Source organism: Paenibacillus taichungensis, assembly GCF_050994985.1.
Lineage (GTDB): Bacteria > Bacillota > Bacilli > Paenibacillales > Paenibacillaceae > Paenibacillus > Paenibacillus taichungensis.
In genome coordinates this window covers 3,229,068-3,344,410 of the sequence record NZ_CP194720.1, presented here as the reverse complement: position 1 = coordinate 3,344,410, position 115,343 = coordinate 3,229,068, and the positions used below count along the sequence as shown (strand labels likewise).

General features: G+C 46.8%; 93 protein-coding genes (1 of these 93 only partly in view). 67 read left to right on the top strand and 26 right to left on the bottom strand.

Going from position 1 to position 115,343, the window contains the following annotated elements; genetic code table 11:
• The first annotated feature begins 86 nt into the window (after positions 1 to 86).
• The 10 genes from ACR1R9_RS14705 (at position 87) to ACR1R9_RS14660 (ending at position 11,602) form a co-directional block, all read left to right on the top strand.
• On the top strand, positions 87 to 1,088 hold the full coding sequence (locus tag ACR1R9_RS14705; RefSeq protein WP_433923313.1) for a FecCD family ABC transporter permease: 1,002 nt from the start codon (positions 87 to 89) through the stop codon (positions 1,086 to 1,088).
• Complete coding sequence (locus ACR1R9_RS14700) at positions 1,085 to 2,092, top strand: FecCD family ABC transporter permease (RefSeq protein WP_433923314.1); 1,008 nt, start codon at positions 1,085 to 1,087, stop codon at positions 2,090 to 2,092. Before ACR1R9_RS14705 ends, ACR1R9_RS14700 begins: the two co-directional genes overlap by 4 nt.
• A 57-nt stretch (positions 2,093 to 2,149) precedes the next feature.
• Positions 2,150 to 3,736, top strand: coding sequence for a helix-turn-helix domain-containing protein (locus ACR1R9_RS14695; RefSeq protein ID WP_433923315.1), 1,587 nt, complete (start codon positions 2,150 to 2,152; stop codon positions 3,734 to 3,736).
• Positions 3,737 to 3,812: 76 nt separating this feature from the next.
• A complete protein-coding gene (locus tag ACR1R9_RS14690) occupies positions 3,813 to 4,625 on the top strand; it encodes a phosphotransferase family protein (RefSeq protein ID WP_433923316.1) in 813 nt (270 codons plus the stop codon).
• Between the two features lie 43 nt (positions 4,626 to 4,668).
• Positions 4,669 to 6,978, top strand: coding sequence for a class I SAM-dependent methyltransferase (locus ACR1R9_RS14685; RefSeq protein ID WP_433923317.1), 2,310 nt, complete (start codon positions 4,669 to 4,671; stop codon positions 6,976 to 6,978).
• Positions 6,975 to 7,562 carry a histidine phosphatase family protein gene (locus tag ACR1R9_RS14680; RefSeq protein WP_433923318.1) on the top strand — a complete coding sequence of 196 codons (588 nt, stop codon included), beginning with the start codon at positions 6,975 to 6,977 and terminating at the stop codon, positions 7,560 to 7,562. The genes ACR1R9_RS14685 and ACR1R9_RS14680 overlap by 4 nt, the downstream gene beginning before the upstream one ends.
• Positions 7,563 to 7,606: 44 nt before the next feature.
• Positions 7,607 to 8,299 carry a 3'-5' exonuclease gene (locus ACR1R9_RS14675; protein ID WP_433923319.1) on the top strand — a complete coding sequence of 231 codons (693 nt, stop codon included), beginning with the start codon at positions 7,607 to 7,609 and terminating at the stop codon, positions 8,297 to 8,299.
• Positions 8,292 to 8,663, top strand: coding sequence for a hypothetical protein (locus ACR1R9_RS14670; protein ID WP_099852835.1), 372 nt, complete (start codon positions 8,292 to 8,294; stop codon positions 8,661 to 8,663). Before ACR1R9_RS14675 ends, ACR1R9_RS14670 begins: the two co-directional genes overlap by 8 nt.
• A gap of 180 nt (positions 8,664 to 8,843) precedes the next feature.
• Positions 8,844 to 9,845: an ABC transporter substrate-binding protein gene (locus tag ACR1R9_RS14665; RefSeq protein ID WP_433923320.1), complete on the top strand. Its 1,002-nt coding sequence runs from the start codon at positions 8,844 to 8,846 to the stop codon at positions 9,843 to 9,845.
• A gap of 158 nt (positions 9,846 to 10,003) precedes the next feature.
• Positions 10,004 to 11,602 (top strand): helix-turn-helix domain-containing protein, encoded by a 1,599-nt coding sequence (locus tag ACR1R9_RS14660; protein WP_433948937.1) that lies wholly within the window; start codon positions 10,004 to 10,006, stop codon positions 11,600 to 11,602.
• Positions 11,603 to 11,812: 210 nt separating this feature from the next.
• Here ACR1R9_RS14660 and ACR1R9_RS14655 read toward each other — a convergent pair whose 3' ends face one another.
• On the bottom strand, positions 11,813 to 12,481 hold the full coding sequence (locus ACR1R9_RS14655) for an SOS response-associated peptidase (protein ID WP_433923322.1): 669 nt from the start codon (positions 12,479 to 12,481) through the stop codon (positions 11,813 to 11,815).
• Positions 12,482 to 12,734: 253 nt separating this feature from the next.
• Complete coding sequence (locus tag ACR1R9_RS14650) at positions 12,735 to 13,112, bottom strand: VOC family protein (RefSeq protein WP_053779906.1); 378 nt, start codon at positions 13,110 to 13,112, stop codon at positions 12,735 to 12,737.
• A gap of 252 nt (positions 13,113 to 13,364) precedes the next feature.
• Between ACR1R9_RS14650 and ACR1R9_RS14645 the strand changes: the two genes are divergently transcribed.
• The 7 genes from ACR1R9_RS14645 to infC all read left to right on the top strand — a co-directional run bounded on the left by ACR1R9_RS14645 (position 13,365) and on the right by infC (position 22,927).
• Complete coding sequence (locus ACR1R9_RS14645; RefSeq protein WP_433923323.1) at positions 13,365 to 15,635, top strand: putative PEP-binding protein; 2,271 nt, start codon at positions 13,365 to 13,367, stop codon at positions 15,633 to 15,635.
• 221 nt (positions 15,636 to 15,856) lie between these two features.
• Positions 15,857 to 16,942, top strand: a complete 1,086-nt coding sequence (locus tag ACR1R9_RS14640; protein ID WP_433923324.1) for an HAD-IIIA family hydrolase — start codon at positions 15,857 to 15,859, stop codon at positions 16,940 to 16,942.
• 147 nt (positions 16,943 to 17,089) lie between these two features.
• Positions 17,090 to 19,027 (top strand): LTA synthase family protein, encoded by a 1,938-nt coding sequence (locus tag ACR1R9_RS14635; protein WP_433923325.1) that lies wholly within the window; start codon positions 17,090 to 17,092, stop codon positions 19,025 to 19,027.
• Positions 19,028 to 19,221: 194 nt separating this feature from the next.
• Positions 19,222 to 20,229, top strand: coding sequence for an LLM class flavin-dependent oxidoreductase (locus ACR1R9_RS14630; RefSeq protein ID WP_076289715.1), 1,008 nt, complete (start codon positions 19,222 to 19,224; stop codon positions 20,227 to 20,229).
• A gap of 90 nt (positions 20,230 to 20,319) precedes the next feature.
• Positions 20,320 to 21,072 (top strand): metallophosphoesterase family protein, encoded by a 753-nt coding sequence (locus ACR1R9_RS14625; RefSeq protein ID WP_341143097.1) that lies wholly within the window; start codon positions 20,320 to 20,322, stop codon positions 21,070 to 21,072.
• A 305-nt stretch (positions 21,073 to 21,377) separates the two neighbouring features.
• Positions 21,378 to 22,310: a manganese-dependent inorganic pyrophosphatase gene (locus ACR1R9_RS14620; protein WP_076289717.1), complete on the top strand. Its 933-nt coding sequence runs from the start codon at positions 21,378 to 21,380 to the stop codon at positions 22,308 to 22,310.
• Positions 22,311 to 22,435: 125 nt separating this feature from the next.
• Entirely contained in the window at positions 22,436 to 22,927 is a 492-nt protein-coding gene (gene infC / locus ACR1R9_RS14615) for a translation initiation factor IF-3 (protein WP_076289718.1), read from the top strand.
• A gap of 185 nt (positions 22,928 to 23,112) precedes the next feature.
• Here the strand turns inward: infC and ACR1R9_RS14610 are convergent, their stop codons facing one another.
• Positions 23,113 to 23,940: a protein-glutamine gamma-glutamyltransferase gene (locus ACR1R9_RS14610; RefSeq protein WP_076289719.1), complete on the bottom strand. Its 828-nt coding sequence runs from the start codon at positions 23,938 to 23,940 to the stop codon at positions 23,113 to 23,115.
• Between the two features lie 274 nt (positions 23,941 to 24,214).
• Here ACR1R9_RS14610 and ACR1R9_RS14605 point away from each other — a divergent pair, with 274 nt between their 5' ends.
• Positions 24,215 to 26,962 (top strand): PAS domain S-box protein, encoded by a 2,748-nt coding sequence (locus ACR1R9_RS14605; RefSeq protein ID WP_433923326.1) that lies wholly within the window; start codon positions 24,215 to 24,217, stop codon positions 26,960 to 26,962.
• Between the two features lie 98 nt (positions 26,963 to 27,060).
• On the opposite strand, the gene ACR1R9_RS14600 is transcribed toward ACR1R9_RS14605, so the two are convergent.
• Together ACR1R9_RS14600 and ACR1R9_RS14595 are read right to left on the bottom strand one after the other, a co-directional pair.
• A complete protein-coding gene (locus ACR1R9_RS14600; protein ID WP_053779896.1) occupies positions 27,061 to 27,273 on the bottom strand; it encodes a hypothetical protein in 213 nt (70 codons plus the stop codon).
• A 142-nt stretch (positions 27,274 to 27,415) separates the two neighbouring features.
• Positions 27,416 to 28,156, bottom strand: coding sequence for a hypothetical protein (locus ACR1R9_RS14595; RefSeq protein ID WP_433923327.1), 741 nt, complete (start codon positions 28,154 to 28,156; stop codon positions 27,416 to 27,418).
• A gap of 599 nt (positions 28,157 to 28,755) precedes the next feature.
• Here ACR1R9_RS14595 and ACR1R9_RS14590 point away from each other — a divergent pair.
• The 14 genes from ACR1R9_RS14590 to ACR1R9_RS14525 all read left to right on the top strand — a co-directional run bounded on the left by ACR1R9_RS14590 (position 28,756) and on the right by ACR1R9_RS14525 (position 46,877).
• Positions 28,756 to 29,562, top strand: a complete 807-nt coding sequence (locus ACR1R9_RS14590) for a glycoside hydrolase (RefSeq protein WP_256716835.1) — start codon at positions 28,756 to 28,758, stop codon at positions 29,560 to 29,562.
• Between the two features lie 261 nt (positions 29,563 to 29,823).
• The gene (locus ACR1R9_RS14585) at positions 29,824 to 31,518 is read left to right on the top strand and encodes a M3 family oligoendopeptidase (RefSeq protein ID WP_076289721.1); all 1,695 of its coding nucleotides are present in this window, start codon (positions 29,824 to 29,826) and stop codon (positions 31,516 to 31,518) included.
• A gap of 131 nt (positions 31,519 to 31,649) precedes the next feature.
• A complete protein-coding gene (locus ACR1R9_RS14580; RefSeq protein ID WP_433923328.1) occupies positions 31,650 to 32,507 on the top strand; it encodes a GNAT family N-acetyltransferase in 858 nt (285 codons plus the stop codon).
• A gap of 285 nt (positions 32,508 to 32,792) precedes the next feature.
• A complete protein-coding gene (locus ACR1R9_RS14575; RefSeq protein WP_433923329.1) occupies positions 32,793 to 33,944 on the top strand; it encodes an iron-containing alcohol dehydrogenase in 1,152 nt (383 codons plus the stop codon).
• A gap of 209 nt (positions 33,945 to 34,153) precedes the next feature.
• Positions 34,154 to 35,773 carry an ABC transporter substrate-binding protein gene (locus tag ACR1R9_RS14570; RefSeq protein ID WP_433923330.1) on the top strand — a complete coding sequence of 540 codons (1,620 nt, stop codon included), beginning with the start codon at positions 34,154 to 34,156 and terminating at the stop codon, positions 35,771 to 35,773.
• Positions 35,770 to 36,714 (top strand): ABC transporter permease, encoded by a 945-nt coding sequence (locus ACR1R9_RS14565; RefSeq protein WP_376033669.1) that lies wholly within the window; start codon positions 35,770 to 35,772, stop codon positions 36,712 to 36,714. Before ACR1R9_RS14570 ends, ACR1R9_RS14565 begins: the two co-directional genes overlap by 4 nt.
• On the top strand, positions 36,711 to 37,577 hold the full coding sequence (locus tag ACR1R9_RS14560; protein WP_099852800.1) for an ABC transporter permease: 867 nt from the start codon (positions 36,711 to 36,713) through the stop codon (positions 37,575 to 37,577). Before ACR1R9_RS14565 ends, ACR1R9_RS14560 begins: the two co-directional genes overlap by 4 nt.
• Positions 37,577 to 38,329, top strand: a complete 753-nt coding sequence (locus ACR1R9_RS14555; protein ID WP_099852797.1) for an ABC transporter ATP-binding protein — start codon at positions 37,577 to 37,579, stop codon at positions 38,327 to 38,329. Before ACR1R9_RS14560 ends, ACR1R9_RS14555 begins: the two co-directional genes overlap by 1 nt.
• A 2-nt stretch (positions 38,330 to 38,331) precedes the next feature.
• Positions 38,332 to 39,117 (top strand): ABC transporter ATP-binding protein, encoded by a 786-nt coding sequence (locus ACR1R9_RS14550; protein ID WP_433923331.1) that lies wholly within the window; start codon positions 38,332 to 38,334, stop codon positions 39,115 to 39,117.
• Positions 39,101 to 40,159, top strand: coding sequence for a pyridoxal-phosphate-dependent aminotransferase family protein (locus ACR1R9_RS14545; RefSeq protein ID WP_175381219.1), 1,059 nt, complete (start codon positions 39,101 to 39,103; stop codon positions 40,157 to 40,159). Before ACR1R9_RS14550 ends, ACR1R9_RS14545 begins: the two co-directional genes overlap by 17 nt.
• A gap of 2 nt (positions 40,160 to 40,161) precedes the next feature.
• Positions 40,162 to 41,304 (top strand): amidohydrolase family protein, encoded by a 1,143-nt coding sequence (locus tag ACR1R9_RS14540; RefSeq protein ID WP_433923332.1) that lies wholly within the window; start codon positions 40,162 to 40,164, stop codon positions 41,302 to 41,304.
• A 507-nt stretch (positions 41,305 to 41,811) separates the two neighbouring features.
• The gene (locus ACR1R9_RS14535) at positions 41,812 to 42,981 is read left to right on the top strand and encodes a glucose-1-phosphate adenylyltransferase (RefSeq protein WP_064638873.1); all 1,170 of its coding nucleotides are present in this window, start codon (positions 41,812 to 41,814) and stop codon (positions 42,979 to 42,981) included.
• Positions 42,982 to 43,008: 27 nt separating this feature from the next.
• Positions 43,009 to 44,112: a glucose-1-phosphate adenylyltransferase subunit GlgD gene (glgD, locus tag ACR1R9_RS14530; protein WP_090896761.1), complete on the top strand. Its 1,104-nt coding sequence runs from the start codon at positions 43,009 to 43,011 to the stop codon at positions 44,110 to 44,112.
• Between the two features lie 332 nt (positions 44,113 to 44,444).
• Positions 44,445 to 46,877 carry a glycogen/starch/alpha-glucan phosphorylase gene (locus tag ACR1R9_RS14525; RefSeq protein ID WP_433923333.1) on the top strand — a complete coding sequence of 811 codons (2,433 nt, stop codon included), beginning with the start codon at positions 44,445 to 44,447 and terminating at the stop codon, positions 46,875 to 46,877.
• Positions 46,878 to 46,988: 111 nt separating this feature from the next.
• On the opposite strand, the gene ACR1R9_RS14520 is transcribed toward ACR1R9_RS14525, so the two are convergent.
• On the bottom strand, positions 46,989 to 47,798 hold the full coding sequence (locus tag ACR1R9_RS14520) for a lysostaphin resistance A-like protein (RefSeq protein ID WP_433923334.1): 810 nt from the start codon (positions 47,796 to 47,798) through the stop codon (positions 46,989 to 46,991).
• Positions 47,799 to 47,812: 14 nt separating this feature from the next.
• Positions 47,813 to 47,959, bottom strand: coding sequence for a hypothetical protein (locus ACR1R9_RS14515; RefSeq protein WP_433923335.1), 147 nt, complete (start codon positions 47,957 to 47,959; stop codon positions 47,813 to 47,815).
• A gap of 429 nt (positions 47,960 to 48,388) precedes the next feature.
• On the opposite strand from ACR1R9_RS14515, the gene ACR1R9_RS14510 reads away from it, so the two are divergent.
• From ACR1R9_RS14510 to ACR1R9_RS14475, 8 genes are all read left to right on the top strand, one after another.
• On the top strand, positions 48,389 to 48,847 hold the full coding sequence (locus tag ACR1R9_RS14510) for a VanZ family protein (protein ID WP_433923336.1): 459 nt from the start codon (positions 48,389 to 48,391) through the stop codon (positions 48,845 to 48,847).
• A gap of 120 nt (positions 48,848 to 48,967) precedes the next feature.
• Positions 48,968 to 50,659 carry a glycoside hydrolase family 13 protein gene (locus tag ACR1R9_RS14505; protein ID WP_433923337.1) on the top strand — a complete coding sequence of 564 codons (1,692 nt, stop codon included), beginning with the start codon at positions 48,968 to 48,970 and terminating at the stop codon, positions 50,657 to 50,659.
• 88 nt (positions 50,660 to 50,747) lie between these two features.
• Complete coding sequence (locus tag ACR1R9_RS14500) at positions 50,748 to 51,440, top strand: metal-dependent hydrolase (protein WP_063563389.1); 693 nt, start codon at positions 50,748 to 50,750, stop codon at positions 51,438 to 51,440.
• 240 nt (positions 51,441 to 51,680) lie between these two features.
• Positions 51,681 to 53,033 (top strand): C4-dicarboxylate transporter DctA, encoded by a 1,353-nt coding sequence (gene dctA, locus ACR1R9_RS14495; RefSeq protein WP_175382580.1) that lies wholly within the window; start codon positions 51,681 to 51,683, stop codon positions 53,031 to 53,033.
• Positions 53,034 to 53,345: 312 nt separating this feature from the next.
• Complete coding sequence (treC, locus tag ACR1R9_RS14490) at positions 53,346 to 55,067, top strand: alpha,alpha-phosphotrehalase (protein WP_079694494.1); 1,722 nt, start codon at positions 53,346 to 53,348, stop codon at positions 55,065 to 55,067.
• Between the two features lie 29 nt (positions 55,068 to 55,096).
• The gene (gene treP, locus ACR1R9_RS14485) at positions 55,097 to 57,109 is read left to right on the top strand and encodes a PTS system trehalose-specific EIIBC component (RefSeq protein WP_433923338.1); all 2,013 of its coding nucleotides are present in this window, start codon (positions 55,097 to 55,099) and stop codon (positions 57,107 to 57,109) included.
• A gap of 273 nt (positions 57,110 to 57,382) precedes the next feature.
• Complete coding sequence (locus tag ACR1R9_RS14480) at positions 57,383 to 58,237, top strand: chemotaxis protein (RefSeq protein WP_433923339.1); 855 nt, start codon at positions 57,383 to 57,385, stop codon at positions 58,235 to 58,237.
• A gap of 29 nt (positions 58,238 to 58,266) precedes the next feature.
• Complete coding sequence (locus tag ACR1R9_RS14475) at positions 58,267 to 58,530, top strand: YkgJ family cysteine cluster protein (protein WP_433923340.1); 264 nt, start codon at positions 58,267 to 58,269, stop codon at positions 58,528 to 58,530.
• A 98-nt stretch (positions 58,531 to 58,628) separates the two neighbouring features.
• Here the strand turns inward: ACR1R9_RS14475 and ACR1R9_RS14470 are convergent, their stop codons facing one another.
• From ACR1R9_RS14470 to ACR1R9_RS14460, 3 genes are all read right to left on the bottom strand, one after another.
• Positions 58,629 to 59,750, bottom strand: coding sequence for an AbrB family transcriptional regulator (locus tag ACR1R9_RS14470; RefSeq protein ID WP_433923341.1), 1,122 nt, complete (start codon positions 59,748 to 59,750; stop codon positions 58,629 to 58,631).
• A gap of 154 nt (positions 59,751 to 59,904) precedes the next feature.
• Positions 59,905 to 61,236 (bottom strand): MFS transporter, encoded by a 1,332-nt coding sequence (locus tag ACR1R9_RS14465; RefSeq protein WP_099852763.1) that lies wholly within the window; start codon positions 61,234 to 61,236, stop codon positions 59,905 to 59,907.
• 77 nt (positions 61,237 to 61,313) lie between these two features.
• Complete coding sequence (locus ACR1R9_RS14460) at positions 61,314 to 62,018, bottom strand: O-methyltransferase (protein ID WP_433923342.1); 705 nt, start codon at positions 62,016 to 62,018, stop codon at positions 61,314 to 61,316.
• Positions 62,019 to 62,156: 138 nt separating this feature from the next.
• On the opposite strand from ACR1R9_RS14460, the gene ACR1R9_RS14455 reads away from it, so the two are divergent.
• Complete coding sequence (locus ACR1R9_RS14455) at positions 62,157 to 63,053, top strand: LysR family transcriptional regulator (RefSeq protein WP_433923343.1); 897 nt, start codon at positions 62,157 to 62,159, stop codon at positions 63,051 to 63,053.
• A 29-nt stretch (positions 63,054 to 63,082) separates the two neighbouring features.
• On the opposite strand, the gene ACR1R9_RS14450 is transcribed toward ACR1R9_RS14455, so the two are convergent.
• The gene (locus ACR1R9_RS14450; RefSeq protein ID WP_433923344.1) at positions 63,083 to 63,811 is read right to left on the bottom strand and encodes a YoaK family protein; all 729 of its coding nucleotides are present in this window, start codon (positions 63,809 to 63,811) and stop codon (positions 63,083 to 63,085) included.
• A 133-nt stretch (positions 63,812 to 63,944) separates the two neighbouring features.
• On the bottom strand, positions 63,945 to 64,814 hold the full coding sequence (locus ACR1R9_RS14445; RefSeq protein WP_083679052.1) for a prolyl oligopeptidase family serine peptidase: 870 nt from the start codon (positions 64,812 to 64,814) through the stop codon (positions 63,945 to 63,947).
• 243 nt (positions 64,815 to 65,057) lie between these two features.
• Between ACR1R9_RS14445 and ACR1R9_RS14440 the strand changes: the two genes are divergently transcribed.
• The gene (locus ACR1R9_RS14440; protein WP_076291139.1) at positions 65,058 to 65,804 is read left to right on the top strand and encodes a GTP pyrophosphokinase; all 747 of its coding nucleotides are present in this window, start codon (positions 65,058 to 65,060) and stop codon (positions 65,802 to 65,804) included.
• A 41-nt stretch (positions 65,805 to 65,845) separates the two neighbouring features.
• Positions 65,846 to 67,087, top strand: a complete 1,242-nt coding sequence (locus tag ACR1R9_RS14435) for a multidrug effflux MFS transporter (RefSeq protein ID WP_175382586.1) — start codon at positions 65,846 to 65,848, stop codon at positions 67,085 to 67,087.
• 130 nt (positions 67,088 to 67,217) lie between these two features.
• Here the strand turns inward: ACR1R9_RS14435 and ACR1R9_RS14430 are convergent, their stop codons facing one another.
• Positions 67,218 to 67,811, bottom strand: a complete 594-nt coding sequence (locus ACR1R9_RS14430) for a hypothetical protein (RefSeq protein ID WP_175382587.1) — start codon at positions 67,809 to 67,811, stop codon at positions 67,218 to 67,220.
• A gap of 260 nt (positions 67,812 to 68,071) precedes the next feature.
• Between ACR1R9_RS14430 and ACR1R9_RS14425 the strand changes: the two genes are divergently transcribed.
• From ACR1R9_RS14425 to ACR1R9_RS14400, 6 genes are all read left to right on the top strand, one after another.
• Entirely contained in the window at positions 68,072 to 69,067 is a 996-nt protein-coding gene (locus ACR1R9_RS14425) for an iron-hydroxamate ABC transporter substrate-binding protein (protein ID WP_433923345.1), read from the top strand.
• Between the two features lie 156 nt (positions 69,068 to 69,223).
• On the top strand, positions 69,224 to 69,844 hold the full coding sequence (locus ACR1R9_RS14420; RefSeq protein WP_433923709.1) for a flavin reductase family protein: 621 nt from the start codon (positions 69,224 to 69,226) through the stop codon (positions 69,842 to 69,844).
• A 213-nt stretch (positions 69,845 to 70,057) separates the two neighbouring features.
• Entirely contained in the window at positions 70,058 to 71,215 is a 1,158-nt protein-coding gene (locus ACR1R9_RS14415; RefSeq protein WP_099852745.1) for a type III polyketide synthase, read from the top strand.
• A 43-nt stretch (positions 71,216 to 71,258) separates the two neighbouring features.
• Positions 71,259 to 73,520: an MMPL family transporter gene (locus tag ACR1R9_RS14410; RefSeq protein ID WP_433923346.1), complete on the top strand. Its 2,262-nt coding sequence runs from the start codon at positions 71,259 to 71,261 to the stop codon at positions 73,518 to 73,520.
• A 209-nt stretch (positions 73,521 to 73,729) separates the two neighbouring features.
• Positions 73,730 to 74,749 carry an alpha/beta hydrolase family protein gene (locus ACR1R9_RS14405; protein WP_433923347.1) on the top strand — a complete coding sequence of 340 codons (1,020 nt, stop codon included), beginning with the start codon at positions 73,730 to 73,732 and terminating at the stop codon, positions 74,747 to 74,749.
• 42 nt (positions 74,750 to 74,791) lie between these two features.
• A complete protein-coding gene (locus ACR1R9_RS14400; protein ID WP_433923348.1) occupies positions 74,792 to 75,964 on the top strand; it encodes a rhamnogalacturonan acetylesterase in 1,173 nt (390 codons plus the stop codon).
• A 138-nt stretch (positions 75,965 to 76,102) separates the two neighbouring features.
• Here the strand turns inward: ACR1R9_RS14400 and mnhG are convergent, their stop codons facing one another.
• From mnhG to ACR1R9_RS14370, 6 genes are read right to left on the bottom strand one after another with little or no spacing between them, the layout of a single operon-like run.
• Entirely contained in the window at positions 76,103 to 76,495 is a 393-nt protein-coding gene (gene mnhG, locus ACR1R9_RS14395; RefSeq protein ID WP_062324636.1) for a monovalent cation/H(+) antiporter subunit G, read from the bottom strand.
• Positions 76,479 to 76,763, bottom strand: coding sequence for a Na(+)/H(+) antiporter subunit F1 (locus tag ACR1R9_RS14390; protein ID WP_063563408.1), 285 nt, complete (start codon positions 76,761 to 76,763; stop codon positions 76,479 to 76,481). The genes mnhG and ACR1R9_RS14390 overlap by 17 nt, the downstream gene beginning before the upstream one ends.
• The gene (locus tag ACR1R9_RS14385; protein WP_076291000.1) at positions 76,763 to 77,239 is read right to left on the bottom strand and encodes a Na+/H+ antiporter subunit E; all 477 of its coding nucleotides are present in this window, start codon (positions 77,237 to 77,239) and stop codon (positions 76,763 to 76,765) included. The genes ACR1R9_RS14390 and ACR1R9_RS14385 overlap by 1 nt, the downstream gene beginning before the upstream one ends.
• 6 nt (positions 77,240 to 77,245) lie before the next feature.
• Positions 77,246 to 78,724, bottom strand: a complete 1,479-nt coding sequence (locus ACR1R9_RS14380; RefSeq protein ID WP_076291001.1) for a Na+/H+ antiporter subunit D — start codon at positions 78,722 to 78,724, stop codon at positions 77,246 to 77,248.
• Entirely contained in the window at positions 78,717 to 79,055 is a 339-nt protein-coding gene (locus tag ACR1R9_RS14375; RefSeq protein ID WP_024631879.1) for a Na(+)/H(+) antiporter subunit C, read from the bottom strand. Before ACR1R9_RS14375 ends, ACR1R9_RS14380 begins: the two co-directional genes overlap by 8 nt.
• 1 nt (position 79,056) lies before the next feature.
• Positions 79,057 to 82,011, bottom strand: coding sequence for a Na+/H+ antiporter subunit A (locus tag ACR1R9_RS14370; protein WP_175382592.1), 2,955 nt, complete (start codon positions 82,009 to 82,011; stop codon positions 79,057 to 79,059).
• 251 nt (positions 82,012 to 82,262) lie between these two features.
• Between ACR1R9_RS14370 and ACR1R9_RS14365 the strand changes: the two genes are divergently transcribed.
• Both ACR1R9_RS14365 and ACR1R9_RS14360 read left to right on the top strand, forming a co-directional pair.
• Positions 82,263 to 83,960, top strand: coding sequence for a diguanylate cyclase domain-containing protein (locus ACR1R9_RS14365; protein WP_433923349.1), 1,698 nt, complete (start codon positions 82,263 to 82,265; stop codon positions 83,958 to 83,960).
• A gap of 50 nt (positions 83,961 to 84,010) precedes the next feature.
• Positions 84,011 to 84,532, top strand: a complete 522-nt coding sequence (locus ACR1R9_RS14360; RefSeq protein ID WP_310852767.1) for a hypothetical protein — start codon at positions 84,011 to 84,013, stop codon at positions 84,530 to 84,532.
• 101 nt (positions 84,533 to 84,633) lie between these two features.
• On the opposite strand, the gene ACR1R9_RS14355 is transcribed toward ACR1R9_RS14360, so the two are convergent.
• Positions 84,634 to 85,677 carry a GGDEF domain-containing protein gene (locus ACR1R9_RS14355; protein ID WP_433956452.1) on the bottom strand — a complete coding sequence of 348 codons (1,044 nt, stop codon included), beginning with the start codon at positions 85,675 to 85,677 and terminating at the stop codon, positions 84,634 to 84,636.
• A 307-nt stretch (positions 85,678 to 85,984) separates the two neighbouring features.
• Here ACR1R9_RS14355 and ACR1R9_RS14350 point away from each other — a divergent pair, with 307 nt between their 5' ends.
• The 4 genes from ACR1R9_RS14350 (at position 85,985) to ACR1R9_RS14335 (ending at position 95,028) form a co-directional block, all read left to right on the top strand.
• Positions 85,985 to 92,695 (top strand): DUF7507 domain-containing protein, encoded by a 6,711-nt coding sequence (locus tag ACR1R9_RS14350; RefSeq protein ID WP_433923350.1) that lies wholly within the window; start codon positions 85,985 to 85,987, stop codon positions 92,693 to 92,695.
• Positions 92,692 to 94,386: a hypothetical protein gene (locus ACR1R9_RS14345; protein ID WP_433923351.1), complete on the top strand. Its 1,695-nt coding sequence runs from the start codon at positions 92,692 to 92,694 to the stop codon at positions 94,384 to 94,386. Before ACR1R9_RS14350 ends, ACR1R9_RS14345 begins: the two co-directional genes overlap by 4 nt.
• A gap of 163 nt (positions 94,387 to 94,549) precedes the next feature.
• Positions 94,550 to 94,807, top strand: a complete 258-nt coding sequence (locus ACR1R9_RS14340; protein WP_076291006.1) for a YolD-like family protein — start codon at positions 94,550 to 94,552, stop codon at positions 94,805 to 94,807.
• Between the two features lie 98 nt (positions 94,808 to 94,905).
• Complete coding sequence (locus ACR1R9_RS14335) at positions 94,906 to 95,028, top strand: dihydroorotate dehydrogenase (RefSeq protein ID WP_099852733.1); 123 nt, start codon at positions 94,906 to 94,908, stop codon at positions 95,026 to 95,028.
• Between the two features lie 56 nt (positions 95,029 to 95,084).
• On the opposite strand, the gene ACR1R9_RS14330 is transcribed toward ACR1R9_RS14335, so the two are convergent.
• Positions 95,085 to 96,347, bottom strand: coding sequence for an amino acid permease (locus tag ACR1R9_RS14330; RefSeq protein WP_433923352.1), 1,263 nt, complete (start codon positions 96,345 to 96,347; stop codon positions 95,085 to 95,087).
• 175 nt (positions 96,348 to 96,522) lie between these two features.
• Between ACR1R9_RS14330 and ACR1R9_RS14325 the strand changes: the two genes are divergently transcribed.
• The 3 genes from ACR1R9_RS14325 to ACR1R9_RS14315 all read left to right on the top strand — a co-directional run bounded on the left by ACR1R9_RS14325 (position 96,523) and on the right by ACR1R9_RS14315 (position 99,133).
• Positions 96,523 to 97,026: a ferritin gene (locus ACR1R9_RS14325; RefSeq protein WP_076291009.1), complete on the top strand. Its 504-nt coding sequence runs from the start codon at positions 96,523 to 96,525 to the stop codon at positions 97,024 to 97,026.
• A 396-nt stretch (positions 97,027 to 97,422) separates the two neighbouring features.
• On the top strand, positions 97,423 to 98,163 hold the full coding sequence (locus ACR1R9_RS14320) for a polysaccharide deacetylase family protein (RefSeq protein WP_076291010.1): 741 nt from the start codon (positions 97,423 to 97,425) through the stop codon (positions 98,161 to 98,163).
• A 61-nt stretch (positions 98,164 to 98,224) separates the two neighbouring features.
• The gene (locus ACR1R9_RS14315) at positions 98,225 to 99,133 is read left to right on the top strand and encodes a hypothetical protein (RefSeq protein ID WP_433923353.1); all 909 of its coding nucleotides are present in this window, start codon (positions 98,225 to 98,227) and stop codon (positions 99,131 to 99,133) included.
• A 140-nt stretch (positions 99,134 to 99,273) separates the two neighbouring features.
• Here the strand turns inward: ACR1R9_RS14315 and ACR1R9_RS14310 are convergent, their stop codons facing one another.
• The 3 genes from ACR1R9_RS14310 to ACR1R9_RS14300 all read right to left on the bottom strand — a co-directional run bounded on the left by ACR1R9_RS14310 (position 99,274) and on the right by ACR1R9_RS14300 (position 102,170).
• On the bottom strand, positions 99,274 to 99,873 hold the full coding sequence (locus tag ACR1R9_RS14310; RefSeq protein ID WP_076291012.1) for a response regulator transcription factor: 600 nt from the start codon (positions 99,871 to 99,873) through the stop codon (positions 99,274 to 99,276).
• The gene (locus ACR1R9_RS14305; protein WP_076291013.1) at positions 99,870 to 101,018 is read right to left on the bottom strand and encodes a sensor histidine kinase; all 1,149 of its coding nucleotides are present in this window, start codon (positions 101,016 to 101,018) and stop codon (positions 99,870 to 99,872) included. The genes ACR1R9_RS14310 and ACR1R9_RS14305 overlap by 4 nt, the downstream gene beginning before the upstream one ends.
• 93 nt (positions 101,019 to 101,111) lie before the next feature.
• Positions 101,112 to 102,170, bottom strand: coding sequence for a fatty acid desaturase (locus ACR1R9_RS14300; protein ID WP_076291014.1), 1,059 nt, complete (start codon positions 102,168 to 102,170; stop codon positions 101,112 to 101,114).
• A 376-nt stretch (positions 102,171 to 102,546) separates the two neighbouring features.
• Here ACR1R9_RS14300 and ACR1R9_RS14295 point away from each other — a divergent pair, with 376 nt between their 5' ends.
• From ACR1R9_RS14295 to ACR1R9_RS14280, 4 genes are all read left to right on the top strand, one after another.
• Entirely contained in the window at positions 102,547 to 103,386 is an 840-nt protein-coding gene (locus tag ACR1R9_RS14295) for a YitT family protein (RefSeq protein WP_062324740.1), read from the top strand.
• A 224-nt stretch (positions 103,387 to 103,610) separates the two neighbouring features.
• Positions 103,611 to 104,810 (top strand): ROK family transcriptional regulator, encoded by a 1,200-nt coding sequence (locus ACR1R9_RS14290; RefSeq protein ID WP_433923354.1) that lies wholly within the window; start codon positions 103,611 to 103,613, stop codon positions 104,808 to 104,810.
• A 179-nt stretch (positions 104,811 to 104,989) separates the two neighbouring features.
• Positions 104,990 to 105,955, top strand: coding sequence for a sugar phosphate isomerase/epimerase family protein (locus tag ACR1R9_RS14285; protein ID WP_433923355.1), 966 nt, complete (start codon positions 104,990 to 104,992; stop codon positions 105,953 to 105,955).
• 309 nt (positions 105,956 to 106,264) lie between these two features.
• Positions 106,265 to 108,415, top strand: coding sequence for a cytoplasmic protein (locus tag ACR1R9_RS14280; RefSeq protein ID WP_433923356.1), 2,151 nt, complete (start codon positions 106,265 to 106,267; stop codon positions 108,413 to 108,415).
• A 181-nt stretch (positions 108,416 to 108,596) separates the two neighbouring features.
• Here ACR1R9_RS14280 and ACR1R9_RS14275 read toward each other — a convergent pair whose 3' ends face one another.
• A complete protein-coding gene (locus ACR1R9_RS14275; RefSeq protein ID WP_099852716.1) occupies positions 108,597 to 109,181 on the bottom strand; it encodes an AAA family ATPase in 585 nt (194 codons plus the stop codon).
• Positions 109,182 to 109,479: 298 nt separating this feature from the next.
• Here ACR1R9_RS14275 and ACR1R9_RS14270 point away from each other — a divergent pair, with 298 nt between their 5' ends.
• Both ACR1R9_RS14270 and ACR1R9_RS14265 read left to right on the top strand, forming a co-directional pair.
• Positions 109,480 to 109,815, top strand: coding sequence for a PadR family transcriptional regulator (locus ACR1R9_RS14270; protein ID WP_024631897.1), 336 nt, complete (start codon positions 109,480 to 109,482; stop codon positions 109,813 to 109,815).
• A complete protein-coding gene (locus ACR1R9_RS14265) occupies positions 109,812 to 111,164 on the top strand; it encodes an FtsW/RodA/SpoVE family cell cycle protein (RefSeq protein WP_433923357.1) in 1,353 nt (450 codons plus the stop codon). The genes ACR1R9_RS14270 and ACR1R9_RS14265 overlap by 4 nt, the downstream gene beginning before the upstream one ends.
• Before the next feature lie 61 nt (positions 111,165 to 111,225).
• Here ACR1R9_RS14265 and ACR1R9_RS14260 read toward each other — a convergent pair whose 3' ends face one another.
• On the bottom strand, positions 111,226 to 113,004 hold the full coding sequence (locus ACR1R9_RS14260) for an ABC transporter substrate-binding protein (RefSeq protein WP_433923358.1): 1,779 nt from the start codon (positions 113,002 to 113,004) through the stop codon (positions 111,226 to 111,228).
• Positions 113,005 to 113,137: 133 nt separating this feature from the next.
• Here ACR1R9_RS14260 and ACR1R9_RS14255 point away from each other — a divergent pair, with 133 nt between their 5' ends.
• The 3 genes from ACR1R9_RS14255 to yidC form a co-directional block, all read left to right on the top strand.
• A complete protein-coding gene (locus ACR1R9_RS14255) occupies positions 113,138 to 114,781 on the top strand; it encodes a DUF4153 domain-containing protein (protein WP_433923359.1) in 1,644 nt (547 codons plus the stop codon).
• A 92-nt stretch (positions 114,782 to 114,873) separates the two neighbouring features.
• Entirely contained in the window at positions 114,874 to 115,224 is a 351-nt protein-coding gene (locus ACR1R9_RS14250) for a hypothetical protein (RefSeq protein ID WP_175382604.1), read from the top strand.
• A protein-coding gene (gene yidC / locus ACR1R9_RS14245) for a membrane protein insertase YidC (RefSeq protein WP_076291022.1) crosses the window boundary here: on the top strand, positions 115,161 to 115,343 show its start. 684 nt of this gene lie beyond the right edge of the window; 183 of the gene's 867 nt are visible here — the first part of the coding sequence; the start codon lies at positions 115,161 to 115,163; its stop codon lies off the right edge, out of view. Before ACR1R9_RS14250 ends, yidC begins: the two co-directional genes overlap by 64 nt.

The window sequence follows — 115,343 nt, the reverse complement described above, 5'->3', positions numbered from 1 at the left end:
AAATTTTGACAGTCCGTTTTTTTAACTGTTGTATACAACATATTGAAGTACATAAATCAAGCAGCATGCAGGTCGGAGGCGTAAAAATGAACATAAACACCAGGTTTAAAATCACTGGTTTAGCAACGATCATCGTGTTGACACTTCTCGCGTTTCTATTCAGCATCATGTATGGCATTGTACAGATTCCATTGCGTTCTGTTGTGGATACGTTCTATGCCTTTGACGGATCGCGTGAACACCTGATCATTCAAACCGTTAGGCTGCCAAGAGCGGTTATTGCCGCAGTGGTTGGCAGCTCACTGGCTGTGGCCGGGTGCCTAATGCAGGGGATTAGCCGCAATGCTCTGGCAGGCCCTGAACTGTTCGGTATTAATTATGGCGCGGCACTTACCGCGGTGCTTGCTTCCTTTTGGCTGGGAACGACGTCTCTACAATTATTTGCATGGTCTGCGCTGTTGGGGGCCGCGGTTGCAGGCGTGATGGTTTTCCTTCTCAGTTCCACGGGCAGACAACCCTTATCTTCCGTAAAAATAGTTCTGGCAGGGGCTACATTAAATTTGTTATTTGCTTCACTGACACAAGGAATTCTTATCCTGAATGAGCAGTCTTTGGATACGATGCGTTTCTGGTTGGCGGGTTCATTGACAGGCAGAGATCTCGATCTGTTTATTCAAATTCTGCCTTATCTGATCCTTGGCATCGTCGGTTCGTTTGCATTAAGCAGTCAATTGAACATTTTTGGATTAGGAGATGAAGTGGCTCAAGGATTAGGACAGCGAATGAAGATGATTAGGATCATCTGTATTATCTCGATTGTTCTGCTGGCTGGCAGTGCCGTGGCACTTGCCGGACCAATCGGATTTATCGGGTTAGCCGTTCCGCATATTGCAAGATCAATAACAGGCAGTGATTATCGCTGGGTAGTTCCGTACTCTGCTGTTCTGGGGGCACTACTGCTGCTCACAGCAGATATTGGAGCGAGATTTGTGTTGCCTGGGCAGGAAATTCCTGTTGGGGTGGTTACAGCCTTCTTCGGTGCTCCTTTCCTCATCTATTTGGCCCAAAGAAAGGAGAGATCAATATGATTTCTTCTATTATAAAGAGACGTGCAATCACCCTTATTCTGATCCTGTTGTTATTGAATGTGGGGGTGCTTGTGCTTAATGTGATGTTGGGAGATCGCTCCATCCCTCCGGTTGAAGTATTGCGTAGCTTGATGGGCAGGGGAGATCAGGAATATCACTTCACCATTCATCAGTTAAGGCTGCCCCGGGTACTGACCGGTTTTCTGGTTGGGTGCGGCCTGGCATTGGCGGGTACAATCCTACAGGTCATTACGAGGAATCCTCTGGCATCACCTGGCGTAATTGGGCTGAATTCGGGTGCGGCTGCGGCGGTGGTTGCCGTCATGGTGCTGGTTCCTACCTTTCCAATGCGGCACATGCCTTGGATTGCATTCGTTGGAGCCTTTCTCGCGGCCACGGTAATCTATGGATTGTCATGGAGAAAAGGAGAGGCGAGTTCCACGGTTCGCATGCTGCTGATTGGTGTGGGCATCTCTGCAATGGCTGGCGCATTAATCACCTATTTGCTGACGGTGGGCAAAATATTCCGGGTCTCTCAGGCTTCCGTGTGGATGGCAGGCAGTCTATACGGACGAACGTGGGAACACTTTTGGCCTTTATTGCCGTGGATGCTGCTCCTGTTTCTTCTATTAATATGGATGTCCAGACGGCTGGATATGTTTCTGCTCGATGTCCAGTCGGCAGCTGGATTGGGTCTGCGGGTAGAGACTATGCGGGTGTTGTTCCTTCTGATGAGTGTAGGGCTCGCTGGGTCAGCGGTGTCGATGGCAGGAACGATTGGCTTTGTTGGCTTAATGGCTCCTCACATGGCAAAACATCTGGCAGGAAGCCGGAGTCTCGTTCGTTTGCCGATTGCAGCGTTGCTTGGAGGACTGATCGTCATGCTCGCAGATCTCGCCGGACGGACATGTTTCGCTCCGTATGAAATTCCAGCCGGATTAATTACGGCGATTATCGGGGCTCCATATATGATGTATTTGCTGTTACGACACAGAGGGATATAATGAAGAAAAGGATTCAGAATGCAAGAAAGGCTGGTGCATTTTTTCATGCCATCATATGTGAACGAAGCCAATCTAATCTATCTTTTATCTTCAGTACGTAAACGAAAGTTTCCCATGACCCGACAAGCCAAACATGTTCGGGTCCCTGTATACATATTATGCTTTATTACAGAGGGCGAAGGAGTTGTTGTACTGGATGGTGCGCTCCAGAAGGTTCGTCCTCTCCAGTTATATTTGCTTGTACCCGGCATGATTGTGGAATTCCCGGAACAAGGCAGCACGTTTGAATACTATGGCATATGGTTTGAACCGATCCGGCTTACCAAGGCCAGAGGTAGATATGAAGCATTGCCTTCCTTATCCTTATCCGGTGCACTCTCACCAGGACATATTCCCGTGCATCATCCACAACAGATCCTCCAACAGATCGTGCAGTTGTATCATCACAGTCGGCAGGAACGAAATCGGGATTCATTGAATTTGAGAATTCAGTTAGAGGAATTGATCCAGAATATTATGAAAAATGAACCGGAACAGCCGACTACCGTAATGGATGAACGGGTTGAACGCAGCATCCTTTATATGGAGCAGCACTATACGGACAAAGTAAGCATTGAACAGCTGGCTGAAGCAGCAGGTGGCATGCCGCCGGTTGCTTTTTCACGTTTGTTCCGAAGTGAAACAGGTCTGCCGCCAGTCGAGTACCTGAGCAACGTGCGTATGACCCGGGCGAAGCAGATGCTGAATACGAAGAACAGTCGAGTGAAAGAAGTCGCAGCTGCGGTTGGTTTTCGAAGTGAATTTTACTTTAGCCGCATGTTTCAGCGCATGGTGGGTGTATCCCCTACATTATATATGAAGCGAGGCAAGCTAAAGGTGGCTGTAGCATCCTCGCTCGGTTTCGACGACCATCTGAAATCAGTTGGAATCGAGCCGGTCTGTGTGGTGGATTTATTCCAGTATCCAGGACAGAGCAATGAACAGTATGCGGAACAATTGCACAGCCAACTGCTGGAATTGGAGCAGTCCAATCCAGATATGATCATTGCCGATCATTATCATACAGAGTTCAGAGAGCAGTTTAAACAAACGGCTGCGCCTGTATTTCTGGATTTCTCTGTGTGGGACTGGAAAGGAAACTTTGAGAAAATTGCCGAGTTGGTGAACCGGGAACGTGAGGCTGCGGAGATGCTGACTCGTCTGGATGTGCAGACTGAGACAACAGGCCAGACATTGCGCCGGATACTGGGCCAGGAACGGATGACCATCATGCAAGTGAGCCACCGGACGATTGGCATTCAGGGCAGGGTGAATCATCCGCTCAATGAATTGGTATACGGCGAGCTTGGTCTGCGGCCGGGTAATCAGGCTCCAGCAGAACTGTGGCGTATGGAGCTGCAACCGGAGGCCATGCCTGTATTGGAGACGGAACATTTGTTAATTCATCATCATCATATTCTCGCCGGTAGTGACAAAATGTATGACCAGTTGACCAGAACGGCAGCATGGCCCCAGATTCCGGCGGTGAAGGATGGAAAAGTTAAGCGTATTCCCAATTGGTTTGTAATGAGCTGGACTCCACTGGGGAGACAACGAATCATGAATGAATTGATGGCAGCCGTGGGTGAACATCAACAGCGATAAACAGCACTGAATTAGTAGTGTTTCAACAGGGATCGTACTGCAATAGGTAGTCTACTCATGTCAGGGAGAGTGAAGAATGAGACGGATTGGGCAAGGAAGAACGGCTGAGATCTATGAGTACCCATCAAATCAGATTATGAAATTATACCATGCGGATTTTTCAACCGAAGCTGTCCAGAATGAGTTTCGAATTACCGAGGCGGTATTCCAAAAGGGCCTACCTGTGCCACAGGCAAGATTGTATATGGATGATGAATCGCGTAAAGGGATTATATTTGAACGGATTGAAGGCAACACGATGTTATCCCTCATGATTCAGGAGCCCGTGTTGATCGAAGAACTATCGCGTCAAATGGCAGTCTGTCATCATAGCCTTCACGCCCAACAGGATGATGAAGGAGCACTCCCCACACAAAAGCAGATTCTTACTGGCGCCATTCGCAATACCTCTCTATTGTCGGAAGAAGATAAGGTGCAGGTTATCAATTATATGTCGTCGCTTCCGGAGCGAAAGCAAATTTGTCATGGCGACTTTCATCCCGATAATGTCATGTTAAATGAAATGAGAGATCAATATTGGGTTATAGACTGGATGACAGGCATGTCGGGTGATCCAGCGGGTGATGTGGCACGAAGCTGGGTAATATTAATGAGCGGCACGTTGCCGGAGGATACAGACCCGGCTGTTCATAAGGGATTTGAATTGGCTCGCAATGTAATGCTGGATCATTATATCCAACATTACATCCAGATTTCCGGGATATCTCGCCAGGAGCTGGATGCCTGGATTTTGCCTGTCGCGGCTGCACGTCTAGACGAGAGGTTACCTGCAGTGGAAGCGGATCAGTTAATTAAGCTTGTGCAGGATCGTATTCGTCTGCTGAAATGACATATTTAGTGTAACTAATAAGGATAACGAGGTGAAGAAATTCATGCTGAACGCATTAAAGGCCATACAATCTTACAAGTCAGGCCATCTCCCGGAGGGGGAGCAGCCACTGTGGCTACAGCTGCTGGCAGCGGCAGAGCAGCCGAATATTAACCTGGAACGCATTCATTCTATAGCTGAACTGGAAGGCACGAATCCGGTACTGGATTACGTAGAACGTACACTCCTGGTGCTGGAGCAACTTCAGGTTTCTTTTTGGATGCGAGAAATTCTGGAGGATGTGTTGGTCTGGTCGGAAACGGCCAAGGCAGGATCACCGAAACAGCGGCGAAAATGGCAGAAACAGGGGGTTAACCTGTTCGTGCACAATGTGGGTTCAGCACAGGTATATGACATGTACGGAAGTGTTGGACATTTGCATGGCAAGCAAGGCCATCGTGAGGAGGAACATTCATCTCGATCAGAATCCTCACGTGATTTATCAAATGATGATCCAAGCGGTAGTACACAAATTGCGCAAACTGCATATGGTTCACCCACACCTCGGCATGAAATCATTCGTACCCTTATTGCCACACACGGACTTATTGGTCAGTACATAAGAGGAGAAATTCCATTTGCCGAAAATGCCCCACTGCACTCGTTCATAACGCAAGGGTGGCTGACCGCAAATGAAATGCAGGCCATCCTGATCGCATTAAATGAATGTATCATTGCTGGTGTTGATCCAGCGTTGTGGAATCAAGTTCAGGCTGAAGTGCAGCGTATCGTAGGTTGGATTATTACAAAGCCGGATCATACAGACTGGAATGTGAAGGAGCGGCTGTCACGCTTACGGAGCTCATCTATACGTCAGGGAGAAGCGATGGATGAAGCATATGCGAAACTTCAAGCTCAGCTTGAGATAGAGAAACTTCTCGCTCCTCTGGCTCATCGGACCTTATGGTATGTGGAGTCAGCGATGCATGATTTTTCGTTGCAGGAGATGGTTAAGATCTTCCTTTTGACGCTGCACAGTGAAGCTATGGTGTTATCTGTAGATGATTTGACGATGAACAGCACAGGCATAGGCAGAGTAACCGAAGAAGAAGGAGTGGGCTTGAACTCGACTTCGCAGGAGCAACAAGGGGATATGGTAAGGCATATCAGCTTCGAACCATTAATGAACACGATGTATTACGATTATAAAGGTGTCAAGAAACTGAATGTTTACAAGAAACGAATGATTGAAAAGTATTTGGAGCAATATTCGTGGGAGCAGATTGAAGCAGGTGAGACGATTACTTACCCCCATCTGACACATCGGATTGAGCGGCACCCGGATTTGCGGGATACGGTATTTGTGACATTTGAATTTTCCCCGGCGGCCGAGAAGCTAATTGCATTTTGTATTGAAGCAGAAAAGTCTCCGTTATACGAAAAGGCTGTGCTGTTGTTATTTGACCTATTTGGACTCCGTCGGGATGCGTATGATCGGTTCCATAATGAAGAGACGTATCTGGCCGACATGAATAGCTCAGGTGATTACAAGAAAGTACTGCTGGATTACATGGTTGGCAAACGTGTGCTCGATATCGGTCCCGGCGGTGGAATATTACTCGATCTGATTGAGCAGGAACGACCTGAGATGGAACCAATCGGCATTGATATTTCAGCGAATGTTATTGAGGCGTTGGAGCGCAAAAAGCAGCGGGAGGCACATCGCTGGCAAGTATTGAAGGGAGATGCTCTCCAACTGGATCAATACGTGCAGCCAGGTACGGTGGATACGGTTATTTTTTCATCCATTCTGCATGAACTGTATTCGTATATTGAACGTGACGGACGAAGATTTAACAGGGATACGGTCGTTGCTGCGCTAAGAAGTTCATTTAACGTGTTATCCCCCGGGGGCCGAATTCTGATCAGGGATGGCATCATGACTGAACCCGAAGCGCAGAAGCGTCGAATTCGTTTCCTTGAACCGGATGGGATGCGATGGCTGGAGCGGTATACGCAGGATTTCCAGGGACGCAGCATTGAATTCGAGCGAATCTCTGAGGACGAAGCGCTGCTGGATATCAACGATGCGATGGAATTTCTGTACACCTATACATGGGGCGAAGAAGCATATGTCCATGAGATTCAGGAACAATTCGGCATATTTACCCCATCGGCATATGAGCAAAGTATTCGCGAAGCGCTGGGTGAGCAAGCCGAGATTATTACATTAAGACACTTTCTTCAAGAAGGATATACGGAGGCGCTTGGAGAACGAATTATATTTATGGATGAAAAGGGTCAACCTGCACCTTTGCCAGACAGCACCTGCCTGATTGTGATTGAAAAGAAGAAAGGAATGGCGGACAGATGACGAATGAAGCCAACACGGCTTTATATTTTGTAAGGCATGCGGAATCTGAATATATGGAAGAGCAGGAACGTGAGCGAGGTCTGACGGAACAAGGAAAAAGGGATGCGGCGACCGTCGCGGGTCTGCTCCACCGGGAGCAGATACAATCGTTTTATTCCAGCCCGTATAGACGGGCCGTGGATACGATTCAGGGGTTGGCTGAAGTGTCAGGTGGCATAGTGATCACCGAAGAGGATTTACGTGAGCGTGAGCTATCAGGTCCTGAAGTGAAGCATGAACATTTTCGGGAAGCCAAACAAAGGCTCTATGATGATCCTGCATTCGCTTATTCAGGTGGAGAATCCGGCGAAGTCGCTGGGGCGCGGGCAATTGCTGTTATACAGCGAATTCTGGATAGGCATCCGGGACAAAAAATAGTGATTGGCACCCATGGGGATATCATGACGTTGATTCTCAATTATTTTGATTCGTCCTACGGTTATGACTTCTGGGCAAATACAACGATGCCGGACATCTACAAGCTGGAGTTTGATCGTGAAGGTAGGTTGGTTCAGGTAACACGATTGTGGGAAGAACAGGTTTAGTCCTTTGAAATATGCGTTCTATAGATGAAAAAGGGGAGAGTCGAATGAAGATTACGTTTATGCCGGATACGTACACTGTTGAAGAGCTAAAAGTCTCTCACTTGCAAGATAGGATGTACTGCATATTTGATCTAGAGGGCACAGGGATTAATCCGGCAGAGGAGAGTGTGACCCAATTTGGGGCAATGAACTACAAAAAAGGAGAATCATTAGATTCATCGTTCACTTCACTTGCATGTGCCACTAAACCGATTCCGGAAGCGGTCGCGAAGTTAACGGGTATTTCAAATGAGGATATGATCCAGGCTCCCTCATTTGCAGAAGCATACCAGGCTTTTCTGGAATTCATCGGTGATAAGGTATTAGTAACGCAGGCGGGTTATGAGTATGATTTGCCCATATTGAAACGACATTGTGATTTGAATGGGCTGATGATGTTTTCCAATCCGGTGTTGGATACAAAAGCGATGTTCACATATATTCATCCTGAAATCTCCGAGGTTATGTCTACCGATTTCCTGATCCAGTATTATGACCTGAATACAGACGGAATTCACAGGCACCATGCCTTGGCCGATTGTGGTGTGATTGCTCGTATATTTGAACATGTCCTGAACGAATATCAGGCTCTTGCATTGGATCACTTTACTGCGGATGGGAAACATGAGATGAAGCGTTTTGTAATTCCCGAGATGTATTTAACAGCACCGATTGGAGGAGGGTACCCAGATGAGTAGAGTGGATGCGGATAAATTGCTTGCTGATATGAATAAGGGACGGATTCTTAGTCAACAGACATTCGAAGGACTGGATGTGGAAGCCTATCTGGATCAACGGGATGCTTCCGAATTTGCCGATGAGTGGATGCAGGCATTTGAACGGTTTGCTCAGTCTGACGTCGTGGAAGAAGAAGTGCTTCGTGCAAGCAGGGAATTGGCTTTCAAACGAACGATTGCTCTTGCGGGCGATCCTGAACTGGCCGGATATGTCAGTGATGATATTGGATTGATTGGCGCTGCCCTGTTACAGGACGAAATGCAAGATTCATTTGTTATGCAATTACTTGAACGTTATCAACAAGGTACATTGCCCCTGCGTTAAGCGGGGGTGACGGTTGTATATTCTTTTCGTTTGTATAAAAAAATAGCTGCGAATGTGTATTGTGAGTTTTGCACAGCATAAGGTACAATTCATCTAAGCATTGAGTGAGAATGATAATCATTATTCGTAAAACATGTTCTCACCGATACAACAACAGATTACATAGGGGTGAAGGGTATCATGGTAAGCTTCAGTAAAGGCTTCAAAGGGTGGACGATCATACTGCTACTCATAGTGGTAGTTATATCGGGGTGTAGTGCAAATTCTGAGTCAAAAGCAGAAGAGGCTCCTGCATCTGAGACAGCGGTTTCGGATGGCAGTACATCTGAAACAACAGAAACAGAAGCAGAGACACGTGTCGTTCAGGATGAATTCGGTGATGTGACGATCCCGGTGCATCCACAGCGGATTGCTGGTATTTATGTGGAAGATTATCTCAAGGCTCTCGATATCACACCTGTAGTACAGTGGTATAATCCGATGTGGGGTGTGCAGGAATATCTGGATCTGGATGTGCCTCAATTCGATACTACAGGTAGCATTGAGGCTTTGTTGGAGTATGATCCGGATCTCATCATTGTGGATGGCGGAGCGGACATGGAGAAATATGAGATGTATTCAAAGGTGGCACCGACGTATCGTCTGTCTGAAGATATTTTGCAGGATTCCAATCAAATCTTGACGACTATTGCCGATGTTGTCGGTAAACCGGACAAGGGTAAAGAAGTTGTTGCGGCATTTGATGCCAAGATTGCAGATGCTAAGGCGAAACTTCAGGAAGCCGTAGGAGATGAGACCGTAGCGGTTGTCCGATTGAATATCAGCAATAATACATTGGCATTGTTCGGTGTAAAAAATCGATTTACCGGATTTCTTTATTCGGAGCTTGGTCTAACACCTCATCCTCTGGTCGCCAAGATGGAAGAATATCAGGAAATTCTGTCCGAAGAGGCTTTTCCAGAGCTTGATGCGGATCATATTATTGTATTTCCATCCAATGGAGAGTGGTCATCTCCAGAGAACAAGGAAGCTTTGAAGGTGCTGGATAGCAAGTTGTGGAAATCTCTCCCGGCAGTCAAAAACAACCATGTGTACATGATGGAAAGATCGTATTGGCAATCAGGTGCGATTACGGCAAACACGATGAAGATTGATGATCTCTTGCAAAAAATGACGCCATAATCCCTTTTCCATAAGAAAGTTCTTCCCTCAGGGTTGAAGAGCTTTCTTTTTTCGTTTACACTATTGTAAATGATAACAATTCTCAATTAAGGAAGATGAATATGTGTCCCACGATTGTACAACTGATTCCCAAGCCCTGGTTATGCTTGATTCAACATATGAAATACATGGATTATAACCAAGTCGATATCGCCAACAGGCAGACATACAACAAGACATCATCACACGCTCTTTTCGTAGTGACGGGTGGGCAAGGCTCAATAGACTCTTTGGACAATAGGCACACTCGTCTGGAAAAAGGGATGATTATGTTTGTTCCAGCTGGACGTACCATTGTGATTGAAGGCTCCTGTGAGCTGCAATATTATAAAATTGAGCTGATGGTAGCTGAGGTGAAAGAAGATAAGGCCAGTAGGTTGAGTATAACAGGTGAAACGGTGCAACACGAGCCGCCAGCCTTTATATCAGATCCAGATCGGTTGCCTCTTATTGAACTGAATTATAGTCCATGGAGTTCCTGTCTGAAATCGTTGGAACAGATATTGCATGGGCTGACTGCTCAAGACTGGTTGGACCAATGGGAGATACAACTGCGTTTTCAGGAGTGGTTCCGTGTGCTGCTTCGACAAAATGATCCCGAGATTGAATCGTCGGATGACCGTGCACGGCTTCAAAGCTCGATTCGTTATATTCGCGAACACTATGATCAGCCCATAACGGTTGACGATCTGGCAGCAGAGATCCGGCTTACCAGATCCAGTTATACCCGACAATTCAAGGAGATTACAGGCAAGCTTCCGCTTGATTATGTAAATGCTGTACGATTGGAGCATTCCAAACTGCTGTTACAGATGACCGATGATCGCTTGCATGATATTGCACAGAATGTGGGATTTAATAACGAATATTATTTTGGTCGCCGATTCAAGCAATATACAGGTGTTTCACCAGGATTATATCGGCGACATCACCGTCAAGAGGTGCGTGTGTTTGCTCCGTATCTGGAGGACTTTGTTCTTGCCCTTGGAATAAAACCGATACTGCAAACTTCCCATCGTTCTTGGGGAAGACAGCAATATTTAGGGTTGGAAGATGTTCCTGATTTTGATGTTACTCAGCTGGACATAGGGTTTAATGAGACGAATGTACCTGAATTTATTATGCTGAACAACGGATACCAACGCTGGAATCTGGAGCGGTTTGAGCAAATAGCCCCGACATTTTATATGGAGCACGAGGGAGAGGATTGGCGTTCCATTTTGAAATCGACAGCAGATATATTGGGGAAAGTAAATCGGGTTCAGGATGTAATAGGTGCCTATGAGGATAAAGCCGTTGAGGCCAAGGGACAGTTGGCACGTCATGCGCGGGGACAAACGGTAGCTCTTTTACGTATTACGTCATCTGAAATTATACTCTACGGGAACCAATATGGTTACGTAGGACCGGTATTGTATCAAGATCTCGGATTGACCCCGCATTTTCGTGTACAGCAATGGGCGAGTCAAAGTAGAAGAGTCGGTATTGGGCTTGAGCAGCTGAGTCAGCTTGAAGCAGATCATCTCTTTATTACATTTGACAATATGGATTCTGCCTATCCCGGAGAGGAACGGAAGCTCCTGGAAAGAGATGAGTGGAGACGGCTGCCTGCAGTGATAAGCGGTCATGTATATGAGGTGGATTTTATGACCTGGATGAATTATGGTGTCATCTCCCACGGAAAGAAAATCGACGATATACTGCAGTATTTGGGATGAATTAGGCAACACGGGAGGACTAAATTAATTCAAAAAATCACGAGGAAAATCACATTCTCTGCTAAATCTCACAATTGAATTATACTTGAGTAATCGTATACAATCGTTGACATGGCTGAGAATATGGAATCCTTAGAGCTTAATGATATATCTCTATTAATTCATTACATAAAGGAGCAGAGGGGATAACCTCGCTGCTCCTTTTTATTCTTAACTGACCTCTTTGATCAATTCCTCGTTATTATTTCGCACATTACCTACTGCAGAATCCACCTTGTATGCTATCATTTCATCGGCCTCATGCGGGCTGAGAAGCCTCAGAACGCTTTCCTTGTCCGATTCCTTGTTTAGCCAATCTGCTTCATCTTGCGGCCGGAGAATGACTGGCATACGATCGTGGATGTCCGCCATAAGATTGTTAGGTTCCGTAGTAATGATAGTGCAAGTTGAAAGCTTGTTACCTTCTGGATCAATCCAAGTATCGTATAGACCAGCAAGCGAGAAGATGGAGGCATCTTTCATTAAAATCCGCATGGGTTGCTTTACGGATCCATCCTTTTTCCATTCATAAAATCCCGAGCATGGGATAATACAACGCTTGGAACTGATCAGGCGCTTAAAGGCAGGTTTCTCTGTGAGGGTCTCTGCACGGGCGTTAATCATTTTATTTCCTATTTTTTCATCCTTGGCCCAATTAGGAACTAAACCCCATCGGAGCGCCCCCAATCGATTACCGTCTTTGCTACCGATAATTGTCGGGATGAATTGCATAGGTGCAGCGTTGTAATTAGGTTTGTACTCATATCCTTCAGCAATAGAAGCATAGTACCTGTCCATAATTTTTTCGATTGGATCTGTAATCGTGAATCTTCCGCACATATCGAAGCCTCCTTTAAAACGCTATAGTATGTAATTTAACTCAAATATTTAACGTTAGAAACGGGTAATATGTGGAGTTGTATATCCAATTAAAAATAAATATGCAAAAAATCACGTGGAATTACTGCGCAACAACATGGGAAAACAGCAACGTATGCAGGCAGGTTTGCATATGAGCAAAATATATAGAAAAAAGCCTGTTCACTACTGAACGGGCTTTTTGATGTGGTATTACTCAGGTGATCCAGGAGATTTAATTTTTCTCCATAACAGCAAAGTAATTGTTTTCGTCATCTGCAAAGTTGAATACTCTTCCGCCAGGCATCGTTACAATCTCGCCAACCGTAACTTGTTTATTGGATAAGTGAGTGTATAGTTGATCCAAGTTATCTGTGAAAAGCATGAGAGATGGTGTGCCAAGGTTTAATTCAGGGGACATTTTGGCAACGAATTCTTTGTCGTGCAGGATAATGGTGGTTTGAGCATCCTTCACAGGGGCAATCTCGATCCAGCGCATGCCATTCCCATTGACTTCGTTAACGATATGGAAACCTGCTTTTTCCGTCCAAAATTGAAGAGCCTTATCCTGATCGTTTACATACAACATAATTTGCCCGACTTGAGTAAACATTGATTTACACTCCTTATATACGTAGTTGATCATGGTTGAAGCAGGTATGCGTTTGAATGTAGCTTTTTTAGATTGAGTCAAGCTTTATATTACCATATACGAGCGCCCAACATACAACTTCAATTCAAGCACAAAAAGAGGAAGCAAATGTCCTTGACTGCCGTATTGCGACATACCATTAGATAAAGGACAATTCGAGTGATTGAATTGCCTTTTAAGCACAGCCATGTAATGGCAGATGGGAGCGCTGTAATGACAAAACGGGTAGTTCTATTGGAAGAAGGTACGGCAGAGATGAAAGGGCTGATGGGTAGTAAAGGGGCTGGACTTGCGGCGTTGCTCCAGGCAGGTTGGCCCGTTCCGGCCGGATTCATTGTAACAAAGGAAGGCTGTCGCACGTTCTGTACCCGTCTTGCACATCTTTCAGCTGAAGGAGCCCAAGAGATTGGCAGCGCAATTCAGCATCTTGAGAAGCATTCCGGCAAAATCTTCGGTGATTCCTCAGCACCGCTGCTGCTTGCCGTCCGGTCAAGTGAAACGTGTCCCCGTGGTACAGCATCCCATGCTTTGCTTCATGTAGGACTGAATGATGTGACCGTGGAGGGTTTCGCAAGGCAAACGAATGATCGTCCGTATGCCCTTAATTGTTATCGAATTTTATTGCAGGATTATGGTCAACTGGTGCACGACATTCCGTATGCCCTATTTGAAGAAAAATGGGGAGACATCTCGATACTCGATGAAGCGAAGTTAGCATTCGCCATCGCGGAATATAAACGCTTAATAGAAGAGAAAGGACGTCATCCTTTCCCTCAAGATGTTCAGTTACAACTAAAAGAAGTGATGCGTGCAGTTTCTGATTCACAGCATGTTATACGGTCCAACTCCCAACAAGAACTTCTTCGTAATCCTTCTCTTTTCTCCGATGAAACTCAAGGAGCAGCTGTTCTTATACAGGTGATGGTCAATGGCGAGCGTGGTGACCGCAGCGGGTTCGGAACGGTATATTCTCGTCATCCAGGTACAGGGGAACGAGGTATGACAGGGGATTACGTTTCAATTGCTGCTTCTCGGCCTTCGAATGAAGGACTGGATCAACTGCGGAGTGAAGAGTCTGAACTGTATGGTCTTTTGCAGGACGCTTGCGGTTATCTGGAGTCTCACACGAGAGAGGTACAGGAAGTCCAATTTGTTGTGGATACTGGGACCCTGTATCTTGTGGAAATCAGTGAAGCGAGGTTAACCTCACAGGCGACGCTGAGGAGTACTGTAGATCTCGTGGATGAAGGGGTAATCACCAAAGAGGATGCCATATTACGTATCCAGCCTTGGCATGTGAAGGAATTGCTGAAATTATCTCCAACTTTATCACCAGAGCTGCAGCTTCTACTTGAATGGGCAGATGAAATGAAGGGGCTTACAATACTTTCGAATGTGGATCATCCCAAGGACGCCGTGAAGGCCCGTGCGTTAGGGGCTGAGGGCATTGGATTGTGTCGGACAGAACAACTGTTGGTGTCTGCTTCGAGATTTCCTTTTGTACAGAAAATGATTCTGGCAGACAGCGAAGCTGAGCGCAAACGCGGACTGGAACGTCTGTTGCCGATGCAGCAGGCTGATTTTGAACAACTCTTCGAAGCGATGGATGGTTATCCGGTAACCATTCGATTGCTTGATCCGCCGCTGCATGAGCTGCTGCCTGATATTGAAAGGTTAAACGAACGACGTGAACAGTTGGCTCTCAGTGCATTGGAGGAAAACAGCACTGAGGTGCAGGAGCTTGAGCGTGTCATTCGCAGGGTGCTGGAATTACATGAACAATATCCGTTGCTAGGGCAGCAGGACTGTCGACTGGGAACCGTGTTCCCGGAAATCTACGATATGCAGCTTGAAGCCATTTTTCGTGCAGCCGTGAAGGGCATTCGCCAAGGGCAGTGGGTACGGCCTGAGATCATGATTCCTTTGGTGGGTCATGCCAATGAACTTCAGGTCATGAGAGATCTGGTGGATCATGTAGCGGACCAGGTGCTTGGAGAGGAGAAGCGTCACTGTCTCTACAGAGTGGGGGCACGGATTGAAGTTCCTCGAGCGGCACTGACCGCAGCTCCTATTGCGCGTCATGCGGACTTCTTCTCGTTTGGCACCGATGAGCTGACACAGATGACGTTTGGTTACAGCCGTCACAATACGGAGAAGCCATTCCTTCATTTTGTTGAGCCACAGCGCTCACTGCCCAGCAATCCATTTCAGGTACTGGATATCGACGGAGTGGGGCAGTTGGTGGAGATGGCTCTCGTTCAGGGTCGAATCCGGAAACCTCATCTAAAAGCAGGCATCTGTGGTGAGAATGCAGCTGATCCGGCATCCATTGCTTTTTGTCACCGTATTGGTCTGGATTATGTAAGCTGTCTGCCAGAACAGGTACCGCTTGCTCGTATTGCTGCCGCTCAGGCAGCACTCCTTGCTCAGAAGCAGGACCCAAATGTGAACAGGCAGGACGGCGATATATCGACGATTGCGTAATGTTTCTGGTAAGCGATTAATGAGGTAATTGGATCGGCAGATGGTATAATACGGAAATGATAGAGAGGCAAAAGCTTTTGTGGACATAACTTGTTTATGGTGTTCACTTGTCTGCTGTCAACGTATGACGATCACCTTGCGGATTCGTTACCTCTTTTTAATTTGAAATAAAAACGGAATTCATTTTCGTCCACAATGAAGCATAAGGAGAGACATCCAATATGACTACTTATGATAATCCCCCTATCCAGGCTATCTTTATCGACCGGGATGGCACCATTGGAGGTACAGATGAAATACGATACCCTGGTGAACTGGAGCTGTATCATGGAGTTGAAGAATCCATCCGGAAACTATCTGGACAGGGTATCCGATTATTTGGATTCACGAATCAACCGGGCATTACAAAAGGTAAGTCAACGATCAAAGCTTTTCAGCAGGAGATGAGGCTTTTTGGCATTGAGCACACTTATGTATGTCCTCACCCTGCCGAGGCTCAATGTGAATGCCGTAAACCACAACCAACGATGTTCAAACAGGCAGCACTAGAACATGATTTGAATCTTGAACAATGCATTGTTATTGGAGATCGGTGGTCTGACATGACTGCTGGGCGTGCAGCTGGCTGTTTATGCATATTGGTGTTGACCGGAGCAGGCATAGAGTCGCTTGAGGAGAACCGTACCCGATGGGAAGCGCTGGAGGCAGACTTTTTGGCTACTGATTTTAACGCTGCGGTACAGTGGATTTTACAAATGAGGGAGAAGCCAATCGGGGATGTTATTATTCGCCAAGCCTGTGCCGAAGATGCGGCTCGTCTGCTGGAACTACATCGGGCACTGGATCGTGAAAGTACTTATATGCTCTATAATCCGGGCGAGCGCAAGACCACGTTGGGCGGGCAGGCTCGTTTTATAGATCAGTTGAACGCTACTTCGAATAGTACAATATGGATCGCGGAGCATCAGGGCAAGATCATCGGCCATCTTACGGTCATTGGAGGCACAGCAGAACGTATCCGACATCGGGCAAGTATCTTTATTGGAATAAGACAGGCTCATACCGGCCAAGGCATTGGCAAAAATCTAATATCAGCAATGGAAGAGTGGAGACCTACTGCGGGTATTACTCGTCTTGAGCTGACTGTTATGAGCCATAATTTTAATGCGATAGCTTTATATCATAAGGTTGGTTTTAAACAGGAAGGAATCAAGCCTAAGTCTTTATTGGTAAATGGTACATATGTGGATGAAATTATTATGGGTAAGCTGTATGAGGACATGAACAAGAGCAGCTTAACTTTGTAGAAACGAGAGATTTCAGAAGAAGGAGTTTGCTTAAACTTTTTTTGTCTGCTGCCACCCCTCATGGAATACCAACCCCAAAACTGTTATACTAAAATATGCGTTTTGTAAAAGGAACGTAAAAATTTCAGATAAGGGTTGAAAGCGACCATGTTTAATTCCAAAAATGAGCGGACCTCATCACGGACCTTATTTGCCGTGTTATTCATTCTGATGCTGCTGAAGCTGTCGCTTTTGCGGTATTTCTTTTTCCAGGGTCTGTCCGGCATCGGTTTCGTTACTGACGCATTGGGGGCCCTGACAGTGGTATGTATCCTTGATCTGATCGTGCCAAAAGCCTGGAAGCGTTCAGTGTACGCAGGTTTTAATGTGTTGTTCTCGCTGGTATTGTTCGCAGCGACACTCTATAACGTACATTTCAGTTCGGTTCCCACATATACGGCACTCAGCGAACTGGGCCAAGTCGCCCAAGTGAGAGGCAGTATCGGACCTTTGGTAAGACCTGAGCACTTCCTGTTTTTTGTAGATATCGTACTGGCACTGCCCGTATGGTTTATCTTGCGCAGTCGTCGTGCCTCAGCTCGTAACAACAGCTATCGCGACAGTGGACTCCATTTCGGCAGAAGCCGGAGACGGTATTGGGGCAAGTTGGGTGTAGCCCTTACGGCTGCATTTTGTATCGTGCTGTCAGGCAGCTTCATTGTCAAAGGAGAAACCATTGATAATGAACTGGTTCGTGCCGAAAATCTTGGTTTCCTGAATTATCAGGTGTCATCTGCGATTCTGACGAGCAAAGAGAATGAAGCCATTGCGAATGGCAATATTAACGAAACCATCGACAAGATTAATCAACTGGTTAGCAAGTATCCGTATCAGGATAAATCGAGTCAGGGCACTGCTATCAAAACCAAATATTTTGGTCAGGCTAAAGGAAGTAACCTGATTGTTCTCCAACTGGAGTCATTTCAAAACTTCCCGATTAATGCTTCTCTCGACGGTCAGGTATTAACCCCCGTTCTGAATGATCTGGCAAAAGAAAGCTATTATTTCTCTCATTTTTTCCAACAGATCGGACAGGGAAATACGTCGGATGCCGAGTTCATGTCGAACACATCCATCTATCCAACCGGTGTTGTACCCATGTCAGCAGGGTATAGTGACCGTGATCTGCCAAGTCTTCCAAAACTGCTTGGTAAAGAAGGATATGAGTCAGAAACGTTCCACGTCAATGACGTCACCTTCTGGAACCGGAACAAAATGTATCCAGCGCTTGGATTTAATCGATACTTCGACAAACCTAGCTTCAAGAATGATAAGTTTAATGATTTTGGACCATCGGATGAGGAATTATATCGTGTAGGTGTGGAAAAAATGGCTGCGCATCAGGCTGCTAATCAGCCGTTCTATGCTCAGTTCATTACAGCTTCCAGCCACTCACCGTTTACGGTTCCTGCGGACCGGGCGAGAATTACCATCCCGGCCACAATCACCAATACGCTGCTGCATGATTACCTGCAAGCGATCAATTATACGGATTATGCAGTAGGTCAACTGATCAATGAACTCAAGGCAAACGGGTTATGGGATAATACAACACTCGTTATATATGGTGACCATTTCGGACTGCCGGCAAACGATGAGATTACTCAGCAGATCCAGACCAATCTGGGCGTGCCCTATGACGGTAAAGTTAGCCGCTTCAACATTCCACTCTTGATCCACACGCCAAAACAGGCGAAAGGTCAAGTTATAGAACAGCCTGGTGGTCAATTGGATATACTGCCAACGGTGATGAACCTGATGGGTGTCTCTTTGAAGGAAGAGAAATTCACAGCCTTTGGACACGATCTGCTTAACATGGACCATAATGCGTTCGGTATCCGGTATTACTTGCCGACAGGTTCATTTGTGAATAATGACATTATGTTTATTCCGGGTGCGGGCTTTGATGATGGAACAGCCTACTCGTTAAAAACGTATGAACCCGTCACGGATTTGGAGCCGTACCGTTCTGATTATGAGCACGTGCTCAGTTTGATGAAGCTGTCTGACGAGTATGTGAAGCTGTTACCCAAACGTGCACCGTAATTTAATTCTTATATGTATGAAATACTATAGCGTCACTGGCTCACGAGCTGGTGGCGTTATTTGTTTATTCATCGTACATCTTTACGTGTAATGAACGTGTAACTGAGAAGCAGATATCCTTTGAAACTGTAATCAATAATGTTACAATGGGAGATGCAGCCACTAACGCAGGATGACGAAAGGAATGAATATAGATGAAACTTAGTGTACTTGAACATGGACATATTAATGAAGGACGGACGGTACAGGATACTCTTCAGGAGACGGTAACGCTTGCCAAACATGCAGATGAATTGGGATTCTCCCGCTTCTGGATGTCGGAGCATCATGGCAGCGGAGCACTGTCATTTTCCAGTCCGGAAGTTATGATTGCACACGTTGCAGCACATACAGATCGAATTCGGGTAGGTTCAGGCGGCGTTATGCTGCCCCATTACAGTGCATATAAAGTTGCCGAGAACTTCCGTTTGCTGGAAGCGCTACACCCCGGCCGAATCGACCTTGGCATTGGCAGAGCACCGGGCGGTATGCCGATTGCCAGTAGAGCTCTGAATGAAGGGAAGTCATCGAATGTGCAATTCTTCCCGCAGCAGATTGCCGATCTGGGTGGATACTTTCATGAACAGCTGCCGGAGGATCATCGTTTTGCTTCCCTAGTAGCCGGACCATCCGTAACCACTGTTCCGGAAGTATGGTTGCTTGGCTCCAGTTCCGAAGGAGCAAGAATCGCTGCGGCACAAGGGACCGCATACGCGTTTGCCCAATTTTTCGGAACGCCGGGTGGGGAGGAAGCGATGAAGCATTATCGCAGACATTTCAAGCCTTCCATCCTCAATGACAAACCACATTCCATGATTGCGGTGTCGGCATTTTGTGCAGAGACCGAGGAAACGGCTGCTGAACTGGCTCGCAGCAATGAGTTATTTTTCCTGCGGCTTGGCCGGGGTCTGGAACAGAACTCATTCCCATCCCTAGAAACGGTGAACAACTATCCATTTACGGCCATGGAGATGGAACAGATCCGTCAACGCCGCTCTTTTTCCATTGTGGGTACACCGGATCAAGTGAAGGGAAAAATTACGGCAATGGCTGAACGCTATGAAGCGGATGAAGTTATTATTGCATCAGCGATTCACTCATTCGAGGATCGTTTGCGTTCATTCAGCTTGATAGCGGAAGCCTTTAATTTAAAGCAGGATTAATCGGTACTGAACGGGAATTATATTCTGAAATGGCTGGAACCTTGTTTAGCAAGGTTCCGGTTAACTCTTGCGTGATCAGGGAGAGGAGAGATTCACATTCGCAGATGTGTCATTAGTGATATTCATGGCTGTTACGACGAATTCAATGCTCTGCTTGAGCAGGCAGCATACGATCCGAAGCAGGACGAGCTGATTTTGTTAGGTGATTATGTCGACCGCGGACCGAAGAGCAAAGAGGTCGTGGAACAGATTATGCAGATGCATGAGCAGTACAACATTATTGCGATCAAAGGAAATCATGATGCGATGATGGTCAAGGCGCTGAATCATGATGTCGAGGAGTATGACAAACATTGGATTCGTAATGGTGGCTTACAGACGCTGGCCAGCTATGCCGAGGTTTCTTTGGATGATGAGCAATTGGACTGGGATGTTTATACTGAAGCCAAACAGTGGCTCCGTACACACTATGAGCATCATCTTCGTTTTCTGGAACAGCTTCCCCTTGTATACGAAATTCCTGGTTATATCTTTGTACATGCCGGGATTAATCCGGATGTGGAGGATTGGCGGACCCAGTCAGAGCGTGACTTCATTTGGATTCGGGAGCCGTTCTATTCCAGACCAACATCGCTCAAGGAGACGGTGGTATTCGGTCATACTCCAGTCAAAAATTTGCATAACGAGCCAGGTGTCTGGTTTGACCCCACGGGGGACAAGATTGGTATTGATGGCGGATGTGCTTATGGTGCTCGACTGAACTTGCTGGAGATCAGCGAAGACGGAAGTGTGCAGACTCTTTTTGTGAAAAGAGGAGAGACCCGTCAGGGTCCCGAGGTTTAATCCACGCGGCGAATTTCAAATAAATCCCTTAAACAAGAGTATAAATTAAATCCCGTTGAAGCTCTAACTTTTTACTTTCTTGAGAAAGTGGATTGGTATACATACCGACAATGGATCGAAGCTGGTGGAACGGCAGAGTTGTGCATTCGTTTACGGAGTATAAAGACAAGACCCTGACATGATTTTGTAATTAATTCGCTGTAAAGGGATTGGAATTAAGCCTTATTAACGCTATAATCAGTAAGGGTATGATTGAAATATTACATTTTATTCATCTAAATCAGAATTGACGGAGGGCTATTAATATGGAAAAAGCATTAATCTTCGGTCACAAAAATCCCGATACGGATACGATCTGCTCGGCCATTGCCTATGCAGACTTGAAAACAAAATTGGGTCAGGACGTTGAAGCTGTTCGTCTCGGTGAAGTAAATGGCGAAACTCAATTTGCACTGGACCAATTCAAAGTGGCAGCGCCACGTCTGATCAAAACAGCAGCTAACGAAGTGAATAAGGTCATCCTGGTTGACCACAACGAGCGTCAGCAAAGTGTCAGCGATATTGAGGACGTGACGGTTGTTGAAGTTATCGACCATCACCGGATCGCGAACTTTGAGACAAGCCAACCTTTGTATTTCCGTGCAGAACCTGTAGGTTGTACAGCAACCATTTTGAATAAATTGTACAAAGAAAACGGCGTGGAAATCAGCGCACCGATTGCTGGTCTGATGCTGTCCGCGATTATTTCCGACTCCCTGTTGTTCAAATCTCCAACATGCACAGAGCAGGATGTAGCAGCAGCACGTGAACTGGCTGCCATTGCTGGTGTAGATGCAGACAGCTATGGTCTGGATATGCTGAAAGCGGGCGCAGACCTGAGCCAGAAAACGATTGCTGAACTGATCTCCCTGGATGCAAAAGAATTCGCTATGGGTCAAGCAAAAGTGGAGATTGCACAAGTGAACGCGGTTGACGTGAATGATGTGCTTGTGAAGCAACCTGAGCTTGAAGCAGCGATTGAAGCCATTATTTCCAGCAAAGGTCTTGACCTGTTTGTATTTGTCGTAACCGACATCCTGAACAACGATTCCGTTGCATTGGCTTATGGTGCTTCCACCAAAGCTGTAGAAAAAGCGTACAATGTAACATTGTCGGATAGCAGAGCGCTGCTCAAAGGCGTAGTATCCCGCAAATCGCAAATTGTTCCAGTTCTGACCGAAGCGTTCAACTCGTTGTAAGATGCACAAAACCGACGTATAACCATTACGTTCAGATATACGATGAATATTCAGTTACAACATCCAAGCCTGCTCTTGATCTGTCATAGGTCAGGACAGGCTTTTGTTGTAGAGGAGGATGTACCATGATCAAAAATGAAAAGATTAAAGCGACTGAAGTCCAGTTGACCGGCCTGAACGGTGAAGATCTCGGCATCATGTCTACGCGAGACGCACTTGCACTTGCGAAGCAGCACAAGGTCGATCTGATCTGTATGTCTCTAATGACCAGCCCGCCGCCTTGCAAACTGATGGGCGCTGGAGCAGCAAAACAGGAAAAGCAGCAAGAGAAGAAGAAAGCTGCGAAAACACCGGATAAACGTAAAGTGAAGGAGATCCGACTGAATCTGCAGATGGAAGACCACGACCGGGAGACCAAGCAATCTCAGGCAGAGCGTATCTTGACGAAGGGTGATTCAGTGAAGCTCGTCATCCAGGTGCATGGAGCCAAGGAAGGGACAGCAGGTAAAGAATGGGCAGAACAGCTGTGCAAATCTCTGGCTGAGTATGGCAGTAAAACGACGGGTATTCAGGTAAGTGGCAAGCAGGTCGTTGTACAGTTAGACCCCATCGAATAATAACGATGAACGAATTCAGCTAAATAACAAGGAACGGTGGGACAATCCGGTTGTTATTAGGCTGGCTTATCTCAAATGCTCCAAAAACCCCGTGAAGCAACAGTTGTGCTGTTGCTTCACGGGGTTTTCAGCATGTAATATTGTTACAGCACTTTAACACCTAATGAATTACGCTTCAAGCCGGTTTAGGTTCGCAAATAACGGCTACTGCCAATGCGTACGTACAACTGTCCTGGCAGGACCGGGGTAGATGAGGCTGTCTGTGAATTCGCGTTACTGTTTTTAGCGTAGCGGGATAGATATAGAAAGTCAGGATAAATAACCGTATCCATTAAATAGGCTGACACTGTACTTCCAGGAATGCGATTTTGATTCAGTGAACGAATGATTTCTTCCCCGCTTGCAATTCCGATTCCATGACCATAATATAAGTCTTCACGCAGCATAACGGTATTCTCCCCCTGCCACTCTGGTGTTTCAGGGGAAACGTCCGGATTTTTGAAGTACAATACATCTCCAGGAAGCGCTGAGTCGCTGCCGTTCTTCTCCGTTAATCGCAGATCGCTGTCATAGTGCCAATCGTAGAGCAGCAGGTCGCGGAATAATGAATTGAAATCATCTTCCCGAATACTGTTCAATACACCGCCATAAAGGACAATGACAGTCGCTGTTGCACATTCAAAAGCATACAAATGACCATTCTTCCAAATGTCCCGGATTCCTTCAGCAGGCGTTACCTCAGATCTTAACTCAAAGCCACCTTCAGCATTTCGGTTCCAATAGGCAGGGTTACATCTGGATTTCTCAAACGAGGCAAAGCTGACCCCACTTCGATCGAGCGCTTCCGCTGCATCCACCAGAGACTCGCGCAACGTCCATTCAAAGTGGAGATGATCCATGGATTGATATGTGTATACGGTTGGACTGTTCTGTAGTTGTTGTAACCAATGCCATGCAAAAGCAGACCAATCCGAACGCACCAGCTCAATCGGTTGATTCGCAACAATGATCATAATCATAACCTCCAGTATCATTTGGATGTTCAGCCTTGTACAAACGGATATGCACGCGTATTCTGTAGTATATGACGCCACTTATATGGTTTTGTATGTCTACCAAGTACAGACAGCTTGAACACACGATAAGATTGTCGATAATTGCCTGGATTTTTGTTGATCTCGTTTATAAATCATGACATTTGGGGTACTACTCTTATAGATGAAGTTATGTTCAGGTCGATCTGTTCATACGGAATATATTCAGATTCCCCATAAAGGAGGATATGTGGTGTCGAATCCAATTGCAGAGAATCGCTCTCTGTTCGGGCAGTTATACACACATGCACCGATCGGCATTGCTGTTGCTTCGCATGTGAATGGACGTTGGCTTCAGCTTAATCCGGCATTTTGTGAAATGCTGGGGTGCAGTGAAGATGAATTGATTGACTCTCCGATTGTACATATGATCCATGAGGAAGACTTAGAGATGGAGGAGTTTAGGTCCCATTTCTGGGATATGACCAATGGAATAAGTCTGATGTATGAAACAGAGTTACGGCTTAAGCGCAAGGATGATTCTCTTCTGTGGGCCACGGTAAGAGCCTGCATCGTTAGGGATGAAACGAGCGGCGAGCCGCTTTATTTGCTTGTGCAGACAGCGGATATTTCGAAGCAGAAGGATGCAGAGAGTCGACTCATTATACAACGCAAGCAGTTGGAGGAGAGCAGTCGAATCTCAAGATTGCTGGTTGAATCCTCGCTTGACCTGATTGCCATTCACCATGCCGATCCGGAACGGACGTTCAAGTACGTATCTCCAGCCAGCCAAAGCATGTTGGGATATGATCCTGAAGAAGTCGTTGGTCAATCTGGAATGTTCTGCATTCACCCCAGCGATATACCTCTTGTCGAAGCTTACGTGGCGGGTCAAATTCAGGGCCTTGCTCCTGATCGAATGAGCTATCGGCTCCTGCATAAAGATGGTTCTGTTGTATGGGCAGATACCATCACTCATTATCTATATGACAAACAGGGGAATTTGCAGGAAATGATCGCGGTGACCCGTGATATTACAGCAAGTATGCAACAGCAGTTAAGTCTTCAAGAATACCAATCATTGTTCGACAGTAATCCACTTGGAGTTGCTTCATTGGATCTGGAAGGAAACCTGTTGAAGGCCAATGCAGGTCAGGAGCAGTTGACTGGCCACACCAAGGAGGAACTGCTTAGCGGGCCGTTTGATCATCTTATTGATCCGGTGGACCTGGATAAGACAAGGTATCATTTTGAACAGACCGTAAAAGGAACTGCACAGAGCTATGAGGTAGGACTGATTCACAAGAACGGACAGCGTATTGAAACGAGTGTGATTAATGTTCCGATTTTGCTCGAGGATCGGGTCGTAGGCGTCTATGGAATAACCAGCGATATTACGGAGTCCAAAAGGTATGTAGAGGAAATTGAAAATCTCAGTTATGAAAGGGCGTTGATTCTCAATGCCATGTCTGAGGGTGTCATTGGCCTGGATCAGAAAGGAAATCTGATATTTGCCAACCCGATTGCAACAGAGATGATGGATTTCTGTCCGTCTGAGATGAATGGCAAGCCGCTTGAAGAGATTATGTTACAAATGCAAAGTGAGGGTATCCCTTATCCATCCAATGGCACTCCAATTCTTCAAGCTGTACGTGAAGGGCGAAGCCTGCCGCGATCTGAGTCTGTATTTTGGAAGCAGGATGGCTCCAGCTTCTTGGCGGAGTTTCAATTAAAACCGATTATGGAGCAGGGGGACAATCGTGGGGCAGTTCTGGTTTTCCGCGATATGACATCGGTGAAGGAAATCATTCGTGCCAAAGAAGTGGCAGAACATGCGGATCGAGCCAAATCCGAGTTCCTGGCAATTATGAGTCATGAGCTTCGTACACCTCTGAATGGAATCATGGGCATGGCTCACCTTCTAAAAGAAACTGAACTGGATGAGGAGCAGAACGGCTTCGCTGATATCATCATCGACAGTGGTGAATCACTGCTGCATATTTTGAATGAAATTTTGGATTTCAGCAAGATTGAAGCAGGCAAAATGGATCTCGAACGACAGCCAGTGGATCTCAAGGCCGTTCTTGGCGGGGTTATGGAACTATTTGCGCTTAGAGCTTCCGAAAAGAATATTGAACTATACTGTGAAATGTCAGATCAGATTCCCGAACGCGTAAGAGGCGATGAAACACGGATTCGTCAGATTCTAATAAATCTGGTAGGCAATGCCGTCAAATTCACGGAGAAGGGAAGCATTCAGGTTCATGTGAACGTTAAGCCGGCGGAATTTTACAATGAGAATCACCTTATCTTGTTAGTTTCGGTCAAAGATACGGGCATTGGCATTCCGTTCAACAAGCAGCATCAACTTTTCCAGTCCTTCTCGCAGCTCGATCCGGCTATTAATCGGAAATATGGAGGTACAGGTCTGGGGCTGGCTATCAGCAAGAAGCTTGTGGAACTCATGGGAGGCGCCATTGGTGTACAGAGTGAGACAGGGGAGGGAGCGAATTTCCAATTCACCCTGTTACTTGAACGTTGGCAAGACGAGTCCACGGATCGGATTGAAGAGGTGGCTGATCACGACCTGAGGCTGGATCGTACAAGTCTTGCAGCGGGGATCAAAATTCTTATAGCTGAGGACCAGTCATTGAACAGTCATTTGCTGGAGGAAATGCTTCGTAAGCTCGGCGGTGTATGTGATATTGTGGAGAACGGTGCTGAAGCGGTGAAAGCATTGGAAAGGGAAACATACGACCTTCTCTTTATGGATATCCAAATGCCTGTTATGGATGGGATTGAAGCGACCTGTCGAATTAGGCAAAGCCATCCTGAAACTCCCGTCATTGCAGCCATCACAGCATTTGCAGGAGCGAACGACCGGGAAGCCTGTCTAAAATGCGGCATGCAGGACTTTATCAGCAAGCCGTTCAGCTCTACGGAAATAAGTCGTGTGCTAAACACATGGGTTCCGTATATTCGGTCCCAGCAAGAGCGCTGATGGTCTTTTGCACTAGGAATATAGAGATAAGAAAATAACCTGCCCCTAATTGAGGGAGCAGGTTATTTTGCATATCGTCGGTACTGCCCTGACAGATATCAGGACCATCCTCCAATTAACCCCGAAAGGGTTACGCACTCGTCATCTTCCAGTTCTGCAATTAAGGTAAGTTCTTCATTGTCATTGGGGTCCACCGAGAATAATTCACGGCGTCCATCTTCGTGGACAATTATGACCAACTTATTACCGCTTTTTGTATCAAACTGGTACTTTACTCCGATACCAGGCAAAGGGCATTCCCGGATATTCATGAAACCTGTCACCTCTTTAGCTTTTCCATAGTTAAGTTAACCGTTCACACAGTACGGATGTATTCTACTATCCATAACACCGTTTGGCAAGTCGGAAATGAAATCGTAGTCATCTCATCCAAACTTCTTGAGCTGAGGTTAGTTATACATTTCTACCCTGACGGGTTCGTCTGCGACGGACCATAAACCAGATAAGTAATGCAATGATCAGCACCAAGGCAATGCCCCCCGTAATTATGATGTTCCGAATATTCGGGACCTGTACGGTTAAATCCAGTTTATTCGTATTCAGTGGGGAGACGTGCCAAATAAGGGTTTTTCCATGATCTTCGACCAGATCTGCATTGGAATCCTGCACCTTGATTGGCAGTGTCAGCTTGAAATCAAAATTGACATCTTTCAACAGCAAGTTTTTGAGAAATCCGGGGACCTTGCTGATTTGGTCTTTGACTTCTCCATCAGGTATAGTCTGCAACAGGTCTGCTTCAGCAGCAATATGCAATTTGGAAGTGAAAAAGCCAGGTGTAGTGGATTGCTCCACCTTGATTCCATCAGGCAGATCCGACATGCTGAAGGTAGAGACGGTATTACTTTTCTCATAATGGGTTGTCGCTTTGAGTTGTGTCCGATCTCCCTGGTCTGAAACTTCGGCCTGGAAATTATTCTGTTTCAACGTATTTGCGAGCATTGTCATGAGATTCTCTTGTCCCATCATTCCCAAGGCTGAGTCGGTTACGCTGAGATTCAGATCCAGATCGGATGAACCGTCCATATTAACCGTGACATGAGCTTCACCATCAGCACAGGCGGATAGTAAAAACAGCATAAGAGTTAGTGAAAAAGCGAATAATAGCTGACGAAAATAGGTTGTGCGAGTCGACATTCAGTTCAAACCTTTCTGCGTGTAATCCAATTCCAATTCATAGATTTATAGTATACACCGTATGTATGGCGGATGAAACTTTTGCGAACTGTGAATCTGTGTTTTGAATATTTGGATGCAGATACGGTGGATGTGGAATAATCGAATTAGTAAGATGACGGTTGGAATTACAATGAAAAAGGACACAATATGTTGAGTGAAAATGAAGATTTCGTATTTTTGTCAATGTTCAGTCAATTCAAAATGGGTTTCACCGTGTAAACTGGTAGTAGTGTGAAGAAATACGGAGCAGGGGGGTTACATTCATGACATATATCATTATTATGGCAATCATTATGGTTGTGGGAATGGTCGGAATGGGCTGGTTCTACAAGATTATGGACAACGATCAACACTAGAGAGTATTAAGAAAAATGTCAAAAGACAAGCCTATAAGCTGGCTTCGCAATGGATGCGAGGCGGGCTTATTTGTATATAATGCCAAAAAGTCTAAATATAGCATGAAATAATGTTGGATTTAAGTGGTATGCTTGTATATGGAAATGTTTTACACTTAAATCTGTAAGCGTTTACATTAAAATTTATGGGAGGCTAACATTATGGGTTTGAAGATGAAGAAAAGATCAGGCAAGAAAGCATGGATGCTGCTGGTTATGTCATTACTGATTGCGGCCGTTCCAATTACAGCCAGCGCAGCATCGGATTCCACAGCGTACGCCAAACTTAATTTCAGCAACAACAAGTATTATATATTCAACAATAGCTGGGGAAGCTCAAGTGTCAGTGGCTGGTCCCAGTCCGTGTATGTGAACAGCAATACTGATCTGGGTTACGTTTGGAACTGGCCAACGACTGTGGGTGGGGTCAAAGCTTATCCTTCACTAGTCAGCGGCTGGCACTGGACAGAGGGCTACACACCAGGCAGTGGGCTGCCAACGAGATTGTCTGCGAACAAAAGTATCAATACCGGAGTAAGTTATTCTAAGGCGTCCAACACCACTGGGGAGTATAATAATGCGTATGATATCTGGCTGCACGACATCGGCAATGCGACCTGGTCAAGCACACCCACCGAGGAGATTATGATCTGGAACGATTGGACTTCCGGTGTAGGGCCTATTGGTTCCAAAGTGTTCTCGGATGTGTCCATTGGTGGACAAACCTATGATCTGTATCGCGGTGAGATTACCGACAACGGAGTGCATCAGTGGTGGGTATACTCGTTCCTGAAAAAGTCAAAATCCCCTAACAACTATAGCATCAATGTCAAAAACTTCACTGATTACCTCATCTCCAAAAGTTATTTTACCAACAGCAAATATGTCAGCAGTGTTGAATATGGAACCGAAATTACGAAAGGCAGCGGCCAGATCAATTACTCTAATTGGTACGTGAACGTTCAGTAACGGTCTGTTTATCACGCCTTTTCATGATTTAATGAGATGCTGCTTGGAGGAAAACCCATTTCCTGCTGATGCAGCATCTTCTACTTGTGTATTGTATCTAACATTCATCCGTAACATATGTAACGAGTGATGTAGCTCCATTTGACCGATGGACAAATATTTTTCGTAAAGTTGGGATTTTTAGGCTGCTCTTTTGTATAATAGGGTTTAGTTCAACTCGGGGAATCCCGAAATATGCCTAACAGGAAAGGGTGTACATAAATGAAATTTAGTGAGTATACGTATACACGTCCCGATCTGGAACAAATCAAAACGTCATTCCGTGAGCTTCTGAGTGGTTTTGAAGCCGCAACTACGGTTGAAGAGCAGAGTGGATATATGGACAAGATTAACGCTTTGCGCAGTGACTTTGAGACTCAGGCACAATTGGTCTACATCCGTCATTCGATTGATACCAATGATACATTTTACAAAGAAGAAAATGAATTTCTGGATGAAAGCTCTCCGATCATTCAAGAATACATCACCGATTATTATCGAGCATTGGTAAATTCCAAATTCCGTGCTGAACTGGAACAAAAATGGGGCTCACAGCTGTTCCAGCTGGCGGATCAGTCTCTGAAAACATTCAGCCCGGAAATTATCGAGGACCTTCAGAAAGAGAACAAACTTTCTACGGAATACAATCAGCTGATTGCTTCGGCCAAAATCCCGTTTGAAGGTGAAGAACGCACATTGCCGCAGCTGCATCCTTTTGAGTTGTCCACAGATCGCTCCATGCGAGAACGCGCATCGGAAGCAAGATATACGTTCATGGCTGAACATGAGGCTGAATTCGATCGCATTTACGACGAATTGGTGAAAGTGCGTACACAGATCGCGAAGAAGCTCGGATACCCATCGTATGTGGAACTCGGCTATGACCGTATGAACCGCACGGATTACAACGCGGAGATGGTGTCCAATTTCAGAGCACAAGTCCGTGATTATATCGTGCCTGTAGCGACGAAGCTCAGAGAGCGTCAGCGCAGCCGGATTGATGTGGATACCCTCTATTTTTACGATCAGGGTTTCAGCTTTAAGACGGGGAACCCGACACCTAAAGGGGATGCGGACTGGATCATTGACAATGGTAAGAAGATGTACGCTGAATTGTCACCAGAAACGGATACGTTTTTCCAGATGATGACCGACAATGAACTGATGGATCTGGTGAGCAAAAAAGGCAAGCAGGGTGGGGGCTATTGCACCTTCCTGAATGATTACAAAGTGCCGTTTATTTTCTCCAACTTTAACGGTACATCAGGCGATATCGACGTGTTGACACACGAAGCGGGTCACGCGTTCCAGGTCTATGAGAGCCGTCACTTCGAAGTACCTGAGTACAACTGGCCGACCTATGAATCCGCAGAGATCCATTCCATGAGCATGGAATTCTTCACTTGGCCGTGGATGGAATTGTTCTTCAAGGAAGATACGGACAAATACAAGTTTGATCACCTGTCTTCCGGACTGCTCTTCATTCCTTACGGCGTAGCAGTCGATGAATTCCAGCATTTTGTTTATGCAAACCCGGATGCAACACCAGCGGAGCGTAAGCAGGCTTGGCGCAATATTGAGAAGACTTACCTGCCGCACATCAATTACAAGGATAACGCTTATTTGGAACAAGGCGGATTCTGGCACAAACAGGGTCATATCTTCTCGTCGCCGTTCTATTACATCGACTACACCCTGGCACAAATCTGTGCATTCCAGTTCTGGAAACGCAGTAATCAGGATATGAAGTCTGCATGGGCTGACTACCTGACATTGTGTAAAGCCGGAGGAAGCCTGTCCTTCACAGGATTGGTAGAACTGGCAGGTCTGAATTCTCCGTTTGAAGACGGCTGCGTATCCTCTGTCATCGGAGATATCGAAGCATGGTTGGATGCAGTAGACGATAAAGCACTGTAAGCGAAAAATAAAAATAAAGGTCGAAGAGGTGAAAGGGAACGAGGAATACACCTGACGTTACAGCATTCTGAGGCAGGGCGGATTTGAATGTTTTTTTCACCCACCCTATACAAAGAATGCGAGGTTATACCATGTTGGTTTTACTGGATCAACCGTCCCAAAGGAAGCAATTGACGCCCTTCATCTCGGGTACAAACGGGCATGTGGTTATGGGTGGAGTACTTGCAGGACTTCAATGCGGGCGTGTCTATGCAGACCAGCTTCATGCTCCGAAAAGCGCCCTGATTTGGGCCAAAAACGAAATGTTTTACCTAATCGGAAGATCGGATAATGAACATTTCAATAGCCTTATCAGGGAGGTACTTGTTCAGGAGCTATTGCCTGAAGCGTTAGATGCTGGCGAAGACATGCTGAATCTTGAAGTTTACCCAGAGCCCGGCTCGGATTGGTCTCCAGTCCTGGATCACATATTCAACGGACGTTTGCGAGAAGGATTACGAGTTCCTTTTCAATTCAATCTTACGAAGTATGGACAGTGGCTGGAACGCAGTTCCAGCTCCTTGTTCGTCCCTCGTGGATATGAGCTTCAAGTTATCGATCGAGCTGCAATGCTGGAGGACAAAAGCTGTATCATTGAGCAGGAAATTTTGAAATTCTGGCATTCGGTGGAGGACTTTTTTCAATACGGAGTTGGAACATGCACGGTGCATCAAGGGAAGGTTGTAGGTACATGTATCTCAGTGTTTGTCAGTGGCATTCACCATGAAACAGGCATCAACACCTACGATCCGATACACCGTGGCAAAGGTCTGGCTACGGCCCTGGCAAGCGCTTATGTGCAATCCGTTCTGGAACGGAAATGCGTTCCACACTGGACGACAGAGGATTTCCGTCATGATTCCATTACGATTGCGAGTAAGCTTGGTTTTGAACAAGGTAGAGCCTATCCCGTCTATTACATGCCGATCCAGGAGCTTCTGGATTGCTGAACATCATCTGCAGGGGCTGTCCTAAAGTCATGAAAATGACCAGGGGCGGCCCCTGTTTTTTAATTCGAGAGGCGAAACCTGTGAATCCAAGATTAACAAGCTCTTTTTAATACACGCACAGATAAGCCAGTTAATGAAGAACAGACATAATCATTGAATAATTCTTGGATAATTCCGTGCAAAAGAAACATTTATCAACTTGGTTGTGATTTATTTCACTATATCTGAAAACGGATTCAGTTACAATAAAGATAGTAAATCAGGGGTAACAGGAGGCTGGTTCAGATGGCAACACACGCTTATTATGTTCCGCCCGTGAACTTGATGGGTAGAGGATGTTTACACGAAGCAGGAAAAATGATTGAGAAAATGGGTATTCGCAAAGCGCTCGTCGTAAGTGATCGTCGATTGATTTCTTCCGGCGTTGCTGAACAAGTGCTGTCTATACTAAGAAAATCAGGGTTAGACTATGTGGTATATGATGAGGTTCAGCCTAATCCAACCTGTCAGAATGTACATGACGGACTTCACGTATTTATGGATCATGGCTGTGACGCCATTATATCGATAGGCGGAGGTTCACCTCAGGATGCTGCCAAAGGGATTGGTATTGTAGCAACTAACGGTGGGCATATCCGTGATTATGAAGGTTTGCATCAATCGAAACACAAGTCCGTGCCGCTTGTTGCAATTAACACAACAGCTGGCACGTCCAGTGAGGTGACCATGAACTACGTGATTACAGATGAGGAACGCAAGGTGAAAATGGTGATGGTGGATCGAAACAGTCTCGTCGACCTATCAGTGAATGACCCGGAACTGATGCTGAGCAAGCCGGCCAGTCTTACTGCGGCCACGGGCATGGATGCATTAACCCATGCGGTGGAAGCCATGGTCACGCCTGGTGGGTTTACGGTAACGAGCGCTACAGCAGCGGCTGCCGTTGAGCTGATCTTTGAATATTTACCCAGAGCCGTCAGGGACGGCAGTGATCTGGAAGCAAGAGAGCATATGACGTATGCGTGTTTTCTTGGCGGGATTGCTTTTAACAATGCAGGCTTGGGTTATGTTCATGCGATGGCCCATCAACTTGGTGGAGTCTATGATCTGCCGCATGGGGTATGTAACGCGATGTTGCTCCCTTATGTAGAAGAATTGAATGCAAAGCATGTGCCAGGTAAATTCCGTCATATAGCCAAAGCAATCGGTATGGATGTAAAAGGCAAACGAGATGAGGAGTGCTCGGAGTATGTGATTGAAGCCATTCGTCAGCTTTCCAAGGAGGTTGGCATTCCTGAGAGACTGTCTGAATTGGGTGTGAAAGACCCTGATGTTGAATTGCTGGCGGATAATGCCATGAAAGATGCCTGTGCACCGGGTAATCCGTATCAACCTTCCAGGGATGAAGTGATGGAGCTATTCCGCAAAATCATATAAAGTTAAGAACAAAGAGAGCCAGAATATATTCTGGCTTTTTTGGTGTGTCAAGTGCTTCTGAGCCTTATGAATACGGATTCATTTCCTTCATTGGATAAAATAGTTTTATCTCGTAATGGTCATTATTTTTTGTTTGACAGAGGGGGTGCTTTAATCCATAATCAATCCATACTAAACACATAAGCTTTATTGGAAGGGGAGAGTCAGTCATGTCACAGTTTAAATCATCAACGAGAAAGTCATTATGGGTAGGAGCGTTAGCCGTTCTATTATTGGTAATCGTTAGCGGTTGCTCCGGATCGTCCAATGATCCTGCTCCCAATGCAGCAGCCCAGCCTGGGACGAACCAAGGTACGGATGAAAATTCAAAGACGGACGAGACTGCAACGGGGGGGACTTTTGTATATGGTCGGCCGGCTTCCGTAACCTCGTTTGATTTGCATAATCAGATTACATCGAACAACGCTTTCGCCATTGATAAAGTATTTGAATCTCTGGTTGCTTTTGATAGCAAAGGCGAGATTGTGGATTGGCTTGCCAAATCGCATAACATCAGTGATGACGGTCTGACGTATACGTTTGTGTTGCGTGATGGCTTGAAGTTCTCTAATGGCACAGATGTTACGGCAGATGATGCCGTATTCTCGCTGGAGCGGCATTTGAAGGTTGGTGGCCCGCTTGCAATATCCGCGAAGGTGGATACGATCAAAGCCAAAGATAGCCACACACTTGTAATTACACTTAAAGAGCCGTATACGCCGTTTATTTCCGAGCTGTCCAACTTCTCGAACGGTATTATTCCTAACAATTTTGGCGGAGTTACCGAGGAAGAATTTTTCAAGAAACCGGTAGGTACAGGACCGTTTGTAGTTGAGCAGTGGGACCCTGCAGGCGATGTGACCTTTACGAAGAACACTCACTACTGGCAAGAAGGAAAGCCATCGGTTGATAAGCTTGTTTACAAGCTGATAGAAGATGACAGCCAAGCAATCAATCAATTGAAAGCAGGAGAAGTGGACGCGATTGAGTCGCTGGCTCTGCAAAATGCCGATGAAATCAAAAATGGCGCGGATACAACTGTTGTAACCAACGGCAGCTGGGTGACAGAGCAATTGTTCTTTAACACGCTGGATAAGCATTTTTCGGATGTGCATGTTCGTCGGGCATTGGCTCTGGCACTTGATCGTGACGGTCTGACTAAGGCGCTTACCTTTGGTTATGCACAGACCGCTAATTCATTGCTGCCGACAACGATTCCTTACAATTCGAATGATACACTCAAGGCGCTGAATTTTGATGTAAATGCAGCCAAAGCGGAACTTGCCAAATCGGCCTTCCCTGATGGATTTACTACAAAACTGCTTGTAGCTTCAGGCAACAGCACCAGAGCGCAAGAAGCGCAAATCATTCAGGCAGCGGGGAAACAAATTGGCATTAACATCGAGATTGAATCGATTGAACTCGCTACCTTCCGTGAACGATTCTTTGCTTATGATTTCGCAGCGATGCTGAACAGTGGGCAAGCCGATTCTCCGGAAGCGAACTCAATCATTGCGTTCCAGACCGACCCTGATGGTTTCAGCAAATCTTACTGGACGCATTACACCAATGATGAAGTAACCAAGCTTTTGTATAAAGGCCAACAAACACCGGACGGCGATGGCCGTGCCGAAATATACTCCAAACTGCTTCAAACGCTTGCCGATGAAGTGCCTTACATTCCGCTTTATTATCCGGATATTCTGATTGGTGTTCGTTCTTCAGTAGATGGCATTGTTGTTTTGCCTAACGGCAGTGTGCGTTTTGAAGACGTTCGTATTCAGAAATGAAGAAGTTCTGGTTGATCAGTACTGTGGGAAGAGCGTTGGCAGTGATCCTTTGTGTGATGACAGCAGTCTTTTTTCTCATCAGAATGGTACCAGGAGATCCTGCCAAAATGATTCTTGGCGAGTACAGCACCCCAGAGGCCGTTGAGAGCATGCACCATGCTCTCGGGCTGGATCTGCCGCTGGGGGAACAATTCATACGGTTTGTGAAGACACTGTTCACTCAGGGGGATACCGGCAACTCCATTATTAACGGAACCTCCACTAGAGAACTGATTGCTGATCGTGCACCCGTTACCTTGCTGCTCATTGCCATGGCATGTGCATTGGCAATTGTCATTGCTCTCGTGCTTGCTACACTGGCCGCTACACACAAGGATAAGCTGCTGGACCATTTGATACGTATTTTTCCTACGGTAACGCTAGGTATGCCAATCTTCTGGGTTGGCATCCTTTTGATTCTGCTGCTGAGTGTTCATCTTCACTGGTTTCCCGTTGGTGGAGTCGGCGAAGGGTGGTGGGGCACCTTATACAGTTTGACACTTCCCGCCATTACCGTAGCTTTTTCACAGATTCCAACATTGGTTCGTTCATTAAGAGCCCAGATGCTTGAAGTACTGGAATCTGATTTTGTAGTTACATTGAAGGCTGCGAGATTACCTAGCCGGGTCATTCTATTCAAACATGTCCTGCGCAATGCGGCACTTCCGACGCTGATCCTTCTTGGCGTTAATATCTCTTATCTCATTGGCGGCACATTGGTCGTTGAACAGGTATTTGGTATCAAAGGAATTGGCAGTCTTTTGTTTAGTTCCATTTCCAAACGGGATTTCCCGGTCATTCAAGGCATAGCCCTTTACTGTGCTGTATCTGTCGTGATCATCAGTCTCCTGATAGAGCTTCTGTCCAGGTGGCTAGATCCCAGAACGAAAGGAAGACCATGAAAACGATACGAATTGAACCTCAGTTATATGAAGACAGCCAAAACACCAGTCTCTTGAATCGCATATTGAAAACTCCTAGCCTGCTTGTGGGAAGTGTGATGTTTGCTGTGCTGATCATCTTGGCTGTGATCATACCGTGGGTGAGTCCTTATGACCCTTCGGAGCAAAATTTGAGTGCCTTTTTGCAACCGCCGTCTGCTGAACATTGGTTGGGCACAGACCAACTGGGACGTGATTTGTTCACTAGACTGATTTATGCCGCGCGAACCGACTTGAGCATTATGGTGCTGGCGGAAATTGTACCCTTTTGCATGGGCGTATTTCTGGGGATGCTCGCAGGGTATTACGGAAAATGGATTGATAAGATCATATCGTTAGTTACCGATACCCTTATCGCTTTCCCTTTTTATCTCATTGTCATTATCGTGGCTTTTGCCAGCGGAGCAGGTGAGAGGGGGATTTATATTACGTTTATGCTCGTTGGCTGGATTGTCTTTGCCCGTGTCGTCAGAGGGCTGAGTGCATCCTACCGCAAGCAGGAATGGATCGCATCCGCACAGACGTTGGGTTTGCCGGGAATACGGATTATCCTTCGTCATCTCCTGCCCAATGTATTGCCTCAGGCGATCGTTGTCCTCATGACGGATATGGTTGGGCTGCTGGTGGCGATTGTTACGCTTGGATACCTGGGCATTGGCATCGCACCACCGACCCCAGATTGGGGCACGATGATCTCGGATGGACAATCCTTTATCACGACAGCCTGGTGGCTCTCGGCAGTTCCGGGATTTGCAGTCGTTTACACGGGAATTGCTTTGTCGCTTGTCGGTGATGGATTGGCCGATGTATGGAGGAAAAAATAATGTCCACTGAACCGATTCTTGAAGTCAAGGCGCTATCTCTTTCAACCAAGTCAAATCAAAAATTAGTTCAAGATGTACATTTCTCGCTTGGGCGAGGGGAGAGCTTGGGATTAGTAGGTGAATCCGGCTCCGGTAAATCACTAACTCTTCGTTCCATTCTGGGACTGTTGCCAAGCGGTGTAGAGCAGACGGGTGGAACCATTCGAAGTGACGTGAACAGCGCGATGGTGTTTCAAGACCCGAGAGGTGCGCTCGATCCGCTCTGCCCCGTTGTTAAACAGCTGGCGGAAGTTGTTTATTACAGGCAAAAGTTAAGCAGGAAGGCCTCCAGGGTAGCAGCGCTGGAATTACTTGAACTGTTGGGGCTTCCCGACTCGTTGAAGCGTGAGGACCGATACCCTAGCCAGCTGTCAGGTGGGCAGTGTCAGCGGGTAGTCATTGCACTGGCCCTGGCGTGCAAGCCAGGCATTCTGCTCTGTGATGAGCCAACAACGGCTTTGGACGTTACTGTGCAGCGTCAAATTATGGAGACGATCCAACGTTTGCAGCATGAACTGGGATTCGCCATGGTCTTTGTAACACATAATTTGGCGATTGCAGCGACGCTGTGCTCGAAGCTGTGCGTGATGAAGCAGGGGCAGATTGTGGAGCACGGAGATTCGCTTAGCGTACTGCAAAACCCGCAAGATCCTTACACCCAGATGCTTATTAACTCGGTGCTTCCTTTACCGAAGCTTGAAGGGAGCGAATAACAATGGAACTTTCTTTGCAAGTCCGGAATGTCACGGTTCAATATGGTGACTTTACTGCGCTGGACAATATCACGCTAAATCTTCAGAGGCATACCACGCTTGGTCTTGTTGGTGAGTCCGGTTCGGGTAAATCTACCCTTGCGCGAGTCATTGTCGGTTTGATCACGCCGGATGAGGGGCAGATTTTGCTGGGGGATCAGCAATTAAAGAAGAAGAGAAGTCGTGAGCAGTATAAAAGCATACAGATGATCTTCCAAAATCCGGATGCTTCACTGAATCCCAAACATTCCATTCGGCAGATTCTTGCTGAAGCGCTGTTGTTTCATCGCATTGTAGACCGTTCACAGGTGGAGAAAAGATCGAGAGAGCTTCTGGCCCGTGTCCAGCTGGAAAGCAGGGCACTGGACAAGTATCCGCATGAATTCTCCGGCGGTCAGCGCCAACGTATCGCCATTGCACGCGCTTTAAGCGTAGAGCCGAGTCTGCTGATTGCGGATGAGCCGACAAGTGCACTTGATGTTTCCGTGCAGCGGAGTGTGCTCGATCTGTTCAATTCACTTAAGAGGGAACTTAATCTTACGCTACTGTTCATTTCTCATGATCTTGGAGTTATCCATGCCATTAGCGATACGGTAGCAGTCATGCGGCAGGGTCAGCTGGTGGAGATTAGTCCCAAAGATCAATTCTTCACACGACCTGAAACGGCATACAGCCGAGAGCTGTTGTCCGCAGTTCCAAAGATGCCGAAATCAAGTTCTTTAGGAGGTTTATATGAGCCAACAATATAAAGGAAACATCCCCCTTACCTTGTCAGAGTACGATACACTTACACAATTGCTCTCCAGGCTTTTGAATACAAAGTATCCTCCGGTGATCATTCCGGGAGAGGCTATCTTGGGTATAGAGGCCGTGGCAGCTGGAATATCTGCGCCGGGTCGTACAATTGTCAATGTCGTAACAGGGCCATATGGCAGTTTGTTTGGTCAGTGGCTTGAACGCGGAGGGGCAACAGTTATTGAAGTCAAAGTTCCTTTTGATGAAGTTGTACCTGTGGAGAAGGTCGCTGCCGCGATTGAAAAGCATCAACCGTCCGCACTATCCTTTGTTCAAGCAGAAGTGGTTACGGGTGGGTCGAATCCAACAGAAGAAATTATAAAGATTGCGCGTGCCCATAACCTGATTACAGTGAGCGACTCTGTCTCAGCAATTGGGGGAGAGCCTCTGCTGGTCGATGACTGGGGCATTGATTTTGTAGCAGTGGGTGCACAAAAAGCTCTGGCCGGGCCTAACGGCATCAGCGCAGTAAGCATTTCACCGCGTGGATGGGAATTTCTCGAATCCAATGCGCATGCACCGCGCAACTCCATCCTGTCTTTGCTTGACCTAAAGCCCTCCGGCGAAGGGTCTGCACCGGTCCGCGTTCCTCCCAACATTCCAACGCTGGAAGCCAGAGCACTGATTCTGGCTTTGACAGCTATTGAGTCTGAAGGATTGGAGCAGGTAATCAAGCGTCATGAACAGGCTGCGTTATCTGCTATAGCGGGAATTCAGGCCCTGGGTCTGGAGCCTTGGCAAAAAGATAACAGAACATATTCGACACTGACTACGACAGTTCGAATCTCCGGGGAGAAGAAGTTGCATATCGATCAGCCGATCGGCATCGTTGCTCCGGGGGATGGAGAACTTTTTGGTCAGCTTCTGCGAATTAATCATTTTGGAGTTAATGCGTCCTTGGCAGGTGTGGAGGAAGCTGTTGCGACCATTGCAGCATTATTGAATCAGGACCATGAGCAAGCCGTTCAGGCTGTTCGTCTCGTTTGGGGGGAATGAATATGACCCAGGTAAAATCGGAGGAGCAAAGCTTCAAACATATCTTTATAGCAGGCATTGAAGGCAAACGGTTCGATGTCTCCATTCAAAATGGACGGTTTGCATCTGTTACAGAATCCGTGCCGCAGAATGATGGCTCATCGTCTACGGGTACAGATCAATGGATAAGTCCCGGAGTTATTGATCTTCATACACATCTGGCCTGGACAGACTTTGACCATGCGGATCAATTGAAACGGGACAGCCACGAGGTAGAAGTGATGCAGGCGCAAGCTTTTGCAGCTACCCTCAAGACGGGGGTAACCACGGCGCGAGATGCGGGCGGATTGTTACCAAGCACCGCTCGACATCTCGCTCAGCACTATCAACACCCCTTAAGAGTTGAAACCAGCAGTGAAATGCTGGGAGCGGCAGATGCCCGTGGTGTAAAGCATCTGGAACAACGGCTGAACGGAATTTTTGATACAGGCGCGGGATGGGTTAAAATTATGGCTACAGGTGGACTGGGAACCCCTACGGAACAAGTGCTCGATCCTGTATTTTCGGAGGAAGAGTTCGAGTTCATCGTTCGCTATGCGCATGCCCACCATAAAAAGGTACTGGTTCATGCCTGGGGTGGCGTGACGGTAGACTGGTCCATTCAGGCAGGAGTGGAGTCTGTGGAGCATGGCATGTTCTTAACTGAGGATCAGGCCGGCAGACTTGCCGAGTCTCGAACGGCCTTTGTCCCTACCACATCGATATATCGTATTGCCGCAGATCCAAAAGGCGTTCTGGCGTTGCCTATTGTTATCAGTGATCGTGCAGCGCGCGCTGCTGAAGCTCATTCTACAGCCATCGGATATGCCAAAAGAGCAGGAGTCCGTTTCGGTTTCGGTACCGATTACGCCACACCTTCACTTCATGGCTATAATTTGCAAGAGTTGGATACACTGATCGATTATGGCTTGACCCGGGCAGAGGCGTGGCAATCTGCGACGACCAATGCTGCTGAGATTTTGGGGCGTGGCAACGAATTGGGACAGATTGCAGAAGGCTATATTGCGGATGCTATTATTTTCAATGCCGATCCGTATCAAACGAAAAATGAAGATCAGCTGCGAGAGAGTATCGTGTCCGTAATTACTGGAGCGCAGAAACCATGAAATTGGTTTCTGCGTTTTTTTCTTTACTTGTGAATACAGTGAGCGCTATGTTGCTTTCGAAGGAGCAGGTTAGCTGGCGAATATTGAGCGATAATTAAATCCCCAAAAGTTTTCCAAAAGGATTTTGCAGACCCATCAGCGAATACAATATTTAATAACAGCGGCATAAAGGAAGGAGTGATATCCACTTAAACTTTTGTCGAAGTTTTCCAGCAAGATTCCTCAGCCCGTTTCGTGTTTAATGTTATATAGGAGTAGTGTATTGCATTTCTCACGGGGTACACCTTAATTTTTACATCCACCTATCACCTCTACACAACAAGTACAGGCAGTTCTGCACGTATCATCTACTTTCAGACATTACAAAGAACAACGTTCGGCGCAATTCTAAGTAACACAGTCTGTACAGCATGCTCCTAATCATGACAAAAGTGTCCACACAACAGCATATCGGATTATGGGCTCTGAAATGATTTAGAACGAATGCACATGGAGGAGGCTGTAATGATGGCAAAAAAAGAAGTTGTAGCGATGCTGCTCGCTGGAGGGCAAGGCAAAAGATTAAAGGGACTGACCAAATCACTGGCCAAGCCTGCTGTTTATTTTGGCGGAACCTACCGCATCATTGATTTTCCTCTAAGTAATTGCTCCAATTCTGGCATCGACACGGTCGGTGTATTAACCCAATACGAACCTCTGGTGCTGCACTCCTATATCGGCATTGGCAGTGATTGGGATCTGGACCGCAAAAATGGCGGGGTATATGTACTTCCTCCTCATGAACGTGAAGATGGTAGTAACTGGTACCGCGGTACGGCGGATGCGATCTACCGTAACCTGAATTTTATCGAACAATTCGATCCTGAGCATGTGCTCATCTTGTCAGGGGATCATATCTATAAAATGGATTACGAGAAGATGCTTCAATATCATAAAGAAAAGGATGCAGATTGCACCATATCGGTCATTGACGTTCCGTTGGAAGAAGCCAGCCGGTTCGGGTTGCTCAACACCCACGATGATTATCGCATCTATGAATTCGAAGAAAAACCTCCTGAACCCAAGAGCACGCTTGCTTCCATGGGTATCTATCTCTTCAAGTGGGATGTGCTGAAACGCTTCCTGATCCAGGACGAACAGCAGGCATCCACCTCCTATGATTTTGGCAAAGATATCATTCCCTTGCTGCTTGAAAATGAAAAATCACTATACGCTTATCCGTTTGAAGGGTATTGGAAAGACGTCGGTACAATCCACAGTCTGTGGGAATCCAATATGGACCTGTTGGATGAAGAAACGCCGTTTAATCTGAACGATCCGGATTGGCGTATCTATACCCGGAATCCAAATCAGCCTGCGCAATATATTTCTCCATCGGCGAAGGTGCGGAATTGCATCATCAGTGAAGGCAGTGTGGTACATGGTGAGGTTAAACACTCGGTGTTGTTCTACGGTATTGAGGTGGGAGAGAACAGTTCCGTAACCGATTCAGTGATCATGCCAAAAGTGAAGATCGGTCAAAATGTACGCATTCACAAAGCTATTATTGCCGAAGGATTGGTGATCCCGGATGGAGTACATCTGTCGCCCGCCCCTGAGGATGAAAGTGATATATTGCTAGTCGATCAGGAAGAACTGGAACGTCAGCTTCTCGAGGGAATGACAAGCAAAGCCTAATCTAAACCCCAAAGGACGGTGCATGCGATGAAACCATTGATCGGAGTTATTAACCTTGACCATGAGCTTGAGGAATTGAAGGAATTGACGTACTTTCGCTGTGGAGCCGCGGTGCCTTATGCCGGGCGTTACCGTCTGATTGATTTTGTATTATCCAATATGATGAATGCTGGCATTGAGAGTATCGGTGTATTTGTGCGTCGTAAGTACCGTTCACTCATGGATCATCTGGGAGACGGTAAGCCTTGGGATCTGGATCGCAAGCATGGCGGTATGTTTATTTTACCACCAGACTGGAACGATCCAACCGATACGTCACAAGGGGATTTGCAGCATTTTCACAATAATCTCGATTTCTTCCGCCGGGGTTCAGGGCAATATGTAGTCCACGCAGGTAGTCGGCATGTAACCAAAGCAGATCTGCAGGATGTATACAGGTACCATATAAGCAAAGGCGCGGATGTAACGCTGGTCTGCAAAAAAGTGGATCAACTGCTGCCTGAGCATGACGCCTGTGTCAAAGTTGAAGATGACGGGAACGGTAATGTGGTGGACATTCACCAAAGCACCGATCACCCGAATATATATACAGAAATTTTCATTATGGAAAAAGAATTGTTCCTGCGCCAGGTGCAGCGCTGCATCGCTCATGGCGAAAGCCATTTCTTCCGTGATGTAATTCAGAAAAACCCGGATGGCTTGAACATTGCGGCGTATGCCTATGATGGCTATCACGCCGTGATCAATTCGATCGATAGCTATTACCGCAACAGTCTTGAATTGTTGAATAGCGGATTGTATGAGCAGCTGTTCAAGGAACAGCCTGTTCAAACCAAGATTAAATACGAGGCTCCAGCCAAATACCTGGACACTGCTGAGGTGAAACATTCCTTGCTCGCGAATGGCTGTATTGTGGGCGGAGAAGTTGAAGACAGCATCCTGTTCCGTGGGGTGCATGTGGCGAAAGGTGCCAAAATTAAAGGTTCCATTATTATGCAGAAATGCTACATCGGAGAAGGCGCCGTTCTGGAGAACGTCATTCTCGACAAAGATGTAAAGTTAAGTGGTGGCCAGACGCTGATCGGCGACCCGTCGAACCCGTATATTCTGGCGAAGAGTACTATTATCTAATACCAACACTTAACCGATATCATCTATAAATATATATAAAATAAAAATCCTGTAGGATGGATTTAAGGTTCATGAGCGAAAGTTGAAATGCAACTTCGATTGTGCTTGCCAACGTGCAAACGTAGTGGAGGGAACGAAATCGATTCTGAAGAAGCGTAGCGTTCGCCTTTATCACTGTATTTTCACATCTGAATAATAGAATAAAGAAAATACAGGGATAACAGCGATCGAAAGAACGATTCGTACCCGTAACGGCCACTTTGCAGAACATTGAGCACTTGAGTGTATGAACCGCTACCACCCTACAGGATTTCACCGGGAGGAACCTTCTTTTGTTTGACAACAAGGAAACGTTCAAGAGTATTTTTAGACGCAATCTGGTTAGCAAATTGGGCAAACCACTAGCAGAAGCAACGCAAGAGGATGTCTATCACGTACTTGGAAGCATGATTCGCGAATACGCGGGTCAAGATTGGGCGGCGTCGAATCAGGGGTTTAAGCAGCGCCAGGATAAACAGGTCTATTACTTCTCGCTGGAATTCCTGATTGGACGTCTGCTCGGCAACAACCTGTTAAATGTGAATGAATTGGAACTCGTCCGAGACAGTCTGGCTGAACTGGGCTTCTCTTTGGAAGAAGTGGAAGAGCAGGAGGCGGATGCAGGGCTCGGCAACGGAGGTCTGGGAAGACTCGCAGCCTGTTTTCTGGATTCACTGGCTTCCCTCGGCTATGCAGGACATGGATGCGGAATCCGTTATAAATATGGCTTGTTTGAGCAAAAAATTATTAATGGCAATCAGGTGGAATTACCCGATAATTGGCTCGAGAAGGGCAATGAATGGGAAGTGCGCCGTCCGGACAAAAAGGTGGAAGTGCAGTTCTGGGGCCGTGTGGAAGCCTATGAACAGGATGGACATTACCAATTTGTCACGAAGGATGCCGAATCGGTTGTAGCTGTTCCTTATGATGTGCCTGTGATTGGTTATGGCCAACCCCATGTAAATACCTTGCGATTGTGGAGTGCGGAGCCCAAGCGTGAGACTTCACTCGATACCCCTTCGAACTATTACGGATATCTGGATTACAGCCGTTCGGTAGAATCGATCTCGGAGTTTTTGTACCCGGATGATTCCCAATACGAGGGCAAGCTGCTTCGTCTGAAACAGCAATATTTCATGTGTTCGGCAGGCGTACAGAGTGCTTTGCGTACATTTAACAAGCTTGATCTTTCGTATGATCGATTGCCGGATAAAGTGGCGTTCCATATTAACGATACGCATCCAACACTCGTGATTCCCGAACTGATGCGCATTCTGATTGATGTCAAAGGCTACGGATGGGATGAAGCGTGGGATATTACAACCCGCACCGTATCGTATACCAACCATACAACGTTAAGTGAGGCGCTTGAAAAATGGCCTGTGGCCATGATCAGCAAGCTGCTGCCACGCATTTACATGATTATTGAAGAGATCAACAAACGTTTCTGCGGCATGCTGCTTGAACGTTATCCCGGAGACCAGGATCGTATCCAGCATCTGGCGATTGTTGCGAACGATCAGGTGCGGATGGCTCATCTGGCCATTGTGGGCAGTCATAGCGTTAACGGTGTTGCGGCATTGCATACCGAAATATTGAAGGAACGGGAAATGGCTCCGTTCTATGCACTCTATCCGGAGCGCTTCAATAACAAAACGAATGGCATTACCCATCGCCGCTGGCTGATGCATGCCAATCCGAAGCTGTCGAATCTGATCACAGATACGATTGGAAGTGAGTGGATTAGGGAGCCGGGCAGACTGAATGAGCTGGTAGGCGTTGCAGACGATGCTTCATTCCAGCAGCAGTTCCATTCCATTAAACGTAATAATAAGGAGCGACTGGCCGCGTACATCCTGGATCATACCGGGAAGGCTGTCAATCCGGATTCCATCTTTGATGTACAGGTGAAAAGGCTGCATGGGTACAAACGGCAGCTGCTGAACATTCTGCATGTTATGCATTTGTATAACCGTCTCAAGAGCGATGCTTCGTTTGATATCGTGCCACGTACGTTCATTTTTGGAGCAAAGGCCGCGCCAAGTTATTATTTTGCCAAGAAAATTATCAAATTGATTAACACAGTGGCAGATACGGTCAATCGCGATGCGGCCGTGAAAGATCGTCTACAGGTATTTTTCCTGGAAAACTACTCGGTCTCTCTTGCCGAGAAAATTATACCTGCTGCGGACGTTAGCGAACAGATTTCAACCGCAGGCAAGGAAGCCTCCGGTACGGGGAACATGAAGTTTATGATGAACGGTGCGTTGACCATTGGTACTATGGACGGCGCGAATGTGGAGATGGCAGAGCAGGTTGGTCAAGACAATATGTTTATCTTTGGTCTGAGTGCAGACGAGGTGCTTGAATATTACCGCTCCGGCAGTTATCGGCCAAATGAGATTGTACAGCAGGATGAACGAATTAGGGAGGTAGTGGAGCAGCTGGTACATCCGGGAACGTTCTGTGAGCGTGATGGTGAATTCTGGGATATCTATGATTCCTTGCTGGCCCATGGTGACGAGTACTTTGTATTGCGTGACTTTGCTGCCTACGCCGATGCGCATGCTGCCATTGATTTGGCATACCGCGATGTAGCGGGCTGGACACGTAAGGCGGTGCTAAATACCGCTCAATCCGGCATTTTCTCCAGTGATCGCACTATTAGTGAATATGCGACTGATATCTGGGGCATTCATCCGGTTTCCGGACACTGGAAAGGTTAAATAATTATTGTTTAACAATTAAATCCCCTTGTACACTAGGTGGATCTCTGTTGGGTTCATAAACCTTTGTCAGAGATCACTCCTTGTTGCACAAGGGGATTTTTGTATGAATCAGCCGATTGGTCGGGACACACTTTGTTTGCTATCACGCCGCCTTTCACGACGAAGGATGATCGGAACTGTGATCACTGCAGCGATCACCAACAACGGAGCTAATAAACCAGCGATGGGTAACGCCGATGCGCCATTCGCTGAGAAGACGCTCAAGTCCCAGAACCCGTGCAGGAATATGGAGGCCACGAGTGATCCGGTAGACCGCCGAGCGAGGTAGAAGATCGAACCGAGGCCAAAAGCGATCATTACCTGGAACAGGGCACCCGCTCCAATGCCCAAAAACATGTTCGGCAGGTGGAAGACTGCGAACATCGCTGTTGAGAGCAGCCAGACCCCGGTTTCCCCGAATCGGCTGCGCAGAGCAACCATTAACTGACCTCGATTGATCATCTCCTCATTGAAGCCGACCATGATACTGCCGAAAATGAGATACAGCCACATGAGGGGGGTGACACGGGTGAAATCACCGATCAGCATGTTCACGATCGCGATGACCATCATGATGATCGGGAGAGTCATTGTCGATCGAGAAAGACGCCGCCGTTCAACCAGGCTAGGACGCCACCATCCGTAGATCGTGACCATTGTGATGGTCAGCACGGCACCGCCGGACAGCGGTGCTATGTACCAGAGAAGAAGGGTCCGCTCACTCTCACCCACTCGCGTGTAATCAATGCCGTTGAGCAAGAAGATCGCGTAGAAGACTGCGCTGTATAGGAAATATGTGAGAACACCCCATCCTACGCGGGGACGAACCCGAAGGGCAGGGTCCAAAGTTTCTTGAATCTTGTCCCTATTAATTGACATGATAAACACTCCCACTATCCAATAATATTTTTTAATTTGCTCATTTTTCTTATGATTTTAACTTCGATTAAGTCAAGATATAGTCCCGCAAAGTCTTTGGTAACAGTGCCGACAATTTTGCGGAGTTTCATACCGAGGATGCGAACGTCCAGTCCTTTCATTTCACCCCACCTTCGACGCGCGCTTTTAAATGGTTAGGACCATGCGTCCTCCTTCCCGTAAATTCTATTATCTCTTGTGTTAATTCTTCGAATGATCCAGAAATCCAACAAGAAGCTTCGGTGACGAGGAGCATATTTTGATTACTGGCTTATTTAAAATTCTAGTTGCCCAAGTTAAATAGAAGCTAACCAAATGGATAAAAACCAGCTAAATTTTCACTGCTGTAGTTTAGGTTCTGTTTAGGTAACGATGTGGTATAAAGGATGAGGCAGACTGGGCCGAAGTCTAACTATGAACGAAGGGAAGGACAGGATTTTGAGGTGACAGATATACGGAAGTCCACGCCTGAGCAGCTGGACATGAAGATCTGTATCCCTTTAAAATAGACCTACCGCTCTGCGGGAAAAAAAGTCGGAGGAATTCAGACAATGAACGAACGTTCGTGGCTCCACTCCAGGTGGATGCTTGCTATCGTTGCCTGCATGGCAGTACTGTACACGTTGATTATGGGCAACTTGCTATTTGTCAGCGGGAGGACGCCTGGCGTGAATTATCAATATAATCTGGTACCATTAGAGACAATTAAGCCCTTACTATTTGAAAAGAACAGATACCATACGGAAGCTTGGGTGAAGAATCTGTTCGGGAACATTGTTTTATTCATACCTCTTGGAATATGGATACCATGGTTATTCCGCATGTGCCGAAAGTTTTTACCTTTTACAGGTATTGTTGCCTTGCTTTTGTTAGCTGTTGAGATTACGCAATTAATTACCCGTGTTGGTTCGTTTGATGTCGATGACATTATTTTGAATACGTTGGGTGCCTGGATTGGATACATAGGGTTTGCCTTATTCATATATTCACAGAGAAAGACTCGAAAATAAACTGCGAATAGCGGTCAAAGATCGGGTCTTTTTGTGTTCATGGATCTTTTCTGTTTATAAGAAGAGCATTTCGGATAAAACATACTAACGGGTTATATAGTAAAGAGTAAAGAAAGCGAGGTGGTCTATATCGTTTGGTGGAAAGAGAGTGTGGTGTACCAGATCTATCCCAACAGCTTCAAAGATTCCGATGGGGACGGTCAGGGTGACTTGCAGGGGATATATGATAAGCTCGATTATTTGACTGATCTGGGCGTGGATGTAATCTGGATCTGTCCTATTTACGATTCACCTGGTCATGATAACGGATACGATATCCGTGATTATTACTCCATTTTACGTAAGTACGGCACGATGGAGGATTTCGACCGTTTGCTGGCGGAAGCGCACAAGCGTGGTCTCAAGATCATGATGGATCTGGTACTGAATCATACGTCGGATGAACATGCGTGGTTTGCCGAGTCACGTTCATCGAAAGTGAACCCGAAACGGGATTATTATATTTGGCGTTCAGGTAAAAATGGTCAGGTTCCAAACAACTGGGAGTCCTACTTTGGGGGTTCTGTGTGGAAGCATGATCCGGAGACGAATGAATATTATTTGCATCTCTATACTGAACACCAGCCTGACCTGAATTGGAACAATCCACAGATGGCAGAAGAGATGTATGAGATGGTGCATTGGTGGTTGCAAAAAGGTGTGGATGGTTTCCGTTTCGATGCGGTGGCCCATATCGCCAAGGCAGAGGGGTTACCCAGCGCACATAATCCGGATAATCTGCCGGTCGTTCCTGCGTACCAGCTTTTTTCCAACCTCGAGCAAGTACATTCGATTCTGAACAAACTTAACGACATGATCCTGAAGCCTTATGGTCCAATGACTGTTGGGGAGACTTCCGGGCTTGGACCGGAACAGGCGCTGGCCTATGTTGGGACAGATCGGAATGAGCTCAATATGGTGTTCCAGTTTGAGCATATGTTTGTGGATGCTCAATCATCCGGAATCGGCAAATGGAACTATCGGGAATGGAGGCTGCCCGAGTTGAAAGAAATAATGAGCCGCTGGCAAACCGTACTGCATAACAGAGGCTGGAATGCCAATTACATGGGCAATCATGACCAGCCGCGCCCAGTATCCCGTTTCGGTGATGATGGAAAGTACAGAGTGCGCTCTGCCCAAATGCTGGCTACGTGGATGCTCACCCTGGAAGGTACTCCCTACATTTATCAAGGGGAAGAGATTGGCATGACCAATGTTGCTTTTCTTGATATTGAGGATTATCGTGATATTGAAACGATGAATTATTATCGGCAGCATATTGGTCAGGGGCGAGCGAAACATGAAGTCATGCAAGCGATCTGGCGCAAGAGTCGTGATAATGCACGTACACCGATGCAGTGGGATGATACGAAACATGCCGGATTTACCGATGGTGAGCCATGGATTCAGGTGAATGCGAACTATTCTGAGATTAATGTGGAGGATGCCGAACGTGATCCCCAGTCCATTTTGCATTATTACCGTAAACTAATCGCTCTTCGCAAACAACATAAAGTACTCATCTATGGGGCATATGAGCTGCTTTTGCCCGATGATCCCGATATTTATGCCTATACCCGGACGCTGGATGATGAGCAGATGCTGGTTATTCTGAATTTCCGGCAACATGAGCCTGAGATGCAATGGCCTGAAGGGTGGAACGAGGAGAATGCCAAGATGGTCATCAGCAATGTCAGTAAACGATATTCCACCGATAAGGGCGAGATTCTTCTTCAGCCTTATGAAGCACGGGTTTATCGAATGCAACGATGAGGCGTTATTTTGCTTTGGCGAAGAGTTTTGAATTATAATATAGGTTGAAAATCAAACTAAGGAACGCATATGTCAGGAGGATACCAAGTTGCTGAATATTACTTACCACGGACACTCCAGTGTACAACTGGGCACAGAAGAAAAGTCGTTAATCATTGATCCTTTCCTGCGTGGCAATGAACTTGCTGTCACCAAACCGGAAGACATCAAGACCGATGCCGTTTTACTGACACATGCACATATGGATCACATTTTGGATGCTGAACCGATCGCCAAAGCCAACAATGCCAAGGTGGTTGCGATTGTGGAACTGGCTACATATATGTCCTGGAAAGGTCTGGACACTCTTGGCATGAACATGGGTGGAACGGTGGATCTTGGTTTTGCGCAAGCCAAAATGATTCAGGCTTTCCATACATCCGGGATCGTGCTGGAAGAGGAACAACGGATCATGTACGCAGGGCTGCCTGCAGGATACATTATTAATATTGGTGGCAAAACCATTTTGCATGCCGGTGATACTAGTCTGTTCGGTGATATGAAAATGATTGGTGATCGCCATGATATCGACGTAGCACTATTGCCTATTGGTGGACATTTCACCATGGGACCGGAGGATGCTTTGCAGGCTGCTGAATGGTTTAATGCCAAGCTGACGATTCCAGTGCATTATGATACGTTCCCGGTGATTCGTCAAGATGCCGAGAAGTTTGTGGAGCAGCTTGCTTCCAAAGGTCTGGAAGGCCGTGTGCTGGCACCGGGACAATCTCTTACCTTGTAATGCTCTATTAATCACTGTTCAATCATAAAAGCAATACAAAGCTAAAGACGAATATCACGTCAAGATAATTGACGTGATATTCGTCTTTTTTCGGTTCCAAGTTCAATTTAGCACGCCTCAGTTGGTCCGAATGACAAAAATCTTGAAATCCCATTGTTGAGGTTCAAGTTGCAATGTTATAAAAAATTACACGGAAACCAAACGGAAATCCGAATTGACCGAAAAACAGGGGGAGCGTTCATGTCATTTGTGAAATCATTGTTTTTTCAAATTATTGTAGCGGTTATCATCGGGATTGGTGTAGGCATTCTGTGGCCTGATCTGGGCAGTCTGCTGCAGCCGCTCGGAACAGGTTTCATCAAGTTGATCAAAATGATCATTGCTCCATTAATCTTTATGGTGATCGTGACAGGCATTGCCAAAATCGGTGATCTGAAATCAGTCGGACGCATTGGGTTTAAAGCCATTCTGTGGTTCGAAATCGCTACGACGGTTGCGCTGGTCCTTGGACTCGGCACAGCGAACCTGCTTCGTCCGGGTGCAAGCATGAACGTGGACCCCTCGACCCTTGATGCAAGTGGCATCGAAGCCAAAACCAATGGCTCTGAACTGCCGCATGTCGTCGACTTTATCATGAATATTATTCCAACAAGTGTTGTAGATGCATTTGCACAAAATGCATTGCTGCAAGTGCTGCTCGTTGCCTGTTTGTTCGGGGTAGCCTTGGCAGCAACTGAAAGTAAGGCGAAGGAGAATGTGCTGACGCTAATTGAAAATGTACTGGGTATCTTGTTCCGTATTATTGGGTACATTATGAAACTGGCACCGATTGGAGCATTCGGAGCCATGGCATACACTGTTGGAGCATATGGTGCATCCACGCTGTCCTCCTTCGGCTTGCTGATTATTGCCTGTTACGGAGCTGCGTTACTGTTTCTGGTGATGCTTGCACTAGCTGCCTGGTGGATTACAGGACTGAACTTTTTGCAATTTGTAAAATATACACGTTCCGAAGTGATGCTGGCGATTGGTACAGGCTCCTCGGAAGTCGTTATGCCTCGCATGATGGACAAGCTGACCAAAGCAGGCTGTGATCGTGCTGTCGTCGGCCTTGTGGTTCCAACAGGGTACTCCTTCAATCTGGACGGAGCCTCGATCTACCTGTCGCTGGCGACCGTTTTTCTGGCTCAGGCGGTTGGCATTGATCTGACACTGGGACAAGAGATTACGATTTTACTGGTGTTAATGCTTAGCTCCAAAGGAATGGCGGGTGTACCTGGCTCCGCATTCCTTGCTTTGTCTGCTACAGCAGCGGCTCTGAATGCATTCCCGGTAGCTGCTGTTGCCTTACTGCTCGGTGCGGATCGTTTCATGGACACCATGCGAGTATTCACGAATCTAATGGGTAACTGTGTTGCGGCATTTGTCGTGGCGAAGTGGGAAGGGCTGCTGGACCAAAAACGCATGCGGGCTGTACTGTCTGGCGAGATCAGTGCCGAAGAGCTGGAGAGAGAAGAACAAGCGTCGATATCCTCGGTGAAGTTGAACAAAATGGAACAGGGAAAAGGAATGGTTTCGACGGACATGCTGTAATAAACAGGAAGTGAAAGGGCTTCGTATGAACTTTTAACTGATCCTATCTTTAAATTTGAACCGTCTGTTTACCCGCATGAAATCATGGGGTAACAGACGGTTTTTTCGTTTCAGATACAGATATCATGGAGTTCTCGAACGCATGCAGCAAAATAATTGTTACAGAGGAATCATTAATGGGGAATGTGTAGAAGAGGAAAAAGATAGCATATTGAAGTTTCAACTTGTATATACATGTTTAGTTATGTAATATATAAATGGAGTTAGGCCAAGAGAACCACATAAGCAATACAATTTATTGGAGGCGTTAACATGAGTTCAACCAACACAACTTCATCATCGTGGTGGAAAACTTCCACGGTGTATCAGGTATATCCCAAGAGTTTCAACGATACAACTGGATCGGGCACCGGAGACATTCGGGGATTGACCGAAAAGCTGGATTACTTGCAACATCTCGGTATTGATATCGTGTGGCTGCAGCCCGTATATGTCTCTCCACAGCATGATAACGGTTATGACGTAGCGGACTATTATCGGATTAATCCTGATTTTGGTACGATGGAGGATTTTGACGAACTGCTTAAAGGTCTGAAGGCACGTGACATGAAGCTGATGATTGATATTGTGGTGAATCACTCTTCTACGGATCATGAGTGGTTCCAGCAATCGCGTTCTTCCAAGGATAACCCATACCGCGATTATTATATTTGGAAGGACCCTGCTCCGGACGGCGGTGTGCCGAATAACTGGCAATCCAAGTTCGGCGGACCTGCTTGGCAGTATGATGAGCAGACAGGACAATATTTCCTAACGTTGTTTGACAAAACACAGGCTGATTTGAATTGGGAGAACGAGCAAGTACGCAAGGCAGTACGGGACATGATCAAGTTCTGGGCGGAGAAGGGTGTGGATGGTTTCCGTATGGACGTCATCAATCTGATCTCCAAGGACCAGCGTTTCCCCGACGATGATGGTAGCGTTTCCCCAGGCGACGGACGTAAGTTCTATACCGATGGACCACGTGTGCATGAATACATTACAGAGATGTATGAAGAGGTATTTGGACCACACAATATGGTAACGGTTGGGGAGATGTCCTCGACTACGCTGGAGCACTGCATTAAATATTCAAACCCTGCTTCCCGGGAATTCTCGATGACGTTTAACTTCCACCATCTGAAAGTGGATTATCCGAATGGACAGAAGTGGGAACTGATGCCTTACGATTTTGAAGCGATGAAACAGTTATTTAGTGAGTGGCAGACAGGTATGCAGGCAGGTGGCGGATGGAATGCGTTGTTCCTGAATAACCATGATCAACCGCGGGCGTTGTCTCGTTTCGCAGATGATGGCGATTATCGTGCTGAGAGTGCCAAAATGCTCGCTACGACCATTCATGGCATGCAGGGAACACCTTACGTATACCAAGGCGAAGAGATCGGGATGCCGAATCCAGTCTGGAACGACGTTAGCGAGTTCCGTGATATTGAATCGACCAATATGTATCGACTGCTTCAGGAAGAACGGGGCAAATCCGCGGAGGAAGCATTCCAAATTGTGAAAGAGCGTTCCCGAGACAATTCCCGGACACCGATGCAATGGGATGGAAGCGAGAATGCCGGATTTACAACGGGTACACCGTGGATCAAAGTGGATGAACGATATCCGTCGATTCATGTGGCTCAGCAGATGGCTGACCCGAATTCGATCTATTATCACTATCGCAAGCTGATTGCTCTTCGCAAACAGGTTGGTGTGCTGACCGACGGTCTGTATGAACGTTTGGACGATGCACATCCGGATGTATTCGCATACGCGCGGACCAATGGAAGCGAAACGCTGCTAGTGGTATCGAACTTCAGCAAGCGGGACGTAAAATTTGCTTTCTCTGAAGCCGTCTGGAATGACCACATTGCAGGTAAATCAGCAGAGCTGCTGATTGGAAATACGGAGGTATCGCCTGCACTCGAGCAAGAAATCTCCCTGAGCCCGTATTCATCCTATATGTGGCTTGTACCGCAACAGGACTAATTCACATTATATAAATGGGAAGTGACAATATGGCAATTGATAAAAAACAGGTTGAGGAGATCGTACGCGCGGTCGGCGGCAAAGAAAATATTGAAGCTGCAACGCATTGTGTCACACGCCTCCGTTTTGCCCTGTACGACGAAAGTAAAGTAGATACGGAAAGTCTGGAACAGAACGATCTGGTCAAAGGCCAGTTCTCCTCTCAAGGACAATTTCAGGTAGTCATTGGACCTGGGCTTGTGGATAAAGTGTATGATGAAATGATTCAGATTACCGGGGGCGAACGTGCTTCCAAGGATGACGTGAAGGCTGTTGCGGGTAAAAAGCAAAACCCGATTCAGCGTGCGATCAAAACGCTATCTGACATCTTCATCCCGATCCTGCCAGCCATCATCACAGCCGGTCTCTTGCTCGGTATTAATAACATTCTGACAGGGCCAGGCATATTCTTTGATGGAAAATCACTGGTGGATGTATATCCAGCATGGAAGGATCTCGCATCTATTATTAATACCATCGCGAGCACAGCCTTTACCTTCCTGCCTGCGTTAATTGGTTGGTCCGCTGTAACAAGGTTCGGCGGCAGTCCGTTGCTCGGGATTGTACTTGGTCTGATCCTGGTTCATCCCGACCTACTGAGTGCTTATGGCTATGCCAATGCAGTCAACGAAGGCACCGTGCCTACGTGGAATCTGTTCGGTTGGCATATTGAGAAGATCGGTTATCAGGGGCAGGTTCTGCCGGTATTGGTATCAGCCTATCTGCTTGCCAAGCTGGAGATTTTCCTGAACAAAAGGGTGCATGATTCGATCAAACTGCTGGTCGTTGCACCTGTCACTTTATTGATTACAGGGTTCCTGGCATTTACAATCATTGGTCCGGTTACATTTGCCATTGCGAATGGAATTACATCCGGCTTGATCTATATTTACGATTCATACGCGGCTCTGGGGGGTCTGATCTATGGTGGACTGTACGCATTGCTCGTTATTACAGGGATGCACCATACGTTCCTGGCGGTCGACGTACAGCTGATTGGTAGCCAGGGCGGAACGTTCCTGTGGCCGATGCTGGCGCTGTCCAATATCGCGCAAGGTTCAGCCGCACTTGCCATGATGCTTGTGCTTCGTGAGAAGAAAATGAGAGGACTGGCTGCAACTTCATCCGTCTCCGCCTTCCTCGGCGTAACCGAGCCGGCGATCTTCGGGGTGAATATCCGTTATCGTTACCCGTTTATCTTCGGTATGGTCGGTTCTGCGATCGGCGGTGTACTGCTTACGATGAATAATGTTCAGGCCACCTCTATCGGTGTAGGTGGCGTACCTGGATTCCTGTCCATTTTCCCGAATAAATGGGGAGTATTCTTCATCGGTATGGCGATTGTATTAGTTGTTCCGTTCGTGCTGACTGTTCTTTTTGGAAGAGCGAAGTTGAAAAAAGAAGACCGCAACGCAGATCAAGCTACTGTAGCTGGTGGTCAAACACCTTCAGCGAAATCCACTTCTAGCACAACTACAACAAATACAGTTGCAGAGCCACGCACACGTAGTGCTGCTCAGGTGGCGGATGAGCCTGTGAATACACTGGAAATCATGGCACCATTAACAGGTAAAGCGGTTCCGCTTGAACAAGTACCTGATCCAGCGTTTGCAGAGAAACAAATGGGTGAAGGGGTTGCCATTGAACCTTCTGGCAATCAGGTCGTTGCCCCGTTTGATGCTCAGGTTGCCCATGTCATCAAGAGCAAACATGCAGTCATTCTTGAGCACGCGAGTGGTTTGCAGATTCTGATTCATGTCGGGATTAATACGGTATCGCTCAAAGGCGAAGGTTTTAACATGCATGTTGAAACTGGAGAGAAGGTAAGAGCTGGGCAAACGTTGCTTGAATTCGACCGTAAAGTGATTGAAGCTGCGGGATATCCGCTCATTACGCCAATCATTATTCCGGATGGTCAGGACATGGTTGATCGGGTGGAGGTCACTACAGGTGATGTTACATCCAATCAGAACGGTGTGCTTAAGGTTCATTTGAAAGGTTAAGTATACGAACAAATGGGGAGCTGCGATATTCGCAGCTTCTTTTTTCATCCTGAGACCGAGATCAAGCTGAACGCATGTCAATTTGTGTGGGGTGACCTTGATGCAGGTCGTTTTTTTTATTTATATCGTGGTAAACTGTATCTAGGATACATGTGGCAAAATCTCATGTTCACAGCGATCGGAAAGCTTGTTCATCAGGACTATGCATGTTCAGGTTGAGAAGTTCATATGGTTCAAAGAGAGTGGCTAGTCAATGGACGGAGGGGGAGAGCCATGACTCGTGTTGCGGTAATGGTCATTCATGGTCTGGGTATGCAAAAGGAAAATTATGCGGATACACTGATTTCGCGTTTGCATAAGGAATTGGATCAAGTTATGGTGTTGCCGGGAGCAGCCAAACAGATGCTGGATATTGAGCCTGTATTTTGGGCTGACGTATTTGAGGATCGGGAAGAGGCGCTGTTTCAGCAGCTTGTCAGCTCTCAAGGATTGAACTATCAAGTGTTACGTCGATTTGTAATACATTATCTGGCGGATGCCGTCGCGTATCAACCTGTGGAAAATCAAGGGCATAACTATGATGCGGTACATTATTCGCTGAATCGGGCGATGCACGCACTTGCACAGCGGAATGGGCCAGAAGCTCCACTCTGTATCATTGCACATAGTTTGGGCGCGGTGATTGCAAGTAATTTTTTCTATGATCTGCAATATCCGTCTACTCGTACACCTTCCATCGTGGATGTTACTTCCGCATTGGAACGGGGAGATACCTTAACGAACTTTTATTCCTTTGGAACGACGTTGCCATTATGGAGCTTACGGTATCATGATTTTAGCCGGCCGATTCAGGTGCCTTCACCACTGGCAGGGCAGTACTTTCCTGGGCTGAAAGGGGAATGGATTAACTTTTATGATCGGGATGATATTCTGGGTTACCCGCTGCGCCCTATTGATCCTGCCTATGAGGCAGCGGTCAACGAAGACGTGGAAATTAACTCTGGCGGTGTAATTGGGAGCTGGAATCCGTTGAGTCATGGTGGATATTTCTCGAATGGAACCATGAATCGGAGAATCGCACAAGGTTTGGCGCGAACATGGACGTGGGTGAATCGTGGATCAGGTTAAATGTCAGTTATGGAAGGAGGACAATAATTATGGAATGCAGGACAGGCTGTGCCGCATGCTGTATCGCAATTTCGATCTCATCGCCGATACCCGGGATGGCTAACGGCAAGCCCGCAGGTGTGCGTTGTGTACAGCTGACGGAGGACAATCGCTGCGGAATCTTTGGTCAGAAAGAACGCCCCACTGTATGCAGCGGATTACAGGCCTCGGAAGAGATGTGTGGCAGCACGGACCAGGAGGCGTTTGAACGTTTGAGCTGGCTGGAGCAGGAAACTGCCCCGAGTTCAGCGTGACTGTCGGGTCTATTCATAAAATGAGCAAACACATAAAAGAGAGTATCCGTACGCTGGAAATCAGTCGGATACTCTTTTTGGTATGTCCACTTCCTATTTTACGTGACCGAAGAGTGGGTGCTCATTACTTTTTTCCTCAACATATGCATGAGAATTATCTTAAGGAGCGAAGAGACGATAAAGAAAATAAATAAGATGCGAAACAACTGATATCCGGACACCACCGATAGGTTGGCATTGACTTCATGAGCCATGATACTCATTTGGTCCATTCCGCCAGGTGCCATGCTCAGCAATGATGTAGCCGCGGAGAGGGAGAACATCTTCATTAATATATAGCTCAAGCCAAGCGAACCTGCAATGAGGAGAACACTGCTCGTGATTGCGAGTGTTATGGTTTGCATTTTGCGTTGCAGCTGCTGAGGACGAAGCATCAGACCCACATGGCTGCCAATCATCAATTGCGAAATGTTAAGCAGGGACGACGGCAGATTGGGTGTGTGCATTGTTGTGCTTAATTGAATAACACACATGACGATCATGGGCCCAAGCATAAACGCTGTCGGAAACCGAAGCTTGCGTGCAATCCACGCACCAGCGACACAGAGCGGGGCATAGAGCAAGATTTCGGGAAAGAGTGTTGCCCAAGTTGCTGTCTCGATCATTGGTTGGTGCAAGCCTCCACCTGTCGTTCCGCCGATCCATGGACTAAACAGCAGGAACGGAACACAGAATACAATCATGATCAGGCGCGTGACCTGCAAAAAAGTAACGAGCGTCAGATTGATGGATTTCATCTCATCCGCAAGGGAGACCATCTGCGACAGCCCACCAGGAATGCTGCCAACCAGCAGGGAGGGAAAGTCAAAGTCTGTCAGCTTTGAAGCAACATAGGCGGTCAATGTACATAATCCGATTAAGAGCAGGGTCATGAGCAACATCATAGGTAACTGGTGCAGAATGCCTTGCAGTGCTTCTCTCGTCAGTGTTAATCCGATGGAGTAACCCACGATTAGAATACCATAGTCCCGAATGGAAGCGGGCCACATGAGCGGCAGCTTGGCAATCTGTGAACCAACCAGCATAAAAATCATCGGGCCAAGAAGCCAAGGAATAGGAGTGTGGATCACTGTAAATAGTAACCCGCCAATAACGGAGACACCCAAACTTAGAAAAAACCGAAAGACAACGTGGGAACCGAGCTTGTGCATCAGTTCCATCCGCGTTGTCTTCCGGCTGCATGAGGTAGATTGAAGTACATGTAAGATCACTCCTGATGATATGATACAATGATTGATCCTTGGACGGTGATTGGTTCATTACGAAGCAGGACAGGCAGCTGATTTATCCACTGTCCTGCTGAATGGTTATCATTTATCTGTTCGCCGCGAGAACACGGGCAGATGGCTTCGGTTCTTTGAACATCATATAGTACATCAGCGATGAAATCACGTATAAACTGCCTGTAATGCTGAACGTGATCGCGTAACCCCAATACGTGCCATAAGTGGTTACGAGGTAGGATTGAACGGGCCCCATCGTAGCCCATCCAATCATAAAGGCGGTCTGCATCAGTGAATTGGCGATTCCACGGCGTTTGTCCGATACTCTGTCCACCAGAATGGCGGATTGAATCGGATTAGCTGCATTCATCAGCGCTTGTCTGAATAGGAAACTCACCGAAGCGATGAGCAGCAGATTCGTGAAGCCGGTCAACAGCAGGAAGGGCAGTGACATGATCTGAAAGATGACGACAGCTCGAACACTGCCCACCTTGGCCGCAAGTGTAGGTCCAATCAGCATCGATACAATGGTCATGATCTGACCCAATGAAATGAGCAGACTCATGGCACTTAAGGATACCGAAAAACGGTTAGTGAAATACAGATTCAAATAAGGCACAACCAGTCCAGAACCAAATCCAATTAATAATTGGGTTATGACAAATTGACCGATCAAACGGGAATCTTTCTTTTGGTTAAGAGTATCGTTATTACTGCCTTGTTCTACGGAATGAACGACATCCTGTTTGCCATCGGTTGCAGATGTTGCAGATTCAATGACAGGCTGCGCCGGAGTATCCGCTTGTGGAGCCTTCTTATCTTCGGATACAAATAACATCGGAATAAACGCAACCAGTGTAGCTGCACCACCTACGAACAATACTGTCTGCAAACCCGTGACTTTGGCAAGGCCGGCCGTATGAAGCAGGTCTGCAAAAACGCCACCACCTAAGCTGCCGAGTACCTGAGAAGCGAGTACGAGGGAGGAGTAGTAGCTGAACATCTTCAGTCGTTGACTTTTCTTCACATTCTCAGCGAGGAAAGGAATGGCCAGTACTTGAAATACGCCAGCGAAAAGTCCTGAAAATACAGCAAACCAGATCAGTCCGCTGGCAGAATAATCGAAGGAACGGCCAATCAGAAAGATTCCGCTGAACAATGCGCCGGTAATCAGCAGCCGCTTACGGCTGAAGAAATCGCCGCATAGTCCGATGGGAACAAACATAATCGCTGTCGCAAGTGATTGAATACTTACAATCTGGCCGTTCATTGTATCATTGTAGCCTAGACCCTGAATGTACAAATTGTACAAGACAGAGAACATGCCGTTTCCGATCTGATACAAGATGCTTGCCAGAAAAAACAATTGAATATTGCGGGACCAGCCCCGAATTTCAGCATGAATCTGTTGTAGAAGTCTCAAGTGGTTTCCCCCAGTCTGCCTGTGCAGTGATTTTAGTTTAACAGGAATGGGGGATTTGAGGAAGAATTGACCACCGTTTATTTTGCAGTAGGGGATTCCAGCACTCGGGCAATCACGAATCCATCGTAGCCTTTAGTGCCTACAGTCTGCAGTGCTGTAGCTTCAAGACGCGGGTTATCTGCAATTAATTTCAGGAAAGACTGAACGCCCTGAACTCTATTGTCCGTACTGTCTGCATTGATAACTTCGCCGTCCCTGACGATATTGTCACCAATAATCAGACTTCCCGGACGAGCCAGACGCAGCGCCCATCGCAAATAGTCGGGATTACTCGGTTTGTCAGCATCAATGAAGATGAAATCAAAGGGTTCTCTGTACTCTTCCTGAACGTCGGGAAGAGTAGTCAGGGCAGGACCTACTCGAAGATCAACCTTGTGCATAAGTCCTGCACGCGTGAGGTTGGTTCGTGCCATCTCTGCATGGCGTGGCTCTGCTTCCAGTGTAACGATACGTCCGTGGTCGGGAAGGGCTCTGGCCATCCAGATCGTACTGTATCCGCCAAGCGTCCCGATTTCCAGCACACGAGTTGCGCCTTGTATTTGAAGCAGGAGCTGAAGCAATTTCCCTTGATTAGGTGCTACATCATGAGCGGGCAAGCCGGCTTCCGCATTGGTACGTAGTGCCTGCTCCAGCAGGGAATCCGAGGGGATTAAAAAGGTGTTCAAATAGTTGTCGACTTGACTCCAGGTTTGCTGTAGAGCAGAACCATTCACATTGTTCATCGTTATCTGTTCCTTTCCGATTGCATGTATTGGATTTCATACTTAAACTATAAAGTGAACAGATGCATAAATAAAATATATATTATGTATGTTAATATAACTTTAGATTATATATTTCAAGTGAAGGAGGTGTAGCGGTTGAATTTGCACGGATTACGTTTGTTTCATGCTATTGTGAGATATGGGGGAGTTACGCGTGCGGCGGAAGAACTCAACATTAGTCAGCCAGCGGTATCCTCTCAGGTAAAGAAATTTGAGCGGGAATTGGGCATTCCATTATTTGCTTCAGAAGGGAGAAAATTGGTTCTTACCGATGCTGGAATGCAATTAACAGGCTACGCGGAACGTCTGTTCATGCTGGAGCAGGATGTCGAGAACTTTGTGCAGGATTTTCGGGCAGGCAAGAAGGGGTTGATTCGTCTTACCGCAACCTATTTGCCCTCGAATTTTCTTCTGCCGGGCTGGATTGCCCGCTTCAAGCAAATGCATGAGGATGTGGAGCTGGTTGTGAGCACAACCAATACTCGGATGGCTTTTGACCAACTGCTGCGTTATGAGGCCGAGATTGCAGTTTATGGTGGAAGTGGCATTACACATTCAGGTGTTCATTGGGACGAATTGTTTGAAGATGAAATGTGGTTTGTGGTACATCCCGATCATCCTTATGCGGGAAAGGAAATTGAGCTTCGGGAGATGGTGGCAGAGCCCTTCATTATGCGTGAAGAAGGCAGCGCTACACGGGAGCGTCTCGTCTCTCTTTGCACAACAAATAACCTGGCCGCTCCCCGCATTGCGCTTCAGTTCAATGGGTTGAACGAAACAATTAGTGCGGTGAAGGCAGGTTACGGGGCCAACTTTATTTCTTCTCTGGTCGTAAAGGAAGATGTACAACAGGGCAGGTTGGCACGTGTATTCGTTCGAGGTGTACAGTTGAAAAACACGGTAGCCGTATGTACACGAGCAGGTGAAGTGTTATCTCCTGCCGCACAGCATCTGGTTGAACTCATCAGACAGGAAGCATCATTAATGAAATGAAATAAACTAGTTGAAAAATTGCATGAGAGCTAACGTTGAACGTCCTCCGTCGCTGTTTTGTTCGTTCCTCTGGAGTATAATCGGGCGTACAGGGTGACTCCACCAACGATCAGAACAGGTATCCATACTGCCATCATAGGTACGTGGTGGAACAACATCGCAGCTAGAATAACGCCGCCCAAATAGATCACAACGGCACCTGCACGAAGGTAGGAATCTACTGATAGCGCTTTGACCAGCGAGCGGATATTGGCGTGTCGCAGTCGCTGAAGGATGCTTACCGCATCCTCAACCACGGCGGCCAGATTATTGGTGAGCACGGTTGTCGAAATACCGGCAATTCCAATGCGGCGTGCTGCAGTCGTTTGCATCCCCATGGCTGTGGCCAGCATGGCAATCAGCAGATAGGATAGTTGTTCCGAATATGGACTGATTATGGCGATGGCAAAGAGCAGAAGCAATATACTTTCTACAGTGAACACGGTGGTGACTCGCGAAGACCAGCCATTTTTCGTCTGCACATGTCCAATCATGTGTGCAGCGATGGCATTTCCGGCAATAAAACCAATGAGGGCAAGGAGTGCACGCAGCACAACAAATTCCTGAGCACGGGCAATTGCGATCCCCAGCAGTACAATATTGCCCGTCATATTGGCTGTGAGCACATGCCCCAGTCCCAGGTATCCGATCACATCTACCATTCCAGCAGACATGCATAACAGCAGCATTGCGTACTTTTGGAGGGTATTTTGATTCATAATCATCCGTCCTTTCCAAAAACGTAACCCCTCCAGTATACATCTACAACGCATGATCCTTCAAAATGAAGTTTATGATGCCAGCCAAATTTTCCATAGCAGCAAACATGTTTAAATCTTCCCCATCTTGAAGCTAAGGAGCTGCGAGCCAATCAAACATATTGTTCACTGCCGCCTCATGCGCGCTTTCCTGAAAGCGATGATCCTGTCCCCCATAAGCGTGAAACGTAACGTTGGCACCTCTGCGTTTCAGCCAATGATACATCCGGGTTCCATGACTGTAGTTCACTTGCGTATCAGACGTGCCATGCATGATCAGCACAGGACAATGGAGTTTGTGTGCCTTCGACAAGGGGGAACGGGCGAGATAAGCCTCCGGAACTGAACGTGGTGTACCGCCCAGCACTCTTTTCAAAGTACGTCTCAAGTCGGTTCGTTCATGATAGGTGCGTTCCACATCGGCGACACCGCTCCAAAGCACCAGTTTATGTACCTGCTGAGGCCCTTCATTGTAGGTTGTTGCTGTATGTACGGCATTAATGGCTCCACGTGAAAATCCCATCATTGAAATTCGCTTCGTATCGGCAAAGGGCCACTCTTGTACAAGTCGATAAGCGGCATGTACATCCTCGGCATCTCGTCCGCCATATTCGTCATGTCCTTCACCACCCTCGTTACCACGATATGATGGAGCGAACACGATATAACCTTTACGGACAAATTGCTCCAGCCAAGTGGTATTTACCCCACCATAGTTGCCCAGCCCACCCCGGCAATAGATCAGAACCGGCCAACGTGTATCAATACTGTCCATGGTGTGTTGTTCTACAGGAGGGTAGCGGCTAGCGAGCTGTTGCATTTGCATGGATTCTTGGGTCACGGTGAAGCTTTGGAAGGCAGAGCTGGTATGGGGGTCTTCTAATTGCGAGAAGGCGGGTAAGGAGCACCCGTCAGGCAGGCATAAATAGCCTTTTACCCGAAGCGCATCGGACGAATACGTCACATGATAGAGCAGGGGAATCGACCTCTTTCATCGGAAATGGCGTGCCAATTGACAATGATTCTTCTTTAGGATGCGCCTAAAAGAGATTCCCATACCTTTCCGTCAGCAACAGCCGTTCGGTGCGAGAAATTCGTTTATTGGCTCCATATGATTTATAATGGTTCAGGAGACATGTGGATTGACCTCTGTCCTCTTATTTATAAAACTAACTTTAGTGTGCACGAAGAAAGGAAGAAAACCATGATGAACGCTCCACATCCGATTGATCAATTCAAGAAATTTAAATATGAAATTACGAGATTTATGATGATCTATAAATTTGCTTTGGATCAAATGGAGACCAAAATTGAAGTGCTGAAGGAAGAATTTCAGTCGCTGCATGATTACAGCCCGATCGAACATACGAAATCCAGATTAAAGTCACCTGAGAGTATTATGAACAAGATGTTTCGTAAAAATCATGAGTTAACTTTTGAAAGTATCAAGGAAAATATTAAGGATATCGCCGGTGTACGTATTACCTGCTCCTTTATCTCCGATATCTACCGCATTAAGGATATGCTGTGCAATCAAAGTGACCTGCGTGTGCTGGAAGTGAAAGATTATATCCAGAATCCGAAGCCAAACGGTTACCAGAGCCTTCATCTTCTGGTTGAGGTGCCTGTTTACATGTCTAATGGACAAGAGCGGGCGTGTGTGGAAATCCAGATTCGTACCATCGCGATGGATTTCTGGGCGAGCCTGGAGCATAAGATCTTTTATAAATACAATAAGGATGTTCCTGAGCGTTTAACGAAAGAACTGAAAAGTGCAGCAGACTCTGCCAATGCATTGGATCAGCAAATGGAGAGACTTCACCGGGAGATTCAGGAGATCAAGGACGCCGAGAACGAACGTGATGAAGAAGAACTGCGCCGGATCATCATTAACAATCAACAATTCACACTACCTTCCAACCTGCTCAAGCTGCTGGGAGACGGGGAACACTAAGGAAACGAGAACTACCGCAGGGAAAGGAATATGTTATTCATATGAAAAGTACACCAGCTTCATTAAGCACCAATTCTACATCCCGTGTACGTATGGCATTGATTCTGGGGACACTGTCGGCCTTTGGCCCGCTGTCCCTGGATATGTATTTGCCGGCGCTGCCCACACTGGCCGATGAGTTCCAGTCATCCACTTCCTATGCGCAGCTTAGTCTAACTGCATGTATGGTCGGACTGGCGGTAGGGCAGCTGCTGGCTGGACCTTTAAGTGATGTGCGTGGTCGTCGTACACCGCTTATTGCGGGCCTTATACTTTATACGATTGCTTCCATACTCTGCCTGGTCAGCCCAACGATGGGCTCCTTTGTTGTGCTGCGTTTCATTCAGGGTGCAGCGGGAGCTGCGGGAATAGTCATCTCGCGCGCAGTGGTGAGGGATGTGTATTCCGGTCCAGAACTTACCCGTTTCTTCTCCCTCTTAATGCTGATTAATGGGGTCGCACCGATTGCTGCACCAATTATAGGCGGGCAATTGCTTGCGTATACGTCGTGGCGCGGCGTATTTATTTTGCTGAGTATCATCGGTATTTTGACTTTAGTTGCTGTCGTGGTTGGTCTTGGTGAGACACTGCCTACAGAACGACGATCCAGCGGAGGACTGAAGCAGACGCTGGTTACATTCCGCAAAATCGCAGGGGATCGCCTGTTCATGGGATACGCTTTAACCCAAGGGTTTGTATCTGCTGGCATGTTTGCCTACATATCGGGTTCGCCGTTCGTGCTTCAAAAAATATATGGCATCTCCCCGCAAATGTTCAGTGTCTGCTTTGCCATTAACGGTCTCGGTATCATACTGGCAAGTCAGATTGCCGGAAGACTTGCGGGTAAAGTATCTGAAACCCGTCTATTAGTCGCAGGACTGATAACTGCTGCTCTGGGAGGAACATCACTGCTCATCGCCATTCTGGCGGGAGGTAATCTGATTTCGGTCCTGATCCCGTTATTTCTTGTGGTATCCAGTGTGGGTCTGGTTAATACGGCTTCCTTCGCACTGGCGATGGCCAATCAGGAGAAATCAGCAGGCAGTGCATCAGCACTTATCGGAGTGATGACGTTCCTGTTCGGTGGTATTGTCGCTCCACTTGTGGGTCTTGGAGGAGAAGGCACAGCCGTGCCAATGGGCATTGTAATCGCTTGTGCGGATCTTGGCGCATTGCTGATATACTTTTTGATGGTAAGCAAAGGCAAGAGGGGTATACGTCGGGATAAACAACGGTTGGCGTGAAATATATTGTATTGTTGTTCTGATTTGAAAAATGTATTGCTCGCAATAAAGAAATTTGACTATAAAAAAGCGCTCCAATTGGAAGGCTCATTCCTTCAACTGGGGCGCTTGTTCTATGTCTGAACGTGCTTTAGCAGAGAGCAAACAAAATCTGTGTATTAAGCAGGATACCTGGAGTAAGGAACGGATAGAAGTAACCGATGACAAAACCGAACAGATTGGTGGAAGGCCACATTAAGTAAACGTCATTGTACGTGAATACAAGAGACCAGCGGTTATAACAGAAATTTTGCAGTACACGTTGCTCGGGATCACGAGGTGTTGCTACTCCTGTTTGGGCAAATTGCACAGCCTGGGTCAGATTCTGGGGCTGTTGCTGGATAAATAGTGGTAGAAGACCAGGGCTGCTTTTGATCAAGTTATACAGAAAAACCATTTCTGCCGGGGGCTGACCTACTGGGCGAGGATAGGCACCAAGCAAGGTAGGCAGATTGCCTTGTGTTAGCTGAGCGGGTATACCCGGTGCCGTACCGGGGACGCCTCCAGGAAAGTAAGGAGGTTGACCACCACTAGCTCCGCCCGGAATGAATGGGGGATAGGAACCTGGTGCTCCTGGGAAACCTGGCACTGGCTGACCTCCTGGAGCGCCTCCCGGGAACAGCGGCGGCAATTGAAACGAACGATCCTCATCATATCCTGAATAAGTGTTATAAACGTAATCCATGTACGAACATCCTTCCTGTCATCGTATTCTGGAATCAGCATATGGCGGCATCCGCCTAAATGTGAATCGTTGGAATGAAGGTGTCTTCGACCTTAAAAGACAAAAGCTGCATTGACAACTTCGTTGATAACAATTATCATTGTCAATGGAATTGGACAAAAGTACATACCTGTATTATATGCATGAATAATGTATAAACGTCTAAGTCTGTCATAACAACTCAATCCATTGAGGTGTTCATATTGAAAGGGGATAGTCACGTGTTTAAGAAAAATAAAAAAATGATCATGCTTCTGATCACCGTAATGGTCATGTCCATCTGGCTGGCAGCATGCGGATCGAAACCAGCAGATAACGGTACAGCAGCAGGAGAGAACAATACAGCAACGGAGACAGAGACACAGACAGAAGCTCCGACAGAACGTACATTGACAGATGCAATGGGGCATGAAGTGAAAATTCCTGCTAATCCGGAGCGTATCATCGCTTCGTATCTGGAAGATAACCTGGTTACACTCGGCGTTAAGCCAGTTGCTCAATGGTCTGTAGCCAACGGAATCCAAGAGTATTTGCAAAAAGATTTGGACGGCATTCCTACGATTGCTTTCGATCTTCCTTTCGAAGCGGTAACAAGCTTCAACCCGGATCTGATTATTATCGGTTCCGAAAGTGTGGTTGAGGGTGAGAAATACGCTCAATACAGCAAGATCGCTCCTACTTATGTACTTGGCGATGAGATCAATAGTGATTGGCGCAAAACCCTGTTGAAAATCGGCGAAATTTTGAATAAAGGCGATGAAGCACAAAAAGCGCTGGATGAATACGAAGTGAAAGCCACAGAAATCAAGGGAAAAATCAACACAGTCACAGGTGGAACGAAATCGGCAGCGGCCATCTGGTTGGTTAGTGGCAAATTCTTCATCGTAAGTGACAATGTATCCAGTGGTGAAGTGATGTACAAGGAACTGGGACTTGCTGAGCCTGAAGTAGTGAAAGAAATCTCTGCTAATGCGACAGGTAACTGGTCTTCCATCTCGCTGGAAAAATTGGCGGAAATGGATGTAGACTACTTGTTCTTTGTGAATAGTGATGAAGGTACAGGTTCAGAAGCACTGAAAGATCCGGTATGGCAAAGCATCCCGGCAGTGAAAAACGGTAACTTGTTTGAATTTACCCGTTCGAGCAGCTGGTTGTATAGCGGAGTTCAAGCGAACCTTCAAATTATGGAAGACATTCAGAACAGTATTGTAAAATAATAGAGATCAAATACGAAACTGAATGTATACACTCCTTGGTGCGATGGGCACCAGGGAGTTTTTTGTGATTTCAACATTTTACGATATATAATAAATGAAGCGAAGATCGTGAGAAAGTAAGTATCGTTTTACGATCATGGAAGGGGATAGCTTATGATGCATACTTTGGACCCACGAGAACTGACGGGCAGAGATAACTATAAACTGATGAGTGGTTCGATTGTGCCACGCCCAATCGCATTTGTGACAACACTTTCTCATGACGGCAGCGTCATTAATGCAGCACCCTTTAGTTTTTTTAATATCGTTAGCTCTGACCCACCGATATTATCAATATCCATCGCTCGCAAGGATGGCGTTATGAAAGATACGGCTCGCAATGTGCTTTCCGGGAAAGAACTCGTTGTACATATCTGTGATGAATCGATCGCTCTTGACATGAACGAGACGGCTGCCTTGCTGGAGCCCCACGAGAGTGAGCTGGAACGGACAAACCTGACGACTGTACCAAGTACTGTGGTTTCCGTACCATCAATACAGGAAGCACTCATTCGGATGGAGTGTAAGTTGTATCAGCATATTCCGATATCGAACGATGAGGGAAAACCTGTGAGTGATCTGATTCTGGTTCGAATTGTACAATATCATTTCAGTGAAAACGTGTATGATCCTGCCACCAATTATATATTGATGGATCAGCTCAAACCGATCAGCAGGCTGGCCGGGAATGACTATGCCAAACTTGGCGAGAGATTTACCGTGGTCAGGCCGGAGTAACAGTGGAGCGGGTTGAACGACCTGTTGAAGGAAGGGTCGGGATAACATAATAGTAATCATCCTTTAATAAGACGGACAACATGTGCGGAATTCGCATGTGTTGTCCGTCTTTGCGTGTTTCGTGAACATAAAGGGGGCAAGCCTCGAATAGACTTGTACTATATCCTGCACATGTGACATGAACCTATTTTATATATAAGGAGGTTGGAGCCGATGAACCAACTTGATGGAACTGTACCCGCAGCAAGTATTATGGGAATTGGAACGGCATTGCCTGTTCACCGCATTGAGCAAAAGGATGTGTCTGCTCGGCTCGCACAAGCGCTGGAGCATGAGCCGGATTCCAGACGATGGGCCAAGCGAATATTCAACCAGTGTGGTGTTGAGACACGTTATACATGTGAACCGAATCTGCTGGAGCCAGTTGAGTCTTGCCGTTATCTGCCTTTTACCCAGAGGGAGAACGTTCCGACTACAGCCGAACGTATGGGAAAATATAAGGAAGCAGCCGTTCCGCTTGGAATTCAGGCAGCACGTCTGGCACTCGAGGATGCCGTCGTTTCGACCTCGGAGATTACACATCTCATTACCGTTAGTTGTACAGGGCAATTCCTGCCCGGTCTCGATGTTCGGCTGATTCAGCAGCTTGAACTATCGCCGCGTATTAACCGAATTCCGCTTGTATTTCAGGGGTGCGCAGCCGGTCTGAAAGCTGTACAGTTGGCGAATTCGATTGTGACGAGTGACAAAGACGCTACCGTTCTTATCGTATGTGTGGAGCTGTGCACCCTTCATTTTCAGCCTTCCGCCAAGCGGGATGATCTGTTCGCGGCGTCCTTCTTCGGGGATGGCGCATCTGCTTGTGTTGTGGGCCTGTCCGGATTAGGACGTAAAGAGCTGTTCAGATTGGGTAGCGGGGATTCCGTATTGCTGCCAGACTGTTCAGAAGAGATGATCTGGGAGGTGGGCAATACCGGCTTCGATCTATATCTCTCTCCACAGATCCCAAAACTGCTCGGCTTACATCTTGGTCCAGAGGTTGAACGATTGCTGGACGGCAGCGATCTACCGGAGATCTGGGCGATCCATCCTGGGGGCAGAGGTATTGTGGATGCGGTGCAGAAGCTGTATCAGCTGTCAGATGAGCAGGTTGCATACAGCCGAAACATTTTACGGGATTATGGAAATCTATCCTCTGTGACGATTTTGTTTGTTTTACAAGCCATCCGCGATGATTATCGCAAAAGGGAGGAAGCTTCCAGCGGAATTGCACTTGCATTTGGACCGGGACTGACGGCGGAATTGCTTCCTTTTACTTATGTTCCTGCATCCGTTGAAGAAAGAGAACCAGTGAATCAAGGCATGATTTAAAAAGAGAACGGAAATACCAATCTGATAGCAGAGGAGCTTGGGTATGGGTTATCGCAGCCTTGCTGTCCTCATTAGCCGATATCCGCGGTTCATCATTCTCTGCTGGGTGTTTGTCATCGGGATGTCAGCCGTCTGGGCATGGAAATTGCCTGGCATTGTTCAGGATCATGGGTTGAACTTGGATCAGGGAGATGCTCATGCTGTAGAGCTTATTCTGGAAAAAGAGTTCCATGTTCCTGCTGATCCGGTTATTCTTCTATTTGAAAAAAAGACCGGCACTACCCCCGCCGAATTCCGGGGCTGGATTAAAGATCGTCTGCAACAGGTGAGTAAACTGTCAGGTGTAACGTCCATAATTTCTCCGCTTGAAGCACGGGGAAGCCGGATGCTGAGGGGGGACGTGGCCTATGCTTTGCTGGCGTTTGATGTACCGTCTCACAAGATGGGTCCGCCACTTGAACAGCTGCGTTCTGTGCTTACAACAGACGGTCCGGGAACGATCCAAATCACAGGGAAATCCGTTGTACAGCAAGATGTGAACCGTCTCAGTTTTCGCGATTTGGAACGGGCAGAGGTTGTGGGATTGCCACTTGCCTTCGTCATTTTGTGTTTTGCATTCAGAGGTATTTATGCAGCGCTGCTTGCAGTCATTATGGGAGTGTCCGGCGTCATAACGGCAATGGGAGTTACATCCCTGATGGGTTACCATCTGGCGCTCTCCAACTTTGTGATCAACGTTATTCCGATGGTGGGAATGGCGCTCAGCATAGACTTTGCTCTGATTATTCTCAGCAGATACAGGGAAGAACTCCAGCGAGGTCAGAATAGTGAAGCAGCAGGTTCGGGCGACGAAGAGGTTCTCCAAAGAATGCTGCGTACAGCAGGAAGAGCCGTATTCTTTTCTGTGGCTTGTGTGCTGTTAGGACTGCTTGGTCTACTATGGATTAGATTGCCGATGTTTCTGAGTGTATCCCTTGGAGCCATTGTTGTGCTCGTCATATCGGTCCTGCTGAATATAACACTGCTGCCAGCCATTCTATCCCTCTATTCTGTGCGAATCTTTAGACAGCATTCCAGGAATTCCATCTCTTCAAAACAGGGCCAGCATCAACAATCGTTGCCGTCACGTTCGATCTGGTCATTCTGGTCAGGCATGATTATGAAGCGGCCGATTAGGATGGCGCTGATTGGAACAGGTGCGCTGCTTCTCTTTGTTCTACCGGTTGCCCGGTTAGAGATCGCCATCCCGGATGCTACTTCCTTGCCTGACAGAATGGAGTCTCGCCAAGCGACTGAGCAGATTCAGCGCATTTTTGGACAAACGAACGTCTCTGCTGTAGAGATTGTAATTGGTGGAACGGGAGAGCCGTTGACCACATACCATTGGCGAATGGCGTTGAGTAAAATGCAAGAGCTCCAGCAGGATTCGAATGTGGTGGCTATTGAGTCCGCATGGGGGATCATGGTGCCGGACAAGCTGTCGGGCCAAGCTCAAACTAATATTAAAACTCAAATGAACATTCCATCACCTTCTTTGAGTGAAGCACTGAAAGAAACCCAATCTCAACAGCCTGCATGGCTGCGTTCATATGTGTCCGACCATTCCATTCGTATGGTGGCTACCATTCACGGAGCACCGGGCTCCGATGAGGCTGCATCCTGGCTCGAACAGATGAGGGCAAAGGACATCGCTAACTCCATGTCTTTCATACCCCTGCGTTACGGGGGAGAAGCAGTTATGCAGCATGAAATCATGCAAGAAGTTTCAGGTCAACTGCCCAAAGTGTTGGTGTTTGTTGTGGTATCGAATTATCTCGTATTGCTCGCAGCATTCCGGTCACTGCTCATCCCAATCAAAGCCATTCTGATGAATCTGCTCAGCTTGGCTGCTTCATTCGGCGTGCTCGTACTAGTCTTTAATCAGGGCCATTTTGGCATGGAGCCATCTGCCATTGCCATTATGATACCTGTGTTCATTGCCGGGCTTGTCTTCGGTATTTCGATGGACTATGGCGTTTTTATGCTGACCCGTATCCAGGAGGTTTACAGACGAACAGGGGATAGTGATCTGGCCGTACAGCAAGGACTGGCCTCAACCGGACGTCTCATTACTTCGGCGGCAGCGATTCTGCTGGCAGTGACTATACCATTTGCCTTTGCTGACGTGGCGGGTGTCAAACAGCTGGGAATCGGAATTACAGCGGCGGTGTTCATTGATGTAACCATTATCCGCCTAGTGCTGGTGCCTGCACTAATGAAACTGATGGGTAGATGGAACTGGTGGCTACCAGGGCACAGGGAATAAAAGGCCAGATTAAGAAGGATGTTCACGGAGCCTGCAGTTCAGGTATTCGAGAACATCCTTTTTTCATCAAAAAGGTGTGAATTCAGCCCAAAACAGGCAATAATGTTCAATTCATGGGCTGTACCGTGATTTATAATAGACTGGACAAGTCCGACATATATCTTTTTACATACGTCTATCATTTGAATCCACAGGAGGGATGAACGGTAATGTCTGATATTGAATCTTATTTGCAAAAACAAACAAGCCCGCGTGGACGCTCTGCGTACCAGACGGGTCAATCTCTTGAGCAATGGCGCAGCCAGTTGCGAGCACGGATTATAGATCGGCTGGGCGGCTTCCCATCCGTGGTGTCGGAGCTGAATCCTGTATTGCTCGAACGCACTGTATGTGACGGATATATCCGAGAACGGGTTGAGATTACGACCTATGCGGGTTTGCGCATGCCCATCTATTTGCTGATACCGGATATGGTAAGCGCTACCAAAGAATCACGCCCAGCCATTATAGCCTGTCATGGACACGGGTATGGCAGCCGGGAGATCTCAGGCATGGAACCCGATGGTTCACCGCGTAGAGGAGAGCCTGGTTTGCATAAAGACTTTGCCGTCGCCCTTGTACAGCGTGGATATGTGGTTGCCGCTCCTGAATTGCTTGGATTTGGTGACCGAAGGCTGGAGGAGGATCGAGAAGCACCACCCGGCGCAAGCTCCTGTACCAAAATTGCCGCCCATCTGCTCATGACAGGGCATACGCTTGCTGGGCACCGAATCTATGAAACGATGCGTGTGCTGGATTACGTAACCACACGTCCTGAAGCTGATCCAGCACGTATCGGAAGCATGGGCATCTCGGGTGGTGGACTCGTGACGGCATTCACAGCTGCATTGGATGAACGCTGTCGTGCGGCTGTCGTGAGCGGTTACGCAAGTACATTCCAGGGTAGCATATTGGACAGAAATCATTGCCTCGACAATTATATTCCAGGAATTCTGAGGGAAGCAGAGCTGCCGGATATCATAGGTCTGATCGCACCGAGGCCGCTATTTATTGAAGCCGGAAGTGAAGATCAGGTATTTCCACTACCAACAGCCAAAGAAGCTTATGCACGATTGACAGAGATCTATGAACAAGCGGGAGCACAGAAATGGCTCGATGCAGACTTTTTTACAGGAGGCCATGAGATCAGTGGAGCGAAAGCCTATGACTGGCTGGATAACGTTCTGTAAGGCAATCATATATAAATGAACCTTTGAGAGGAGAGTTTAGTTATGAAATGGTCAAAATCCGTGCGTTATCTGCTCTGCCTAACCCTGTTTACTAGTCTGATTGGAGGTGCTCTGACAGCTAATGGAGGACAGGTCGCCCAAGCTGCGGCGAATGAGTACAAATTTGACTTTGGCGCAGGTGCAGTTGAGAACGGTTACACAGGTGTATCGGCAACAGAGGCCTACACTTCAGCGAAAGGTTATGGATTCAATACACCTGCCAACATGCGTAATGTATCGGCATCTGGAACAGGTGTTGCAAGCGATGCCGTACAGTTTGTCACCTTTGGAACGAAAAGTACGAATACGTTTAATGTGGATCTGTCCAACGGTCTTTACGAGGTTAAGGTGGTCCTGGGCAATACAGCCAGATCGAGTGTGGCAGCAGAAGGTGTATACCAGATCATTAATATGACGGGTAATGGGGCGAGCGATCAATTTCAAATTCCGGTGACGGATGGACAGTTAAATCTGTTGGTTACGGAAGGGAAAGAAGGCACCGCATTTACACTTAGCGCACTTGAAATCCGGAAAATTTCGAATCAGACGGTGACGAACCGTACGATCTATATTGGCGGCGATTCAACGGTCTGCAATTACTATCCGCTCAGCAGCAGTGTACAGGGTGGCTGGGGGCAGCTGTTTCCTTCCTACGTAAATACGAGTACGTTTCAGGTTCGCAATATGGCCTCTAGTGGTCAATTTGCAAGAGGTTTCCGCGATGATGGGCAGATGGAAGCGATTCTGAAGTATATTAAGCCGGGAGACTACTTCATTTTGCAATTAGGGATTAATGATACCAATGCCAAGAACAATACAACCGAAGCAGAGTTCAAGGAGATCATGCGTGACATGGTCCGTCAGGCCAAAAATAAAGGAGCTACCGTCGTTCTATCGACGCCTCAGGGTCGGGCAACTGATTTCAATTCAGCCAATGTGCATACTGCAGAAAATCGCTGGTACAATGCATCTACACGTGCACTTGCTCAGGAAGAGGGCGTGACGCTTGTAGAACTGAACAAACTCAGTTCGGCCTATTTTACTTCCATTGGACCGGCTGCAACACTGGCCTTGTATATGACAGGCGATACGCTTCATCCGAATCGTGAAGGGGCAGCCCAGCTTGCACGAATCGTTGCTGCTGATCTGAGAAGGCAGGGACTGAATGGATTTTGATCTGGTTAAAATAAAGCTTCGTTCCGCTGCTCCTTGAACATAGATTGGACTTAACTGAATCGTATAGCCAAAAATACCCCCGGGACAGCCAATTAATCTACGGCTTGTCCCGGGGGTATTTGATTGTAAACCAAGTGACTATTCCATCATATCCTTGGCTTCATGGTTGACCTTTTTACCTTTCAAGAGTGGTTCAAGTTCATCCTGTACACTCTGTTCCCATAGGGGCACGTCTGTACGATAGGCAGCCCGTCCGTTGAGATGTCCGGCTACTGGTGCTGTGATAAATACAAACACAATGCCAAGCAATACCCGAGCACTGATATAGTTATCGAAATACCAGAAGAAGAGAAACGTTCCGCTCAGTACACAAAGTACGCCGAGTGTAGTACTTTTGGTGGCGGCATGTGCTCGTAAATATACATCTGGCAGTCGGATCAGTCCGAACGCGCTAAATGCGCTCAGTAGTGCTCCCAGCAAGACAATGAGCCCAATGACAATTCCGGCGGTTCCATCAACGATCTCCTTCATTTTTGAATACCGCCCCCCGTTCAATATATCGTGCAAATGCAACTGTGCTTAGAAAAGCGAGAATGCCGATCAACAGAATGATATCCAGATAAGCTTGGGTATGAAGCATCATGGACAGAACAGCAACGATGGCAATGACGTTAATACCGATCGTATCCAGTGCCGTAATCCGGTCGGCCATGGATGGTCCCCGTAGCACCCGGTACAGACAACCCAGGATTGCGAGGGAGAGAATAAGCAAGGATATGAACAACATTGAGGATAACATTATCGTGTCACCTCCATAATGGCTTTTTCGAACGTATTTTTGATATCATCACTCATTTTCTGTTCGTCTTTGATATCCAGCGCGTGTATAAATAATTTGCGTTGATTCCCTGAAATTTCAAGTGGGAGGGAACCTGGCGTCAGTGAGATGAGAAGACACAGGAGTGTAACTTCCCAGTCAGAGGACAGCTGTGTCTGATAGGTAAATATGCCGGGCCGAATATCAAGCTTCGGCTTCACGATCTGGCGAATAACTTCAATACTGGCCCGTACCAGTTCCTTGAACAGCAAGGCAATCAGCTTGATGATCGCCCAGACACGAACAATATAGAAGCGTTGCGGAAAGAAACGTCGCATACTCCCAATCAGCAGTAGACCCAGCAGGTAACCCGTGAGAAAGCCAACCCCATTCCACGCATTATTCAGAAACATCCATACAAAGCCAATGATCAAATTAAGTACAATCTGAAAGGCCATACGCATCTACTCCTTCAAGACTGCATCAATATAAACATTGGGATGCAGCAGAATGTCGCCTGCGCGGGAGGTCAGTTGGAACATGCCCTCAGCCCCCACACCCATTGCGATGATGAACACAAACAGAATTCCGGCAGGGATGAGCAGGCCGTTCACGGCGTAAGGTCTTCTCACTGCGCCTGCCGGCGGTTCACCCCAGAACGCCTGGATGAAGATGCGAAGAACCGAATACAACATCAGCAGGCTGGAAAGGACGGCAATGCCTGTCAGTCCGTAGAGACCTGCCTGCAACCCGCCTTCAAATAACAACAATTTCCCAGGAAATCCACTGAACGGAGGAATACCTGCCAGCGCAAGTGCACTGATGAAGAACATCCAACCAAGCAGTGGGTAGCGGTGGATCAGCCCGCCCATATTGTCGAGTTTGGAGGTGCCTGCGACCGCGATCAGAGCGCCTCCGAGCAGGAATAGCAGTGTTTTGATGAGCATATCATGCAGCATGTAGAAGAGTAGACCTTCCAGTGCAGGACGGCTGGCAGCAGCCATCCCGAAAGCTACAAATCCCACCCCTGCGATCACGTTGTAGATCAGTATTTTATTGACGTCACGATAGGAAATCGCCCCGATTACCCCGAGTACCATGGTCGCTCCAGCCATCCAGCCGATAAGGGCATGGAAGAAATCAGGATCATGATAGAATATCAGTGTGAATGTTCGCACAATGGCGTACAGACCTACTTTGGTCAGCAAACCGGCGAATAGAGCAGTGACCACTGCCGGAGGGGCTGCGTAAGAGCCGGACAACCAGAAGAACAGGAACAGTCCGGCCTTGATGCTGAAAACGATCAGGAAGAGGACAGCGATCAGGGTGATCACTCCGCTCTGTCCGACTTCAGCGATCCGATTGGACAAGTCGGCCATGTTTAAAGTGCCGGTAACAGAGTAGAGAAAACCAATAGAGGCAACAAATAGCGCAGAAGAGACAATGTTAATCAAGACATACTTGATCGTTTCTCGTAGTTGTCTTTCCGTACCTCCCAATACAATTAGTGCATAAGAAGAGATAAGCATCAGTTCAAAGCATACAAACAGGTTAAACAGGTCTCCAGTCAGAAAGGAACCGTTCACGCCTGCAATCAGGAAATGAAAGAACGGGTAAAAATGATGTTCTTCCCGTTCCTTATTTACACTTCGGAAAGCGTAGAGCAGGCATGCCAGTGCAATGATTGAAGCAGCCACGACGAGCAATGCCGATACCATATCTGCAACAAGTACAATGCCATAAGGCGGTTCCCATCCTCCCATATTGAGCGTCTGTATCCCGGATTGTGTCACTTGGGTAATCAGTACGGTTGAAGCGGCTGCCGTCAGTAAAAGGCCAATAACACTCACAACCCGCTGAATATTTACCCGCCGGAAGAATAGAAGGGCTATAACCCCGGTAATCAGTGGCAGCAGAATGGGCAGAACAACGAGATTATTCATAAGGACGCCCCCTAACTTCTTCCATATCGTCTGTTTTCAGCTTCAGATAGGAACGATAGGAGAGTACAAAGAAAAAGGCGGTTAGTCCGAAATTAATGACAATGGATGTCAATATCAGCGCCTGGGGAAGTGGATCGACATAGCGTTCAGCTTGCTCCCCAAGCAGCGGTGGTGCTCCAGTTTTGAGACGGGACATCGTGATCAGCAGTAGATGAACTCCGTGAGTGAGTATGGACATACCGAGCACGATTCGGAGCAGGCTCCGCGATAAGATTAAAAAGACGGCGACTGCAAACAAAATGCCAACGGCCACACACATCAATATTTCCATATCAGCGATCCTCCCCGATCTGTAGAATGATATTCATGGTGACTCCCAGGACGGCGAGATATACGCCGAGGTCAAATAGCATCGCGGTTGCAAGTTCTGTTTCTCCAAGTATGGGGAGATCGAAATAACCAAAGGTCTGGCTCAGGAAGGGTACGCCGAACAAAAAAGAGCCAGCTCCAGTCAATAAGGCAATGCCCAGCCCGATGGCCGTCAAGGTGCGGAAATCGATAGGTAACGCTTTGCGTACAGTATCCGTACTGAATGCCAGCGCGATTAAAACCAGGCCAGCTGCCGTTACCAGGCCGCCAATGAACCCGCCACCCGGGTTATGATGTCCTGCGAAGAACAGATGCAGCGCGAAGGTCAGAATGATAAAGACAACAACTTTAGTCGTCGTTTGCAACAACACATCGTTGCTTTGAAGTGGTACGGTATCCCAGGTTGATGAGCTGCGTTCACGGTTGCCATACTTTTTCGTATTGTCCGCTTTGTCATCCGCATCTTCTTCGGTTTCTTCAGTCTGTTCTTTCTTGCGGAATTTCAGTCTAGCGCCAAGGTCCCTCGCTTCGAGATTCAGATTAATCATGGAGTAGATGGACAACGAAGCTACCCCCAGTACCATAATCTCCAGTAGGGTATCGAATCCACGGAAATCCACCAGCAGCACGTTGACAACATTTTTGCCGCCAGCCAGATTGTAACTTTCCTGAATGAAAAAGTCGGAGATGCTATCCAGTGATGCGGTTCCGCTCGCTGCTAATGCAACAAAGGTCATGACCACACCTACTGCAATCGCAACAACCATATTCACACTGAGGTAGCGGCGGCTAGATTTGCCCCGTTGTAGCTCCGGCAGATGGTAGAAGCAAAGCAGGAACAGTGCAACCGAGACCGTTTCGACAATCATCTGGGTCAATGCCAGATCCGGCGCTCGGAACAGCACGAATAGTAATGTGACGAGGTAACCCACTGCGCCAGTCATTATGACTGCGGATAGTCTGTTCTTCGCAAAAGGGATCGAAACCGCTGCTGCGATCAGTGCGATGAGCAGTACTGCTTCATAGAAAGAAAAAGGGGCATTACCCTTGAAGTTCCACGTAATATTTTCCCCTGAGCGGAAAAAGGCATAAACCAGCAATGCAACGGTGAACGAGAAAATATATACCAGATAGTTACGAACCGAGCCATTCATATAGGCTTCTGTCCATTTACGTGCATAATGCTGAAGATTATCGAGTACGACATGGTACATATTGTTTATCGTTAACCCTTGTGGGTAATGCTCATAAATCGTTCTCCAGCGCGGCAGCAGTTTGTACAAAGTAATACCGAGGGCGATTACACCAATGGTCATGATTAATTCTGGTGTGATGCCATGCCATAGGGAGAAGTGAACATCAAAGTGTTCATTTCCGTTCAGCAGTGATGGAAGTACAGCAGCCATCGCTGGTTCAATTAATGATCCAGCCAGCAGATTCGGGAATAGACCGAATATGATCACCAGTATCCCGAGAATAACCGGAGGAATCAACATGCCAACGGGAGCTTCATGCAGCTTCTCAGCAGGAATCTCGCTGCGGGTGCGACCGAGGAATGTTTTGAACACAATAATAAGCGCATAGATCAGAGTGAACACACTTGCGAGCCAGGCGAACACAGGCAAGAGTACACTCCATGATCCGAGTCCAAAGATGCGGAGGTGTGTTACTTCCACCATAGCCTGGAAGAACAGCTCCTTGCTCAGAAATCCGTTAAACGGCGGAATTCCGGCCATGGCGAGTGCTCCGACGAGCGCTACCGTAAAGGTCACTGGCATAAATGAAGCAAGTCCGCCAAGTTTCCTTATATCCCGCGTGCCTGTCTCATGATCCACAATGCCAACGACCATGAACAGTGCCGCCTTGAAGGTAGCGTGATTGAACAGATGAAGCAGTGCTGCCGTAATGGCAACCGTGTACATCGCGGAGGATTCGCCATATCCGAAATAGATGGCTGCCGAGCCAACGCCGAGCAGAGACATGATCAGACCAAGCTGTGAGATGGTAGAATAGGCCAGGATCGCTTTAAGGTCATTTTTTTTCACGGCAAGGAATGATCCATAACATAGAGTGAGCAGTCCAACCCCGGTGACAAGCCAGAACCATAATCCCTGTCCACCAAAGATGGGTGTAAACCGGGCTACGACATACAGCCCCGCCTTGACCATGGTCGCCGAATGCAGATAGGCGCTGACAGGTGTTGGAGCTTCCATGGCGTCAGGCAGCCAGATGTGGAACGGGAACTGAGCGGATTTGGTAAAAGCCCCGATCAGAATCAGTACAAGAGCAGGCAAGAATAGTGAACTGTCCTGAATCTGGCCCCATTCCGTAATCGTTGCGCGAATACTGAACGTACCCGTCATGAGGTACATCAGCATGAATCCGGCAAGCATGGCAAAACCACCAAAAACGGTAATGAGGAACGACTTTTGTGCGCCCGAAGTGGACGCCTTGCGTTTGTAATGAAAAGCGATCAGGAGAAAGGACGTTATACTGGTCAACTCCCAGAATCCATACAGTACAATCATATTGTCTGACAGTACCACGCCAAGCATGGCTCCCATAAACATCAGCAGATACAAATAAAAGCGGTTTAAAGCTTCTTTGGTATCCATGTAGAAAATGGAGTAGAGCACCACCAGTGTTCCTACACCGGTGATTAACAATGTCAGCAGCAAACTTAGACCATCCAGATATAGATTAAATCCAATGTCCAGTGACGGAATCCAAGGGATATACCCGGATACTGTATTTCGCTGAGACACGGCGGGTACGAGGCTCGCAAAATAAACAAATAATAGGGCCGGGACAAGTAAAACCAGCCATCCCATATGTATTTTACGGAAGAAACGATGCAGCATGGCAAGTACAATACCAGCGGCAAAAGGCAGAATCACAGCAACATGAAGCAGGCTCAACATTACACCCCCAATGACTGAATTTCTAATGCTCTTTATTGTGACAAACAGTGCTCATATGGCTCTGTGAGCATGCTTGCTCTCTATATTCATAACCCAAGTATGTATATACAGAATCGTGACTATTCTTTGAATGGAAGAAACACGGTGTGAATAGCGTCCCCATATTGTATGGATATATATAATGAAAAAAGACATTATTTCCGATAAAGATGAAAACGAATAGGTGACATCCCGTAGTTCTTAACAGCATGAATGATGTTGAAAAAAGCAAGCTGGTTCACCGTTTATTGGAGGAAGTTATGTCATTCAAGCTTAAAACTGTTCTCACCATGACCTTCGCTGTGTTATCCCTGTTGGTTACACTCACGATTGGTTATATTCTAAGTCAAAAATCATCCATAGCTGTTGAAACGGAGATTGGTCATTCCCTCATCAGCACAGCTTCTCAGACTTCAGACAAGCTGGATCGCTTCATGTGGTCGCGTTCAGGAGAATTGGATCTTCTGGGCCGAATGATTGCCCTAGAGGACCGTTTCGAGCCTGCCGAAATGCAGATGCTGCTGAATCAGCTTCAAGATAGCTTTCCCACATTCTCATGGGTTGGATTCATGAATCCCAAAGGAAAAGTGCTGGCTTCCACAGACGGCATATTGCGCAGTGAAAATTTATCGGAACGACCTGTGTATCAGGAGGGAATCAAGGGTAAATTTATCGGAGATGTCCATGATGCTGTCCTTCTGGCGAAGCTTCTTCCGAACCCAACCGGCGAACCACTTCAATTTGTCGATATCAGCTTTCCGGTAAACTACAAGAACGGAGAGATTGCTGGCGTGCTTGCGGCACATTTGAGCTGGGCCTGGGCGAAGGAACTGGAGGAAAGTATCCTTGAGCCTCTAAAACACGAGGAAAAGCATATCGAAATGTTTATTGTCAGTCAAAAGGAAAATACGGTGCTGCTTGGTCCAAAAGAATGGATTGGTCGTCCTTTGAAGCTATCGGGTATTGAAGGGGCAAGACTGAACAAAAGCAGCTGGTCTATAGAAGAATGGCCGGATGGAAAAGAATATGTAACAGGGTTTGCTACTAGCCAGGGGCATCTGGACTATCCCGGTCTTGGGTGGACGGTGGTTATTCGTCAGCTCAAGTCAGCAGCGTTTGCTTCCGTGACCGACATGCTCTGGTTCAATGTCTGGGCAGGGCTCTCGGTTACGGCGCTGTTTGCATGGATTGGTTGGCTAATCTCCCGACAGATCGCGGCTCCGATTGCACGGCTGACTCAAGTGGCGAATCGACTTGGTGCTGGAGAACAAGTACAGATTCCGGAAAATCGGGGTTTTAGGGAAATCGAAGTATTGTCACGTTCCCTCGGAGATATGCTGACTACGCTAACAAATAAGGACTCGGAACTGGTTATTATGCAGAATCTGGCCCACTACGACCAATTGACTGGACTGCCAAACCGGACAGCGCTCGAGCTCTATCTGGAAGAATCCTTGGAGATGGAAAGTGAAAATCACACATTAACATTCCTTTACCTTGATCTGGATGGATTCAAAAGTGTGAATGATACGCTTGGGCATCAGACCGGAGATATTCTGCTGCAGAAAGTGGCTCAGCGTTTGACCAGTATCCGTCATGACAAGGGCATCACGGTAAGGCTTGGCGGAGATGAGTTCCTCATTGTGCTCCGCTCTGTGGGAAGCAATCCAAGAGAAGAAGCTCGTACCTATGCGGAAGAAATCATCCAGAGCCTGAATAAGCCGTTTATTATTGAATATGAACGAATTCATATTGGCTGCAGCATTGGGGGTGCTGAATATCCTACCAACAGTGGCAATCCGAGTGAAATTATCCGTATGGCAGATGAGGCGCTGTATGAATCGAAACGTGCGGGCAAAAATAGAATGACATTCTATCCAGAATTGAAGAACACAGTTAGAGAATAATATAATATAAATTGCAGTAACTGATCCGCATACAGGCAAGGAGCGATGAGATGTCTGGAAAATATACCAATGTACCCTATGGTTATGAACCTCCACCGGCTACCCGGAAAGGCACGCTGATTTTCTATGATTCATTTGAGCACATAACAGATGAACAGCTTGAACACGCCGCTGATATTGCGGACACACGTTCCTTTGTGCAACTTGTGCTCTATCCGCTGCATGAGAATACAGTGAAGCGAATGAGCAAGGATGGTGTGCAACCTTTTTACAAAAGGGAAGATCGCCTTCATGACTGGAGAAGGGAGCATGCATCCTCCCGCATACGGGTGGAAGGCTGGGAAGGCAAGAGGAAGAAGTATACGCCGATCGAAGCAGCCCTGCGTCATATGGCAGAAGAATATCCCGCTCCCCATTTTCTGTATCTCACGGTGGAGATGGCGAATCAGTTCGCATCATTTGATTCGTTCAAAGATTGGATTAAGGAAGTACGTCTGATAATTGATGGAGCTGCCGTTAAGCTCCACCCGAAACTGGAGCAAAATGCACATCGCTGGGAATGGGCAGAATGAATCGATACATTCGAATTGACGATTAGGCAGTAAAAAAAGTAGTGCTGCACAGCCGGCTTCCCGGTGAACAGCACTACTTTTTTTGCATTTTTTATGGAGTACTATACCAGATCAAGGGACGTCATCGTTTTATTTTTTCCTGTTCGTTTGGCTGCATAGAGACACGCATCCACTTCCTCAAACAGCTTGTCCTTCGACAGATGGGCGCTGTAGCTTTTGAGTCCGACACTTACCGTAATATAAGCGCCTTCAAGCTCCAAATGAACATGACGGGCGATCTTCTTGCGGATCTGCTCCACCAAGGCATATGCCTGCTCGAAAGGTTGCTCAAACATTAACAGTGCAAATTCTTCTCCACCATAACGTGCTGCAATATCGCTTGAGGTAATGTTCTCCTGGATGACCTGAGAGACTCTCTCCAGAATGGCGTCTCCAACCCGGTGCCCATATGTATCATTAATTGACTTGAAGTTGTCAATATCAATCAGAGCTAAATGCAGACTCATGCCATTATTCGCATATTCAAACGCTTTTTCATAGTAGTCCTTAAAGGAGCTTTGATTATACAGATTGGTTAACCCGTCTGTCTTGGACTGCTTGGTCATAATTGCGTTTCGCACAATCAGATCCTGCTTGGCAAGCATACTGGCCTGAAGATCATCCAGTACCTCCACACCGCTCGTAACAATTAACTGTGCAACATATGTACCTACAATAAGAAAAGCGGGAATGGAAACCATGTCAAACGAAGATAAGTACAGCCGATAGGCTGGGTCGCAGAGTACGATGACATAACCAATCATCTGCATGAGGCATACCGTCCATACTCTTTTCTTGCTGAAGAACAGAACCGAAGCAAAGATCGGCAACAGACAGATGGCCAGGATGATCCGAATATCGTAATTGACATGAATGATAGTCCAGGCAATGACTGTGCTGGCCATGGACATGGAATAGAAGGAAAATGAACTGAAACGGCGTTCTACCCAACTGGCAATCAGAATAGCTAAAGCGCTGGATATCGTAGGCCAAAATAAAACGTAGATCATGAAATCTTCTGGAGTGCGATCATAATCGAGAAACAGAAAGCAGCCTATTTGAATGACAACATGCGTTAATACGACGACCCAGTAAGCACGAAGCATTTTTTTGATCCATTTGGAATGCTTGAATTCGTACTCGGTTGGGATATGGTTGCTATGTAAGTTGGGACTCTTCAATATATCACCGCTGACTGCATCATAATGATACGACAGACACTGCTCTCGTATGCTTTAATTATAAAACACATTGCACGAAACGCAAATCATTTAATTTGTATTATGAAAACAAAGCTTACATAAGTGCAAATCGCATAAAGTTCTTTTATAGGACAAACAAAAATCCAAATCAGGCTCATAGACTGTGTGTGAAGGCTCCAATTCATATGATTCCAATTAAGATGAAGGGGAGGTGAGATCAATTCCTCTTGTCGTTCGTTCAACCGTTAATGCTACGGGAGCAATTACATTTACAGGTAACACGCTTGGACTGAGTCGTTCAGACACAGCCGGAGTACCCGGAACACAGGACAGTATTGGAGCTTTTACGACAACCAACGCTTCCGTCCAGTACGGAACCTATCCGCTAGGCACCACGAGCCTGTATCAGAGCAACAGTTCAGCGGCAATACTCGTTCTTCCTGCTGGCAGCACTGTCTTGTATGCAGAATTGATCTGGGGTGGAAGTTACATCAATGGGACAGTCAATCTGAGTGCTGCAATCAATAATCCGGTTACGTTTACTACACCAGCAGGTACATCCAGTGTTACTCCTGATCCAGCTACTTATAATCAATTTGATCTGGGGAACGGCGCTGCCGGCTATGTGCGTTCAGCCAATGTTACTTCGCTTGTACAAAATGGGGGAGCGGGTACATATACCACCGGAGCAGTTGTAGGAACGATTGTCATCACTAATGATGCTACAGCCAATCATGCAGGCTGGACACTTGGAGTCATTTATCAGAACCCCAGCCTGCCCTTTCGCAACATGTCCTTACGTGCAGGTGGAGTACTCGTCCAGTCTACATCGGCGCCAGTTGTTACCACACTGACTGGATTTGCTACTCCGCTTTCGGGTGCATTGGGAGGCAGAGCCCTGTTCAGTGCACAGGAAGGGGACGCGAACCGGACCGGGGATCAGGCACTATTCGGGCCAACCTCGGCAACTTCGGTTGCCTTGTCCGGACCAAACAATCTGGCTGCAAACTTTTTTGCTTCTCAAATCAACGGCGATACAGGAACCCTTAATACAACAGGGACTTTCGGAACGCGGAACCAGACGAACGGGGCTCCAGGCACCAATATTATTGGCGGACGTCAAGGCTGGGATATTACCAATGTGGATGTGTCAGCGAGACTAATCAATAACCAGTCTTCTGCGGTGTTGACGTTAACGACCTCCGGGGATGCATACATTGTCAATGCCAATGCGATTCAGGTTGATATCAATGCACCCAAAATTTCAGTGGCCAAAGCATCCGTAGCCTCTGGTGCGGTAGCGGGGGATAGCATTCTTTATACCGTTACCGTCAGCAATGCAGGTACAGCCAGTGCGGCCAGCGTTGTGCTATCTGATTCATTGCCTGTAGGGCTCACCTTCATTCCAGGGAGTGTGACGGTCGCTGGTGTGTCTCGCCCAACACTCGATGTAACCGCCGGCATTCCGCTTGGTTCATTAAACCTATCCAACAGTATTGTTGTAACCTATCGTGCACTCATTGGTCAGGATGCAAGCATACTGCAACTGGTGAACTCAGCGAATGCCGCCTTTACGTTTCAAAGTGTGGCAGGGGGCTCAGTGATTACGGGAGTCATTCCGTCCAATAACTCTACACTTCCTGTTTATTCACCAAACCTGTCTATTGTGAAGTCAGCGAGCACAACCAACGCTACGGTGGGTGATCAGGTCACGTATACGCTTCAGGTGAACAACGGGGGGAATGTTGCTGCCAACGTTACATTAACGGATAACATTCCGAGTGGCAGCTCGTACGTGGCTGGCAGCTTCCGACTAAATGGAAATGTGATTGCTGGTGCTAATCCTGCGACTGGCGTTAATTTGGGGAGCCTCGCGGCAGGAAGTACAAATACAGTAACCTTCCAGGTACTCGTAACAAGCTTGCCTACGCCTCCAACCCTTGTGGATCAGGCCACGGCCACCTATTCCTTTAACTCTCCTGATGGTCGGACTATTAACGGCACAGTAGCTTCGAACACCTTGACGATTCCCGTTACATTGCCCAATGTAACCACGGTAAAATCGGCATCAGTCATTGATGTTGCAGTTGGGGAGACGTTTACGTACACCATAGTTACTACCAATAGCGGCATCCAGGTAATTAATAATGTGGTACTCACGGATACTCTCCCCGCTGGAACTACGTTCGTACCCGGCAGTGTGACCGTCAGAGGGACTGTCATACCAGCGGCCAATCCGAGCAGTGGAATTTCGCTAGGAACGCTGACAGCCGGAAGTTCTGCGACGGTGACGTTTCAGATTAATGTGCAGTCCCTGCCCACATCAGGTTCGCTGGTCAACCGGGCTTCCGTATCCTATAGCTCAGGTGCGTTCACGGGCATTTCCAACTCTAATTCAATCACAACCCCTGTATACCAGCCGATCATCGGTATCAACAAGTCGGCGAGTCAAACGAATGCCACACTGGGAGATCAGCTTGCATATACACTAGTGGTGACGAACACTGGAAACTTAGGGGCACAAGTAACAGTGACCGATACGATACCATCAGGCCTGACATTTATCCCGGATTCGGTAACCGTGAATGGTACTGCGCGTCCTGGGACCAATCCATTAACCGGAATAACGCTGGGAAGTCTCCTGCCAGGAGCAACTGCAACGGTAGTGTTCCGAGCTACACTCACTACACTCCCATCTCCGCCAACGCTGGAGAATCAGGGGACTGCTAGTTATACGTACCAGCTTCCGAGTGGACGGAATCTCTCAGGCAGCAGCCAATCCAATCTCGTTCGCATACCTGCATCAAGCCCCAATATATTGATTAGCAAAACAGTAAGTACGCCGGACGCTACCGTAGGGGATGTACTTACCTATACGGTTGTTGCAACAAATGCTGGGAGCAGTGCGGTACAAAATCTGGTGATCTCGGATACGCCAACCGGTTCGGAATTCGTCTCTGGCAGTGTCACTATTAATGGAGCTGCTGCAAGGAATGCAAGTCCGCTTTCGGGCATTGCTGTCGGTGCATTGAACAGTTCAAGCAGCGTTACAGTGACCTATCAAACAAGAGTGACATCCGTTCCGTCCACAGGTTCAGTCAGCAACCGGGCAAGTGCAGCATTTACGTCAGGCAGTTTTAATGGCGTTTCTTCGTCTGTCACGGTGAATACACCCATATATCAACCAGTCATCCAAGTAGCTAAAACAGCTAGCACCTCGAATTTGACAGTAGGGGATTCCTTTAATTACTCCATTCAAATCAACAATTCAGGCAATATTGCTGCAACGGTTACCTTGACGGATCCGATTCCTGCGGGAGCTGTATTCAGTACCAACAGCGTCATTATTAATGGTGTACCTACACCGGGTGTTAGCCCGGTAACAGGAATTAATTTGGGGCCGATTGCTGCAGGCTCGAACGTAACGGTCACTTTTGTTGCCACGGTCACAAGTTTGCCTGATTCAAGGCAGTTGACTAACCAAGCAGTTGCATCATTTGCCTACACTCTTCCAAGTGGGAGAACAGTTGCCGGTTCTTCGTTATCGAACACCGTTAACATTCCCGTATCCTTGCCCAATGTAACGATAGTAAACAGTGACAATGTAGAGTACGGCGTGGTCGGGGATGTCATTCGATACACATCTGTTATTCGTAACAATGGAACAGTAGCCGTTAACAATGTGGTATATGTCAACCCTCTTCCTCCGAATACCCCATTTGTACCCGGAAGCGTCATTGTGAACGGGACTTCATTCCCGCTCTCCAATCCGACCGCCGGCATTCCAATCGGTACGTTGGCTCCAGGAGCCGAGGTTACCGTAACTTTTGAGGTGACGATTACTATGCCGATCCCTTCACAGATTAACAATCAGTCGACGGTCAGCTTCACATCCGGTTCATTTTCGGGGTCATCATCATCCAATACAACACAGACTCCGGTCATACAACCGCAAATTTCACTCATCAAAACAGCAAATACAGTTAATGCGACCGTAGGCGACACGGTTGTATATACAGTAACTGTCAGCAACACAGGCAATCTGGAGGCAAACGTTACAGTGACAGATACGATTCCTACTGTCACAACTTTTGTACCCAATAGCCTCGTGGTATCTGGTGTACCACAGCCTGGAGCAACACCAGGAACGGGTATTCCTGTAGGCATTGTGGCAGCGGGAGCGACAGCTGTTGTTACATTTGCCGTTGTTGTGGATTCACTTCCATCTCCGCAGCAACTTAGCAATTTTGCGACGTCATCTTTTACTTTCACACCTCCTGACGGGCGAACGTTAACAGGGACAGCCACCTCAAATACACTGACGTTTCCAGTCTCGTCGCCAAACGTTGCCGTAGTTAAAAGTACAGTTTCTACTGCGGCTGCCGTAGGGGATACTGTTACTTACTCCATTTTGGTAACGAACAGCGGAATAGCACCGGTAAATAATATTCAGTTTTCGGATCCAATTCCTACGGGGGCCTCTTTTGTTGCAGGAAGTGTCACTATAAATGGGGTAGTGCAGCCCGCTTCCAATCCGGCAGGGGGGATATCACTAGGTACGCTCGCTCCCGGAACGTCTGCAACTGTGACTTTCAGTATCAATGTCAATGCGATCCCACCAAGTGGACAATTAAGCAATCGATCCACAGTGAGTTTTACCTCGGGGACATTCTCAAGCACAACGTTCTCCAATACTGTGGTAACACCGGTATTTCAGCCCATTCTATCAGCACAAAAAACGGCGAGTACACAAAATGCTACCGTTGGGGATACCGTCAGTTACACGATTACCGTCAACAATCAGGGTAACTATGGTGCCCAGATTAACTTAACGGACAATATTCCTACAGGAACCATACTTGTTCCGAACAGTGTGATTGTAAATGGTCAGCCATTACCTGCAGCCAATCCTGCAACAGGCATTCCGGCAGGCACTGTTGCTGCTGGGGCAACAACAACGGTTACCTTTTCCGTAGTTATTGATACTTTGCCGACCCCGCAACAGCTGGTGAATCAGGCTTCGGTTGCTCTTTCCTTTACGCTGCCTGATGGACGCAACATCACGGGTTCTGTTTTGTCTAATATACTTACCATTTCAGTGTCGGCTCCCGATGTCGATGTGGTGAAATCTACGACATCCACGTCTGTATCTGTTGGTGATGTTGTGACGTACAGCATTGCAGTAACTAATAACGGAATAGCGACTGTCAGCAATGTGGTCTTCACGGATGCATTGCCGGCAAGTACTGTTCTTACAGCAAACAGCGTGTTTATTGATGGAGTTCCTCGACCGGGTGTCAATCCTTCAACCGGAATAACGCTTGGTTCCATTGCGCCTGGAGTTACCGTGACCGTTGTGTTTAGTGTGCAGGTTACAGCACTCCCATCCAGTGCAGTATTAAACAATCAGTCTACAGTGAGCTTTACATCAGGTGTTTTTTCAGCTACCACATTTTCTAATACGGTCACTACCCCGGTATACCAACCGATTCTGTCGGCAGTCAAAACGGGAGACCAGGCTATAGCAACGGTAGGAGATACGGTCGTTTACAGCATCGCGATTACCAATGCAGGGAACTTTGGGGCATCTGTCACGTTAACGGATACCATTCCGACAGGAACAGAACTTGTGCCAAATAGCGTCATTATTAATGGAGCTTCAGCACCAGGAGCCGATCCGGCTTCAGGGATTCCACTGGGTGTAGTCTCCACAACAACTGTAGTCATGTTCTCGGTCGTGATCATCACCCTACCTTTAAGCCAGGCCATAACCAATCAGGCCTCAGCAACCTATTCCTACACGCTGCCGGATGGAAGAACACTGGGAGGCAGCCTTTCGTCTAATTCTCTCAATATTCAGGTGTCTGCTCCGAACGTCAGTGTCGTCAAGACGACACCAGTAATTGATGCTGTAGTGGGTGATACGATTGTATATGAGATGGTCGTAACCAATAACGGAATTGATCCTGTCAACAATGTCGTGTTAACCGATCCAATCAGTTCAGCTGTTACATTTGTCACGGGCAGTGTCCTGGTTGACGGCGTTCCGCGTCTCTCGGCTAACCCGACACTGGGGATAGCGCTTGGTTCTTTGGCACCTGGAGCATCTGTATCCGTTTCGTATGCGGTTCGGGTCAACACGCTGCCTGCACCACCGCAAGTGAGCAGTCAGTCATCGGTAAGTTTCACATCGGGTGTATTCTCGGGAGCGGCCTATTCAAATACCGTGGTAACACCAATTTATCAGCCGATTATTGCCGTAACCAAAACAGCGAGTACGTCCAATGCCACCATCGGAGACATCATTACCTATTCTTTTACCATTTCCAATAGTGGGAATTTAGCAGCCAATTTGACACTTACGGATAACATTCCGAATGGAGCAGTACTACTCCCCAACAGCGTCCTGATTGATGGTGTTCCACAGCCAGGTGCAAATCCGGAATCAGGGATTGTTGTTGGGACGATACCTCCAGGAGGGTCCGTTAATGTAACGGTCACTCTGGAAGTGACTGTGGATTCATTGCCGCAGAATCAGCAGCTGGTCAATCAGGCGGTAGCCAATTATACATTTAGTCCGCCGGATGGACGTCAGTTGACAGGTACGGTATCCTCCAACGTTCTGGTGATTCCTGTATCTGCACCAAATGTCGTTGTGATCAAAAGCACAAGTGCAGTTGATGCTGTTGTCGGCGATGTGATCACCTATACAGTTGTGGTAACCAATAGTGGTATCGAGGTAGTCAATAGCGTGGTTATGGTAGACCCTGTACCAACAGGCACCGTATTTGTAGCGGGAAGTGTTACGGTGGATGGCGTGGCAAGGCCTACGGGGAATCCGAATACAGGGATAACACTTGGTTCAATTGCCGCCGGTGCTTCAGTTACCGTTACATTCAGAGTGGAGGTTGTGGTGATATGAGCCAATCTTCCGGTCCGTTGTCCCACACGCTACAGAATCAGTCACTGGTTCGATTCAGCTCGGGTACGACTGAACTGGAACAGGTGGCCTATTCTAATACGGTAGTTACACCATGGATCGGCCCCAGGCTGGAAGTACACAAGTTTTGCAACGTTGCTGAGGCTGCTCTGGGGCAGACACTGACCTATCTGATTGAAATTGTGAATTCGGGTAATTGTGCTGCCATGGTCCATGTATTGGATTCGCTCTCGTCGGAAACATCACTTCTCCCCAACAGTGTACTCCTGGATGGAACTCCGCTGCCAGGAGTATCACCGGAGAGAGGGATTCCTGCGCAGGAAATCGTACCTGGAGCGACGTTGCGAATTCATTTTCAGGTGATCATCGTCGGTCTTCCTCAGGACTTGAAACTGGTGAATCAAGCGAAGATACGTTATACATTTGTGACGCCGGAAGGACGAATGGTTGAGGGAGAAGAGCAATCCAACGTGGTAGAAGTAAACCTGGTCTCATCAAGTCTGTCGTTGGTTTTGAATGCAGATCGTGTGCAAACCTTTGTCGGAGATATCGTCACTTACAACCTTTTGGTGAGTAACCCGGGTTTTATAATAGGAAACGATGCCAGGGTAACGATCCCATTACCCAAAGGTATTGAATTTCTTCCGGGAAGTGTCATTGTGAATGAGATTTTTGTTCCCGAGACGACGCCTGACTCCGGGATTATGATAGGCGAGGTACTGCCCGGAGAATCTGTTCCAATTCAATTTCGAGTACAGGTCACGGGAGGAAGCATAGCTGAGAAATTAACAATTCAGGCAGTGCTAGAGTACGTTTCAGGTGACACATTGGAGAATGTATACTCGAACGTAGCAACTTTACAAATCATTCAACCTCGGATTTCGATTGCGAAAAGTGTGAATCCACCCATCGCTACTCCTGGGGATACCGTTCAATACCAAATAACGGTACACAATGAAGGTTCTTTTGCAGTAGATGCTATCGTGACGGATTTTCTTCCGTCAGGTATGCGCTATGTTGAGGGGAGCCTGGGGTGGAACGGTGTGAAACGGCTTGGAACAAATCCAGTCAAAGGCATCAATCTGGGAACGTTGACTGCACGTTCCGTGGTTAATATCCAATTTGAAGTGCATCTCACAGAGCAGGAGCGGGGTGTACCTGCAGTCTTCGAACTGATGAATCAGGCTCGCCTGATCTATACATTTCGCTTGCCAGATTCGCGTTCTGTGCAACGAATAATTTCCTCCAATACGGCTGTCATTCAGTTGAAGTTTCCTATCATCTCGGTTCATGTGGAAGTGAAGCCAGACTTGATCGAAAGGGGAGGAAATGTAACCTTTCATGTACATGTAACCAACACAGGGTCCTGGCCCGCGCGGGTGCAGCTGGCTGATGTGCTCCCTCCAGGTGCCAAATGGATTGGGGAAGCAGAAGTACGGGATCGAGCGATCATTTCAGAGTATTCATCACCAAGATTTTTACATTTGGGTGAGATGGAACCTGGAGCGGAGAAATGGGTCAATTACATTGCACAAATATCCTCCACTGAACAACTGGGAATCCAGCAGGGTACCGTAACTGCAATGTATACCTACGAGTGGAACGGTCAGAGGCATTCAGGACAGTCCATTTCGAATGTATACACCATTATTGTTGAAGATGGCGATGAATGAAGGGGGATACTAGCTTTTTCCTGTAAATGTAAGGGATTTTTTGCTTCGTTATGGAGTCATGACATTACACGAACGTGAATGAATGGTATACTAATTAAATATGACCTCGGCAAATAACCCGTGGATTCGGGACGTCGGATTAGCTATAGAGGAGGCCGCTACATTGGCAAAAGCAAAAGTTGCAAAAAGACCTACCCGGGACGAGTTTGAACTGGAAGAGCTGGGGAACCAACTGGTTGAGGCGTTTCATGAACGTTCGGAAGTGTTGCTGACCGTATGGGGCAAGGAAGATCAGGTTCATGGAGTCATTGTGAAGTTGGACTCACGTACTCGGCTAGTACATGTTGAGTATACAGAGGAAGAATTTACGGCCAAAGTGCCATTCTTGGATATTATGCGCATTGATTCTCCACGGTATTGAAAAAATGATAAACAGGATCTGAAACAGGGCATCCGCCCTGTCAAATCTGTTCTCCCTGCATAAGATAACCCATACCTGTTGCAGAGGAGGTACGGTCAATGAGCGAAGTATTAGGTGGAGAAACAAGAGGAGGCTACGGATACGGAGGTTTTACTTCTGTAGGCGCCATTCTGGTTCTGTTCATCCTGTTGGTTATCATCTCCAAAGCGTTCCTGGTATAATGATTTTTTCCAGATGAATAAAGGAAGCTCTGCCATCGCGGCAGAGCTTTTTTTGTTTATATTTTGTCTTGTCGTTTGCGGCTGACTAAGCCGTAGATGACAACGATCACCACAGGGTAGAGAACGGCCCACCCGGCAAAAGGGAACACAATGGCCGTCGCCACAAAGGAAATCCAACTGATGGTTATCCCAGTACGACTGCCCTTGAGTAAACGTATTCCGGCTGCGCATCCGCCAAGATAGGTGAGAATAAAGGTTGCATTGGGCAACTGAATAAGTGTCGTGAGTGACACGAGGCCTGATCCGTATATGCACAACACTAGAGTAAAGCAGATAGCCAGGAAGCCAATTGCAGCAATGGGTGTATGGTACCGACGGGATAAGCGGGACATCCATTGCGGGGCAGATCCTTGTCTTGCCAGTGCATAGGCGACTCGGGATGCAGCACCAGCATATGCAATGACGGTAGCAGTGCAAATAAATATGCCAGTCAGCCCAGCAAGTAATCCACCCCAGGAACCGAGAGCCTGACTAATAATCCATACAAGAGAGACATCTGCTCCGCCATGAAGATAGCTTTGAGTTCCGACTGTCGCCAGTGCAGTCAGGAAATAGATCACACCTACAATGATGGCTGCAATCGTTACACCTTTAATAGCTGCCTTGCGTGGATCAGTAAATTCTTCAGACAGGTGAGATACAGCTTCCCAACCGATAAAACACCAGAATAGAATGGCTCCAGCCTGTCCCACGCTGACCCAACCACTTGGCATAAATGGTGTGAAATGTATGGATTCCATATTCGGAATAGCAAATACAAATGCCATGACGAGCACGATAATAATCGCTAGCACAACGCCGATCTGTACCTTTCCGGCGACCTGCATACCTACGATATTAATGATCAGTCCAGCCGCCAGCATGAGGGCGGCAATCGCTGTTCTATATCCTTCCCCGAGTCCCAGTGCAGCTGTCATGTAGCCTGCACCTGTAAGTGCAGCTACTGGAGCACCGATGGGAACGGACATTAGAAAAAACCAGCCAACTACGGCTCCTGCCCGTTGCCCAAAAGCGAGGGTAACGAAATGGGATACACCGCCTGCGTCCGGGTATCGGGCTGAGAGTAATCCCATGGACAGGGCAAGCGGAAGAATTAGCAGCACCATGCCTCCCCAGGCGAGAAGTGAAGCCGGCCCTGCCAGTTCGGCAGCAAGTCCGGGTACAATCAGGACACCTGAACCGAGAACTGCACTTATATAAAGCGCAACAGCTTGCGGCATACCTATTGTTTTTTTGAGCTGCGAAGAAGATGTGTTCATGAAATAAAAAGGCCTGCCTTCCAGATTGAAATGATTTTAGAGCGAGAACTATGTAATTATATAGGAAGAGATGCAATCAGTCATTGGCGAATTTTGTAGAAGTTTCGATATCGGTCATGCGGACGTTATGATAAAATAAAACCATCCCTAGAGAAAGAATGAGGTGTACCTCCTAATGAGTAAAGAGTTGACAGAAGCTTTGAACGAACAGATGAACTTCGAATTTTATTCGGCTCACGTATATCAGGCGATGGCTGCATACTGTTCCGGCGAAAGCTTGGACGGATTTGCCAACTTCTTCATCGTACAAGCTGAGGAAGAGCGGTTCCACGCGATGAAAATATACAAATTCCTGAATGACCGCGGACAACGCGCTACGCTTGCTGCATTGCCAGAACCGAAGAATGAATATTCCTCGATGCTGGATGTGTTCGAACATGGATATGCACACGAGCAGCAAAATACGAAGAAATTCTACAATCTGGCTGACATTGCCTTGAATGAGCGTGAACATGCCACGATGTATTTCCTGAAATGGTTCATCGATGAGCAAGTCGAAGAGGAAGCACTGTTTGATAATATCATCCAGAAATTGCGCCGAATCGAAAAAGACAGCAATGCTTTCTACATGCTGGACGCCGAATTTGGTAAACGTTCGTTCACAGCTCCTGCGGAGTAAGAGGGAACTAAGCAAAGCAATCAGGATTGATCCGAACGACAAGAAAATCGATCTACATATGAAAAGTCTGCTCTCGAGCAGGCTTTTTTGTTATACCATTTTAAGCTTCTTCGCTTGCTTCATATAAATTCCAGAAATGACTCTATCAGAAACCACAATTTGGGTTAATAGAATATATGTCAACATTAATCTATCCCGACGGATGTTCTTTTTCGAGCAAATCTATCAAATTCGTTTTATTTTTTTGGGTAATCTGACAAAAGTGTAACTCGAACGTAGCATTTGAAGCGAGAATGGGACGCACTCTTTTTGATAGTATTAGGATTATCGCCAAGGGCTGCAATGAGAGAAACATAGACACCCGGGGAAATACAAGACATAAGGGAGAATTTTATTATGCTACATATTCGTAAAACGTTCATCACCGCACTTGCTATTCTATTGATCATTCCATTGTTATTGCCGCAGTCGGCTTCAGCTGCCTCATCCGCATCCAAGCATGCTGGAAATAAAGCGAGCTCCAAGATCATATATCTAACTTTCGATGATGGGCCGACCGCCCACACGGGACAATTACTGGATATCCTGGATCAGTACAATGCCAAGGCGACATTCTTCATGCTTGGACCTCAAATGGAGAAGTTTCAGAAGGCTACTAAGCGTATTGTTGCAGACGGACATGGACTGGGCTTGCACGGCGTAACGCATGTTCCCGGTAAATTTTATAAATCCGCATACAGCGGCTTGAAAGAAATGCAGCAGGCCAATGAAAGCTTGAACAAAGTGGCAGGCGTCAAAACCAGCCTCGTTCGTACTCCGTACGGCAGCAAACCATATCTCAAACCGGCATATCGCAATGTTCTACTAGGTCAAGGGGGATTCCATCTGTGGGATTGGAATGTTGATTCCGAGGATTGGAAATACAAGAAGGATCACCAGAAAGTCTACAACAGCGTGATGAAGCAGATTCATAATGTGCAAAAGAGCGGAACCACCCCTGTGGTACTGATGCACGACCAGGAAGCGACATTGAAAGTACTTCCGCAAGTGTTAAAAACACTGAAAGCAGAAGGCTACCAGTTTGAAGTGCTGACCAAGAAAGTACAGCCCGTGAATTTCTGGAATGACAAACGTTAAAAATTCAGGCTAGACAACAATGTAAACTGATTCTAATAATGGCTTCAAGGAGGACAACAACATGAGTAAACCTAAATTATGGATGACGATTTCTGTGACAACAGCAGTGCTGCTTGCTCTTGCGGGGTGTGGTGGCCAGGATACCAAACCATCATCAGCGGACAACACGTCCCACGCGGCCGGCGAACAGGCTCAGTCAGGCAGTGGAGGAGCCGATTTCTCCAATGGAACGAAAGATAGCGGAACATATACCACAGGAACACCGGGGACCGAAGGTTCTGCAGGAAGCGGGACACCGAATTCGGAAACGAGCAGTAAAGGTCAAACCCAGCAAAGTGCGAACGATGTCATTAAGGACATTCGCAGTCAGCTGAAGATGAAGAACGCTTCGTTACCTACTTCATTTTCTCTGGAAAAGGGAAAACATCTGACTGCATCGATCACATCGAATACTTCAGATGCGTTTCACATTAACTTTTATTCCACTGACCAGCCTGTTGCGGTGAATGATGCTTCATTGACGGCCTCTGGCAGCAAAGTGCCTGTTCTGGCATCCTATGAAGTGAAGACATATAAAGATTCGAACAGCACCGATATTTTCCCTGAGACAGATTTGAAAGACTTTCCGAAGGATATGACAGTGGATCTGGGACATGGTATCAAGGGTATGACTGAAGGCGCGGCGGGCAGTCAGTATCTGACTTGGACAGAAGGTAGATGGACGTTACAGATTCGTTCCATTTCCGAAGATAAGATGAATAATCCGGGCATTGCGAAGAGAATGGTGGAGTATTTGGAGTCCCATACACTGCCTGCACCAAAGGATAAAGGATTCGTGAACGTGCAGTACCCAAGCGGTGGTAAAAGCGTTAATGTAACGATTTCCTGGCAAGATGGCAAGCAGATTCATCAGCTCCAGACCGAGCAGGTGCCACTGGAAGCTTTGGGCATGGTTGTTTCTGTAAAATAGAATGGCTTCAAAAAAACATCAAAAGGAATAGGCTGGCCCGGGGCGAATGCTCCAGACCAACCTATCCTTGTATAAGCAAGGTGCACCGATGGGAAGGTGTGCCTTGCTTATTTATGTTTCATTGGGTTAAAGCGGTACTTTCATTTAAACCACCCTTTTTCTTTGGAACGGGTGATGGCTTCAATGCGGTTACTTGCATTTAACTTGTTGAGGATAATAGAGATGTAATTTCGCACCGTACCGGTTGTAATAAATAAATGTCCGGCTATTTCCTTTGTATTTTTACCGTCAGCCATCAGGCCCAGAACGGCATTTTCACGTTCGGTCAGAGGGTTCTCCTGAACATAAGCCTCGTCCACCAGGTCGGGTGCAAAAATACGTCTTCCATTCATGACCTGACGGATTGCTTCGGCCAGTTCCTCGATCGGGCTATCCTTTAACAGATAACCGCGTACACCACCTTTTAAAGCACGTTCGAAATATCCGGTCCGGGCAAAGGTTGTTAAAATAATGACTTTACAGTTCATTCCTTTAAGTTCCTCAGCGGCCTCCAGGCCACTTTTGACGGGCATTTCAATGTCCATCAGACAGATATCTGGTGAATGCTCCCTGACGAGAGCAAGGGCTTCCTGTCCATTGCTTGCGCGTCCTACCACCTCCATATCCTCTTCCAGATTGAGTAGGGAAGACAATGCCCCCAGCATCATACGTTGGTCTTCGGCGATTACGATCCTGATCATTGTTCAACCTCCTTTATCGGTTTGCGGACCAGCTTGGGAACATGGATGACAATGCCTGTACCTTCCATGTCTGCTCCGGAACGAATATCCAGACAACCGTTCACAAATTCAAGTCGTTCTTTCATCCCCAAGATTCCGGTTCCACGCCGTTCTTGCTTGCGAGTACGTTCGATTCCGACCCCGTTATCCTGAACCGTTAATACATTATCGGCCAGTGTTTCCTCAATACGAATGGTGCATACCGCTGCTTGACTGTGTTTGACCACATTTGTAACAGCTTCTTTCAGACACATGCCGAGTACATTTTCATTGAGCTGTGACGTATCCTGTAACTTCGGATTGCCTTCAAGTACAAATTCAATGGAAGCGGCCTTCAAAATTTGTTCGGCACGGAACAGTTCATCCACCAGTTGTGTTCCACGCATAGTCGTTACCATTTCCCGGACTTCTTTCAGGGCCGTACTTGCCGTCTGTCTCAGATCGTTCAGTTCAATCTCGGCCTGATCAGGATTCATGCGAAGCAGACGCTTCGCCAGATCGGTTTTCAGACCGATAAGAGAGAGCTTCTGTCCAAGTGTATCGTGCAGATCGCGTGCGATACGTTGCCGCTCTTCCATTTTTACAAGATCATCCAGCCGTTTGTGGGCATTCTCCAGTTGGCCTTCCAGCTGTTCACGCTTATTTTTGTTATACGTACTGATCGGAAGCAGAATGGATGCCATAAGAGTAATGAATACAAACGGGAACTGACTGAGCAACAGGGTACTCTGTTTGATGAAACTATAATTAATGGTTAGAAAACTGGCTGCCAGGTTCACCGAATAGAGGGTGAAGAAACCAGCTTTATTTTTAATATTCCCAATAAAAAAAGCAAGAAACAATGAGAAATAGGCATAATCATAAGCGATGGTCATCGTAATCGATATGGCGATCAAGAGTCCAATCCACATATAGACTTGCCAGCCCTTTGTGATAAAGGCAAGCAGATAACAAACAAAGAAGAACAGAATGATGAAAATGCCCGCAACCATAGGCCACAATTTGGAATATTGCGAAATATAATAGAAGGGCAGGATGAAAAAGACGAGCCATACATACGGATTTAAACCTGTATTTTTATAAAAGAGCTGCATCCACTTTTGAATGAAAATTCTCCTCCTCGGACTTGCATTGTACTCAAACTTAGCCTGACTGTAGCATGACTTTAGCCTGAATACAAGAAAACGAATCCGACAGAGTTAAGGCTTCTCTGTCAGACCCGCTTGGTTGTTTACTCGAATTGGTGGTTGAACGTAAGGCTTGCGAGATAAGCGTTTGATCTCTCTGAAACTGACAAATTGCTTGGATTCTTCGTCCCACAGACGGAAGCGCAGGGCAGCCAGACTGGAACGTAGCGTAATCGTTGTAGCCTTTTGCAGTGGCGGTGTTGCGTTATGTGCTTCTTCCAAATAATAGTTGGGAACACGTGGGCTCAAGTGATGCACATGGTGGAACCCGATATTGCCGCTGATCCATTGCAGCAGTTTAGGCAATTTGTAATATGAACTACCTTCTACAGCAGCCTTCACATAACTCCATTCATCTTCATTCTCAAAGTACGTATCTTCAAATTGATGTTGTACGTAGAACAGCCAGATGCCGAAGAAGCCGGAGAAGAAAAAGACGGGTGCCTGCACCAGGACAAAAGCCTGCCAACCGACTAGCCAGCACATAAAAGCGTACAGGACAACGATCAGAACTGTTGATAGATGCGTATTGATGCGCTCTTTACGTCTTGCGCCTTTGCGGTTAAAGCGGTAGGCAAAAAGGAACACATAGATGGGACCAATACCGAACATGACAAACGGATTACGATAAATCCGGTAGAATAGACGACCCCAAGGGGAAGCGGCTTTATATTCCTCAACTGTCATCACCCAGATATCGCCAACTCCACGTTTGTCCAGATTGCCGCTGGTGGCGTGGTGAATGGAATGTTCGTTTTTCCATTGCAGGTAAGGCGTAAGGGTTAGTACACCTGTAATGGTGCCGAGAATGTCGTTGGCACGTTTGCTTTTGAAGAATGAACCATGACAGCAGTCATGGAAAATGATAAATGTTCTAAGTACAAATCCCGAGGCTACGAGGGCAATCGGAAATGTTAACCAGTAGGACACGGACAAGCTATAGTACGCTGCGGCCCATAATAATAATAATGGCAGTATGGAATTCACTAATTGTTGGATACTCAGGCGAAGATTGTTTTTCTCATAAGGGGTAACTTCTTTTTTTAGCGCCATTTCCTTGGATCTGCTCATTGACGTACGTCCTCCTTCAATGGTCAATAACTGTAATCAGTTATAACCTAACGCTTCCTGGGAAGATGTCTCCAAGTGAGGCGTTTTTATCATTGTATAAGAATGCGTCCAGTGCAGTAAGTCATAAACGTCAGTACACTGTAATGATGAATATCAATGATGACCCATGACATTTGTCATGGGTGGATGAAGTTAAACTGCTTTGCAGAGCCTAAGTAAGCACTGATTTCGAATTCCTTTGTACAATTCGCGCAACAATTTGTATTATGTATACAAATTTTGTTCATGGCATGGTAGAATCTATCATTGAGTGGTTATGACAACTTATGAAATTGGTTGATAGGTTGATTTTCTGATGGATTGGATGGAGTGCATGATGAAGAAAAGAATAACGGATATTCTATTTATTATGGCGGGTGCATTTCTGTTTGCACTTGCAGTAAACCTGTTCGTCATCCCGAATGATCTGGCTGAAGGCGGCGTTACGGGGATTACTATTATTTTGTATTACCTTTTTGAGTGGTCTCCGGGATTGATGAACTTGCTCCTGAATGGTATTTTGCTACTTGTGGGGTATAAGTTTCTGGACAGAACAACAACGGTGTATACCATTATTGCGGTGGTATTCAACTCGCTGTTCCTGCACCTGACCGAGAGCTGGACGATTGCATCGGACGAGCTTTGGATCAATACCATTTTTGGTGGATTATTTGCCGGTCTGGGTATCGGCTTGATTGTTAGAGTAGGCGGCACAACGGCGGGCACGGTTATTCTGGCCCGACTTGCCAACAAATATTTGGATTGGAACATCAGTTATGGACTGTTATTCTTCGATTTGATCGTGGCGTTCTCGTCTTTCTTCATTATAGGGCCGCAAGGTTTGATGTGTACGATTGTCATGTTGTTCGTCGGCACCAAAACGATGGAGTTCATTATTGAAGGGCTCAATCCGAAAAAAGCAGTTACGATTATATCTACCAAACAGGATGCTATTGCACAGCAGGTCATTGAGAAGATGGATCGGGGAGTCACTGTCCTGTCTGGTCATGGCTACTATACAAAGAACCCGAAAGAGATCTTATATATTGTCATTAGCAAACAAGAAGTTCCAATGCTGAAGAAGATTGTGCGAGCGGAGGACGAAATTGCTTTCATAACGATCCATGATGTGCGTGACGTATTTGGTGAAGGGTTCATCGAATTGTCCAAATCGTAATAAAGCGTATATATAAGAAAGTAAGGAGCTGCGGTGTTTATCACTGCGGCTTTTTTTGATTTATGTGGTGTAAATTCGAAATTAAATGATCACGATGAGATCAGGCCTTGATTTTGAAATCAGATCATCCGATACTGACAAAAAGCTGTACACGTATCAAGCCCGATGATATATTGAATTTAATTCGTTAAGAAACTTAACTAACTATAAAAGGAGGCGATAAAATGGCTGGCTCACCGCAATATATCCGCAATCTGAACGAGAATTTGATTATGGATGCTCTGATCGCAACTGGTGCGATGTCCAGGGCAGATATCAGTCGTCAGACCGGACTCAGCAAACCTACGGTGTCGTCAGCAATTGAACATCTCATTGAACGAAACTTGGTGCTGGAAACTGGTAGAGCCGATAATGCTCAGGGTCGCAAAGCAACACTCATTCAATTCAACAAATCAGCTTATTATGTCTGTGGCATCGATATTGGGGCAACCCGAATTCGGATCGAACTCTCTAATCTGAATGGTGAGATTATGGAGTACAGAACGTATCCAACGTTATCGGTCCAAAGTGGTGATCGAGCAGAGACGGCAACCCTTGATGTTCTTCGAAGCCACATGGATGACTTGCTGTCGGAGAATCAATTGAATTGGGATCAGATTCGATGTGTTGGTTTTGGCATTCCTGGCGTTGTACTGCCGGACTCTGGAGATATTGATCGAATCGTTGCCCCTTTAGAGGGATTGGAAAAGTTGCTCTCGCTTGAATCATTGTCGGGGGCCTTCCCGTGTGAAGTGATTCTGGAGAACGATGTAAACCTGGCTGCACTGGGGGAGTACAGGAGGGGAGCTGCAGCAGAAGATTCCAATCTGTTTGTTTTTTTCTCCATCGGTACTGGAACGGGCGCAGGCATCATGGTGAACGGGCAATTGCTTCGAGGTATGGGCGGGTTGACAGGCGAGCTCGCGGAGATGTTGTTGGAAGAGGGCCATCGATTGGAGGATGTCCTATCTGCTGATGGTCTGATGGAACTGGCCAAGCGTCAGTTGGATGCCAGTCTACTTGAGGATCCTGATTCTGGTATAGAAGCTCTTCGTGAATACCTGACTCCTGAGAAACTGTTCGAAGCTGCGCGAAGTGGAGAAACGCAGGCTGTGCAGATTCTGAAACAATACAGCCAAATGATTGCTTCGGCTCTGCGGCATATTTGCGTCGTTCTTGCTCCCCATCTCATTGTACTTGGCGGAGGCATTGGGGGAAATGGGGATGTGTTATTGCCGCATCTCAGACAGATCGTATCTGATCAATTCCCGGCGAAGCCTGCACTGATCTGTTCAGAGCTTGGCGAGCGGGCTGTAGTCACTGGAGCAGTGCAGGTGGCGTTACAACAAACGATGTTGAATCTTCAGCAAGAGTCATTGGAATAAGGGCGTTACTTCAATAATTATAAAGGTAAGTTGGATGGATGGAACGAGATCGAAATTGGCTTAACCGTTAACGCGGACAAAATGAGATTTGAATTAAACATCAGCTAGGCTGATTTAAAAATAGAGAAGATTAATCAGACATTGAACGGGTTGAACATCGCATATAGGAGGACAAAGCTATGTTTACCGACAAAAAGGAATATTCATTTTCAACTTGCTGGAACATCAAACGACACACTACGGGTCAGGGCATGATGGAGGAGATCAAATCCCTAGGGTTCAGACAGGTGGAGCTGAACTATAACGTTACGGACGAATTGTTGCATACAATTGAACCGATGATTGAGCGGGGGGAAATCGGCATATCCAGTGTGCACAACACGTTCCCACATGTAGCTGATCCCGATTATGGGACCGATTCAGTTCTGCTCGGTTTCGACGATGAGCCTCGTCGTAAGCGGGCCATTGAACTGCTGCTCCGTTCAGCCGAGTATGCACACCGGTATGGTGCGAAGGCAGTCGTCGTGCATCCAGGTGAGGTGCCGTTTGAATATAACATTGATGAAGCATTGAAAAAGATATATCACGATCAAGGGCCGGACTCCTCGGACTATCAATCATTGTGGCAAGAGATGCTGGAGAAGCGTGAGGCGAGTAGCGCACATTACCTGAAGCGAATTCAGGAGAGTCTGGAAGAAGTGTGTGAATTGTCTGAACAGCGGGGATACGGAGTGAATTTCGGCATTGAGACTCGATCACGCTGTTACCAAATGCCGACGCTGCAGGAGGCGGGCGCACTTATCCGCGGTATGAAAGGGGCTCCACTCGGCTTATGGTACGATATTGGTCACGGTATGATGATGGACCGAATGGGGCTCTATGATAATGCACGCGAAGCAAATGAATTGATCGACCATGTCGTTGGGGTTCATATCCATGAGACGGTAGGCTTGTCGGATCATTGGTGTCCATATATCCATAGTAAGGACATGGCGTTTTTTGATTCATTCCTGGATATCATTGATCGTTCTCCGGTCAAAGTATATGAGTTGAAAGCAGCCTGCACACCGGAAGAGATTGATGAGAGTCACCGATTAATTACAGCTCGGATCGCCGGACGTCAAGCGGCACGTCAGCACGGATAATCTGGCAAGTGAATAGCGGTGAAAAATAAACGTAAAGAGAGCGGTCAGAATAACTTTATCTTTCGGGTGAAGTGGTATTCTGCCGCTCTCTTTTCGATGTGATATTCTCTAATCTGCAATTATAAGATATAATATGCATTAATCAGGCTATGGTATCCCTTCCTTCTGAACTCTTACAATGGTATTAGGGGTACCGCTTCCCTGATTTTTTTAGTTTTTGGATTGTGTCATACATATGAAGAACCGCCACAAGCTAGGCCAAGTATACCAATGCTGAATATATTATCGTCATGTGGGAGAGTACAAGTGATGGACTTATTCTCAATCTATTTCAGCAGGAATTTGAAAGTGATCATTGCAGAGCGCAAGGGCAAGCTGCCTGTGCGTATATTGGCGACTGCACTGAGAAATTTGGAATCGCTGGGATATACGTTTTCGACGAAACTGATAGATGTGCTGAATACCTGGGAACGTGAGAGATTCGTTTTCTGGTTTGATCAATTGATGGAAGAGCTTCGAAAGATGAAAGGAATCAATTTAAAGGAAATCCTCGTGTATCCGAAATTTCCTAAGCGAAAAATGAATATTCAGGAAAGTAAATTTTATTTAAATGCTTTGATGCATTCCTGGAGACAGCAGTCTTTTGAACAGGAGCAGCGCATATTACTGCTGAACAAGTTGCGACTGCGTGTGATTCATCTCGGCAGTGAAGCAGATTTTTACCAAGTGGGAATGAACCTGCTTACAGCGAAATCAGCGTTATCGCCAGTTGCAAAAGAGCAGTTGGTCTGGTTTGCAACAAAGTACGAAGGCTGGTCCGCATTTGAGCCAGAGGCAGGGCAAATACCTGTGAGGGAAAATGCCGCCGTTTATTGTGCTGCTTTATTAAATGCGGGGCGTGCTTCGGTGGAGCAATTCCAGCGGCATTTGCGCACGGCAACAGATATATTGCGGCTGGCGGTGGCGTGTTCCGATGGAGATGTCAGTTTGAAGGAGAATACCCGTTTCCGTTCATTTACCCGATCTGAACGACGGGTAATATTTGCTTTATTGGAGAGTGCTTCGGACCCGTTGGAAGATTTGTTTCGATATAAAGGAAGCTGGCAGAGATTGGCCGAGCGGCTGCATCCGGGTGAATATCGATACCGTTATCCAGTGGCAGTAGCAGCGCTGGACCAGTTGCGACTTGGGGAACACCCGCTTACCTTTCATGGCAGAGTGGAGCGGGCATTTGAACAGAAGGATAACAAGCTTATTGTGGAGACGCTCGCGGAACGTCCGGGAGAGATGGTCGGTCAGCTGGACCGAATGATACGTTCCGGTGTTCCGGTACAGCAAGTGATCGGGAAAATGGAAACTGTGGAAGAGAAGGTATCGATAAGAGCGCTGCTTCGAGTGTTGGCCCATTTCAGCACACGGACGCAGTTTCAGGTCAGGAGGAGCTTTTTCCCCCAAGGCAACACGGCAAATCTGTATGTCTCCACTCAGCCGCTGCCGCCACTCAACGTTGAGGATGTTCATGCGGTGATATCGGCGGTAGAGCATACACTGTTGAAACGATTTGCGGTACTTCCACCACTCGGTAATGTATACATTGATGAAAGACTTCAAGAGTTTTCAGTTCCATCGGGAAAACTTAGGGTGAGCGAATCTCTTCGAGCTCTATCGCGTGCGTCATGGATATCGTTACCCACAGGAGATACCGTTCGTTTTTTTCTGTCGTGGAGAGAAGGCTTGGGCGGTGAGGAGCGAATCGAATGTGTGAATACCGATCTGTCAAGTGTTCTGTATGATCCGAACTGGCGTGATATGGGTCAAACAACCCGGACCCCTTTGCAATCGAATGAATATGTAGCTGCAAATAGCGGGCTTAAGGTGACTGCACCGGATGGAAAGGCGAAGTATTTGGATATGCATTTGCCGTCCGTTTCTAAGTTAGGCGCACGTTATATTGTAATCATGGTTAACGCATTCAGGGATAATGCTTTCAAGGATTTGCCGGAGTGTTATGCTGGCTGGATGATGCGTCAGGCGCCACAGTCGGATGAAATGTTCGAACCTTCAACGGTACAGGAGCGAATCGATCTGACGGCAGATTCCCGTAGTTGTATACCAGCCATTATTGATGTGCAGGAGCGGCGCATTTTGTGGTGCGATTTTGGCTTAAAGAGACAGCCTAAAGCGCATCCTCCGATGGGGGACAACATAGCCTATTTGGCTTTGATCGCCCGGGCAATGACGGAGTTGAAAAGACCGGATTTATATACCTTATTCATGCTTCACGCTAAAGCGCGGGGAACATTGGTTGAGACATTAGGGATGGCCAATCTCGTATTTACAGCGGAGCTGGAGTCCAATCGTGTGGCTGAAGTGGCAGAGTATCTGACAGAAGGTCCACCCGTGGAGCGCACCGTGATTACACCTCTGGAGCAGGAGTATATTATGAAGCAGTTTTTGTAACGATGCAGGTTCGAATGTTTGGTCATAGATCATTGTAAAAGGGGTATTTGTCACGTTCGACCTGATCGGGTCACCATGACAAGTACCCCTTTTGGGTGTGAATTAGTTTTATTGAGCGTATAAGCAGCACGAAAAGAGAATAGAGAAGTTAAGGTCGTTCCATTCCATTCGATTACACATTTTATTCGTACATTCGTTGTTCGACTTCAGCAAAAGCGATATCAGGGTTCTCATCGGAATTATCGATATAAGCTACGGCTGAGGCGGGCAAGGGCCAGGCTACTTGTTTACGTGCAAGTGAAGCTGTGAAGGCATCCCAGTTCTCCAGCTTCCACTCATCCAGCTGTGATTGTCTGGCTGTAATCCGCTCTCGATACAAAGCTTCATTTGCAAGATAAATATAGGCCACACGTACATCTGTATCATTCAGGGAACGTCCAATCTGTGCGAGTTCCTGCTCGATCCAGTCCGGAGTTCCGATTTCTTTGGTAAAGGGTCCTACAACAACCGTATCGATACCCAATTGCACATTGTCTAGTGCTGCGTCCATCGTAATACGGTATCCCAAATCACGGCACAGCCGTTTGTATTCCGGTGAATCCCTATCGGATGGATCGAGTCCCTGCAGGGTCATTATTGCTTCAGCAGCTGGACGCAGCAGGATATCCATATCCAAAAAAGCAGCTTTATGTTTACGCGAGAGGGCTTTAGCAAGGGTTGTTTTGCCGCTCCCGGCCCCGCCAAGAAAGAAAATCAGTTTGCTCATGGTTTGAATTGCCTCCTCATAATCGATAGAAAGAATATGTAATGTGTGAGTACGAATAAGAGATTCATAATGGCACCTCAGGTGTGAAATGACTTGTTTATTTTATCATAAACGCCTTCAATTGATAGCTAGACAGAAAAGGAAGAATCAGGTAATATTATACCTAGTATTACTATGCATAGATTTCCGATGTATAAAGCCAAGTGGTTTTATTAGGTTCATTTGAAGTTTTAAGAAGTGTGGTAAAAGTAGCTATTGTTAATGGACGTGGAAGCATGAACCAAAGGGAGTGACAGCTTTGCAGGTAAACAAACAAATGATTAAAGGCAGCACGGAGACATTGATTCTTACGTTATTGAAGGAACAGCCGCTTTACGGTTATGAATTGATCAAGGAACTCCATCGTCAATCCGAGGGTGTGTTTAATTTAAAAGAAGGTACGTTATATCCCATTCTGCACGCGATGGAGCTTGAGGGATGGGTGGAGTCTTACTGGATGGAGGTTGAAGGTAGGAAACGTAAATATTATTCCATTTGTGACAAGGGTGTGGAGGCGTTACAGCATAAAAAAGCCGAGTGGCTTTTATTCCGCGGTGCCGTGGATCGGGTGCTTGGAGAGGGAGGCTTAACATGACGGATCGACATGAGAAGATTAAACATTATCTTGATCAACTGTGTAGTCAGGTTAAGGCACGTGAAGTACATACTGATCTGCGTGATGAGCTTGGCAACCACATGGAAGAAATGATGTTGGACAAGGAGCAAGAGGGACTGAGCCAGGAAGAGGCAGCTGCATACGCCATTGAGCAGATGGGTGATCCTGCAGTGGTGGGCAAAAGTATGCACAGATTGCATCGTCATCGTATGCATTGGGGGCTGTTAGTTGGAATAATTGGATTGGCTACAGTTAGCCTGTTGTTAATGTGGATTTTTACAACCAATGTTACAGTAGAAATATATAAGGAGTTATATAGCAATCATGTAATATACACCGTTATGGGTTTCATATTTATGTTGTTCTTTATTTACTTTGATTATCGAAAGTTTAAAAGAGCGGCCTGGTGGATCTATATTCTACTTAATGCTATGCTGTGGATCAATCCAGCATTATCTTCAACTTACAATGGTATAAATAGATTTTGGACGTTACCATTCGGCTTTGTTCTAGATGTGACGACGGTTTCAATGTGGGTAGTACCACTTGCCATTGGCACAATTATGCTGGACAAGCTTCGTTCCAATTGTAATATGCAATCCATATTGACCTACATTGCAATGGTAGCGTTACCGTTAGTGCTACTATTTCAAATGTCGGACTGGGTTCGCATGTTTCTGTTTGGCACAATGTGCATTATTTTATTTGGCTGGCTCACGAAAAAATGGCTTTATACAGCCATAGGTGCTGTTGTAACAGGAAGTATTTTTGTATTGTTATTGTTTTTTGCAGATCAGTACGGCCGCCTGGAGAGGCTCTCTGTCGTTTTGAATCTTCAGGATGACCCTCACGGGAGTGGATATAGCAATTATTCCATTATTGAAATTATTCGATCAGCCGGCTGGTGGGGAAATGGGATTGATACAACGTTCGACATGTTTAAAACGAGTTATTATAATTACCCAGGTGTGCTGCTCATTGATGTGTTTGGCTGGTCAGCCGGGATCCTGTTATTGGTGGGGATCATCTGGTTTGTTATCAGTATGATGAAGATGCTTCCTCGCATCCGGGATGATTTTGGTCGTATGATTATTGTCAGTATCACCGCCGTTTTTGCATTGCAAATCATCTATTCGTTGGCGATGACCACTGGGAAGGCTCCGATTCTTAGTATTTCTTTTCCTTTTATTGGATACGGCAATCATCTGATGTTTGATTATGCCATGCTCGGTTTACTCCTCGGTGTGTACCGTCGGAAGGATACCATTTCGAAGAGAAATGAAAAAATACGTCACAAGGTGGATGCCGACCCAATGACCAGTTTATAAGCATGCAACATCATTACCGCATCTTGAAACGAATGGATTGTTATGCTCATTTAACGAGCATTCATGGGAACCAGATATGTCTGAGGTTTACCCATCCCTGGCTGTTAAAGGAGAGGCCACGAACGGAAGGCAGGTAGGCAGTCTCCACAGGTTTTTCAGTTAAATGGAATAATAAACTCTGCTGCACCAGAAATTGTTCGATCCGATCCAGCTCGGCAGTTCGGTCTGCTGCTATTTGCGAAGCAACAACAGTTTGCAGCATCTCTTGAACACTCTTCTTGGAAGATTCCTCCAGATGTTCGGATAAAGTGAGATAGAGATCGTACCTGCGTAATTCTTCGTCCCGGTCCCGAATCAGGGAGAAGAGAATCAGATCGGATTCCAGTCTCAGGTTCCCTTTGAATTGCTCCATCGTGCCTATGCGGACAGTACATGTGAAGCCGTACATTTCCAATGACGATGCCAAACGTCTAGCATCCATCCGATACTGAGGAATGGTTGTGATGTGTAAGGGGATAGGTAGATCAAAAGTAGAGTGCTGAGACAAATAAGTCAATTCTTCTGCATTCATCAACACTTTATCAGCATCTCCTGGATCACCTTCATTACTTTCATTCATGCCATTCCCATACAATTTAGTAATACACGCCTGAACATGTGCTCTTACATCCGGATCGCTTAGCGGTCCGGTTTTTTGTGTATTACAAGTGAGTAATTTGCGTACCATCACGCCTGCACTAATCTGTGTCCAGTCTCTACCCTCAGACGAGGATGGATTATGAACAAGGTGGAAGAAAGGAGATTCGATATCTTGTTTTTCATCCAAATGTGCAGGAGCACTCCACGGGATTTGTAGAATATCTACACGGTCCAGATGGGCTCTGCCTTGAAAATACATCGGAAAAGCTTCAAGTCTGCACAAGTGATCATCCCAGGTTGTAACCTTGAAAGGCCCGGTTCCTATAGGCCTTTGCATGGTATTCGGTACATCTGGTTCCTTGTCTCCATCTTTATGTTGCCCGTACGTGGCTTGTGAAACAATCGCTGCACGGCTCGTAGAAAGAAAGGGCAAAAACAATTCGTGAGGGGCTTTGAGTTTGAAACAAACGGTCAAGGGATCTGTTGCTTCAAGCGATAGAATTTGTTTGCTCACATCGCGGTATAATGTCCGCCGTTCTGTGGATTGCAGTCGTTCAAATGTATACACTACATCCGCGGCTGTCAGCAGGTGTCCATTGTGAAAAGTAATCCCTTTACGCAAATAAAAGAACCATGTTTTCCGATCTGAACTGATATCCCAGGTATGAGACAGACAAGGAACAATCTCCCCATGTTCATTACGTTGAACCAGCCCGTCGAACACATGACTGGTGACAAAAGATTCTGCCAGCAAATTGATAAAAAGAGGATCAAGCGCATGCAGTTGTTGGCGGATTGGTAACCTGAGCGTATCAATTCGCTCATAATGGCTACCAGTTTCCGTATGGTGTCCAGAATAACCAAGCAGCCACTGGTTTAGATGATCTTGCATCGTCGTAGAACTAGAATAAGCACCAACCTGTTCGGCGGCTTGCTGCAACTCGCGGCGATTCATGGCCTGCATCATGTATTCTGCAGCAATTTGATCAGCCGGAATAAGCAGGGTCAGCGTAGAACGCCGTCCACGTCCGCGCTGGGACACCCACCGTATCCAGTCTTGGGCAATCATTTTTTTGACGATCGTTAATGTGTTACGGTGTGTACACTCGAGCAGTTCCGCAAGGTCAGAAAGCGTTACTTCATGCTCTACAAGTTGACCAAACTGGCTATGGAGCAGCAAATATTGCTGATGTAATTTCAAGGTTTGGATTCCTCCTGGAGGTTGTAGCTGATGCAATATAATAAAATAAGAAGTTTTATCGTTTTTAATTTCTATTTATATTCTTATTTTATCATCTAGAATTAAACCTAGAAAGTTAATGGAGGTATTTCCCATGATTGATAAGATAATGGTTTCACCCAATCGCGCTTTAATTACGCTACTATCGGCATTAATGTTAGCTATCATTCATCAGTATTTGTTTTATGGCAAGGAGCCTGGTGTTTCTTATCCCATCTTTGTTATCCTCTTTTATGGCTTTATGTTCTTGTTTGCCAGAGACCGCATGCGGTCATTGACCATGATTAATGCTTTTGTGGCTGGGGTGGTACTGATGCTGGCGCTGACGTTTCTGTTACACGACAATAAACCGTTGCGTATACTTAATTTCCTGGTCGTACCAGGGCTTATTATCTTACATATGACTTATCTAGTCGGCAGAAAACAGAGACAATGGTGGAATATTGGATTGATCGGTACCGCATTGGACCATTTGCTGCCACAATCCATCCGTCATTGGGGAACGGTCGCAAGCATTATTATGAAAACAGGAGGACGTGGCTTGGGCAATACGCAGAAAACGGTTGCTTTCAAAGTATTCATTGGCCTTATCGCATCCGTTCCCATCCTCATCGTAGTCGTAGCACTGCTCTCCTCTGCAGATGGGATTTTTAATCAGTATTTATCTGGTTTTCCGGAATGGTTAAATCAACTGACACTGACACCAGGGCTGCCGAGAGTGATCTGGACTCTCATTGCGGGCGTTTTATTGTTCAGTTACGTATGGGGATTTGTGCAGCCGATGCAATATGAAGCGGAGAAAAGAGAGAATGCACATTGGAAAAATGGAAAAGCAGATACGGTTGCTTCAGAAATCGAAAAGCGAGAAGGCGTTTCCATGAATTCCTTACAAGAGAATCCTTCCTTGAACTCAATCATTGAGGGTCAGACAGCAAATAAGATCTCATCAGAGGCAATTTCTACTCAAGCTCATCGTGAACCTTTTAGATTGGACCCCGTCATTATGGGCACGATGCTGATGGTTATCAACTGTGTATACGTTCTGTTTGTGCTTGTACAATTTTCTTATCTTTTTGGAGCGGGTGAGGGGCATCTTCCGTCAGACTTGTCCTATGCGGAATATGCAAGAAGTGGATTTGTGGAGCTGATACTGGTAACAGGCATTAATTTTCTCATCCTGATCATCGCCCTTCAGTTCACGCGTTCAAGCGGCAAAATAGGTTCAGTTGTGCATCAGGTACTGCTCTTTGTCCTGGTGGGTTGTTCCGCAATCATGCTGTACTCGGCGTTTATACGCCTCAACCTGTATGAACAGGCTTACGGATATACCTACATTCGATTTCTCGTACATGCATTTATGATTTTTCTGGCCCTGCTGCTGCTTATTGCCGCTCTTCGAATCCGATATACATCCATACCGTTGATCCGCTGGTATATTGTACTGTCCCTTACAGCATATGTGATAGTCAACTATGTGGGTATGGATAAACGAATTGCGGAGCTCAATATTGCACGATATCATCAGACAGGCATTATTGATACATCCTACTTGGCGAGTTTATCTGCAGAGGCCGTTCCGCTATTGCGGGAATTTGCCCAGAGAGAGTATCCGAATTTGAAAGGGGAAATGTTGGATCGTCAAGCCAACTTCGACTTGGGTGAAGAGAGTTCATGGACTTCTTTTAATATGGCAAGACATAGAGCTAATCTAGAATTGTCCAAATTGAGAATGGAATGAATTCATCAACCTGTTTTCCAACAATGAATTTATGCAAAATCAATATGTAAGTGTTATACTATAAAAACTAACCTATAAAGGGGGTGAATCCCTTGTTTGAACTTCAGGAATTGATACCGTATATATTTTCACTCGGACTCATTTTCACAGTCAGTTACGCTTATATTGCCCATCTGCATTGTGGCATAACAGAGTACTGGATGGAAGGTGGGGCCGGAGGTGGTCTGGAGCCTGGATTGCCAACCTTGTCCTTGGACGGACAACACAGACCTGAAGCTTTAAGTCGAATCGTCAGACGAAGAGAATCCCCGGATGAAGATGAACCAGATTGCCATTCCTCGTTGTATGTACTTTCTACAAAACAACGAGGAGGATATATATGGGACATAAGACAAGCAAGGGGTTCACTTTTACATCTGGCAAGGGACGGATCTATGGCCTAATTGCAATTCTTTTTGCAGTGATGCTACTGGCCGGATGCAGTAACAACGTCTCAGAGATTAATTCATCAACACCAGGGTTCTTTAACCATTATGTTGTATTTCCGCTGTCGTATCTCATT

Coding starts and splice junctions, on each gene's coding strand:
- ACR1R9_RS14680 (WP_433923318.1), top strand. CDS start 6,975: ATGACGAATGAAGCCAACACGGCTTTATATTTTGTAAGGCATGCGGAA.
- ACR1R9_RS14400 (WP_433923348.1), top strand. CDS start 74,792: ATGAAATGGTCAAAATCCGTGCGTTATCTGCTCTGCCTAACCCTGTTT.
- ACR1R9_RS14360 (WP_310852767.1), top strand. CDS start 84,011: ATGTCTGGAAAATATACCAATGTACCCTATGGTTATGAACCTCCACCG.
- ACR1R9_RS14595 (WP_433923327.1), bottom strand. CDS start 28,156: ATGTCGACTCGCACAACCTATTTTCGTCAGCTATTATTCGCTTTTTCA.
- ACR1R9_RS14610 (WP_076289719.1), bottom strand. CDS start 23,940: ATGATCATTGTTGCGAATCAACCGATTGAGCTGGTGCGTTCGGATTGG.
- mnhG (WP_062324636.1), bottom strand. CDS start 76,495: ATGAAGGAGATCGTTGATGGAACCGCCGGAATTGTCATTGGGCTCATT.
- ACR1R9_RS14620 (WP_076289717.1), top strand. CDS start 21,378: ATGGAAAAAGCATTAATCTTCGGTCACAAAAATCCCGATACGGATACG.
- ACR1R9_RS14450 (WP_433923344.1), bottom strand. CDS start 63,811: ATGAATCAAAATACCCTCCAAAAGTACGCAATGCTGCTGTTATGCATG.
- ACR1R9_RS14575 (WP_433923329.1), top strand. CDS start 32,793: ATGGCAACACACGCTTATTATGTTCCGCCCGTGAACTTGATGGGTAGA.
- ACR1R9_RS14255 (WP_433923359.1), top strand. CDS start 113,138: ATGATTGATAAGATAATGGTTTCACCCAATCGCGCTTTAATTACGCTA.
- ACR1R9_RS14535 (WP_064638873.1), top strand. CDS start 41,812: ATGGCAAAAAAAGAAGTTGTAGCGATGCTGCTCGCTGGAGGGCAAGGC.
- ACR1R9_RS14670 (WP_099852835.1), top strand. CDS start 8,292: ATGAGTAGAGTGGATGCGGATAAATTGCTTGCTGATATGAATAAGGGA.
- ACR1R9_RS14665 (WP_433923320.1), top strand. CDS start 8,844: ATGGTAAGCTTCAGTAAAGGCTTCAAAGGGTGGACGATCATACTGCTA.
- ACR1R9_RS14650 (WP_053779906.1), bottom strand. CDS start 13,112: ATGTTTACTCAAGTCGGGCAAATTATGTTGTATGTAAACGATCAGGAT.
- ACR1R9_RS14460 (WP_433923342.1), bottom strand. CDS start 62,018: ATGAACAATGTGAATGGTTCTGCTCTACAGCAAACCTGGAGTCAAGTC.
- ACR1R9_RS14555 (WP_099852797.1), top strand. CDS start 37,577: ATGTCCACTGAACCGATTCTTGAAGTCAAGGCGCTATCTCTTTCAACC.
- ACR1R9_RS14515 (WP_433923335.1), bottom strand. CDS start 47,959: ATGAAAGGACTGGACGTTCGCATCCTCGGTATGAAACTCCGCAAAATT.
- ACR1R9_RS14510 (WP_433923336.1), top strand. CDS start 48,389: ATGAACGAACGTTCGTGGCTCCACTCCAGGTGGATGCTTGCTATCGTT.
- ACR1R9_RS14295 (WP_062324740.1), top strand. CDS start 102,547: ATGAAGAAAAGAATAACGGATATTCTATTTATTATGGCGGGTGCATTT.
- treP (WP_433923338.1), top strand. CDS start 55,097: ATGGCAATTGATAAAAAACAGGTTGAGGAGATCGTACGCGCGGTCGGC.
- ACR1R9_RS14570 (WP_433923330.1), top strand. CDS start 34,154: ATGTCACAGTTTAAATCATCAACGAGAAAGTCATTATGGGTAGGAGCG.
- dctA (WP_175382580.1), top strand. CDS start 51,681: ATGTCATTTGTGAAATCATTGTTTTTTCAAATTATTGTAGCGGTTATC.
- ACR1R9_RS14265 (WP_433923357.1), top strand. CDS start 109,812: ATGACGGATCGACATGAGAAGATTAAACATTATCTTGATCAACTGTGT.
- ACR1R9_RS14475 (WP_433923340.1), top strand. CDS start 58,267: ATGGAATGCAGGACAGGCTGTGCCGCATGCTGTATCGCAATTTCGATC.
- ACR1R9_RS14345 (WP_433923351.1), top strand. CDS start 92,692: ATGAGCCAATCTTCCGGTCCGTTGTCCCACACGCTACAGAATCAGTCA.
- ACR1R9_RS14565 (WP_376033669.1), top strand. CDS start 35,770: ATGAAGAAGTTCTGGTTGATCAGTACTGTGGGAAGAGCGTTGGCAGTG.
- ACR1R9_RS14700 (WP_433923314.1), top strand. CDS start 1,085: ATGATTTCTTCTATTATAAAGAGACGTGCAATCACCCTTATTCTGATC.
- ACR1R9_RS14560 (WP_099852800.1), top strand. CDS start 36,711: ATGAAAACGATACGAATTGAACCTCAGTTATATGAAGACAGCCAAAAC.
- ACR1R9_RS14405 (WP_433923347.1), top strand. CDS start 73,730: ATGTCTGATATTGAATCTTATTTGCAAAAACAAACAAGCCCGCGTGGA.
- ACR1R9_RS14415 (WP_099852745.1), top strand. CDS start 70,058: ATGAACCAACTTGATGGAACTGTACCCGCAGCAAGTATTATGGGAATT.
- ACR1R9_RS14590 (WP_256716835.1), top strand. CDS start 28,756: ATGGGTTTGAAGATGAAGAAAAGATCAGGCAAGAAAGCATGGATGCTG.
- ACR1R9_RS14430 (WP_175382587.1), bottom strand. CDS start 67,811: ATGGATTACGTTTATAACACTTATTCAGGATATGATGAGGATCGTTCG.
- ACR1R9_RS14520 (WP_433923334.1), bottom strand. CDS start 47,798: ATGTCAATTAATAGGGACAAGATTCAAGAAACTTTGGACCCTGCCCTT.
- ACR1R9_RS14315 (WP_433923353.1), top strand. CDS start 98,225: ATGAGTAAACCTAAATTATGGATGACGATTTCTGTGACAACAGCAGTG.
- ACR1R9_RS14705 (WP_433923313.1), top strand. CDS start 87: ATGAACATAAACACCAGGTTTAAAATCACTGGTTTAGCAACGATCATC.
- ACR1R9_RS14660 (WP_433948937.1), top strand. CDS start 10,004: ATGAAATACATGGATTATAACCAAGTCGATATCGCCAACAGGCAGACA.
- ACR1R9_RS14300 (WP_076291014.1), bottom strand. CDS start 102,170: ATGAGCAGATCCAAGGAAATGGCGCTAAAAAAAGAAGTTACCCCTTAT.
- glgD (WP_090896761.1), top strand. CDS start 43,009: ATGAAACCATTGATCGGAGTTATTAACCTTGACCATGAGCTTGAGGAA.
- ACR1R9_RS14630 (WP_076289715.1), top strand. CDS start 19,222: ATGAAACTTAGTGTACTTGAACATGGACATATTAATGAAGGACGGACG.
- ACR1R9_RS14285 (WP_433923355.1), top strand. CDS start 104,990: ATGTTTACCGACAAAAAGGAATATTCATTTTCAACTTGCTGGAACATC.
- ACR1R9_RS14655 (WP_433923322.1), bottom strand. CDS start 12,481: ATGTGCGGAAGATTCACGATTACAGATCCAATCGAAAAAATTATGGAC.
- ACR1R9_RS14310 (WP_076291012.1), bottom strand. CDS start 99,873: ATGATCAGGATCGTAATCGCCGAAGACCAACGTATGATGCTGGGGGCA.
- ACR1R9_RS14385 (WP_076291000.1), bottom strand. CDS start 77,239: ATGGCCTTTCAGATTGTACTTAATTTGATCATTGGCTTTGTATGGATG.
- ACR1R9_RS14330 (WP_433923352.1), bottom strand. CDS start 96,347: ATGAACACATCTTCTTCGCAGCTCAAAAAAACAATAGGTATGCCGCAA.
- ACR1R9_RS14365 (WP_433923349.1), top strand. CDS start 82,263: ATGAATGATGTTGAAAAAAGCAAGCTGGTTCACCGTTTATTGGAGGAA.
- ACR1R9_RS14470 (WP_433923341.1), bottom strand. CDS start 59,750: ATGGAACTGATGCACAAGCTCGGTTCCCACGTTGTCTTTCGGTTTTTT.
- ACR1R9_RS14325 (WP_076291009.1), top strand. CDS start 96,523: ATGAGTAAAGAGTTGACAGAAGCTTTGAACGAACAGATGAACTTCGAA.
- ACR1R9_RS14580 (WP_433923328.1), top strand. CDS start 31,650: ATGTTGGTTTTACTGGATCAACCGTCCCAAAGGAAGCAATTGACGCCC.
- ACR1R9_RS14600 (WP_053779896.1), bottom strand. CDS start 27,273: ATGAATATCCGGGAATGCCCTTTGCCTGGTATCGGAGTAAAGTACCAG.
- ACR1R9_RS14380 (WP_076291001.1), bottom strand. CDS start 78,724: ATGAATAATCTCGTTGTTCTGCCCATTCTGCTGCCACTGATTACCGGG.
- ACR1R9_RS14355 (WP_433956452.1), bottom strand. CDS start 85,677: ATGCTTCGTGCTTACTGGGTCGTCGTATTAACGCATGTTGTCATTCAA.
- ACR1R9_RS14320 (WP_076291010.1), top strand. CDS start 97,423: ATGCTACATATTCGTAAAACGTTCATCACCGCACTTGCTATTCTATTG.
- ACR1R9_RS14645 (WP_433923323.1), top strand. CDS start 13,365: ATGACAAAACGGGTAGTTCTATTGGAAGAAGGTACGGCAGAGATGAAA.
- ACR1R9_RS14480 (WP_433923339.1), top strand. CDS start 57,383: ATGACTCGTGTTGCGGTAATGGTCATTCATGGTCTGGGTATGCAAAAG.
- ACR1R9_RS14685 (WP_433923317.1), top strand. CDS start 4,669: ATGCTGAACGCATTAAAGGCCATACAATCTTACAAGTCAGGCCATCTC.
- ACR1R9_RS14540 (WP_433923332.1), top strand. CDS start 40,162: ATGACCCAGGTAAAATCGGAGGAGCAAAGCTTCAAACATATCTTTATA.
- ACR1R9_RS14635 (WP_433923325.1), top strand. CDS start 17,090: ATGTTTAATTCCAAAAATGAGCGGACCTCATCACGGACCTTATTTGCC.
- ACR1R9_RS14390 (WP_063563408.1), bottom strand. CDS start 76,763: ATGTTATCCTCAATGTTGTTCATATCCTTGCTTATTCTCTCCCTCGCA.
- ACR1R9_RS14375 (WP_024631879.1), bottom strand. CDS start 79,055: ATGGAAATATTGATGTGTGTGGCCGTTGGCATTTTGTTTGCAGTCGCC.
- treC (WP_079694494.1), top strand. CDS start 53,346: ATGAGTTCAACCAACACAACTTCATCATCGTGGTGGAAAACTTCCACG.
- ACR1R9_RS14275 (WP_099852716.1), bottom strand. CDS start 109,181: ATGAGCAAACTGATTTTCTTTCTTGGCGGGGCCGGGAGCGGCAAAACA.
- ACR1R9_RS14410 (WP_433923346.1), top strand. CDS start 71,259: ATGGGTTATCGCAGCCTTGCTGTCCTCATTAGCCGATATCCGCGGTTC.
- ACR1R9_RS14545 (WP_175381219.1), top strand. CDS start 39,101: ATGAGCCAACAATATAAAGGAAACATCCCCCTTACCTTGTCAGAGTAC.
- ACR1R9_RS14640 (WP_433923324.1), top strand. CDS start 15,857: ATGACTACTTATGATAATCCCCCTATCCAGGCTATCTTTATCGACCGG.
- infC (WP_076289718.1), top strand. CDS start 22,436: ATGATCAAAAATGAAAAGATTAAAGCGACTGAAGTCCAGTTGACCGGC.
- ACR1R9_RS14335 (WP_099852733.1), top strand. CDS start 94,906: ATGAGCGAAGTATTAGGTGGAGAAACAAGAGGAGGCTACGGATACGGA.
- ACR1R9_RS14550 (WP_433923331.1), top strand. CDS start 38,332: ATGGAACTTTCTTTGCAAGTCCGGAATGTCACGGTTCAATATGGTGAC.
- ACR1R9_RS14675 (WP_433923319.1), top strand. CDS start 7,607: ATGAAGATTACGTTTATGCCGGATACGTACACTGTTGAAGAGCTAAAA.
- ACR1R9_RS14290 (WP_433923354.1), top strand. CDS start 103,611: ATGGCTGGCTCACCGCAATATATCCGCAATCTGAACGAGAATTTGATT.
- ACR1R9_RS14280 (WP_433923356.1), top strand. CDS start 106,265: ATGGACTTATTCTCAATCTATTTCAGCAGGAATTTGAAAGTGATCATT.
- ACR1R9_RS14690 (WP_433923316.1), top strand. CDS start 3,813: ATGAGACGGATTGGGCAAGGAAGAACGGCTGAGATCTATGAGTACCCA.
- ACR1R9_RS14420 (WP_433923709.1), top strand. CDS start 69,224: ATGCATACTTTGGACCCACGAGAACTGACGGGCAGAGATAACTATAAA.
- ACR1R9_RS14435 (WP_175382586.1), top strand. CDS start 65,846: ATGAAAAGTACACCAGCTTCATTAAGCACCAATTCTACATCCCGTGTA.
- ACR1R9_RS14440 (WP_076291139.1), top strand. CDS start 65,058: ATGAACGCTCCACATCCGATTGATCAATTCAAGAAATTTAAATATGAA.
- ACR1R9_RS14585 (WP_076289721.1), top strand. CDS start 29,824: ATGAAATTTAGTGAGTATACGTATACACGTCCCGATCTGGAACAAATC.